This is a genomic window from Janthinobacterium sp. GW822-FHT07H11, assembly GCF_058798615.1.
In genome coordinates, this window is the sequence record NZ_CM179507.1 from 2,052,743 (window position 1) to 2,164,083 (window position 111,341).

At 63.1% G+C, this 111,341-nt stretch carries 106 protein-coding genes, 5 tRNA genes, 1 other RNA gene, 1 pseudogene and 1 riboswitch (2 of these 114 running past the window's edge); of the genes and pseudogenes, 67 read left to right on the forward strand and 46 right to left on the reverse strand.

Features of this window, described 5'->3' with window-relative positions:
- On the forward strand, positions 1-469 hold the 3' portion of the coding sequence (locus tag AC3RCJ_RS09195; protein ID WP_492963791.1) for a helix-turn-helix domain-containing protein. The gene continues 257 nt to the left of window position 1, outside the view; the window shows 469 of its 726 coding nt (coding positions 258-726); its start codon lies beyond the left edge, outside the window; it ends in the stop codon at positions 467-469.
- 281 nt (positions 470-750) lie between these two features.
- Here AC3RCJ_RS09195 and AC3RCJ_RS09200 read toward each other — a convergent pair whose 3' ends face one another.
- The 4 genes from AC3RCJ_RS09200 to AC3RCJ_RS09215 form a co-directional block, all read right to left on the reverse strand.
- Complete coding sequence (locus AC3RCJ_RS09200) at positions 751-1,161, reverse strand: hypothetical protein (protein WP_492963789.1); 411 nt, start codon at positions 1,159-1,161, stop codon at positions 751-753.
- Between the two features lie 42 nt (positions 1,162-1,203).
- Positions 1,204-1,491 carry a hypothetical protein gene (locus AC3RCJ_RS09205; RefSeq protein ID WP_492963787.1) on the reverse strand — a complete coding sequence of 96 codons (288 nt, stop codon included), beginning with the start codon at positions 1,489-1,491 and terminating at the stop codon, positions 1,204-1,206.
- A 289-nt stretch (positions 1,492-1,780) separates the two neighbouring features.
- Positions 1,781-1,856: transfer RNA gene (locus tag AC3RCJ_RS09210), tRNA-Lys, on the reverse strand.
- 79 nt (positions 1,857-1,935) lie between these two features.
- A tRNA-Lys gene (locus tag AC3RCJ_RS09215) sits at positions 1,936-2,011 on the reverse strand.
- Between the two features lie 119 nt (positions 2,012-2,130).
- Here AC3RCJ_RS09215 and AC3RCJ_RS09220 point away from each other — a divergent pair.
- Together AC3RCJ_RS09220 and AC3RCJ_RS09225 are read left to right on the forward strand one after the other, a co-directional pair.
- On the forward strand, positions 2,131-2,589 hold the full coding sequence (locus AC3RCJ_RS09220; protein ID WP_492964425.1) for a MarR family winged helix-turn-helix transcriptional regulator: 459 nt from the start codon (positions 2,131-2,133) through the stop codon (positions 2,587-2,589).
- On the forward strand, positions 2,586-4,085 hold the full coding sequence (locus AC3RCJ_RS09225) for an MDR family MFS transporter (protein ID WP_492964426.1): 1,500 nt from the start codon (positions 2,586-2,588) through the stop codon (positions 4,083-4,085). The genes AC3RCJ_RS09220 and AC3RCJ_RS09225 overlap by 4 nt, the downstream gene beginning before the upstream one ends.
- Here AC3RCJ_RS09225 and AC3RCJ_RS09230 read toward each other — a convergent pair.
- The gene (locus tag AC3RCJ_RS09230; RefSeq protein ID WP_492964427.1) at positions 4,079-5,167 is read right to left on the reverse strand and encodes an NADH:flavin oxidoreductase/NADH oxidase; all 1,089 of its coding nucleotides are present in this window, start codon (positions 5,165-5,167) and stop codon (positions 4,079-4,081) included. The two genes, AC3RCJ_RS09225 and AC3RCJ_RS09230, sit on opposite strands and share 7 nt — an antisense overlap.
- 104 nt (positions 5,168-5,271) lie before the next feature.
- On the opposite strand from AC3RCJ_RS09230, the gene AC3RCJ_RS09235 reads away from it, so the two are divergent.
- From AC3RCJ_RS09235 to AC3RCJ_RS09245, 3 genes are all read left to right on the forward strand, one after another.
- A complete protein-coding gene (locus AC3RCJ_RS09235) occupies positions 5,272-5,595 on the forward strand; it encodes an ArsR/SmtB family transcription factor (RefSeq protein ID WP_492964428.1) in 324 nt (107 codons plus the stop codon).
- Between the two features lie 90 nt (positions 5,596-5,685).
- Positions 5,686-7,044: a hypothetical protein gene (locus AC3RCJ_RS09240; RefSeq protein WP_492964429.1), complete on the forward strand. Its 1,359-nt coding sequence runs from the start codon at positions 5,686-5,688 to the stop codon at positions 7,042-7,044.
- 129 nt (positions 7,045-7,173) lie between these two features.
- Complete coding sequence (locus AC3RCJ_RS09245) at positions 7,174-8,304, forward strand: acyltransferase family protein (protein WP_492964430.1); 1,131 nt, start codon at positions 7,174-7,176, stop codon at positions 8,302-8,304.
- Between the two features lie 69 nt (positions 8,305-8,373).
- Here the strand turns inward: AC3RCJ_RS09245 and AC3RCJ_RS09250 are convergent, their stop codons facing one another.
- The 11 genes from AC3RCJ_RS09250 to ybgC form a co-directional block, all read right to left on the reverse strand.
- Complete coding sequence (locus AC3RCJ_RS09250) at positions 8,374-8,616, reverse strand: type II toxin-antitoxin system RelE/ParE family toxin (protein WP_492964431.1); 243 nt, start codon at positions 8,614-8,616, stop codon at positions 8,374-8,376.
- Positions 8,585-8,788: a type II toxin-antitoxin system RelB family antitoxin gene (gene relB, locus AC3RCJ_RS09255; protein ID WP_492964432.1), complete on the reverse strand. Its 204-nt coding sequence runs from the start codon at positions 8,786-8,788 to the stop codon at positions 8,585-8,587. Before relB ends, AC3RCJ_RS09250 begins: the two co-directional genes overlap by 32 nt.
- A 143-nt stretch (positions 8,789-8,931) precedes the next feature.
- Positions 8,932-9,007: transfer RNA gene (locus AC3RCJ_RS09260), tRNA-Lys, on the reverse strand.
- Positions 9,008-9,096: 89 nt separating this feature from the next.
- Positions 9,097-9,172, reverse strand: a tRNA-Lys gene (locus AC3RCJ_RS09265).
- Positions 9,173-9,240: 68 nt separating this feature from the next.
- Positions 9,241-9,999: a tol-pal system protein YbgF gene (gene ybgF, locus AC3RCJ_RS09270; protein ID WP_492964433.1), complete on the reverse strand. Its 759-nt coding sequence runs from the start codon at positions 9,997-9,999 to the stop codon at positions 9,241-9,243.
- A 134-nt stretch (positions 10,000-10,133) separates the two neighbouring features.
- Positions 10,134-10,658: a peptidoglycan-associated lipoprotein Pal gene (gene pal, locus AC3RCJ_RS09275; RefSeq protein ID WP_492964434.1), complete on the reverse strand. Its 525-nt coding sequence runs from the start codon at positions 10,656-10,658 to the stop codon at positions 10,134-10,136.
- Between the two features lie 34 nt (positions 10,659-10,692).
- Complete coding sequence (gene tolB, locus AC3RCJ_RS09280; RefSeq protein WP_492964459.1) at positions 10,693-11,961, reverse strand: Tol-Pal system beta propeller repeat protein TolB; 1,269 nt, start codon at positions 11,959-11,961, stop codon at positions 10,693-10,695.
- A 5-nt stretch (positions 11,962-11,966) separates the two neighbouring features.
- Positions 11,967-12,980: a cell envelope integrity protein TolA gene (tolA, locus tag AC3RCJ_RS09285; RefSeq protein WP_492964435.1), complete on the reverse strand. Its 1,014-nt coding sequence runs from the start codon at positions 12,978-12,980 to the stop codon at positions 11,967-11,969.
- 48 nt (positions 12,981-13,028) lie between these two features.
- A complete protein-coding gene (locus AC3RCJ_RS09290; protein WP_226939836.1) occupies positions 13,029-13,469 on the reverse strand; it encodes an ExbD/TolR family protein in 441 nt (146 codons plus the stop codon).
- A 15-nt stretch (positions 13,470-13,484) separates the two neighbouring features.
- Positions 13,485-14,174, reverse strand: coding sequence for a protein TolQ (gene tolQ, locus AC3RCJ_RS09295; RefSeq protein ID WP_071324706.1), 690 nt, complete (start codon positions 14,172-14,174; stop codon positions 13,485-13,487).
- A gap of 46 nt (positions 14,175-14,220) precedes the next feature.
- Positions 14,221-14,622: a tol-pal system-associated acyl-CoA thioesterase gene (gene ybgC / locus AC3RCJ_RS09300; protein ID WP_492964436.1), complete on the reverse strand. Its 402-nt coding sequence runs from the start codon at positions 14,620-14,622 to the stop codon at positions 14,221-14,223.
- A 281-nt stretch (positions 14,623-14,903) separates the two neighbouring features.
- A riboswitch (ZMP/ZTP riboswitch) is annotated at positions 14,904-15,028 on the forward strand.
- A gap of 111 nt (positions 15,029-15,139) precedes the next feature.
- Here ybgC and glyA point away from each other — a divergent pair.
- The 11 genes from glyA (at position 15,140) to AC3RCJ_RS09355 (ending at position 27,777) form a co-directional block, all read left to right on the forward strand.
- On the forward strand, positions 15,140-16,387 hold the full coding sequence (gene glyA / locus AC3RCJ_RS09305; RefSeq protein ID WP_492964437.1) for a serine hydroxymethyltransferase: 1,248 nt from the start codon (positions 15,140-15,142) through the stop codon (positions 16,385-16,387).
- Positions 16,388-16,530: 143 nt separating this feature from the next.
- A complete protein-coding gene (nrdR, locus tag AC3RCJ_RS09310) occupies positions 16,531-16,992 on the forward strand; it encodes a transcriptional regulator NrdR (protein WP_034759169.1) in 462 nt (153 codons plus the stop codon).
- A 221-nt stretch (positions 16,993-17,213) separates the two neighbouring features.
- Positions 17,214-17,804, forward strand: coding sequence for a type IV pilus modification protein PilV (gene pilV, locus AC3RCJ_RS09315; RefSeq protein ID WP_492964439.1), 591 nt, complete (start codon positions 17,214-17,216; stop codon positions 17,802-17,804).
- Positions 17,801-18,778, forward strand: coding sequence for a PilW family protein (locus tag AC3RCJ_RS09320; protein WP_492964440.1), 978 nt, complete (start codon positions 17,801-17,803; stop codon positions 18,776-18,778). The genes pilV and AC3RCJ_RS09320 overlap by 4 nt, the downstream gene beginning before the upstream one ends.
- A gap of 84 nt (positions 18,779-18,862) precedes the next feature.
- Positions 18,863-19,447 (forward strand): pilus assembly PilX family protein, encoded by a 585-nt coding sequence (locus AC3RCJ_RS09325; RefSeq protein ID WP_492964441.1) that lies wholly within the window; start codon positions 18,863-18,865, stop codon positions 19,445-19,447.
- Positions 19,444-23,334, forward strand: a complete 3,891-nt coding sequence (locus AC3RCJ_RS09330) for a pilus assembly protein (protein WP_492964442.1) — start codon at positions 19,444-19,446, stop codon at positions 23,332-23,334. The genes AC3RCJ_RS09325 and AC3RCJ_RS09330 overlap by 4 nt, the downstream gene beginning before the upstream one ends.
- A gap of 87 nt (positions 23,335-23,421) precedes the next feature.
- The gene (locus tag AC3RCJ_RS09335) at positions 23,422-23,925 is read left to right on the forward strand and encodes a type IV pilin protein (RefSeq protein WP_492964443.1); all 504 of its coding nucleotides are present in this window, start codon (positions 23,422-23,424) and stop codon (positions 23,923-23,925) included.
- Positions 23,926-23,928: 3 nt separating this feature from the next.
- Positions 23,929-24,498, forward strand: coding sequence for a GspH/FimT family pseudopilin (locus tag AC3RCJ_RS09340; RefSeq protein ID WP_492964444.1), 570 nt, complete (start codon positions 23,929-23,931; stop codon positions 24,496-24,498).
- Positions 24,499-24,582: 84 nt separating this feature from the next.
- Positions 24,583-25,656 carry a bifunctional diaminohydroxyphosphoribosylaminopyrimidine deaminase/5-amino-6-(5-phosphoribosylamino)uracil reductase RibD gene (gene ribD, locus AC3RCJ_RS09345; protein WP_492964461.1) on the forward strand — a complete coding sequence of 358 codons (1,074 nt, stop codon included), beginning with the start codon at positions 24,583-24,585 and terminating at the stop codon, positions 25,654-25,656.
- A gap of 179 nt (positions 25,657-25,835) precedes the next feature.
- Complete coding sequence (locus AC3RCJ_RS09350) at positions 25,836-26,471, forward strand: riboflavin synthase (RefSeq protein WP_492964445.1); 636 nt, start codon at positions 25,836-25,838, stop codon at positions 26,469-26,471.
- Positions 26,472-26,568: 97 nt separating this feature from the next.
- Complete coding sequence (locus AC3RCJ_RS09355; protein WP_492964446.1) at positions 26,569-27,777, forward strand: hypothetical protein; 1,209 nt, start codon at positions 26,569-26,571, stop codon at positions 27,775-27,777.
- Here AC3RCJ_RS09355 and AC3RCJ_RS09360 read toward each other — a convergent pair.
- Positions 27,774-28,199 carry an OsmC family protein gene (locus tag AC3RCJ_RS09360; RefSeq protein WP_492964447.1) on the reverse strand — a complete coding sequence of 142 codons (426 nt, stop codon included), beginning with the start codon at positions 28,197-28,199 and terminating at the stop codon, positions 27,774-27,776. The genes AC3RCJ_RS09355 and AC3RCJ_RS09360 overlap by 4 nt on opposite strands.
- Before the next feature lie 297 nt (positions 28,200-28,496).
- Between AC3RCJ_RS09360 and ribBA the strand changes: the two genes are divergently transcribed.
- The 3 genes from ribBA to nusB all read left to right on the forward strand — a co-directional run bounded on the left by ribBA (position 28,497) and on the right by nusB (position 30,934).
- On the forward strand, positions 28,497-29,618 hold the full coding sequence (gene ribBA, locus AC3RCJ_RS09365; protein ID WP_314633110.1) for a bifunctional 3,4-dihydroxy-2-butanone-4-phosphate synthase/GTP cyclohydrolase II: 1,122 nt from the start codon (positions 28,497-28,499) through the stop codon (positions 29,616-29,618).
- A gap of 174 nt (positions 29,619-29,792) precedes the next feature.
- Positions 29,793-30,275: a 6,7-dimethyl-8-ribityllumazine synthase gene (ribH, locus tag AC3RCJ_RS09370; RefSeq protein WP_492964449.1), complete on the forward strand. Its 483-nt coding sequence runs from the start codon at positions 29,793-29,795 to the stop codon at positions 30,273-30,275.
- Positions 30,276-30,463: 188 nt separating this feature from the next.
- Positions 30,464-30,934 carry a transcription antitermination factor NusB gene (gene nusB, locus AC3RCJ_RS09375; RefSeq protein ID WP_152254358.1) on the forward strand — a complete coding sequence of 157 codons (471 nt, stop codon included), beginning with the start codon at positions 30,464-30,466 and terminating at the stop codon, positions 30,932-30,934.
- A gap of 222 nt (positions 30,935-31,156) precedes the next feature.
- On the opposite strand, the gene AC3RCJ_RS09380 is transcribed toward nusB, so the two are convergent.
- The gene (locus AC3RCJ_RS09380; RefSeq protein ID WP_492964451.1) at positions 31,157-32,074 is read right to left on the reverse strand and encodes a transglycosylase SLT domain-containing protein; all 918 of its coding nucleotides are present in this window, start codon (positions 32,072-32,074) and stop codon (positions 31,157-31,159) included.
- A 478-nt stretch (positions 32,075-32,552) separates the two neighbouring features.
- On the opposite strand from AC3RCJ_RS09380, the gene ubiD reads away from it, so the two are divergent.
- A complete protein-coding gene (gene ubiD, locus AC3RCJ_RS09385; RefSeq protein WP_492964453.1) occupies positions 32,553-34,037 on the forward strand; it encodes a 4-hydroxy-3-polyprenylbenzoate decarboxylase in 1,485 nt (494 codons plus the stop codon).
- A gap of 297 nt (positions 34,038-34,334) precedes the next feature.
- Positions 34,335-34,433, forward strand: an RNA gene (ffs, locus tag AC3RCJ_RS09390) — signal recognition particle sRNA small type.
- A 22-nt stretch (positions 34,434-34,455) separates the two neighbouring features.
- Here ffs and AC3RCJ_RS09395 read toward each other — a convergent pair.
- On the reverse strand, positions 34,456-34,674 hold the full coding sequence (locus tag AC3RCJ_RS09395) for a hypothetical protein (RefSeq protein ID WP_492964455.1): 219 nt from the start codon (positions 34,672-34,674) through the stop codon (positions 34,456-34,458).
- Here AC3RCJ_RS09395 and dnaX point away from each other — a divergent pair.
- The 5 genes from dnaX (at position 34,673) to AC3RCJ_RS09420 (ending at position 40,545) form a co-directional block, all read left to right on the forward strand.
- Positions 34,673-36,994 (forward strand): DNA polymerase III subunit gamma/tau, encoded by a 2,322-nt coding sequence (gene dnaX / locus AC3RCJ_RS09400; RefSeq protein ID WP_492965416.1) that lies wholly within the window; start codon positions 34,673-34,675, stop codon positions 36,992-36,994. The genes AC3RCJ_RS09395 and dnaX overlap by 2 nt on opposite strands.
- Positions 36,995-37,034: 40 nt before the next feature.
- Entirely contained in the window at positions 37,035-37,361 is a 327-nt protein-coding gene (locus AC3RCJ_RS09405; RefSeq protein WP_034759121.1) for a YbaB/EbfC family nucleoid-associated protein, read from the forward strand.
- Positions 37,362-37,408: 47 nt separating this feature from the next.
- A complete protein-coding gene (gene recR / locus AC3RCJ_RS09410) occupies positions 37,409-37,999 on the forward strand; it encodes a recombination mediator RecR (protein WP_492960734.1) in 591 nt (196 codons plus the stop codon).
- 3 nt (positions 38,000-38,002) lie between these two features.
- A complete protein-coding gene (locus AC3RCJ_RS09415) occupies positions 38,003-39,220 on the forward strand; it encodes a CaiB/BaiF CoA transferase family protein (protein WP_492960735.1) in 1,218 nt (405 codons plus the stop codon).
- Between the two features lie 191 nt (positions 39,221-39,411).
- Complete coding sequence (locus AC3RCJ_RS09420) at positions 39,412-40,545, forward strand: esterase-like activity of phytase family protein (RefSeq protein WP_492960736.1); 1,134 nt, start codon at positions 39,412-39,414, stop codon at positions 40,543-40,545.
- Here AC3RCJ_RS09420 and AC3RCJ_RS09425 read toward each other — a convergent pair.
- From AC3RCJ_RS09425 to AC3RCJ_RS09440, 4 genes are all read right to left on the reverse strand, one after another.
- The gene (locus AC3RCJ_RS09425; protein ID WP_492960737.1) at positions 40,514-42,673 is read right to left on the reverse strand and encodes a putative bifunctional diguanylate cyclase/phosphodiesterase; all 2,160 of its coding nucleotides are present in this window, start codon (positions 42,671-42,673) and stop codon (positions 40,514-40,516) included. The genes AC3RCJ_RS09420 and AC3RCJ_RS09425 overlap by 32 nt on opposite strands.
- 1 nt (position 42,674) lies before the next feature.
- On the reverse strand, positions 42,675-45,530 hold the full coding sequence (locus AC3RCJ_RS09430) for a hybrid sensor histidine kinase/response regulator (RefSeq protein ID WP_492960739.1): 2,856 nt from the start codon (positions 45,528-45,530) through the stop codon (positions 42,675-42,677).
- A 211-nt stretch (positions 45,531-45,741) separates the two neighbouring features.
- On the reverse strand, positions 45,742-45,942 hold the full coding sequence (locus AC3RCJ_RS09435) for a YbdD/YjiX family protein (RefSeq protein WP_010396213.1): 201 nt from the start codon (positions 45,940-45,942) through the stop codon (positions 45,742-45,744).
- Positions 45,942-48,002: a carbon starvation CstA family protein gene (locus AC3RCJ_RS09440; RefSeq protein ID WP_492960741.1), complete on the reverse strand. Its 2,061-nt coding sequence runs from the start codon at positions 48,000-48,002 to the stop codon at positions 45,942-45,944. Before AC3RCJ_RS09440 ends, AC3RCJ_RS09435 begins: the two co-directional genes overlap by 1 nt.
- Positions 48,003-48,235: 233 nt before the next feature.
- Between AC3RCJ_RS09440 and AC3RCJ_RS09445 the strand changes: the two genes are divergently transcribed.
- From AC3RCJ_RS09445 to AC3RCJ_RS09495, 11 genes and pseudogenes are all read left to right on the forward strand, one after another.
- Positions 48,236-49,609 (forward strand): cache domain-containing protein, encoded by a 1,374-nt coding sequence (locus tag AC3RCJ_RS09445; protein ID WP_492960743.1) that lies wholly within the window; start codon positions 48,236-48,238, stop codon positions 49,607-49,609.
- A gap of 19 nt (positions 49,610-49,628) precedes the next feature.
- The gene (locus AC3RCJ_RS09450; protein WP_492960745.1) at positions 49,629-50,264 is read left to right on the forward strand and encodes a response regulator transcription factor; all 636 of its coding nucleotides are present in this window, start codon (positions 49,629-49,631) and stop codon (positions 50,262-50,264) included.
- Between the two features lie 311 nt (positions 50,265-50,575).
- On the forward strand, positions 50,576-51,658 hold the full coding sequence (locus AC3RCJ_RS09455) for an EAL and HDOD domain-containing protein (protein WP_492960945.1): 1,083 nt from the start codon (positions 50,576-50,578) through the stop codon (positions 51,656-51,658).
- A 1-nt stretch (position 51,659) separates the two neighbouring features.
- Complete coding sequence (locus tag AC3RCJ_RS09460; protein ID WP_492960747.1) at positions 51,660-53,708, forward strand: putative bifunctional diguanylate cyclase/phosphodiesterase; 2,049 nt, start codon at positions 51,660-51,662, stop codon at positions 53,706-53,708.
- Between the two features lie 92 nt (positions 53,709-53,800).
- Positions 53,801-53,890: transfer RNA gene (locus tag AC3RCJ_RS09465), tRNA-Ser, on the forward strand.
- 255 nt (positions 53,891-54,145) lie between these two features.
- A pseudogene (locus AC3RCJ_RS09470) lies at positions 54,146-54,613 on the forward strand (phage portal protein); the annotation flags it as partial.
- A complete protein-coding gene (locus tag AC3RCJ_RS09475) occupies positions 54,610-54,825 on the forward strand; it encodes a hypothetical protein (RefSeq protein WP_492960749.1) in 216 nt (71 codons plus the stop codon). The pseudogene AC3RCJ_RS09470 and the gene AC3RCJ_RS09475, both read left to right, overlap by 4 nt.
- 503 nt (positions 54,826-55,328) lie before the next feature.
- Positions 55,329-56,417 carry a DUF262 domain-containing protein gene (locus tag AC3RCJ_RS09480; RefSeq protein WP_492960751.1) on the forward strand — a complete coding sequence of 363 codons (1,089 nt, stop codon included), beginning with the start codon at positions 55,329-55,331 and terminating at the stop codon, positions 56,415-56,417.
- Entirely contained in the window at positions 56,418-57,032 is a 615-nt protein-coding gene (locus AC3RCJ_RS09485; RefSeq protein ID WP_492960753.1) for an MAE_28990/MAE_18760 family HEPN-like nuclease, read from the forward strand. It begins immediately after the preceding gene.
- Entirely contained in the window at positions 57,029-58,240 is a 1,212-nt protein-coding gene (locus AC3RCJ_RS09490) for a DNA cytosine methyltransferase (RefSeq protein WP_492960755.1), read from the forward strand. Before AC3RCJ_RS09485 ends, AC3RCJ_RS09490 begins: the two co-directional genes overlap by 4 nt.
- Positions 58,241-59,223: 983 nt before the next feature.
- Positions 59,224-59,922, forward strand: coding sequence for a hypothetical protein (locus AC3RCJ_RS09495; protein WP_492960757.1), 699 nt, complete (start codon positions 59,224-59,226; stop codon positions 59,920-59,922).
- Positions 59,923-60,039: 117 nt separating this feature from the next.
- Here the strand turns inward: AC3RCJ_RS09495 and AC3RCJ_RS09500 are convergent, their stop codons facing one another.
- Positions 60,040-60,651 (reverse strand): hypothetical protein, encoded by a 612-nt coding sequence (locus tag AC3RCJ_RS09500; protein ID WP_492960759.1) that lies wholly within the window; start codon positions 60,649-60,651, stop codon positions 60,040-60,042.
- A gap of 415 nt (positions 60,652-61,066) precedes the next feature.
- On the opposite strand from AC3RCJ_RS09500, the gene AC3RCJ_RS09505 reads away from it, so the two are divergent.
- The 6 genes from AC3RCJ_RS09505 (at position 61,067) to AC3RCJ_RS09530 (ending at position 63,884) form a co-directional block, all read left to right on the forward strand.
- Positions 61,067-61,528 carry a GNAT family N-acetyltransferase gene (locus AC3RCJ_RS09505; protein WP_492960761.1) on the forward strand — a complete coding sequence of 154 codons (462 nt, stop codon included), beginning with the start codon at positions 61,067-61,069 and terminating at the stop codon, positions 61,526-61,528.
- Positions 61,529-61,615: 87 nt separating this feature from the next.
- On the forward strand, positions 61,616-62,023 hold the full coding sequence (locus AC3RCJ_RS09510; protein ID WP_492960763.1) for a GNAT family N-acetyltransferase: 408 nt from the start codon (positions 61,616-61,618) through the stop codon (positions 62,021-62,023).
- A 28-nt stretch (positions 62,024-62,051) separates the two neighbouring features.
- A complete protein-coding gene (locus AC3RCJ_RS09515) occupies positions 62,052-62,495 on the forward strand; it encodes an immunity protein RhsI2 family protein (RefSeq protein WP_492960765.1) in 444 nt (147 codons plus the stop codon).
- A 170-nt stretch (positions 62,496-62,665) separates the two neighbouring features.
- Positions 62,666-62,974 (forward strand): hypothetical protein, encoded by a 309-nt coding sequence (locus AC3RCJ_RS09520; RefSeq protein ID WP_492960767.1) that lies wholly within the window; start codon positions 62,666-62,668, stop codon positions 62,972-62,974.
- Between the two features lie 158 nt (positions 62,975-63,132).
- Positions 63,133-63,330 (forward strand): DUF3079 domain-containing protein, encoded by a 198-nt coding sequence (locus tag AC3RCJ_RS09525; protein WP_332862333.1) that lies wholly within the window; start codon positions 63,133-63,135, stop codon positions 63,328-63,330.
- A gap of 59 nt (positions 63,331-63,389) precedes the next feature.
- The gene (locus AC3RCJ_RS09530) at positions 63,390-63,884 is read left to right on the forward strand and encodes a prolyl-tRNA synthetase associated domain-containing protein (RefSeq protein WP_492960769.1); all 495 of its coding nucleotides are present in this window, start codon (positions 63,390-63,392) and stop codon (positions 63,882-63,884) included.
- Between the two features lie 10 nt (positions 63,885-63,894).
- On the opposite strand, the gene AC3RCJ_RS09535 is transcribed toward AC3RCJ_RS09530, so the two are convergent.
- Positions 63,895-65,040 (reverse strand): MFS transporter, encoded by a 1,146-nt coding sequence (locus AC3RCJ_RS09535; protein ID WP_492960947.1) that lies wholly within the window; start codon positions 65,038-65,040, stop codon positions 63,895-63,897.
- Positions 65,041-65,296: 256 nt separating this feature from the next.
- Here AC3RCJ_RS09535 and AC3RCJ_RS09540 point away from each other — a divergent pair, with 256 nt between their 5' ends.
- A complete protein-coding gene (locus AC3RCJ_RS09540; RefSeq protein ID WP_492960771.1) occupies positions 65,297-65,914 on the forward strand; it encodes a TetR/AcrR family transcriptional regulator in 618 nt (205 codons plus the stop codon).
- Positions 65,915-65,917: 3 nt separating this feature from the next.
- On the opposite strand, the gene AC3RCJ_RS09545 is transcribed toward AC3RCJ_RS09540, so the two are convergent.
- Complete coding sequence (locus AC3RCJ_RS09545; protein WP_492960773.1) at positions 65,918-66,388, reverse strand: GNAT family N-acetyltransferase; 471 nt, start codon at positions 66,386-66,388, stop codon at positions 65,918-65,920.
- A gap of 43 nt (positions 66,389-66,431) precedes the next feature.
- On the reverse strand, positions 66,432-67,091 hold the full coding sequence (locus tag AC3RCJ_RS09550) for an XAC2610-related protein (RefSeq protein ID WP_492960775.1): 660 nt from the start codon (positions 67,089-67,091) through the stop codon (positions 66,432-66,434).
- Positions 67,092-67,243: 152 nt separating this feature from the next.
- On the opposite strand from AC3RCJ_RS09550, the gene AC3RCJ_RS09555 reads away from it, so the two are divergent.
- Positions 67,244-67,900 (forward strand): tetratricopeptide repeat protein, encoded by a 657-nt coding sequence (locus AC3RCJ_RS09555; RefSeq protein WP_492960777.1) that lies wholly within the window; start codon positions 67,244-67,246, stop codon positions 67,898-67,900.
- Here the strand turns inward: AC3RCJ_RS09555 and AC3RCJ_RS09560 are convergent.
- From AC3RCJ_RS09560 to AC3RCJ_RS09590, 7 genes are all read right to left on the reverse strand, one after another.
- A complete protein-coding gene (locus AC3RCJ_RS09560) occupies positions 67,887-68,861 on the reverse strand; it encodes a ribonuclease Z (RefSeq protein ID WP_492960779.1) in 975 nt (324 codons plus the stop codon). The two genes, AC3RCJ_RS09555 and AC3RCJ_RS09560, sit on opposite strands and share 14 nt — an antisense overlap.
- A gap of 47 nt (positions 68,862-68,908) precedes the next feature.
- On the reverse strand, positions 68,909-70,408 hold the full coding sequence (locus AC3RCJ_RS09565) for a metal-dependent hydrolase family protein (protein ID WP_492960781.1): 1,500 nt from the start codon (positions 70,406-70,408) through the stop codon (positions 68,909-68,911).
- A 142-nt stretch (positions 70,409-70,550) separates the two neighbouring features.
- Positions 70,551-71,402, reverse strand: a complete 852-nt coding sequence (gene fdhD, locus AC3RCJ_RS09570) for a formate dehydrogenase accessory sulfurtransferase FdhD (RefSeq protein WP_492960783.1) — start codon at positions 71,400-71,402, stop codon at positions 70,551-70,553.
- Positions 71,403-71,417: 15 nt separating this feature from the next.
- Positions 71,418-72,338, reverse strand: a complete 921-nt coding sequence (locus AC3RCJ_RS09575) for a bestrophin family protein (protein WP_492960785.1) — start codon at positions 72,336-72,338, stop codon at positions 71,418-71,420.
- A gap of 13 nt (positions 72,339-72,351) precedes the next feature.
- Positions 72,352-73,332: a cytochrome d ubiquinol oxidase subunit II gene (locus AC3RCJ_RS09580; RefSeq protein WP_492960787.1), complete on the reverse strand. Its 981-nt coding sequence runs from the start codon at positions 73,330-73,332 to the stop codon at positions 72,352-72,354.
- Positions 73,333-73,362: 30 nt separating this feature from the next.
- Positions 73,363-74,742, reverse strand: coding sequence for a cytochrome ubiquinol oxidase subunit I (locus tag AC3RCJ_RS09585; protein ID WP_492960789.1), 1,380 nt, complete (start codon positions 74,740-74,742; stop codon positions 73,363-73,365).
- Between the two features lie 13 nt (positions 74,743-74,755).
- Positions 74,756-77,068: an FdhF/YdeP family oxidoreductase gene (locus tag AC3RCJ_RS09590; protein WP_492960791.1), complete on the reverse strand. Its 2,313-nt coding sequence runs from the start codon at positions 77,066-77,068 to the stop codon at positions 74,756-74,758.
- Positions 77,069-77,233: 165 nt separating this feature from the next.
- Between AC3RCJ_RS09590 and AC3RCJ_RS09595 the strand changes: the two genes are divergently transcribed.
- Together AC3RCJ_RS09595 and moaA are read left to right on the forward strand one after the other, a co-directional pair.
- Entirely contained in the window at positions 77,234-77,509 is a 276-nt protein-coding gene (locus AC3RCJ_RS09595; RefSeq protein ID WP_492960793.1) for a helix-turn-helix domain-containing protein, read from the forward strand.
- 104 nt (positions 77,510-77,613) lie between these two features.
- The gene (gene moaA / locus AC3RCJ_RS09600) at positions 77,614-78,711 is read left to right on the forward strand and encodes a GTP 3',8-cyclase MoaA (RefSeq protein WP_492960795.1); all 1,098 of its coding nucleotides are present in this window, start codon (positions 77,614-77,616) and stop codon (positions 78,709-78,711) included.
- 5 nt (positions 78,712-78,716) lie between these two features.
- Here moaA and AC3RCJ_RS09605 read toward each other — a convergent pair whose 3' ends face one another.
- Complete coding sequence (locus tag AC3RCJ_RS09605) at positions 78,717-80,138, reverse strand: aminotransferase-like domain-containing protein (protein WP_492960797.1); 1,422 nt, start codon at positions 80,136-80,138, stop codon at positions 78,717-78,719.
- A gap of 158 nt (positions 80,139-80,296) precedes the next feature.
- Here AC3RCJ_RS09605 and AC3RCJ_RS09610 point away from each other — a divergent pair, with 158 nt between their 5' ends.
- The 6 genes from AC3RCJ_RS09610 (at position 80,297) to AC3RCJ_RS09635 (ending at position 86,588) form a co-directional block, all read left to right on the forward strand.
- On the forward strand, positions 80,297-81,259 hold the full coding sequence (locus AC3RCJ_RS09610; protein WP_492960799.1) for a Dyp-type peroxidase: 963 nt from the start codon (positions 80,297-80,299) through the stop codon (positions 81,257-81,259).
- Between the two features lie 53 nt (positions 81,260-81,312).
- Positions 81,313-81,696 carry an RT0821/Lpp0805 family surface protein gene (locus AC3RCJ_RS09615; protein ID WP_492960801.1) on the forward strand — a complete coding sequence of 128 codons (384 nt, stop codon included), beginning with the start codon at positions 81,313-81,315 and terminating at the stop codon, positions 81,694-81,696.
- Between the two features lie 146 nt (positions 81,697-81,842).
- Complete coding sequence (gene msbA / locus AC3RCJ_RS09620) at positions 81,843-83,678, forward strand: lipid A export permease/ATP-binding protein MsbA (RefSeq protein WP_492960803.1); 1,836 nt, start codon at positions 81,843-81,845, stop codon at positions 83,676-83,678.
- A 148-nt stretch (positions 83,679-83,826) separates the two neighbouring features.
- On the forward strand, positions 83,827-84,960 hold the full coding sequence (locus AC3RCJ_RS09625) for a toxin-antitoxin system YwqK family antitoxin (RefSeq protein ID WP_492960805.1): 1,134 nt from the start codon (positions 83,827-83,829) through the stop codon (positions 84,958-84,960).
- Between the two features lie 80 nt (positions 84,961-85,040).
- Positions 85,041-85,535 carry a MarR family winged helix-turn-helix transcriptional regulator gene (locus AC3RCJ_RS09630; protein ID WP_492960807.1) on the forward strand — a complete coding sequence of 165 codons (495 nt, stop codon included), beginning with the start codon at positions 85,041-85,043 and terminating at the stop codon, positions 85,533-85,535.
- A gap of 78 nt (positions 85,536-85,613) precedes the next feature.
- Positions 85,614-86,588 (forward strand): toxin-antitoxin system YwqK family antitoxin, encoded by a 975-nt coding sequence (locus AC3RCJ_RS09635; RefSeq protein ID WP_492960809.1) that lies wholly within the window; start codon positions 85,614-85,616, stop codon positions 86,586-86,588.
- On the opposite strand, the gene AC3RCJ_RS09640 is transcribed toward AC3RCJ_RS09635, so the two are convergent.
- Both AC3RCJ_RS09640 and nhaR read right to left on the reverse strand, forming a co-directional pair.
- Positions 86,585-87,907 (reverse strand): chloride channel protein, encoded by a 1,323-nt coding sequence (locus AC3RCJ_RS09640; RefSeq protein WP_492960811.1) that lies wholly within the window; start codon positions 87,905-87,907, stop codon positions 86,585-86,587. The two genes, AC3RCJ_RS09635 and AC3RCJ_RS09640, sit on opposite strands and share 4 nt — an antisense overlap.
- A 115-nt stretch (positions 87,908-88,022) precedes the next feature.
- Positions 88,023-88,922, reverse strand: a complete 900-nt coding sequence (gene nhaR, locus AC3RCJ_RS09645) for a transcriptional activator NhaR (protein WP_492960813.1) — start codon at positions 88,920-88,922, stop codon at positions 88,023-88,025.
- A 156-nt stretch (positions 88,923-89,078) separates the two neighbouring features.
- Here nhaR and AC3RCJ_RS09650 point away from each other — a divergent pair, with 156 nt between their 5' ends.
- On the forward strand, positions 89,079-90,038 hold the full coding sequence (locus AC3RCJ_RS09650; RefSeq protein WP_492960815.1) for a TerC family protein: 960 nt from the start codon (positions 89,079-89,081) through the stop codon (positions 90,036-90,038).
- A 63-nt stretch (positions 90,039-90,101) separates the two neighbouring features.
- Entirely contained in the window at positions 90,102-90,503 is a 402-nt protein-coding gene (locus AC3RCJ_RS09655; RefSeq protein WP_492960817.1) for a tellurite resistance TerB family protein, read from the forward strand.
- A gap of 6 nt (positions 90,504-90,509) precedes the next feature.
- Here AC3RCJ_RS09655 and AC3RCJ_RS09660 read toward each other — a convergent pair whose 3' ends face one another.
- Positions 90,510-90,863 carry a YnfA family protein gene (locus tag AC3RCJ_RS09660; RefSeq protein ID WP_492960819.1) on the reverse strand — a complete coding sequence of 118 codons (354 nt, stop codon included), beginning with the start codon at positions 90,861-90,863 and terminating at the stop codon, positions 90,510-90,512.
- 89 nt (positions 90,864-90,952) lie between these two features.
- Here AC3RCJ_RS09660 and AC3RCJ_RS09665 point away from each other — a divergent pair, with 89 nt between their 5' ends.
- Positions 90,953-92,221, forward strand: coding sequence for a glycerate kinase type-2 family protein (locus AC3RCJ_RS09665; protein ID WP_492960821.1), 1,269 nt, complete (start codon positions 90,953-90,955; stop codon positions 92,219-92,221).
- 2 nt (positions 92,222-92,223) lie between these two features.
- Here AC3RCJ_RS09665 and AC3RCJ_RS09670 read toward each other — a convergent pair whose 3' ends face one another.
- Positions 92,224-93,237, reverse strand: a complete 1,014-nt coding sequence (locus AC3RCJ_RS09670; protein WP_492960823.1) for a zinc-binding alcohol dehydrogenase family protein — start codon at positions 93,235-93,237, stop codon at positions 92,224-92,226.
- A gap of 171 nt (positions 93,238-93,408) precedes the next feature.
- Here AC3RCJ_RS09670 and AC3RCJ_RS09675 point away from each other — a divergent pair, with 171 nt between their 5' ends.
- Positions 93,409-94,314 carry a LysR family transcriptional regulator gene (locus AC3RCJ_RS09675; RefSeq protein WP_492960825.1) on the forward strand — a complete coding sequence of 302 codons (906 nt, stop codon included), beginning with the start codon at positions 93,409-93,411 and terminating at the stop codon, positions 94,312-94,314.
- 53 nt (positions 94,315-94,367) lie between these two features.
- Here the strand turns inward: AC3RCJ_RS09675 and AC3RCJ_RS09680 are convergent, their stop codons facing one another.
- Positions 94,368-94,745 carry a c-type cytochrome gene (locus AC3RCJ_RS09680; protein ID WP_492960827.1) on the reverse strand — a complete coding sequence of 126 codons (378 nt, stop codon included), beginning with the start codon at positions 94,743-94,745 and terminating at the stop codon, positions 94,368-94,370.
- 250 nt (positions 94,746-94,995) lie between these two features.
- On the opposite strand from AC3RCJ_RS09680, the gene AC3RCJ_RS09685 reads away from it, so the two are divergent.
- The 3 genes from AC3RCJ_RS09685 to AC3RCJ_RS09695 all read left to right on the forward strand — a co-directional run bounded on the left by AC3RCJ_RS09685 (position 94,996) and on the right by AC3RCJ_RS09695 (position 99,098).
- Positions 94,996-96,555 (forward strand): DUF1800 domain-containing protein, encoded by a 1,560-nt coding sequence (locus tag AC3RCJ_RS09685; protein ID WP_492960829.1) that lies wholly within the window; start codon positions 94,996-94,998, stop codon positions 96,553-96,555.
- Between the two features lie 141 nt (positions 96,556-96,696).
- Entirely contained in the window at positions 96,697-97,881 is a 1,185-nt protein-coding gene (locus tag AC3RCJ_RS09690; protein ID WP_492960831.1) for a DUF1501 domain-containing protein, read from the forward strand.
- Between the two features lie 92 nt (positions 97,882-97,973).
- Complete coding sequence (locus AC3RCJ_RS09695) at positions 97,974-99,098, forward strand: AI-2E family transporter (RefSeq protein WP_492960833.1); 1,125 nt, start codon at positions 97,974-97,976, stop codon at positions 99,096-99,098.
- A 107-nt stretch (positions 99,099-99,205) separates the two neighbouring features.
- On the opposite strand, the gene AC3RCJ_RS09700 is transcribed toward AC3RCJ_RS09695, so the two are convergent.
- A complete protein-coding gene (locus AC3RCJ_RS09700) occupies positions 99,206-99,430 on the reverse strand; it encodes a hypothetical protein (RefSeq protein ID WP_010396348.1) in 225 nt (74 codons plus the stop codon).
- Positions 99,431-99,578: 148 nt separating this feature from the next.
- Here AC3RCJ_RS09700 and AC3RCJ_RS09705 point away from each other — a divergent pair, with 148 nt between their 5' ends.
- The 4 genes from AC3RCJ_RS09705 (at position 99,579) to AC3RCJ_RS09720 (ending at position 102,699) form a co-directional block, all read left to right on the forward strand.
- A complete protein-coding gene (locus tag AC3RCJ_RS09705) occupies positions 99,579-100,331 on the forward strand; it encodes a phosphatase PAP2 family protein (RefSeq protein ID WP_492960835.1) in 753 nt (250 codons plus the stop codon).
- A gap of 11 nt (positions 100,332-100,342) precedes the next feature.
- Positions 100,343-101,245 (forward strand): diacylglycerol/lipid kinase family protein, encoded by a 903-nt coding sequence (locus AC3RCJ_RS09710; RefSeq protein WP_492960949.1) that lies wholly within the window; start codon positions 100,343-100,345, stop codon positions 101,243-101,245.
- 9 nt (positions 101,246-101,254) lie between these two features.
- Positions 101,255-102,073 (forward strand): metallophosphoesterase family protein, encoded by an 819-nt coding sequence (locus tag AC3RCJ_RS09715; RefSeq protein ID WP_492960837.1) that lies wholly within the window; start codon positions 101,255-101,257, stop codon positions 102,071-102,073.
- Between the two features lie 110 nt (positions 102,074-102,183).
- Positions 102,184-102,699 carry a hypothetical protein gene (locus AC3RCJ_RS09720; RefSeq protein WP_492960839.1) on the forward strand — a complete coding sequence of 172 codons (516 nt, stop codon included), beginning with the start codon at positions 102,184-102,186 and terminating at the stop codon, positions 102,697-102,699.
- A gap of 18 nt (positions 102,700-102,717) precedes the next feature.
- On the opposite strand, the gene cls is transcribed toward AC3RCJ_RS09720, so the two are convergent.
- Both cls and AC3RCJ_RS09730 read right to left on the reverse strand, forming a co-directional pair.
- Positions 102,718-104,109, reverse strand: a complete 1,392-nt coding sequence (cls, locus tag AC3RCJ_RS09725; protein ID WP_492960841.1) for a cardiolipin synthase — start codon at positions 104,107-104,109, stop codon at positions 102,718-102,720.
- Complete coding sequence (locus tag AC3RCJ_RS09730) at positions 104,106-106,214, reverse strand: site-specific recombinase (protein WP_492960843.1); 2,109 nt, start codon at positions 106,212-106,214, stop codon at positions 104,106-104,108. Before AC3RCJ_RS09730 ends, cls begins: the two co-directional genes overlap by 4 nt.
- 319 nt (positions 106,215-106,533) lie before the next feature.
- On the opposite strand from AC3RCJ_RS09730, the gene AC3RCJ_RS09735 reads away from it, so the two are divergent.
- The gene (locus tag AC3RCJ_RS09735) at positions 106,534-107,640 is read left to right on the forward strand and encodes a porin (protein WP_492960845.1); all 1,107 of its coding nucleotides are present in this window, start codon (positions 106,534-106,536) and stop codon (positions 107,638-107,640) included.
- Here AC3RCJ_RS09735 and AC3RCJ_RS09740 read toward each other — a convergent pair.
- The 3 genes from AC3RCJ_RS09740 to AC3RCJ_RS09750 form a co-directional block, all read right to left on the reverse strand.
- Positions 107,628-108,200, reverse strand: a complete 573-nt coding sequence (locus AC3RCJ_RS09740) for a DUF3617 domain-containing protein (protein WP_492960847.1) — start codon at positions 108,198-108,200, stop codon at positions 107,628-107,630. The genes AC3RCJ_RS09735 and AC3RCJ_RS09740 overlap by 13 nt on opposite strands.
- 67 nt (positions 108,201-108,267) lie before the next feature.
- Entirely contained in the window at positions 108,268-109,815 is a 1,548-nt protein-coding gene (locus AC3RCJ_RS09745; RefSeq protein ID WP_492960849.1) for a TerC family protein, read from the reverse strand.
- 85 nt (positions 109,816-109,900) lie between these two features.
- A complete protein-coding gene (locus AC3RCJ_RS09750; RefSeq protein WP_492960851.1) occupies positions 109,901-110,170 on the reverse strand; it encodes a hypothetical protein in 270 nt (89 codons plus the stop codon).
- 280 nt (positions 110,171-110,450) lie between these two features.
- On the opposite strand from AC3RCJ_RS09750, the gene AC3RCJ_RS09755 reads away from it, so the two are divergent.
- On the forward strand, positions 110,451-111,341 hold the beginning of the coding sequence (locus tag AC3RCJ_RS09755; RefSeq protein ID WP_492960853.1) for a M16 family metallopeptidase. 1,950 nt of this gene lie beyond the right edge of the window; only the first 891 of its 2,841 coding nucleotides appear in the window; the start codon lies at positions 110,451-110,453; its stop codon lies off the right edge, out of view.

Genomic DNA, 111,341 nt, shown 5'->3' on the forward strand with positions numbered 1-111,341 from the left:
CTCGGGCTTGCTGCGCGAGGCGGTGGGCCGCGCCGGCACCTGGCGCGATGGTGCGCCCGATGCGCTGGACGCGCGGCAGGCCCGGGTGGCGGGCGTGATCCTCGACGAGATCGCCGCCGCGCCGCACGAGGCCTTCGGCTTGCCCCTGCCCACGGACCCGCGCCTGCTGCGCGTGGCCCGCGCCGTGCTCGATGACTTGGCCGATGAGCGTGGCGTGGAAGCGCTGGCCGCCCGGGCCGGCGTGTCGCCGCGCACCCTGGTCCGCCGTTTCACGATCGAGACCGGCTTTACGCCCTCGGCCTGGCGCCAGCGCGCCCGCATCCTGCGTGCCCTGGAATTGCTGGCCGCCGGCCAGCCCGTGACAAATATTGCGCTGGACCTGGGCTACGACAACGTCAGCGCCTTCATCGCCATGTTCAAGCGGGTGATGGGGGTGACGCCGGGCAGGTATGGGGAGGGGCTGGCGTAGTTGGCCGGCTGGCCAGTCCTGCAACAGCCTGACGGTATTGATTGTTGTACGAACGCCCGATGCGCCGCCTCGGGCGTTCTGTCGTGCAGGCCGTATGTGGTCGTTCCTGCTTGTCGATCCGCAACGATAGCGCCACCATCTTGCTCGCCTGCTTCAGGTTTGCCGGCCGATTGAACAAGAACTGGCCTTCCGGAATGCCATTGATCCCCTTGGCCAGCAATGCGAACGAAGTGTGCGGCATCGTCATGCCGGACCGGCCGCATCCCTGTGCCTCCGACGGGCTATCTAGCTTTCCCGGTAATATTTGGCGGCGGATTTTCGAGGCTGTAGGTGGTGAGCAGCAGCACGGTATCGATAATGCAGAGCACCAGCAGGCAGCCGAGTATCGCGAAGATGACTTTGACCGTCTTGCGCAGTGTGCCGCCGCGCGCATTGGCGGTGCTGTCGGCAATCATGACGTGGTCAGCGGCAGCTCTGCCGCTACCGGCCGTATGCCTGGCTTGCTGCCGTTGCACCGGCATGCCAGTGTAGATATCGAGTCCATTGTTGCGGCGATATGTCTCTACCTTGGTAGCGGCTGAAAATGGATGTTCATGGAGGTTGACCCCTGCCATGCTTTGTTCTCCCAGGCTGGAGCCGTAGATAGTGCTATGCGGGGTGTGGGAATTACAGGTGGAATCGTTGTCGCTCATGTCGCCATGCCTTTTATCATTGATTGCAAGGGGTGTTGGTACTCACTTCCGTGCGACAGACCAACCTTTGTCCGTCTTGACGAAGCGCATGCCGCTGACTTGTCCTTCCACTCCTTGGATATCGCACACGTAGCCGCTCGTATCGGCCTTGCTGCAACCGAGTACCTTGATCTTGGCGACGACTCCCGGGATGTCGACCTGCATGAAGGAGGGGGTCTGCAAGGTCATCTCCCTGCTCAAGGCGTCGCGTACTTCGCTTTCGCTGGGCGCGCCGCCACAGGCGGACAGCAGCGTGGCGATGATGAGCGTGGGGACAAGTTTGATTTGCATGATGGGTTCTCCTCGGTTGTGCGAGTCAGCGACTCGATGATGCGGGCCTGCACGTACTGGCGGGCCGGCTCTGGTCTGGCTCATTCTGCTTTGCGCAGCCTGACAGGGCCAGGGTTTTGACATAACCAAATCATTACCGTACGCAGCTTGTTGATACGTAAGGGTTTTTTATGCTCTCGCAGGGAGGTGCCGCAGCGTGCTGACGGTGCATGCAAGGGGGAGGGGCGGGGTGGAATGGGCGCGCAAAACAAAAAAGCCAACCGCGAACGGTTGGCTTCTCTGACGTATTTGGTAGGCCGTGCGGGATTCGAACCTGCGACCAACGGATTAAAAGTCCGCTGCTCTACCAGCTGAGCTAACGACCCAAAAACTTTGACTACTTACTGCGGTAACACTGTGCGGTACGTGCTTGCCATGGCGGCATGCAAACGGACTGCAAATTCTTGGTAGGCCGTGCGGGATTCGAACCTGCGACCAACGGATTAAAAGTCCGCTGCTCTACCAGCTGAGCTAACGACCCAAGGGCGGCTATTATGACGGCCAATGGCGGTTTTGGGAAGGGCGGGGATGGAAAAAACCTTGCGTGAGGTGCGGGTACCGTCTAATATGGGTAGGTAGTCTACCTATTTATATATGCCCATGCCCATTACCGAAGACTTTCCCATCCCCGAACGCGCGCTGGCGCTGTCCGATGACTTGCGCCTGGCGTTCAAGCGCCTGTTGCGTTCGATGCAGCGCGAAGGGGGCGAGCTGGAGGGCGGCGTATCGATGATGCAGTCCATGCTGCTGGCGTTGATCCACGAGCAACCGGGCATCGGCGTGGCCGCGCTGGCGCGGCTGCAGAACGTGCGCGGGCCGACCGTCAGCGCCCAGGTCAAGTCGCTCGAAGAGGCGGGCCTCGTCGAGCGCGGCGCGCCCGATCCGCGGGACCGCCGGCGCTCGGGCCTGCACGTGTCCGCGCAAGGCCTGGTCATCCTCGAAACCTTGCGCGCGCGGCGCCGCGATGCGCTGGCGCGGCGCATCGCCCGCCTGACGCCGCAGCAGGTCGATGCGCTGGAAGCGGCCATGCAGCCGCTGCTTGAGATCGGCCAGGCATGAGCCGCCACGATCATGCCGCAGGCGCAGACAAGGACGCCGCCAAACCTGTCACCGAGCGCGAAGTGCGCGCCATCTACCTGGGCCTGATGGCCGTGCTGGGCCTCGGTGCGCTGGACCAGAGCATCGTCGCCACGGCCTTGCCGCGCATCGTCGATGACCTGGGCGGCATGGCGCACCTGTCGTGGGTGGTCACGGCCTACGTGCTGGCGTCGACGGCCACCATGCCCCTGTACGGCAAGCTGGCCGACCAGTACGGCCGCCGCCCCATGATCTTCACGGCCCTGCTGACCTTCTTGCTTGGCTCCGTGCTGTGCGGGCTGGCGCAGAACATGACGGAACTGATCATCTTCCGCGCCATCCAGGGCCTCGGCGCGGGCGGCTTCATGCCGCTGGCGCAGATCATCATCGGCGACATCGTGCCGCCCGCCGAGCGGGGCAAGCGGCAAGGTATGGTGCCCATCGTGTTTGCCGTCACCAGCGTGCTGGGCCCCGTGCTGGGCGGCGTGATCACGGATGCCCTGTCGTGGCACTGGATTTTCTATGTCAACCTGCCCGTGGGCGCGGCCGCCTTCGTCATCATCGCGCGCGCCATGCGCAAGCCCGTGCGCACGCATGCGCACAAGATCGATTACCTGGGGTCTGCGCTGCTGACGGGCGCCGTCACGGCGGCCCTGCTGGTGCTGGCGCTGGGCGGCACCGAGTGGCCGTGGGACTCTCTTGCCATCAAGGTATGCGGCGGCGTCGCTGTGCTGCTGGGTATCTGGCTGGCCTTCCACGTGGGCAGGGTGGACGAGCCCGTGCTGCCGCCCGAGCTGTTCGAAAACCGCACCTTCAATATCGCCAGCCTGGTGATGGCCATGACTTTCATGGGCCTGATGGGCGCCAGCGTCTTCTTCCCCCTGTTCTTCCAGCTGGTGATGGGCACCAGTCCGGCGCAGTCTGGCGTGATGACGGTGGCGATGATGGTGGGGCTGGTGGCGTCGTCGATGTTCAACGGCCGCGTGCTGTCGCGCTCGGGCAAGTACAAGATGGTGCAGGTGGCGGGGCTGGCCGTGGCGCTGCTGGCGTTTGCCGTGCTGGCCTGGGCCATGGCAACGTCGCGCGGCTACTGGATCATCGAGCCGGCCATCTTCCTGCTCGGCACGGGCTTAGGCTTGGTCATGCCGAACATGACGATCGCCGTGCAAAATGCCTTGCCTCTGGCGCGCCGGGGCGTGGGTACGGCCATGCTGGCCTTTTTCCGCTCGCTGGGCGGCTTGCTCGGCGTGACGGCGTCCGGCGCCATCCTCGCGCACCAGCTGCATCAACATGGCGTGGAAGCTGTGTCGGCGCTGGGCGCGCACGCGGCGGCGCAGACGGTGGAAGTCTACCGCCACGCCATCGCCAGCGTGTTTGGCGCCGGCGCCGTGCTGCTGCTGGTGGGACTGGTCTTCCTGCTGTTCCTGCCGGAATTGCCCCTGGAGGGGCATCCGGCAACGGTCAAGGACGATCAGTAGCGCTCGAGCCAGTGCGCGTACGGCGCCGGCAGGGTCCACGAGGCGCGCTCGACGCCGAGTTCCTTGGCGGCAAAGTATGCCCAGTGCGGATTGGCCAGGTGCGCCTTGCCGACCATCACCACGTCCAGCTGTTCTTCCTTGACGACGCGCTCGGCGATGGCCGGCGTGCCGAAGCCCCAGGCGGACGAGACGGGCACGCCCGCTTCGCGGCGGACTCTTTCGGCAATCGGTCCCATGAAAGCGGGGCCCCACGGAATCGATACGTCGGGAATGGTAAAGCCCATGCTGACGCTGAGCATATCCATGCCGGCATCCTTGAACTGGCGCACGAGGCCGATGGATTCGAGCAGGGTTTGCTCGTCGCGGCCGTCGAATTCCAGCACGCCGAAACGGATGGTCAGCGGCAGGTGCTCGGGCCACACTTCACGCACGGCTTTCAATGTTTCCAGCAGGAAGCGGCTACGGTTTTCCACGCTGCCGCCATAGATGTCGTCGCGCTGGTTTGAGTGGGCGGAAAAGAAGCTTTGCGCCAGGTAGCCGTGGGCGAAGTGCAGTTCCAGCCATTCGAAGCCCACTTCGCGGGCGCGAATGGCCGCGTCGACGAAGTTCTGTTTCACGCGGGCGATATCGTCGAGGTCCATGGCGCGCGGCACTTTCGGCAGGCCGCCGCCAAAGGCGATGGCGGACGGGGCGATGGTTTGCCAGCCGCGCGCGTCGCCATCAAGAATGTGGTCGTCGCCTTCCCACGGGCGGTTGGCGCTGGCCTTGCGGCCAGCGTGGGCGATCTGGATGCCGGGCACGGCGCCGGCCGCCTTGATGGCTTTCACGACGGGCACGAAGGCTTGCGCCAGATCATCGTTCCAGATGCCCGTGCAGCCGGGCGTGATGCGCCCTTCCGGTGCCACGGCCGTCGCTTCGACGATCACCAGCCCCGCGCCGCCGCGCGCCATGCCCGCGTAATGCGACAGATGCCAGTCGTTGGCCTGGCCATCGACGGCCATGTACTGGCACATGGGCGGCACGGCGATGCGGTTGCGCAGGGTGATGTCTTTAAGATTGAATGGTTGGAAGAGGGCGGACATGGTGGCCTTTGTGTGTGGATGAAAAGATTGGGAAATGCTGATTCGGTAGTTCGTAAATATTCGAAGAATGGAATTAGTATAGCGCATGCTGTATGATTCTGCTCATGCGCCCACACAAACATCCTCCCGCCAGCGAATTCGTCCTCGAGCGCGTGCTGTACGCCCTGAGCGATTCGATCCGCCTCGACATCGTGCGCCACCTGGCCAGAGTCGACGCGGCCGCCTGCGGCGACCTCGACGGCGGGCGGCCGAAATCGACCGTCTCGCACCATTTCAAGGTCTTGCGCGAAGCGGGCCTGGTCTACACGGAAAACGCGGGCACGACGCACATGAACACCCTGCGCCGCGCCGATATCGAGAGCCGTTTTCCCGGCTTGCTCGACGCCATCCTGGCGCAGCAGCCGCAGGCGCCAGCCGAGTTGCCGTAGAATATCCTCAATATTGCTGATTTTTCAGCATGTCCCGGGGACTTGAAACGAATGCCAGCTTCTGCGCGGCCTCGCTTGCGAGGTATTTCCTTGTTTTTTGCGGCTGCCGTGCTGCTGGCTGCCTGCTCGCCATACACGGCGCCGCCGGAAGGTCCTTACGCTGGCGTGCTCAAGCGTGGTGAAAGCGTCACCGCGGCCACACCGGCAGGGCCGTTTACTGCGCTGGCTATCCAGTACCGCCAGGGCGGCGGTTACCTGACGTCCACCCAGATCGACTCGATGCGGCTGTTGTACCGCGACAAGGTCCTGATCAAGAAGGCCGAAGACCTCACGCGCTGGGACGGTATCGGGCAGCCTGTCTATTTTGCCGAAGTGTTTGAAAAGTACGACAAGGTGCTCAAGCTGGCGTACGAGCGCGATGGCAGGGCCGTGGTGCAGCGGATCGCGGCGGCCGATATCGCATACCATGCCACCGAGGCCTTTCCGCATGGCTTTCCGCTGGCGCCTGGCTTGCGCTACTTTCCTGGCCAACTGCAACCGGGCTTCCTGCTGCAGGCACTGCCAGTCAGGGAAACGGTGCTGCCCGACCCGCTCGCCGGCATCTATAGCCTGCATGCCAATACCCTGGCCGCGATCTCGCCGGACGGCACTTCGTTTGCCATGGTCGACAGTGACAACGCGCCATCGGTCGTGATGGTGGTCGATGCCGATGGCGGCCGGCGCGAAGCCATCGGCCTGCCCAGGACCTATCTGGCAGACCTGCCGGATGCGCAGGTCCATCCTTACGTGCGCGTATGGGACTGGGCGCGTACCACGTTTTCCTGGTACAAGAACGGCGCCGGCAAGTGGGAGGTGCGTACGGCTGCCGCGGCCAGCACGCCGGCCAATGCGGTCGAAGAATTGTTTATCGATGAACAGTCCGGTTATCGGCAATGCTTTGCCGCCAGCAATGCCGCTTGCCTGCGCACCTGGCGTGCCGCGGACGCGGCGCAGTTGCGCAAGACATTTGGGCCGGACTACGCGCCGCCATTTGCGTGGGTGCCGCAGGCGGCCACCCAGGCGTTTGGCGCGAATGTTTCGCTGCTGTTGTTCTCCCGCCTGGGCTTCAGCGGCACCGGCACCGCTTACTCCGCCTATGTCGACGGCGCTCAGGAGGCACTTGCCGCGCAGCTGTCCATGCGCTTGCAGGGCCGCAATATCCCCTTCGTTCGCGTCGATCAGTGTCCGCCCCGCCTGGGCCATGGCGGCAAATGTGAGGCGCTGCTGGCGGAAAGGCTGGGGCGCTCCGAGTCGATCGGGCGCGAGCTGGAGCAACTGATCAATAGCATGGAAGACCAGCCTGGCGTGCTGTTCATCCTGCCATCGATGGCCGTGGTGGTGCGGGCGCGGCAGGAGGGTGGGAGCGTGATGCAAACCATGATGCGCGCCGATTTTTCGCGCAAGGACTGATAGTGCCTGACTGCCGCGCGTCACCGAAGTGCCAGGCTCGGCTATGATGTCGGCCTTTCGGTAAATCCTCAGCCTTGCGCCTGTTGCGCGAGGGGCTGGCGACACTACCTGGCACGGCAAGGATTGGGAATGACGGCAGCAGCAGTGGTATCACAGGCGGACCTGGCACATCGTCCGCAGTTTGGCTGGATCAATGGTTTGAAGGCGGGCGCGGCGCAGTTGATCGTGTTGCACCACCTGGCGTTTTACGGGCCCATGTCCGATTACGTGCAGCCGCTGTGGCCCGCGTTGCTGGACTGGCTGGGCGGCAGCGCGCGCATCGCCGTGCAAGTGTTTCTCGTCATCGGCGGCTTCCTGGCCGCCAAGTCGCTGTCGCCGGCCAGCCAGCCCGGCATTGCCACCCCGCTGCAGGCCGTCTGGCGCCGCTATGCCAAGCTGGCGCCGCCTTTCCTGGCGGCCACCCTGCTCGCCGCCGTGCTCACGCCCGTGGCCGGCATCTGGATGCTGCACGATTCCATGTCGGCCGCCGTCACCCTGGGCCAGCTGAGCGCCCATGCCTTGCTGCTGCACGGCGTGCTGGGCTATGAATCGCTGTCGGCCGGCGCCTGGTACGTGGCCATCGATTTCCAGCTGTACCTGCTGACGGTAGCGCTGCTGTGGCTGGGCGGCCGCCTGGCGGGCCGGCGGCGCGGACACTGGCTGATGCCGCTGGCCGTTACCGTGGGCATCACCTTTTCCCTGCTGTATTTCAATCTCGATCCGGACTGGGATAACTGGGCGCCGTATTTCTTCGGCAGCTATGGCCTTGGCATGCTGGCCTGGTGGGCCAGCGACCCGGCCCGCAAACCGTGCGCCATGACCGCGCTCATGGCCATGGCCGCCGTGCCCGTCCTGCTGGCCCTGGCTGTCGACTACCGCAGCCGCATCGCGCTGGCCCTGATCGTCGCCTGCGCGCTGTTCCTGTTCGGCCGCGCCCGCACCCCGTCGCAGGGCGGCGCGTGGAACATCATCAACGCCCTGGGGCGCATCTCGTACGCCGTGTTTCTCGTGCACTTTCCCGTCAGCCTGCTGGTGAATGCCTTATTTGTCACCTATGTGCCGCTCGAACCCGAGTGGCAGGCGCTGGGCATGCTGACGGCCTGGGGCGCCAGCCTGGCGGCCGGCGCGGCGTTTTACCGCTGGGTGGAGGTGCCGCTGGGGCGGGTGATGGGTGGTGTGGTGGCGCAGCTGGCGGGGAGGCCGGCGTTGGTGTCGCGTTAACGACTGGTTTTCGATATGCGGGGAGGGGGCTCAGGGATAGAGTTGCCGTGTATGCATGACGGCAAGAATTTATATTGCGCTTGCTTCAACGCGATATACGACGACATAGTTTGGGTGGGCAACCAGTTCGCGCGTTCCTGAAACTCTTCCAGGCCGGTATAACTGAGGGGGGTGGGGAAGTTGGGAGATGGCGTGGTCGATGTCGTTGTAAAGCTGCAGCGCTGCCGGCTGGCTGCGCTGCGCGATGTAAGTGAGGATCGCGGTCAAATCTTCCTGCGCTTCAGCCTTCCATGGAATCGGCAGCATGGTCATCAGGCTGGGCTGCGACGATTTTCCTCAGTTGCGCCATGACAGTGTCATGTGGGCGGGCAGGGCGGTCATCATTTAGCGACGCCAATACCTTGGCGCGAAACCAGTGGTCATAGGTTTCGGCGGCTTCCGCTGTCTCAAATGCGGACGTGGTCGAGGATAGGGGGCCGTTCATGATTTTCTGATTATACGACAGTTCAACAGGGGTGCATCGCAGGTGGCAGGGTGTTTGCTTTGCGTCAGCGATCGCATCCCGCGCAGGCGATGCTGCCCAAAACAAAAAAGCCAACCGCGAACGGTTGGCTTCTTCATAGTATTTGGTAGGCCGTGCGGGATTCGAACCTGCGACCAACGGATTAAAAGTCCGCTGCTCTACCAGCTGAGCTAACGACCCAAAAACTTTTTACAACAACTTCGGTAACACTGTGCCGTAAAAAAATGCTTGCTAGTACAACTCGCAAGCAGATCAGTACTGCGTATTCGTGGTAGGCCGTGCGGGATTCGAACCTGCGACCAACGGATTAAAAGTCCGCTGCTCTACCAGCTGAGCTAACGACCCGAAGAAGAAAGATTATAGGGGGTGCCCGGGATTCTGTCAAACCTAACGGGCAACTTTTTCCCCGTGGCTTATTTTTTGCCGGCCCGTTCCTTGGCTGTCTGCGCCGCGTTCGAGTCCGGATAGCGCGAGATCAGCGCATTGTAGGTCTTGCTGGCGTTGGCCTTGTCCTTCAGTTCCGTGTAGCAGCTGGCGATGTTGAGCATGGCGTCGGCCGCCTTCGGGCTGTCCGGGTAGTTTTTCACGACGGCTTGCTGCGCCGTGATAGCGCTCTTGCAGTCGCGCTGGGCGTAATAGGCGTTGCCCAGCCAGTATTGCGCATTGGCCGCGTAGGCCGATTCCGGATAACGCTTGACGAAGGCGTCCAGCGAGGCGGCTGCCGCCTTGTAGTCGCCCGATTTGAACAGGGCCAGGGCGGCGTCGTATGCGCCCTGTTCGGACACGCCCACGGCCGCTTCCTGGCCGTCGATGGTGACCTGGCGCGGTTCGAGCTTGCGCAGGCGCGCGTCGAGGTCGGCGTAGAAATCCTTCTGGCGCTTTTGCGCGTTCGCCAGGTCGTTGCCCAGCACTTCGATCTGGCCGCGCAGGCGGGCGATCTCCTGCATGGTCTGGTCGTGCTGGTTGAGCAGGCTCAAGGTGCTGGTCTTGTCCGCCTTGGTGTCGATGCGGCTGTTCACGTCGCGCGCCAGTGCGTCGACCTTCGAGCGCAGCTCCAGGATGGCCTTGCGCGCTTCGTCGTCGTCGAACAGGGCGGCGTTGGCATGCAGGGGCAGGTAGGCAAATGCGGCCATCAGGGCGGCGGCGACGCCGGCTTTCGAGAATGTCATCATGAGTCGGGCTTTCAAAGGTTACGCAAGCATGCAAACGGGGCGCCGGGCGGTGAATCACCGCGCTGCGCCCCATTATTATGCCTATGACTGGCCAGTTAGGTAAGCGTCAATGCTGCCGCGCTCACCCGTCAACATCAATAAACGATGTCAGCGCGGCGGTTTTCAGCCCATGCTGCTTCGTTGCTGCCTTGTGCCTTAGGCTTTTCTTTGCCCAGCGACACGGCTTCCATCTGGCCTTCCGGCACGCCCAGGGCGGCCATCGACTTGCGCACGGCTTCAGCACGTTTCTGGCCCAGGGCCAGGTTGTACTCGGCGCCGCCGCGTTCATCGGTGTTACCTTGGATCAGGATCTTGCGCGATGGGGTTTTCACCAGGTAGGCAGCGTGGTTCTGCACGACTGGGGTGTCCGCTTCGCGCACGACGTATTTGTCGAAGTCGAAGTAGATGCTGCGGTTGGCCAGCACGCCTTTTGGATCGTCCAGCGGATCGACCGATGCGGTCGTCACTGGCTGAACTTGACGGTTGTCAACTGGTGGCGGGGCGACTTTTTCAGGCGCGCGCTCGACGACTGGGGTTTCTGCCAGTTTCACTGGGGTGCTGCAAGCCGACAACAGGGCGGCGGTAGCGGCGATGAAAGCCAAACTTTTAAAGTTACTCATTTTTATTCTCCGGGTCATGGTTAAGGGTGAAACTTTACTTCATAAAAGGACCCCAGGTGGGCTCCTTGATATTGCCAGCTTGCGTAGTCAAACGCTGTTTGACGCGTCCATCCACCGATACCACTGCCAGCGACTTGCGTCGTCCGGATTCGGTCGCGTACATGATATATTTCCCGTTGGGCGAAAAGCTCGGTGATTCGTCGTTGGCGGTGTCCGACAGGCGCAATTCCTGGCCACTAGCCAGGTCGAGCGCGTAGAGCTGGAAATTGCCGTCGCGACGGGAAATATAAGCGAGTGTCTTCCCGTCGGACGAAATCCGCGGGCTGATGTTGTAGGAGCCGCCAAACGTCACGCGCTTGGCTTCGCCGCCGCTGGTCGACATGCGGTAGATTTGTGGTCCGCCGCTGCGATCGCTGGTGAAGTAAATGTTTTGGCCGTCGGCCGAGAATTGCGGTTCCGTATCGATGCCGCTGCTGTTGCTGACGCGGCGCAAGCCGCTGCCGTCCGCATTGACGGTGTAGACCTGGGTATGGCCGTCGCGCGACAGGGCCACGGCCAGGCGCGAGCCGTCCGGGCTCCAGCTGGGCGCGGAATTGCTGCCTTTTTCGTTCGACACGATGGTGCGCTGGCGCGTCACCAGGTTTTGCACGTAGACGATGGGCTTTTTCTTTTCAAACGAGACATACGCGACCTTGGTGCCGTCCGGCGACCAGGCAGGCGAAATGATGGGCTCGTTCGAGCGCAGGGCGACCTGGATGCCTTCGCCGTCGGCGTCGGCCACTTCCAGGCGGTATTCGCGGCCCGATTGCGTGACGTAGGCGATGCGCGTGGCGAATGCGCCTTTGACACCCGTCAGCTTTTCATAGATATCGTCGGCGATCTTGTGCGCCAGCAGGCGGTTGAACTGCGGCGCGGCCGCATTGTTCATGCTGGAGATCTGCGCGCCCTTGATGGTGTCGAACAGCTTGTAGCGCACGTCGAGGCGGCCATCGGCCATGCTTTGCACGCTGCCGGCCGCCAGCGCGTCGGCGCCGCGCGACTTCCACTGTTCATAGCTGACGGGCGCCGTTTCCGATACGGGCGCATCGGCGTCGACCAGCTTGAACACGCCGCTGCGCGCCAGGTCGGCCTTGATAATGCCGGACAGCGATTGCGGCGCCGCCGATTCATTGGCAAAGGTGGCGACGGCCACGGGGATCTGGTTGCTGCCGATGCCCGTAATCTCCACGCGCAGTTGCGCCTGGGCGCTTGACGCTCCCAGCAGCAGGCCCGCGCAGAGCACCACGTAGCTCATTTTTTTCATGATCATCATTTAGGCAAATCCTTCATCTCGAATATGAGTTCAATCTCGCGTTCCACGGTGCCGTCTTTTTTCTTCGGCAGTGGCGACGATTTATTAATGGCGTTTTCCACCGAGCTGTCATACGCCGGCAGGCCGCTACTTTTGATCTTTCGGACCGAAATAATTTCCCCAGTTGGCAGTTGCTCGATCTTGAACACGGCGCGCGGGTTGCCCGGCACGTCCGTGCTACCGCTGTACGCGATATTGCTCTTGATCTTGCTCGTCAGGGCAGCGACATAGCCGCTGTCCTTGCGTGGCGCCGTCGCTTTCGCGGCCGTGCCCGTCGTGCCATTGCCTGCCTGCGCCATCATGCGCTTCATGTCATCGGCACGCAATTTGTCGGCCGCCGCCTTTTCCGCCGCCGCTTTCTTGGCTTTGGCCGCCTTTTCCGCCGCGGCCTTCTTGTCGGCCAGTTCCTTCTCGGCTTTTTCTTGCGCTTTTTCTTTCTCTTTTTCGAGCTTGGCTTTCTCCAGTTTGTCGGCCTTTTCCTTCTCGAGCTTTTCAGCCTTGTCTTTTTCTTTCTGCTTCTGTTTTTCCAGTTCGCGCTTTTCTTCCTCGCGTTCCTTCTGTTCCTGCTTGCGGCGCTCTTCGGCCGCTTTCTCTTTTTCTTCTTTTAACTTCGCCTTCTTGCGCTCGAGGGCGATCTCCGCCTCGCGCAGGTCGACCTTCGGCTCCGGTGCTGCCACGGGCGGCGGCGGCGGCGGGGCGGGGCGCTCCACTTCCGGCTCGGGCGGCGGCGCCGGTGTCGGCTCCGGCTGCGTCGCCACTTCGGGCGGCGGCGCGGCCGTCTGTACTTTCAGGTCCCACACTTCCGCTTCCACGGCGACCGGTTCCGTATTTTGCCAGTGTACGCCCACCCACAGGAAAAACAGCAGGCCAAGGTGCATCGCCAGCGCCAGTCCCAGCGAGGGCCGGCGGCTGCGTTCGCGCGGCACGCTGTAGGGCACGCCGAGTACATGGTCGATTTGTTTGGTCTGCAAAGTCTAGTCTATCTAAAAACGGTCAAGTCTGGAGTCGGGACGGTGCGCTTACTTGGTGGCCAGGCCAACCCGGGTGATGCCCATCTTCTTCGCTTCGGAAATGAGCTGGATCACGTCGTCATACTTGCTTTCCTTGTCGCCCGCGATCATCACGGGATAGTCGGGATTGCTCTCGTGCAAGCCGCGCAGCTTGCGCAGCAGGGCGTCGCGGTTCGGTTCCGTCTCCGGCGCCAGCTGTTCCTTGCCGATCACGCCGATCGACAGCGAACCATTCGGTTTCAGCACGATCTGGATGTAATCGTCGGGCGGTTTGGCCGACTTTTCCGCGTTGGGCAGGTTCACCACGCTGGGATTGTTTGACGACGGCATCACCATGAAAATGATCAGCAGCACCAGCATCACGTCGATGTAGGGCACGACGTTGATCTCGGACTTGAACTTGCGGCCGCGGCCGCCCCGCATGCCGCCGCTATTGAATGAGGAACCCATGGACCTTGCTCCCTCTTAGCGCGACTGGCGCTGCAGGATGTTGGAGAATTCCTCGACGAAGCTTTCGAAGCGGATCGCCAGGCGGTCGATGTCGTGCGAAAAACGGTTGTAGGCGACGACGGCGGGAATCGCGGCGAACAGGCCGATGGCCGTGGCGATCAGCGCTTCGGCAATGCCGGGCGCGACGGCGGCCAGGGTGGCTTGCTGCACGTTGGCCAGGCCGCGGAAGGCATTCATGATGCCCCACACGGTGCCGAGCAGGCCGATGTAGGGCGAGACGGAGCCGACGGAAGCGAGGAAGGCCAGGTGCGACTCGAGCACGTCCATTTCACGCTGGAAGGCGGCGCGCATGGCGCGGCGGGCGCCGTCGAGCACGGCGCCGACGTCCAGCGCTTCGCGCGAACCGTAGGACGCCTTGCCCTTGATGAATTCGCCCATGCCGGCGTCAAAGATGCGCGCCAGCGCGCCGCTCTGGTCGCGGTTGCCGTTGGCGCTCTGGTGCAGCGCGTGCAGGTTGCCGCCGGCCCAGAAGCTGCGTTCGAATTCGATGGTCTGCTTGCGCGCCTGGCGCACGGCGAACATCTTGCGGAAGATATACGTCCAGCTGGTCAGGGAAATCAGCAGCAGCAGGGCCATGATCAGTTGCACGATCAGGTGGGCATTGGAGATGAGCGCGAGGAAAGAAAGATCTTGTGTAACGTTCATTGGCTGGCAGTCTGTTGGGTGAATTATCCGGGGGTGGCGGGGCGGCTCAGGCGGTGCGCATGCGGGCGGCAACGACATCGGGCACGGCGCGCGGGCGCATGCTTGAGTCGACGCAGCCGACCTTGACGCGGGCCGTGTTGAGCAGGCTGTCGCCGCACCAGGCTTGTTGCAGGAAAACGATGGAGGCGCGCCCCATTTTTTCTATGCTTAAGGTTAATCTTAACGTGTCATCGAGCCTGGCCGGCGCATGATAGTCGGCGCTGACGCTTTTGACAACGAACATCGCGTCGTGCTGATGCAGCAATTCCTGCTGGCCCACCTCGATGGCGCGCAGCCATTCGGTGCGCGCGCGCTCGAAGAATTTCAGGTAGTTTGCGTAGTAGACGATGCCGCCGGCGTCGGTGTCTTCATAGTAGACACGTACGTTCCAGGTAAAGACTGAAGGCATGTTTATTGCGCCAGTAGTGAGATTGAGCAACATTTTACGCGATTTTTCTTCTCGTGACTTGGGGCGCTTGCCGGAATGCCATGTAAAAGCGGCATGCAAGTTGCACCGCAGCATTGTAAAACGGGGGGCTGCAATGGCAAGCCCCGTAACATACGCTTACATGCCGCGCCAAGGTTTACGTTCAGCTTAAGCGCGCGCCAGCGCCGTACGGGCGGCGATTATAGCGGCACAGTTGCATTCCTTGCTCAATTCGGACACTTAACTTACAATTTGATTTCCATTACGTCTCACGTGACTGGCGAAAAGTCGGAGCGGCCTCCACAATGTGGTGGCCGGCTTGCCGGCGAAAGGTGGACACCCACCGGGAAACGTGAGATTTCATCAGCCGTTCGCCTGGGCAGCCCCTATGGAAATGCACGAAGAGGCTGCCTGTCCAATGTTGTTATTCAGTTAACGCCGGCTCCCCTCATTCGATCCAACCTGCCAGTACAAGAACCCTCATACTTGGAGTTTTTACATGTTTGCAAAAGATCACAACCTCGCCAACGTCGACCCTGAATTGTTCGCCGTCATTCAAAAAGAAAACGTGCGCCAGCACGATCACATCGAGCTGATCGCGTCGGAAAACTACACGTCGCCAGCCGTAATGGAAGCGCAAGGCTCGCAACTGACGAACAAGTACGCCGAGGGCTATCCGGGCAAGCGCTACTACGGCGGCTGCGAATACGTCGACGTGGCCGAGCAACTGGCCATCGACCGCGTCAAGCAGCTGTTCGGCGCCGAATGCGCGAACGTGCAGCCGAACTCGGGCTCGCAGGCGAACCAGGGCGTGTTCTTCGCCATGTTGAAACCAGGCGACCTGATCATGGGCATGTCGCTGGCCGAAGGCGGCCACCTGACCCACGGCATGCCGCTGAACATGTCCGGCAAATGGTTTGACGTCGTCTCCTACGGTTTGACGGCGGAAGAAGACATCGACTACGAGGCGATGGAACGCCTGGCCCGCGAGCGCAAGCCCAAGCTGATCATCGCCGGCGCCTCCGCGTTCTCGAAAAAGATCGACTTTGAGCGCTTCGGCAAGATCGCCAAGGAAGTGGGCGCCTACTTCATGGTCGACATGGCCCACTACGCGGGCCTGATCGCCGCCGGCCTGTACCCGAACCCGGTGCCGTTCGCCGACTTCGTCACCTCGACCACGCACAAATCGTTGCGCGGCCCGCGCGGCGGCATCATCCTGATGAAGGCCGAGCACGAAAAAGCCATCAACTCGGCCATCTTCCCCGGCATCCAGGGCGGTCCGCTGATGCACGTGATCGCCGGCAAGGCCGTCGCCTTCAAGGAAGCGCTGAGCCCTGAATTCGTCGAATACCAGAAGCAGGTGATCAAGAACGCCGACGTGCTGGCGAAGACCCTGATCAAGCGCGGCCTGCGCATCGTGTCCGGCGGCACCGAATCGCACGTCATGCTGGTCGACCTGCGCGCCAAGAACCTGACGGGCAAGGAAGCCGAAGCCATCCTCGGTTCCGCGCACATCACCTGCAACAAGAACGGCATCCCGAACGACCCGCAAAAGCCGTTCGTCACCTCGGGCATCCGCCTGGGCAGCCCGGCGATGACGACGCGCGGTTTCAAGGAAGCGCAAGCGGAAGAAGTGGGCAACCTGATCGCCGACGTGCTGGACAATCCGCATGACGCCGCCACCATCGAGCGCGTGAAAGCGGCCGTGAAAGTGCTGGCCGACGCGCACCCTGTGTACGCCTCATAATTATTTGTCCAGAATGTGTCATACGGAGTAAGATTCTGCATGACACATTCCTTCGTGCCCCAGGGCGCCCGGAGTGATTCGGGCGCCCTTTGTACAAGGGTGGCGATTTCCCGTAATTATTACTATAAAGTTGTAGCCAGCCCATGAAATGTCCATTTTGCCAGCACGGCGACACCCAGGTTCTCGATACGCGCGTATCGGAGGAAGGGGATGCCATACGGCGGCGCCGCCGCTGCGGCAAATGCGACAAGCGCTTTACCACGTATGAGCGCATTGAACTTATCATGCCGGCCGTCGTCAAAAAGAATGGCAGCCGGACGGAGTTCGCTGCGGATAAGCTGCGCGGCAGTTTGATGCTGGCCTTGCGCAAGCGTCCCGTCGCGGCCGCCTCTGTGGATACGGCCATCGCGTCCATCCAGGAAAAACTGCTGACCAGCGGCTTGCGCGAAGTCGATTCCGGCTATATCGGCGAACTCGTCATGCAGGAGCTCAAGCGCCTGGACAAGATCGCCTACATCCGCTTCGCCTCCGTGTACAAGAATTTCGAAGACCTGGCCGAGTTCCAGGATGCCATCGCCGAAGTGGGACAGGCGCGCAAGCCCTGACGTTCACCTGCTTGTTCACCTTGTTGAAAACAGGGCCGCTCCTGCGCCCCGTTTTCACCACGCCAGCGCTCGCCTGGCAAGCGGCCTGATCAATACCTAGGCCATTCTTCGCACCTTATCGCTGTGCTGTTTGCGCCAGCGCAGACCCCGTTTTTTGCGCGCGCTTATCGTGTAGTTGGGCCGCCGGTTCTTGCGACTCTGTCTGCGGAAGGGAGTAGCGCATGCGCAATGGCGGTCGCGATAAGTATCCTGCCGGTGGCAGCAGCCTCGTCGAGGTGCTGGTGTCGCTGCTGCTGTTGGCGCTGGGCCTGCTCGGTGCCAGCATTTTGCAATTGAACTCCCTGCGCGCGCGCCATGAGTCGGCGCTGTTGTCGGCGGGCGCGCAACTGGCCGCCGGCATGGCCGAGCGCATGCGCGCGAACAGCGTGCTCATGCATGGCCCCGATACGGCCAATCCCTACCTGAACGTGGCCTATGCGGCGGCGGACGACGCCGAAGCTGGCGGCGGCGCGCCCGACTGCTTCGGCGCTGCCGCCTGCGGCGCGGCCGAATTGGCGCAATTCGATATCGCCGAATGGAAGCAAGGGCTGCATGCAGCCTTGCCCGGCGCGCGCCTGCGTATCTGCCGCGATGCGCCCGCCTGGGATGCCGCCGCCCAGGGCTTGCACTGGGCGTGCAGCGGCGGCAAGGGCGCCCCCATCGTCATCAAGCTGGGCTGGCGCAGCCGACAGCCCGATGGCTCGCCCGCCGTGAATGCGGCAAACGAGTCGCTGCCCAGGCTGGCCTTCCAGCTGGGCGGAGGCGGCGCATGAACGGCATGCACGCCCGCTTGCGCCGGCATCGGGGCATGAGCCTGCTCGAATTGCTGGTGGCCCTGTCGCTCGGTGCGCTATTGATGCTGGCCGCCAGTAGCGTGCTGTTGGCGGCCAGCGGCAGCTATGGCGACCAGTCCGCCAGTGCGCGCCTGGACGACAACGGCCGCTATGCGCTCGACACCATCGCCCGCGCCGTGCGCCAGACGGCGTACGTGAACTGGGACAGCAGCGCCGCGCCCGTCGCCCATGCCGCGCACGACAGCGCGAATATCGCCGGGCTCGACGCGCACAGCCTGGGCAAGAACAGCGAGGGCATCAGTGGCGCGCTGTCCGGCGCCCTGCATGGCAGCGACGTGCTGGCCCTGCGCTATTACGGTGCCGGCAAGGAGGAGGGGGGCGACGGTTCCGTGCTCAACTGCGCGGGCTTCGGCGTGGGCGCCGCGCAAACGGAGGCGCAGCGGGGCTGGAGCATCTTCTATGTGGCCCAGGGCGCCGATGGCGAAGGCGAACTGCGCTGCAAATACCGGGGCGCCAATGGCTGGGGTGCCGATGCCATCATCCGCGGCGTCGACGCTTTCCAGGTGCTGTATGGGCTCGACACGGATACGCCGCCCGACGGCGTGGCGAACCGCTACGTCAACGCCAGCGCGCTCGACGCCTACGATGCGGCGCTGGTGCTGGTGGGTGCGGATGCGGCCGCGCGCCAGCGCGATCTGCGCCGCCGCACGCACTGGAAGCGCGTGGCCGGCGTGCGCGTGGCGCTGCTGTTGCATGGCGAAGGGGGCCAGGCGGACAAGATGGCGGAACTGGGGCCGGCGCAGTTCGACCTGTTCGGCAAGGCGTATGCCGAGGCGCATGGCGCTGGCGACACGGGCGTGCGCATCGCGCGCGCGTCCCTGCCCGCCGCGACGCGCTCCCGGCTGCGGCAACTGGTGCAGACGAGCATCATGCTGCGCAACGGGCCGGCCTAGGCGGGCGGCGCGATGGCTGGCGCGGGCGTCCGTTGTTGCGAACCTTGGTGCGCAGCTCGTGTACGTCACGGTGGCGCCACCCTCGTGTATGTGCTGTGCCTGCTGGTGATCATCTTGTTGCTGGGCATATCGGCGGCGCAGGTCGCCTTGCAGGGCGAAAAGGCGGCGCGCGGCGAGCGCGACCGGCAGATCGCGTTTCAGGCGGCGGAGGAGGCATTGGTGGATGCGCAGAACGATATCGAAGGCTTGCCCGGCGCGCCGGGGCGTAGCAGCCTCTTCGCGCCAGGCAGCGCGGCCGGGTTCGCGGATGGCTGCGGCGAAGGCGGCGCGCTGGGCCTGTGCCTGCCAGCAGCCCCGGACGTTCCGGCGCTCTGGCTAAGTACGGACCTTGATGGCGCCGAAGGGAGCAGCCGCGCCGTGCCATACGGCCAGTTTACGGGTGCCGTCATGCAGACGGGGCAGGGTTTCCTGCCCTCGCGTCGGCCCCGCTATCTGATCGAACTGCTGCCGTTCCACCCGCCCGGCGCGCAGGCGGCGGCAGTGACTGGCGGCCTGGCCACGGAAAGCTATGTGTACCGCATCACGGCCATCGGTTTTGGCGCGCAGGAAAGCACGCAAGTCGTGCTGCAAAGCTACTATCGCAAAGAGGCTGCGGGAGCGGGGCCATGAGGGCCTTGTCGTTTGCTTTGCTGTCCGCTTTGCGGTCTGCCTGGCTGCTGCTGATCGGCCTGGTTTGCCTGGCTTGCGGCACCGCTGTTGCGGCCGCACCTCCCGTGACGCTGGCGCGGGCCGACGCGGGCTTGCACGGCGCCAGAGTGCCGCCGAATCTGCTGCTCAACCTGTCCCTCACGCATGCGGCCGCTGGTGCGGCGCATGGCGGCGACTATGCGCCGCAGCGCGAGTACCTCGGTTACTTTCATGCGCGCATGTGCTACAGCTATCCGTACCGCAGCAAGGATGGCGTCATGTTGCCGGACTTGCGCGTAGCGACCGCTTACTTCTCCGTGCTGAAGCCGGCTGATGCACTGCACGGCTGCGGCGGCGATAGTTTTAGCGGCAACTTTCTGAACTGGGCCAGCGCCAGCATGCTCGATATCGTGCGCTATGCGCTCACGGGCGGCGACCGCGTCATCGACGAAGTGCGCAAGACGGTGCTGCAGCGCGCCTGGCTGCCCGATGCGGACAGCCCCATCGGCTTCTTTGCCCATCCCGTCTTTTTTCCGCGCAAGGTCTTGCAGGCAGGCGTGGCGGCGGCGACGCCGTTTGCGCTGACGCAACTGGCCATCGTTTCCTGTCGCAATCGCCTGCTGTTCGGCGACGCGAGTCTGGGCCAGCCTGCGGGCGGCAGTTGCGATGCGCCTGGCACTGCCGCCACGCATGGCGTGTTCCTCGCCCGCGTGCGCGTGTGCGACGCTGCCGAGGGGCCGCTGCGCGACGATTTGTGCCTGGCATACGGCAAGAACTACAAGCCGGTGGGCGCCGTGCAGCGCCATGGCGGCAGGGTGCGCGTGGGCGTGTTTGGCCATCTGAACGGCATGCCCGCTAGCGCCGGCCCCGTGTATGGCGGCGTGCTGCGCGCGCCGCTGGCCCACGTGGGACAGCAGCGCTGGACGGCGCCTGACTTTATGCCGCAAGACAATGCCGGCGCCGAGTGGAATCCCGCCACTGGCGTGTATGCGGCGCAAGCTGCGGTCCCTGTTGGCAGGGTGAGCGCTTACATCAATGGCCTGGGGCGCGGCAACCCCGCGTATCCGGGCGCGTACGCCAGCGCGGCGCCGCTGGCCGAATTGCTGTACGAATCGCTGCGCTACCTGCAGGGGCGGGAAGCGAGCCCAGTGGTGCCACCCGCCACGGCCCAGCCTGCCATCGACGACGGCTTGCCGGTCGTGACTCCATGGAGCGACCCGCAAACGGCCAGTTGCCAGCGCCACATCGTTGTCAGCCTCGGCGATGCGGGCATGACGGGCGACCGCTACGTGCCCGGCAATGTTCCTGTGGCTCCCGCATCAAACGGCGACCTTGCCCGCGCCGCCGATGGCTTTGCGCCGCCGCCATTTGATGCGATGGCCTGGACGCACGCGGTGGGCAGCCTGGAAAGCGGCGGCACGCAGGGCAATCCCGCACCACGGCCCGAACTGGCGGCGCTGGAGCTGCTGGCCGATGGGGCGGGCGGCGCCAGCTACCATGCGGCGGGCCTGGCCTACTGGTCGCATGTGCAGGCCCTGCGTCCTGGCGGCAAAAACGACGGCCTTGCCAAGGTCGAGCACTACGCGGGCGACTTGCGCCAGGGCGATCCGACCGGCGTGCCCGGCTCCACGCCCGCTTCTACGCCCATGTTGCTTACGGCCAAGTATGGCGGCTTTCTCGATGCGAACGGCGACGCCAACCCATTCAAGAGCGCAACGGGCAGCGCGGTCGATGAATGGAGCGTGGATGGCCGCTGGCCCGCCCATTACTTGCCCGGCAGCGACCCGGCCGCCCTGATCGCGGGACTGCGCGCGGCCTTTGCGGCCGCCGACAAGGCTAGCTTGCCGGCGACGCTCGCGGGGCCGGCCCTGATGGCGCTGGCCAGCGGCACGGATGAGGCATATTGGTTCCAGACGCAGCTGCGCCTGGCCGACGGCAGCATGAGCTTGTCGCGCGCCACGTTTGCCGTGGGGGCCGATGGCGCACTGCTTCCCGGCAAGCCATGGTGGCGCGCCGGCGGGCTGGACAAGCCCATGCCGGATGGCACGCCAGCGGCCTTGCGTCCCGTCTACACGCTCGACGCCAAGGGCGCCCTGATGCCGCTGGCCTGGACGCGGCTCGATGCAGCGCAGCGCGGCGCGTTCGATGGCGGCGACGGCCGGGGCGAGGCGATGCTGGCATATCTGCTGGGCCAGCGCGCGCACGAGGTGGGCCAGCCGGGCGGCTTCCTGCGGCGCAGGTCAGGCAGCCTGGGAGCGGCACCATACGGCAATCTGCTGTACGTGGGCGCGCCGGGGCTGGGCATGGCGGGGGCAGGCTATGGCTTGCACCGCAAGGTGCTGCTGCAGCGCCGGAAAATGTTGTACCTGGGCGCCAACGATGGCTTGCTGCACGCCTTCGATGCGCGCACGGGCAGCGAATTGTTTGCTTATCTGCCGCAGGCATTGCTGCATGCGGCGGCGGCCGCTGCGAGCACGCACTACAGCCCCGGCCCGCTGCTCGATGGCGCGGCGGCCACGGCGGAAGTGCTGGCGTCGGGACACTGGAAGACCGTGCTGGTGTCTGGCATGGGCGGCGGGGCACAAGGCGTGTTTGCGCTCGACATCACCGATCCGGCGCGCTTCGCGCAGGACGGGGCGCTGTGGGAGTTTACCGATCGCGACGACAGGCTGATGGGCAATGTGCGCGCGCCGCCGGCCTTTGCCCGCATCAACATGGGCGGCAAGCAGGGCGCGCCGGCCTACCGCGATTTTGCCATCGTCGCCAGCGGCTACAACAACCATGCCAGCGATGGCAAGGATACGACGGCGCCCGCAGCGGCCGCCGCCATCTTCCTGCTGGCGCTGGACAAGGCGCCCGGCACGGCTTGGGTTTTGGGAAATAATTACTTCCGGCTCAAGGTGCCCGTGGCCAGCGGCAGCGGTGGCAGCGATGACGGCCATGACACTGATGCAGGCGCGGATGCCATGTCCCACGCTCTGGGCCCGCCCGCCGTGGTGCCGGGCGGCGACGGTGCGCTGGCGTATATCTATGCGGGCGATTTGCAGGGCAATATCTGGCGCCTCGACCTGGCTGGCGGGCCGCCGTGGAAGGAGGGCGCGGGACGCAAGCTCGTGTTTGTCGCGCGCGATGCGCAGGGCCGGCGCCAGCCCGTGACGCAGCAGCTGAACGTGGCGTACGCGCCCTCTGGCGGCTATCTGCTGCTGTTCGGCACGGGCAAGCTGGTCGAAGCGGCCGATACCTGGCCTTCCGCCTTTTTGTCGCAGTCGTTTTATGCCGTACACGATGATGTGCGGGAAACATCGCCCACGCGCAGCCGGGCCGACCTGGAGCCGCGCAGCTTGGGCGAGGCGGTGGGCGGCGTGCGCGTCGACGGCGGCGAGCTGCGCTATACGGGCAGCGAGGCCATGCGCGGCTGGTATCTCGATTTTCTGCATGCCGCGCAGACGGGCGAACGCAGCATCCATAGTCCCGTACTGGCCGCCGGCAAGGTGCTGTTCAATACCGTCCTGCCGGGGCGTGATCCTTGCAGCAAGCCGGCCACGCGCCTGTACGTGCTCGATGTGCTGAGCGGCTTCGCCGCCGATGGCGCCGGTGTCGTGCAGGCGGGCGAGCAGACGGGGCGCTTGTTCGACGGTCTGGCGCGTGCGCCGCCGCTGGCGCTGGAATTGACCAGCACGGTGGGCGCCGCGACGGCGGCAGGGCGGGCGGAAGGGCGCAAGGAACTGGCCGTGCTGCAGCCGGGCTTGCCAGGCGCGGCCAGCGGGGCAGTGCTCAAGGTCGCCAGCGCGCCGCTGCCGGCCCGGCGTCTCAGCTGGCGCGAAGTGGCGAACTGGCGCGAATTGCATGAGGCGGCCAAGAAAAAATAGGTGTGGGCATGGCTGGCGTGTCGCAAGTGACAAGCGTGCCGGCCTGCGCATCGTATCGGCTGGCGCTTGTTGGAAAGGGGAAGTCGCATGGGGACGTTGGCAAGGCAGAACTGGTTCGCGGCAAACGGTGGCGCTCCTGCTGCCAATCCGCCGGGCTTCAGCCTGATCGAACTGCTGGCCGCGCTCGCGATCATGAGCCTGCTGCTGGCGCTGGCCGTGCCCGCTTATCACGGCCATGTCGTACGGGCCAAGCGGGTGCAGGGGCAGGCGGCCCTGCTGCGGCTGATGCAGCAGCAAGAGCGCTATTATTCGCAAAACAATCATTATCTGGCCTTTTCCTCGGCCTCGCCGGTGCCGCAGATGCAGGCGTTTCCATGGTGGTCCGGCGAAGGGGGCGCGGCCGGCAGTGCGTATGAAATCGAGGCGCTGGCCTGCCCCGGCCTGGCAATCGGGCAATGCGTGCTGTTGCGGGCCATGCCGGGCACGTCCAAGGTCGATGCGCAGTTCCAGGATGCCGATTGCGGCGTGCTGTCCTTGAGCAGCACGGGCCAGCGCGGCAGCAGCGGCCCGGCCGGCCATTGCTGGCCCTAAGCCATGAGCACGCGCAAGCACCCGCGCCGGACAGGGCATACCATGCTCGAATTGCTGGCCGTGCTGGCGATTGCCGCGCTGCTGGCGTTTGCTGCCATGCCCAGCCTGCAGCAGGTGCTGGCGCGCCAGCAGGTGCGCGCGGCGGCCACGGACCTGTTTTCGGCCATCGAATTGACGCGGGCGCAGGCAATGGCGCGGGGCCAGCGCGTGCTGCTGATGCCGGCCGGGCCCGGTGGCACGGATTGGGGCAAGGGCTGGCTGATATTTATCGACCGCAATGCCAACCTGGCGTTCGATGACGGCGACGAATTGCTGTTCCGCCAGGGACCGCCGCCGGCGGGCATTACGGCCCAATTCGCGTTTTCGTCTGCCACGATGCCGTTTTATATCGCCTACAATGGCGCAGGACGCAGTTGCAGCGCGACCAATAGCCTGGCGGCGCGCTGGGGCACCTTGTCCCTGGCTTTGGGAAAGCAGGTGCGCCATATTAAAATCAATATGCTGGGCAGGGTGCGCGTGTGCGATCCGCAGCAGCAAGCGGTCAATTGCAGCGGCGTGGCGGACAGTTCGTAACCCGACTCACCTATCACTCATTTGTCACTCATTTATCACTCACTATCAAAGAAGCCCGTGGAAATACTCAACGATATCGATGGCATGCGCCTGGCGCTGGAATGGGCGGCGCGCGGTTTGTACACGACCTCGCCCAATCCCCGCATCGGCTGCGTGATCGTCAGGGATGGCCAGGTGATCGGCGCCGGCGTGACGCAGGCGGCCGGGCAGGATCATGCCGAGGTGCAGGCGCTGGCGAATGCGGCGGCGCGCGGCAACGACGTGCGCGGCGCCACGGCCTATGTCACCCTGGAGCCGTGCAACCACCATGGCCGCACGCCACCGTGCTCCGATGCGCTCGTGCGCGCGGGGTTGGGGCGGGTCGTGGCCGCCATGACGGACCCGAATCCGCTGGTGGCGGGGCAGGGACTGGCCAAGCTGGAAGCGGCCGGCATTGCCGTCACCACGGGCGTGCTGGCCGACGAGGCATATGAAATGAATATCGGCTTCTTTTCGCGCATGCAGCGTGGCAAGCCGTGGGTACGCATGAAAACGGCGGCCAGCCTCGATGGCATGACGGCCCTGCACAATGGGCAGAGCCAGTGGATCACGGGACCGCAGGCGCGCGCCGACGGCCACGCGTGGCGCGCGCGCGCCTGCGCCATCCTGACGGGCATCGGCACGGTCAAGGCGGACGACCCGCAATTGACCGTGCGCGCCGTCGAGACGCCGCGCCAGCCGCGCCGCATCGTCGTCGACAGCCGGCTCGACATCCGCCTCGACGCGCGCATCTTGCAGGGCGGCGGCACGTGGATCGTGGCGGCCGTGGCCAACCCGGAAAAGCAAGCGCAACTGCAGGCGCTGGGTGCCGAAGTCATCTTATTGCCGAACGCGGCCGGCAAGGTCGACCTGGCCGCGCTGATGCTGGAACTGGGACGCCGGCAAATCAATGAAGTCCACGTCGAGGCCGGCTCCAAGCTGAACGGCTCGCTGATCCGCGAAGGCTGCGTCGACGAGCTGCTGGTCTACCTGGCACCCACCTTGCTGGGCGATGCGCAAGCCATGTTTGCCTTGCCCGCATTGACGGATCTCAAACAGCAGCATAGCTTGCAATTTCATCAGGTCCAGCAAGTGGGCGAAGATTTGCGTATCCTTGCAAGATTCGCCCAGCGCAATTAAAACGCCTAACAAAACCGTAGCGAGCGGAAGGAAGGCTCGGCGCCCCCGTTGGCCCGAGAAGCGCAGCTGTACGAAGTACGGGGCCGCCGAGGCAGTGAGCATCGTAGGCCGCAAATTACGACGCGCAGTAGGTTTTGACAGGCGTTTTTAATACTTTCATACTTTTATAGGGTTAGTTCATGTTTACAGGAATTGTTGCCGCCATTGGCAAGATTGAAACCGTGCAAGCACTCGAAGGCGGCCTCGACGCAGGCGTGCGCCTGACCATCCACGCGGGCGGCTTGCCGCTGGCCGACGTGGCCCTGGGCGACTCCATCGCCATCAATGGCGCCTGCATGACGGTGGTGGAAAAGTCGGACACGGGCTTTGCCGTCGATGTCTCGCGCGAAAGCCTCAATTGCACCGTGGGCCTCGATACCACGACGGAAGTGAACCTGGAAAAAGCCCTGACCCTGGCCGAGCGCCTGGGCGGCCACCTGGTCTCGGGCCATGTCGATGGCCTGGGCATCGTGCGCAAGTTCGAAGCCGTGGGCGAATCGTGGGAGCTGGTCATCGAAGCGCCGCACGAACTGGCGAAATACCTGGCCTTCAAGGGTTCCGTCGTCGTCAATGGCGTATCGCTGACCGTCAACAGGGTGGAAGACCTGGGTGCGGGGGCGATCAACGGCTGCCGCTTCTCGATCAATTTGATTCCCCACACCATCGCCATGACGACCCTGAAACACTTGACGGTCGATGCCAAGGTCAACCTGGAAATCGATTTGATCGCCCGCTATGTCGAGCGCATGTTGTCGCTGGACAAGGCTGCCGCCTGATATAAGCACACCGCAACACATGCTTCGCCTTGCCAAGCGTGTGTTGCTTTTCTTGCAGACGCGCATACTATGAAGCTTTCCGCAGTGGAGGCCAGTCATGGACCCGATTTCGCGCGCAACCGTGCCCAATACCATCCCGGCCCCATCGCGCGTGGGCGCAACGGCAACGCTGGCGCCGTTGGCGCCGGCGCTGCCCGTGCCGCCTTCCAGCGCGGCTGCAGCCCTTGCCATTCAGTCATCGACCCAGGTCGACCTCTCTCCGCTGGGCCAGTTTCTCTCCGGCGTGGCCTTGTCGCGCCGGCAACTGCTGGCCTTGCAGGGCGCCACGGACGAAGCGAGGGCGGCAAATACCCCCGTGAATGTGAATGAGGACTTGCTGGCGCTGGCGCGGCAGCTGACGGAATCGTTTGCCCAGCTGCAAACGAGCGGCATCGACGCGAGCCAGCTGGCGACGGACGGCGACGCGCCGGGCAGCCTGGCGCAGCGCTACGATTTGCTGTCGGGCGATGGCACGACGGATGCGGCGGCCGCGCTGGCGCAGGACGGCAGCCTGCTCACGCAAGCGCAACTGGCCCGCATCGGCATCGATCTGCGCAATGAAGAGGTCGATGCGACAACCTTGCAGGCCGCATATGCGGCCGACAGCCCTGCCACGCTGGATGCCTTGCAGCAGGGAACGGACGTGCTGGCACAGGTGGGCGCCGTGCTGGCCCGGCAGCAGGGCGCGCCGCTGGCCGGCGTGGTCGAAGCGGATTTGACGGGCGCAGCACTGCCAGCCAGCGCCGCGCAGGCCGCGCAGCCGCAGGCCGTCGACGAGGCGCCGCCGCAAACGGCCGCGATTGCACAACGGCAATTGGAATTGCAGCAGCAACTGGAAGCGGAAGAGCTGAACCTGGATTTGCAGGCGCAGCGGACAGACAGCCAGCGCGTGGATGCCCTGCGCATCGACAGCGAGCGCATGAATACCGAGCAACTGGCGCAGCAGGAGGACGATGCGCGGGCGGCCCAGGTACAAGTGCGCGCGGGGCAGGGGCAAGCCGATGCGGCCCTGGTGACGGCGCAAGCCCAGCTGGCGCAGCAAAATACGCAGGCGCAGCAGCTGGCCGCGCAAGCCGCGGGCATGGCCGTGCCGCCGCCGTCATCGCAAGATCCGTCCGTGGCGGCGGCCATCGCCGCGTATAACCTGAACAATGCAGCCCTGAATCCTGGCTTGATGCACCGGCCATCGCCGGCCAGCGACGCGCGCCTGCCGCTGGTGGCGCCGGTCGCTGCCGTGGAACCAATCAAGCCGGTGGATAAAATCTAGGGCAGCAGGCTGGCGTCCAGGGTAATGTTGGCTTTAAGCAGCTTCGACACGGGGCAGCCGGCCTTGGCCTTGGCCGTCAATTCCTCGAACTTCGCCTGGTCGGCGCCCGGTATCTTCGCTTTCAGGATCAAATGGACGGCCGTGATGGCAAAGCCGTCGTCCACCTTGTCGAGCGTGACTTCGGCCGTCGTCTCCATCTTTTCCGCCGTCAGGCCCGCTTCGCCGAGGATCAGCGACAGGGCCATGGTGAAGCAGCCCGCGTGGGCGGCGCCGATCAGTTCCTCGGGATTGGTGCCGGGCTTGCCTTCGAAGCGGCTGGCAAAGCCGTAGGGGTATTCCTGCAAGGCGCCGCTGCGCGTGCTGATGGCGCCCTTGCCGTCCTTGATGCCGCCTGACCAGATGGCCGATCCATGGGTTTTCATGTTGCCGCTCCTGTGTGGGGTGTCGCTGCGAGTGGAGTGTCAGCGCCGTGGCGGTGACTGGCTGATCTTATGCTCTTTGCAAGGCCGGCGGCGCGCGTCTTGCCGTCGCCGTTTGCGCTGGATCGAGGAATCGGCGCTTTGTGGGGCAGGCTGCGGCGTCCATGCCGCAAAGCTGTCTTATTTCAGGCCTGCAAGCGCCAAATCCTTTAAAATAGCAGGTTATAAGAAAATTCCCGGAAATTCGCGGAATATTCGCACGCGATGTTTCAGTTTTTAGTCTTACTAAGAGGATCAATGATGTCTATTTCCAGCACCGAAGAGATCGTCGCTGAATTGCGCGCCGGCCGCATGGTGATACTGGTCGATGAAGAAGACCGGGAAAATGAAGGCGATCTGGTGCTTGCCGCCGATTTTGTCACGCCTGAAGCCATCAATTTCATGATCACGCATGCGCGTGGCCTGGTCTGCCTGACCCTGACGGAAGAGCGTTGCGACGAGCTGAACCTGTCGATGATGACGTCGCGCAACGGCACGGCCTACGGCACCAACTTTACCGTGTCCATCGAAGCGGCCGAAGGCGTGACGACGGGCATTTCCGCCGCCGACCGCGCCAAGACCATCCAGGTGGCGGTGGCCAAGGGCACGCAGCCCAGCGATATCGTCCAGCCCGGCCATATCTTCCCGCTGAAAGCGCAAAAGGGCGGCGTGCTGATGCGCGCAGGCCATACGGAAGCCGGTTGCGACTTGACGGCCATGGCCGGCCTGACGCCCGCGTCCGTGATTTGCGAAATCATGAAGGACGACGGCACCATGGCGCGCCTGCCGGACTTATTGGTGTTTGCCGAACAGCATGGCCTGAAAATCGGCACGATTGCCGACCTGATCCATTACCGCAGCCAGACGGAGTCCCTGGTCGAGCGCGTTGCCGAGCGCACCTTGCACACGGCGCACGGCGAATTCCGTTTGATCGCCTTCCGCGACAAGCCCAGCGCGTCGGCCCACCTGGCCCTCGTGCATGGCGACCTGGCGCCGGGCCTGGAAGCGCTGGTGCGCGTGCACCAGCCCGTTTCCCTGCTGGACGTGCTGGAAAGCGAAGCGACCACGCACTCGTGGACGGTGGCCGCCTCGATGGCCGCCATCAAGCAGTCCGAGCGGGGCGTAATGGTCTTGCTGAACTGCGGCGAGACCTCGAGCGAGCTGTTTGCCCAGTTCGCCGCGCTCGATACGCCGCAAGCCAAGCCGAAAGGCCGCGCCGCCAGCATGGACTTGCGCAGCTACGGCATCGGCGCGCAAATCCTGCGCGACCTGGGCGTGAGCAAGATGCAATTGCTGGCCAGTCCGCGCAAGATGCCGTCGATGGTCGGTTTCGACCTGGAAGTCACCGGTTTTCAGTGCCATCCAGGCCAGACGCCTGACTAAATCTACTGCGCGTCGCGATTTGCGGCCTGCGATGCTCACTGTACTATTCGTACAGTTGCGCTTCTTGACCACAACTCGCTGCCGCTCGCTACGATTTTGTCAGGCGTCGATGTAAGAGTAAACGATGGCGGCATGTGCATGTCGCCCTGAACCACCAGATTAAAGAGGCATATGATGACCGTAGGAGCATACGAAACCAATTTTGCCGGCGAAGGTTTGCGCGTCGGTATCGTCCAGGCACGATTCAATGAAATCGTCGGCGGTGGCTTGCTGTCGGCATGCCTGGAAGAGTTGAGCAAGCTGGGCGTGGCCGAGGAAGATATCCTGCACGTGACCGTGCCGGGCGCCCTGGAAATCCCACTGATTCTGCAAAAAATGGCGGAAAGCGAGCAATTCGACGCCCTGATCGCACTGGGCGCCGTGATTCGCGGTGAAACCTACCACTTCGAGCTGGTATCGAACGAATCGGGCGCGGGCATCACGCGCGTCGGTCTCGATTACGGCATCCCCATCGCCAACGCAGTGTTGACGACGGAAAACGACGAGCAGGCGGAAGTGCGCATGCTGGTCAAGGGGGCCGAAGCGGCACGCGTGGCAGTGGAAATGGCTAATCTGGCGCAAGCGCTAGAAGAGTTGCAAGACACCGACGAAGACTAAGCGCGTGTGATAAGAATGCCATGGCTGCGTTGCAAGGCCTCGCCGTACTTTCGTACTGTCTTCGGCCTCGCGCCTTGCCCTGACATCCTTCTCACGCACGCTTGAATTGCGGCCGCGCTGCCTAAAAGCGCGTCGCAGTGTCTCGCCGGAATTTGTAGTGAACACGTACTTAAGAACAGGTAACAATCATGACTGAGAAAAATTTGCTCGCCAATCCCAGCAAAAACCGCACGCCGCGTCACCGCGCGCGCGAGTTTGCGCTGCAGGGCTTGTACCAGTGGCTGCTGAACAATGAAGACGCGACCACCGTCGTGAACAATATTCGCGCGGCCCACGGCTTCGACAAGGCCGATGGCGATCATTTCACGGTGCTGCTGTACGGCACCATCAAGGATTCGCTGGCGCTGCGCGACAGCATGGCACCCTTGATCGACCGCAATATCGCGGAATTGTCGCCCATCGAACACGGCATTTTGCTGATCGGCGCGTTCGAGCTGAAGAACAACATGGAAATCCCGTACCGCGTCGTCATCAACGAAGCGGTCGAGCTGGCCAAGTCGTTTGGCGGCATCGACGGCCACAAGTATGTGAACGGCGTGCTGGATAAATTGGCAGTGAAATTCCGCGAGGAAGAAGTGGGCGCCAACAAGCGCAAGTAATATAGGTACGGATCCAGCGGCGAAGGCCGCAATGGATGCAAAAAGGGCAGACTGAAAAGTCTGCCCTTTTTGCTGTCGGAGTGTTGCGCATTAACGTATCGGCGCCTCTTCCAACCGTAGCGAGCAAGCCCGATATCGGGTTGAGTAACGCAGCTGTACTGGAGTACAGCGAGTAACGCCGACCAGAGAGCGGGCTGCGCAGTAGGTTGGAAGAGCGCGCTACTACAGGCCGGCGATCTCGTTGTGCGGCAGCACTTTGATGGTGATGCCGCTTTCCGCTGCAGGCGCCTTGGCTGGCGCTGGCGTGTTCGATGCCATCACCGGCGTGCTGGTCGGCACGCGCTGGCCGGCCGACACTTGCTTCAGGCGGCGGTATTCGGCCAGCACGCGCGAGCCGTAGCCCGAGTCGGTGGCGAAGTTGGCGGCGCCCACATAGGTTTTCAAGCCCGCTTCGACGGAACCGCCACGCGTGACGTAGTCTTTCAGGATCAGCGAGCCGACGCGGATGTTGGCGACAGGATTCAAGGCAGCTTGCACGCCGCCCATTTCCTGGAAGCGCTCATGGTGCACTTTCGACATGACCTGCATCAAGCCTTGCGCGCCCACGGGGCTTTCGGCGAACGGGTTCAGGCCCGATTCGATGGCCATCACGGCCAGGATCAGCAGCGGGTCCAGCTTGATTTCACGGGCCGTCAGGTAGGCCGTCGAGACCAGCATATTGGTCGCATCGTTGGCCACGCGGTAGCGCTTGGAGAGCCAGTTGGTGACCCATTGCTGCTGCTTTTGCGTGCCCAGCAAGGCTTTTTCTTCCTTGGTCAAAGGTGTGTCGCTGGCGGCGGCCGTTTGCACGGAAGCAGGCGCTTCCATCAGTGCCGACAGGGCCGGCGCTTCAACGGCTTGCGCCTCTGCCATCGGCAGCGGGAACAGGCTGTGCGTCAGTTGCTTGCCCAGGTCGGGGCGGAACATCAGCAGGGCGATCAGTGCCAGGGCGGAAATGCCGAAGACTGTCAGTGTGTGTTGCGCCGTGGCCAACACGCCACGTGCCGAGATGGCTTGTGCGCGGGCGCGCAAGCGCGCCAACGCTGGCTGGCCAGCCACGGTTGAAGCAGGCAAGGCTGCTTCAGTGCTACGATGAGTCATAGAGTTCCCCGAAATGTCGCGTCAACAGGCAGTCCCTCCGCGGTGTCGCGGTGTTGTGGGTACTGCCAATGCCGTGCATCAGAAATATCATCGTTTCCGCCGCGTATGGATGCGTGCGAGAAACGCCGTCATTGCTTGCCTGAGCTGATCGGTCCCATGCTGGTATTGGATCAGTCGCAATACAACTTTTACCGGGGGTAAGGCAGACGCCTTTTGAAAACACTCCTTAAAATGTCATGTGGAGCCCCGACTCCGTGAATGAAAGAGAAACGCTAAAATCAAGCCTTGGGCCGGCGTGCTCTTTCAAGTTGGGCGAATTGTAGAAGCCGTTTTATATCAAGTCAATACTAACGAATCGATTCTTTATTACTTTTATGTCTTACTTTTTGTCTTGCATTGTGCCAAAAGCCAATAAAATCAATTACTTGGCATAGATCCTTCAGCAACGGCGTCCGACGTCAAAAAAAATTAAAAACACATGAAATATTCAGATTTGCGAGATTTTATTTCTCAGCTGCAACAAATGGGTGAACTTAAGTCCATTTCGACCCCTGTTTCACCGATTTTGGAGATGACGGAGGTGTGCGACCGCACCTTGCGCGCGGGTGGACCAGCCTTGCTGTTCAACCATCCGACGGGTCACACGATGCCGGTGCTGGGCAATCTGTTCGGCACGCCGCGCCGGGTGGCGCTGGGCATGGGGGCCGAGGATGTCAGCGAATTGCGCAAGATCGGCCATGTGCTGGCGCGCCTGAAGGAGCCGGAGCCGCCCAAGGATTTCAAGGATCTGCTGGGCCTGGGCTCCCTGGTGAAATCCGTGTGGGACATGTCGCCAAAGGAATTGCGCGGCGCCAAGTGCCAGGAAATCGTCTGGGAAGGCAATGACGTCGACCTGGCGCGCCTGCCGATCCAGCATTGCTGGCCCGGCGACGTCGCCCCCCTGATCACCTGGGGCCTGGTGATCACCAAGGGGCCGAACAAGAAGCGGCAAAACCTCGGCATCTACCGCCAGCAGGTATTGGGACGTAACAAGGTCATCATGCGCTGGCTGGCGCACCGGGGCGGGGCGCTGGACTTCCGCGAGCATGCCATTCAAAGCAAGGGCAAGCCGTATCCGATCGCCGTCGCGCTCGGTGCCGATCCCGCTACTATATTAGGGGCCGTCACGCCGGTGCCGGACAGCCTGTCCGAATACCAGTTCGCCGGCTTGCTGCGCGGCAGCCGCACGGAGCTGGTGAAAGCCATCGGCAGCGAGCTGCGCGTGCCCGCGTCGGCCGAGATCGTGCTCGAAGGCCATATCTACCCGGACGAAAACCATCCGAGCGGCTACGAGCACGCGCTCGAAGGGCCGTATGGCGACCACACGGGCTACTATAATGAGCAGGACAGTTTCCCCGTGTTTACCATCGACCGCATCACCATGCGCCGCGATCCGATCTACCACTCCACGTATACGGGCAAACCGCCGGACGAGCCGGCCGTGCTGGGCCTGGCCCTGAACGAAGTGTTCGTGCCGCTGCTGCAAAAGCAGTTCAGCGAAATCACGGACTTCTATCTGCCGCCCGAAGGCTGCAGCTACCGCATGGCCGTGGTGCAGATCAAGAAACAGTACGCGGGCCACGCCAAGCGCGTGATGTTCGGTGTGTGGAGCTTTTTGCGCCAGTTCATGTATACCAAGTTCATCGTCGTCGTCGACGAAGACGTCGATATCCGCGACTGGAAAGAGGTGATCTGGGCCATCACCACGCGGGTCGACCCGATCCGCGACACGACCCTGGTCGACAATACGCCCATCGACTACCTGGACTTCGCCTCGCCCGTCAGCGGCCTGGGCAGCAAGATGGGCATCGACGCGACGAATAAATGGCCGGGCGAAACGACGCGCGAGTGGGGCACGACGATTGCCATGACGCCGGAAGTGAAGGCCAGGGTCGATGGGATCTGGCAGGAGCTGGGTTTGTAGGTATTGGGTAGGTTGGGGTAGGTCGGGTTCGCGCTTGCGCGTAACCCGACGTTGCTTGCATGTTCACGATCTGCGTACTCGGAAGTGTCGGCTTACGGCCTGCGGCCTAAGCCGACCTACGCCTACGTACTCGGAAGTGTCGGCTTACGGCCTGCGGCCTAAGCCGACCTACGCCGACCTACGCCGACCTGCGCCGACCCACGCCGACCTACGCCGACCTACGCCGACCTGCGCCGACGCACACAGCATTGACACGGCAATTTCCCAATCTTGCGCAGACCGGTTATAATTGTCCCCGGCGGGCCCCTGCGCATCGTGGCATGGCTAACCTGGTCAGGTCGGGAACGAAGCAGCCACGGCTATTAACCATGAGTGCCGCAGATCAGGCTCGCCTCCTTCGGGAATGTTTTAATCAGGATCAACAATCAAGCTGCCATGGGCAGCTTTTTTGCTTTTGCGGCCCATTTTCCTGCGACGCCGCAGCATTGCCGGGCTTGCCGTGTTTTCCATATTTCCAGCTGGCCATGTTATACAATTGCTGCTTTGCCGCGTTTGCCAGGTTTGCCTGGCCCGGCCATGAGGCTTGCGCCCGCCGCGCAGGATCACCCGCAAAAATCGCATGGTAAAATCTCAGCATGTCCTATCAAGTCCTCGCCCGTAAATACCGCCCCAAGAATTTCGAGACGCTCGTCGGCCAGGAGCACGTCGTGCGCGCGCTCACGCATGCCTTGCACAGCGGCCGCTTGCATCACGCCTATCTGTTCACGGGCACGCGCGGCGTCGGCAAGACGACCCTGTCGCGCATCCTGGCCAAATCGCTCAATTGCATCGGCCCCGACGGCACGGGCGGCATCACGGCCCAGCCTTGCGGCGTGTGCGAAGCGTGCACGGCGATCGATGCGGGACGCTTTGTCGACTATATAGAGATGGATGCGGCGTCGAACCGCGGCGTCGATGAAATGGCGCAGCTGCTGGAGCAAGCCGTGTATGCGCCAAGCAATGCGCGCTTCAAGGTCTATATGATCGACGAGGTGCACATGCTGACCAACCACGCCTTCAATTCCATGCTGAAAACGCTGGAAGAGCCGCCCGAGCACGTCAAGTTCATCCTGGCCACGACGGACCCGCAAAAGATACCCGTGACCGTGCTGTCGCGCTGCCTGCAGTTCAACCTCAAGCAGATGCCGCCCGGCCATATCATCAGTCATTTGGACAATATCCTGGGGCAGGAAGGCATCGCCTTCGAACAGCCGGCCTTGCGCCTGCTGGCCCAGGGCGCCCACGGTTCCATGCGCGACGCGCTGTCCTTGACGGACCAGGCCATCGCGTATGCGGCCGGCGAAGTCACGCTCGACGCCGTGCAAGGCATGCTGGGCGCGCTCGACCAGTCGTACCTCGTGCGCCTGCTCGACGCGCTGGCGCAGCAGGACGGCGCCGATCTGCTGGCCGTGGCCGACGAGATGGCGTCGCGCAGCCTGTCGTATAACGGCGCCCTGCAGGACCTGGGCACCTTGCTGCATCGTATTGCGCTGGCGCAAACCGTACCGGCCGCCTTGCCGCAGGATTTGCCTGAATATGCCGATATCGTGCGCCTGGCCGCCGCGTTTGACGCGGAAGAAGTGCAGCTGTTTTACCAGATCGCCGTGCATGGCCGCAATGAACTGGGCCTGGCGCCCGATGAATATGCGGGCTTTAGCATGACCTTGCTGCGCATGCTGGCCTTTCGGCCCGGCCTGGGCGGCGCCGAAGGCGTGCCGGCTGCGGCACCGGCGGCTGCCCCTGGCAATCGTCCCGCCGCCGTGGCCGCCGCGCGCGCGGCAGCCGGCGCGTCCGCACCGGCCGCCCGCGCCGCCACGAACAGCGTGGCCAGCCATGCGGCCGTGACGCCGCCTGCCGTGGTGGCCGCCGCAGCGGCCAGCATGGCCCGCAGCGAAGCGCCGCCGCCACGCGCGGCTGCCCCGGCGCCAGCACCGGCACCCGCACCTGTCCCAGCCCCGGCACCAGCGGCGCCGCCCGCCGCTCCTTTTCCTGCGGCTGTCCCGGCAGCCTCGGGCGCTCCGATCAGTTCGGCCCGCGCCGCCATCAATGCGGCGCTGGAAGCGGCCCGCGCCGCCTCGAAAGGCCGTCCTGGCAGCGCGCCGTCGGCGCCATCGTCGGCGCCCAAGCCGGCTAGCCCGGCACCGGCCGCTGCCGTCGCCGCGCCAGCCCCGGCAGCATCCGTCCAGCTTGCGCCGCCGCCACCGGCCGCCGCCGCGAAAGCGCCGGCACCGTGGGACGATGCGCCCTCAGTTGCTGTGATGGAAGCGCCCGTTGCCGTTGCGGCGCCCGCTCAGCAGGCACGTCCCGCCGCCCCGCCGCCGCAGCAGCAAGCCGATGACGACTTGCCGCCCTGGGTCACCGAGTTTTCCGACGACAGCGCCTCCGTTGCCGTGTCCGCGCCCAGCAGTGGGCCAGCCGAGCAGCCGGCCGTCGTCATGCCGCAGCGTGCCGCCAAGCAAGCCGCGCCCAGCGGGCCGTATGTGATCACGCCCGTGCCGGGCCTGGACTGGGACGGCAACTGGCCCGCCGTCGCCGCCGTGCTGCCCCTGCGCGGCGTGGCCCAGCAACTGGCCGTGCAGGCCGAACTGATCGAATGCCTGCACGACGGCCACAGCACCACGTTCCGCCTGCGCGTGCCGATCGACACGTGGCGCAGCCCGGCCAACGTGGAAAAACTGGCGGCCGCGCTGAGCGAGCGCTTCGGCCGCAAGGTTAATGTCGACACGGAACTGGGCGCCGTCTGGTACACGGCCAGCGCGGAAGCGCAGGCCCACCGCGAGGCGTGCCAGCTTGCCGCGGAAGCAACCATCGCCAGCGATCCCTTTGTGCTCGAGATGAAGCGGGCATTCGACGCTTTTGTCGTGCCGGGAACGATTACCCCTGCACCGGCCGGCTCCGCCGCGCCGACCCTGCATTGATGATTAACACACTCACAAACTGAATTAACGGAGCATTCTCATGATGAAAAATCAACTGGCTGGCCTGATGAAGCAGGCGCAAGCAATGCAAGACAATATGAAAAAGGCCCAGGAACAACTGGCGCTGGTGGAAGTGGAAGGCCAGTCCGGCGCCGGCCTCGTGAAAATCGTCATGACGTGCAAGAACGACGTCAAGCGCGTGTCCATCGACCCGTCGCTGCTGGCCGACGACAAGGACATGCTGGAAGACCTGGTGGCCGCCGCCTTCAACGACGCCGTGCGCAAGGCGGAAGCGACGTCCGCGGAAAAAATGGCAGGCTTGACCGGTGGCATGAACTTGCCAGCCGGCTTCAAAATGCCATTCTGATGCAACACCGCATGCGCTCGATCTGTGGCACGGGGCAGGGTTGATCCATGTCCAAGTCGCTTGAATTCCTGACCGAGGCGCTGCGGCGCCTGCCCGGCGTCGGCCCCAAGTCGGCGCAGCGGATGGCGTTTCATTTGTTGCAGCACGATAGGGAAGGCGCGGCCATGCTGTCGCGCGCCCTGTTCCAGGCCGTCGATGCCGTGCATCACTGCGGCCTGTGCAATACCTTTACCGAACATGAAGTGTGCGAGACCTGTCTCGACGACGAGCGCGACAAGCGCTTGCTGTGCGTGGTGGAAACGCCGGCCGACCAGCTGATGATCGAGCAGACGCTCACCTACAAGGGCCTGTATTTCGTCCTCATGGGGCGACTCTCTCCGCTCGACGGCATCGGTCCGAAAGATATCCACCTCGAAAAATTATTGAGCCGCGCCAACGATGGCGTGGTGAATGAGGTGGTGCTGGCCACCAATTTCACGAATGAAGGCGAAGCGACGGCCCATTACATCAGCGAAATGCTGAAGGCGCGGGGCTTGCGCGTGAGCCGCCTGGCCCGCGGCGTGCCCGTGGGCGGCGAACTGGAATACGTCGACGCGGGCACGATTGCCCGCGCGATGCTCGACCGCAGGGCAACCTAAATCATGCAAGAAAAAACCTCGGCAGGGCCTTTGGCGGGCATTAAAGTGCTGGAACTGGGCACCCTGATCGCGGGGCCGTTCTGCGCCCGCATGCTGGCCGAATTCGGTGCCGACGTGATCAAGATCGAGTCGCCCGATGGCGGCGACCCCATCCGTACCTGGCGCGTGCTGAAGGATGGCACCTCGCTGTGGTGGTCGGTGCAGGCGCGCAACAAGAAAAGTATCACCCTGAACCTGAAAGCGCCGGAAGGCCGGGCGATTGCCCGCCAGCTGGCCCTGGAAGCGGACATCATCGTCGAGAATTACCGCCCCGGCGTGCTGGAAAAGTGGGACCTCGGCTACGAACAGCTCAAGCAGATCAAGCCTTCCCTGATCATGGTGCGCCTGTCCGGCTTTGGCCAGACGGGCCCGATGAAGGATTTGCCAGGCTTCGGCGCCATCGGCGAATCGATGGGCGGCTTGCGCTATGTGTCCGGCTTTGCCGACCGCCCGCCCGTGCGCGTCGGCGTGTCGATCGGCGACTCGGTGGCGGCCCTGCACGGCGTGATCGGCGCCATGATGGCGCTGCGCCACCGCGACGTGACGGGCGGCGCGGCCGGCGGGGAAGGGCAGATGGTCGACGTGGCCCTGTACGAATCCGTGTTCAACCTGATGGAGTCGCTGGTGCCCGAATACGACCAGGCGGGCGTGGTGCGCGAGCGCACGGGCGGCTCGCTGCCCGGCATCGTGCCCTCGAATACCTATACGACGGGGGACGGCGAAAACATCGTGATTGCCGGCAATGGCGACGCCATCTTCAAGCGCTTGATGCTGGCCATGGGCCGCATCGACATGGCGGGCGACCCGCAGCTGGCGCGCAACGACGGCCGGGTGGCGCGCACGCAGGAGATCGACGACGCCATCGGCGCCTGGTGCGCCACGCACACGATAGACAGCGCGCTGGCCGTCTTGAAGGCGGCAGACGTGCCGGCCGGCAAAATCTACTCCGTGCGCGACATGCTGAGCGATCCGCAATTTCTCGCCCGCGACATGTTCGAACAACATCATTTCGCCGACGGCACGCCCGTCAAATTGCCCGCCATCAGCCCGAAACTGTCCGCCACGCCGGGCAAGACGCAGTGGCTGGGGCCGACCTTGGGCCAGCACAACGACGAGGTGCTGGCGGCGCTCGGCTATGACGCGGCCGCCATCGCGCAACTGAAGGCCGATGGCGTGGTGTAGGTCGGGTAGGTCGGGTAGGTCGGATTAGCGGCGTAGCCGCGTAATCCGACACCACCACGCCACGTTACCGACACCACCACGCCACGTTACCGACACCACCACGTCATACCGACACCACCAGCCAAGCCAACAATGTTGTCGGCTTACGCGCTTCGCGCTAAGCCGACCTACGCAACTCACTGATACCTGTCATGCATCGATTTTTCCGCACCGCGCTTGCCCTGGCGTCCGCCGCCATCCTCCTCTCCGCCTGCGCCAGTTTCCCCCACGACGCGCCGATTGCCGGCCTGCGCCTGATCGGCGAGCAGCGCATCGCGCTCAAATACGCGTTCGAGGGCACCACGGTGGGCGGCTTGTCCGGCATCGACTACGATGCGGCCAGCCATAGCTGGGTGATGGAAAGCGATGACCGCTCGGAAATCAATCCGGCCCGCTTCTACCGCGCCACGCTCAGCTACGACAGCAAGGCGTTTACGGGCGTGACCTTGACCGGCGTGCATTTCTTCACGCAGCCCGACGGCAGCCGCTATCCGAACCTGGCCCACGCAAAGCTCGACGCTGGCGAGCAGGTGCCCGACATCGAAACCATCCGCGTCGATCCGCACGATGGCAGCCTGTGGTACGGCAGCGAAGGCAACCGCAAGGTGGGCTTGCATCCGTTCGTGCGCCATGCGGACCGCGACGGGCGTTATCTGGCTACCTTGCCCACGCCATCCATGTTCCGGGTGTCCGGGGACAGGACGGGCTCGCGCAACAACATGAGCTTCGAGGCACTGTCGTTCTCGGCGGATGGCAAGAGTCTGTGGCTGGGCATGGAAGCGGCGCTGTACCAGGATGGCCCGCTGGCCACGCCCGACAACGGCTCCGTGGTGCGCATCACGCGCCTGGACCGCGCCGGCACCGTGCTGGGCCAGTATGCGTATGCCATCGAGCCGGTGGCGTCGCGGCCCGCGCCGGGGCGCGAGGCGGACAATGGCGTGTCGGAAATCCTTGCCGTGAACGACCATCAGCTGCTGGTGGTGGAGCGGGCCGGCGTGGCCAATGCGGATGGTCTCTACACGAATCACGTGCGCATCTACGCGATGGAAACGGATGGCGCCACCGACATCCAGGCCATCCCGGCCCTGGCGGGCGCGACTTACGTGCCGGCGCGCAAGCGATTGCTGCTGGACCTGGAAAAGACCGGCCTGGCCCGGGTCGACAATATCGAGGGCATCAGCTGGGGGCCGCGCCTGGAAAACGGCCGCCGTAGCCTGGTGCTCATTTCCGACGACAATTTCAACCCGCAGCAAGTCACGCAAATCCTTGCCTTCGAAGTGCTCTAGCTTCGTCGCTGGCCGCCTGGCCGACCTGCCTGGCCAGCATGGCCGTGATGGTGTCGTGCGGCGACGGGTGGCCGAGGAAGTATCCTTGCGCCATGTCGCAGCCGTACTCTTCCAGCATCAGCAACTGCTCGTCCGTTTCCACGCCCTCGGCCACCACCACCATTTTCAAGCCGTGCGCCATGGCGATGATGGCGCGCGTGATGGCCGCGTTTTCCGTGTCCTGCGGCAAGCCGGCGATAAAGCTCTTGTCGATCTTCAGCGCGCGCACGTCGAAGCGCTTTAAATAATTCATCGACGAATATCCCGTGCCGAAGTCGTCGATGGACAGGTAGACGCCGATGCCGCGCAATTGCTCCAGGGTCACCATGGTGGCGCGCGCATCGTCCATCAAGGTGCCTTCCGTCAATTCCAGTTCCAGCAGCCGTGCATCGAGGCCCGTGTCGGCCAGGGCCGAGAGCACGATCTGCATCAGGTTTTCATCCTTGAATTGCTTGGCCGACAGGTTCACGGCCATGCGGATGGCGCGTCCGCCATCGCTTTGCCAGGCCTTGGCCTGGTTGCAGGCCGTGCGCAGCACCCATTCGCCGATGGGTACGATCAGCCCCGTTTCCTCGGCCAGCGGGATGAATTCCGTGGGCGAAATGATGCCGCGCTCCGGGTGGCGCCAGCGCACCAGCGCTTCCACGCCGACGATCTGCGTGCTGGGCACGTCGATCTGCGGCTGGTACAGCAGGTACAGCTCGTTGTTCTGCAGGGCTTTGCGCAGGCCCACTTCCATCTTGACGTGGCTCATGATTTCCATCGTCAGCGATGAGCTGTACAGCTTGGCGTTGTTCTTGCCGCAGTTCTTCGCGTGGTACATGGCCGTGTCCGCGTATTTGAGCAGCGAGTTGCAGTCCTCGCCATCTTCCGGATACAGCGAGATGCCGATGCTGGCCGTGACGAAGATCTCGTGCGACTCGATCATGAAGGGGCGGCGCATGGCTTCCTTGACCCGGTGCGCCACGTTGAGCGCGTCTTCCACCCGCTCCAGGTCGGGAATCAATATGGTGAATTCGTCGCCGCCCAGGCGCGCCAGGTTGCTGCCGCCGGACACGCCGTCGAGCTCGTACTCGGCGCGCAGCACCAGGTCGCTGGGGCGGATGGTTTCGCGGAGGCGTTCGGACACCACCTTGAGCAGGTGGTCGCCCACGTCGTGGCCCAGCGTGTCGTTGATGCGCTTGAAGGCGTCGAGGTCCATGAACAGCACGGCGAACTTCTTGTCGTGTTCTTTCGAGCGCAGCAGCTCGCGTTCCAGCGTTTCCAGGAAGGCCTGGCGGTTGGGGATGCCCGTCAGGCTGTCGCAATAGGCGAGGCGGCGTATCTGCTCTTCCGTGCGCTTGCGCTCGCTGATGTCGCGCACCAGGCCCAGCACTTCGTCGGCGCCCGTCGCCACCAGGCGCGCCTCGAAGTGGCGCGTGCTGTCTTCATAGGTGAGCGTGTAGTCGACCGAGCGGATATGCTGCGTGGCCAGCACCGTGTGCGCCTGGTCCAGCAGGCGCGCGGCGATTTCGGGCGGCAGCACGTCGCGGATATGGCTGCCCACGCAGTTTTCTATGGAAAAGCCGGCGCTGGCATCGTGGCCCTGTTCGTAGTCGAGATAAAAGCCCTCGCGGTTGAGGCGGAAAAAGGTGTCGGGGATGGCGGCCAGCACGGCGCGGTTGTGCGCGTCGGCGATGCGCAGGCGGGCGATGGCATCGCTGGCGCGCAGCACGTACAGCACGCGGTGGCCGAGGATGGGCCAATTGATGGGCTTGGAAATGAAATCCGTGGCGCCCACTTCATAGGCGCGCGTCACCGCTTCGAGCTCGTCGCCGCCGGTGACCATGATGATGGGCACCGTGCCGTCCACTTCCTGGCGGCGGATTTCGCGGCACACGGCAAAGCCGTCCAGCGCCGGCATGTCGACGTCGAGCATGACCAGGTCTGGGCCGCTGTGCTTGTAGCTGGCCAGCGCCTGCACGCCGTCCTCGGCCTCGATCACGTCCAGGCCCACCTGCGTGAGCATTTGCCGCATCAGCAGGCGCATCACGGGATCGTCGTCGGCCACCAGCACCAGGCCGCGTTGGGGGGAGAGGGGCGCTGTCATGTCAGTGTTCCTTCACAAGGATGGCGCTCAGCGATTCGCGCACCGCCAGGAATTCCCGTTCCATGTCCTGCAGCATGCCGGCCGCGCCTTCGGTGCTGTTGGCGCGGCCCAGTTTTTCCATGTCCTTGCACAGTTGCGCCAGCGCGTCGGCACCCACGTTGGCGCTGCCCGATTTCAGGCTGTGCGCGACCTTGCGCAGCGCTTCGGCATCCGCGCCGGCGATCGCCTCGCGCATGGCGGCCAGCTGGCGCGGCGTCTCGCTGGTAAAAGCGAGGATGACCCTTTCCAGCAGCGCATCGCCATCGGCGCGCGACAGGGCGCGGATGTTTTCCAGCGCCTGCCGGTTCAGCGGCGGGCCCGCTGGCGGGGCGGCCGATGGCGGCGTTGCCTCGGGCGGCGTCTCCCGCGGTGTTTGCGCCTGCGGCGCCTCGCTGTGGTGCACGGTGGCCGCGCGCGGCAGCGTGATCCAGCGCGCGATGGTGTGGCCCAGGTCCTGCTGCGTAAAAGGCTTGCTCAGGTAGTCGTCCATGCCGGCCGCCAGGCACGCTTCGCGGTCGCCCTGCAGCGCATTGGCCGTGATGGCGACGATGGGCAGCACGCGCGCATGGCCCCGGTGCTGTTCGTGGCGGCGGATTTCCGCCGTGGCGGCAAAGCCATCCATCACCGGCATCTGGCAATCCATGAGGATCAGGTCGAAATCCTCGGCCTGCGCCGCCCGCAGCGCTTCTTCGCCATTGCCGGCGCACACCACGTCCAGGCCCAGGCTGTCGAGCATGGCCAGCGCCACTTCCACGTTGACGGGATTGTCTTCAGCCAGCAGGACCTTGCGGCGCTGGCGCCGCGCCACCTGGCGCACCGCGTGCGGCGGATGGAGGCGCATGCCTTCGCTGGCGCGCGGCGGCGTGACGATGCAGTCGAACAGGTCGCATTCGCGGGCCGGCTTGATCAGCTGGAAGGCCACGCCCGCCTCGCGCCGCTGGACCGGGTCGGCGGCGCCCTGTTCCGTGCTCAGCAGCAACAGCTTGAGGTCGGCCAGCAGGGGATCGCTCTTGATGGTGGCGGCCAGGGCCAGGCCGCTGGTGCGCGGCAGCTCCATGTCGAGCAGGGCCACCGAATATGGCTTGCCTTCCTGCACGGCGGCGCGCAGGCGGGCCAGGCAGTCGCCGGCCGTTCCGGCGCTGTCGCTGGCGATGTGCCAGCCGGCCAGCTGGCGTTCCAGCACGGCGCGCGTGGCGGGTGTGTGGTCGACGATCAAGGCGCGTAACCCTCGCGTGGTTTTCAGGTTGAAGGACGGGTCGTCGCTGTCGACTCGCCGCTTATCGAAATTTACTTCGAACCAGAAGATGGAGCCTTGCGTTAGAGCATTGTCGACGCCGATTTTCCCGCCCATCAGTTCAACCAGCTGCTTGGAAATGGTCAGGCCCAGTCCCGTGCCGCCATGCTTGCGCGTGGTCGAGCCGTCCGCCTGCGAGAACGATTCGAAGATGCGCGTCTGCGCCTCGCTCGATACGCCGATGCCCGTATCGTGCACTTCGAAGCGCAAGCCCACGCTGGGGGCATCCTCGAAGCACACTTCCACCTTCACGGTCACCTTGCCCGTCTCCGTGAACTTGATGGCGTTGCCGAGCAGGTTGACGATGATCTGGCGCAGCCGGTTCGGATCGCCGCAAATGGCGATGGGAATATCGTTGGCGATATCGAATTCCAGGAGGATATTCTTTGCCTCGGCCTGCGGCGAAAACACGTGGTCGATGTCGTCGAGCAGTTCGCGGAAGTTGAAGCGGATGTATTCGACGCTGAGCTTGCCCGCTTCGATCTTGGAAAAGTCCAGGATGTCATTGATGATTACCAATAAATTCTGGCCCGAGCGCTGCACCATGCTCGTGTAGTGGCGCTGCTGCGGGCTCAAAGCGCTGGCCAGCAGCAGTTCCGTCATGCCCAGCACGCCATTCATCGGCGTACGGATCTCATGGCTCATGGTGGCGAGGAAGGCGCTCTTTGCCTGGCTGGCGGCCTCGGCCGCATCCTTGGCCTTCTCCAGCTGCTCCGTGCGCACGCTGACCTGGCGCTCCAGCTGGTCGCGGTAATTGGCCAGGGTGCTGTCGCGGCTGTCGATCTGCGCCAGCATGTCGTTGAAGCTGTCGATCAGCACGCCCAGTTCGTCGCTGCGCTGGTGGGCGATGCGGTGGCTGTAGGTCTGGCTGCTGGAAACGGTCTTGGCCGTATTGATCAGCTTGGTAATCGGTTCCGCGATGACGCTCTTGAAGCGCCCGGCCAGGAACACGGCCACCAGGAAGGACAGCACGGTGGCGCTGCCGATGGCGCCCAGATGGCGGCCGATGTCGCGCCACATGTGGTTCAGGTCCGCCTCGATCATGATGGCGCCGATGATGTCCTGCTGGCTGTCCGCCTGCCGGTAGACGGGGCGGTACAGGCGCATGGCCGGCGCCAGCGTGCTGCCCGTGGCCTGCGTCACGGGCTGCAGCGCCATGTCGGCCAGCAGGGCCGGGTCCATGTCTTCCGGCGCCGCCAGCCGCTCGTCATGCTGCGGCGCGCGGTACAGGGCGAACAGGCGCCCGCCGCGGTCGAACAGGGCCGCCTGGGCGATCTCGTCGCGCGCCTGCAAGGCGGCCAGCATCTGCTCCGCCTGCGCCTGTTTGCCTGCCAGCAACGGCGTCGCCCCGGCCGCGCCGAGCACGCCCGCCAGCGACAATAATTGCTTGCCCTCGTCATTCTTGTGGCTCAGCACGGACGTCATGGCAAACGCCACGAACACCAGCAGCAGCGCGCAGCCCGACGACAGCACCGAAATCATGGTCAGCTTCTGGCTGATGCTGGAGCGTTGGAAATTGAACATGAATTCGCTGCTTCCCCGGTCGCCCGTTGACTGTTATTTAATTCCTATTGGAAAAATATAGACGTGAAGACGCACCCTGATATTGATGTGGGTCTAAGGGAGGAGAGGGGAGGGGAACTTACTGAACGCAATAATGGGATCAGACCCGGCGGGGACATGTGCCCGAATAGGGCACATGTCGATCCTGCCGGGACTGACCCCAGCACTTACACTAACAACAACCACCACGTTTACCGGCCCCGCCATAGCGGGCTTCCTGGCGTTCGCGGAAGAACTCTTCGTACGTCATCATCGGCTCGCCGGGATGGGTGACTTCCCGGTGCGCCACATAGGTGTCGTACTCGGGCAAGCCGCACATGAGCCGCATGCTTTGCCCCAGATAGCGACCCGCCTTGATGATTTCGTCGATCATCATTGCACCGTGGGCATGGCCTGGAACGGCGTTTCCTTGGTGCTCGGCTGGCTGTCGGCGCGCGCCTTCAGGATGGTGCGGATGCCGAAAAACAGCACGCTGATCACGACGATGACGAAGAAGGCGGCCAGGCCGGCATCGAGGTAATCGTTGAAGATGATCTGCTGCATCTGCGCCACCGACTTGGCCGGCGCCAGCAGGGTGCCTTCATCCAATGCCGCCGAGTATTTCTTCGCATGCGCGAGGAAGCCGACGCGCGGATTGGCGTCAAAAATCTTTTGCCAGCCCGCCGTCAAGGTGCACAGCAGCAGCCAGATGGTCGGCGTGATGGTGACCCATGCATACTGGCCACGCTTCATCTTGAACAGCACGCAAGTGCCGAGGATCAGGGCAATCGCCGCCAGCATCTGGTTGGCGATGCCGAACAGCGGCCACAGGGTATTGATGCCGCCCAGCGGATCGACCACGCCCTGGTACAGGAAGTAGCCCCAAGCCGCCACGCACAGGCCCGTGGCCAGCAGGTTGGCGATGACGTTTTCCGTCTGTTTCAGCGCTGGCACGAAGCTGCCCAGCAAATCCTGCAGCATGAAGCGGCCCGCGCGCGTGCCCGCATCGACGGCCGTCAGGATGAACAGCGCCTCGAACAGGATGGCGAAGTGGTACCAGAAGGCCATCATGGCCTTGCCGCCGATGGCGCCGGACAGAATTTGCGCCATGCCGACGGCCAGGGTCGGTGCGCCGCCCGCGCGCGAGATGATGCTGTGCTCGCCCACATCCTTGGCCGTCTGCGTCAGCATCTCCGGCGTGACATAGAAGCCCCATTGCGAGATCGCCTGGGCGGCCGATTCCGCCGTGGTGCCGATCAGGGCGGCCGGGCTGTTCATGGCGAAATAGATGCCCGGTTCGATGGTCGAGGCGGCGACCAGGGCCATGATGGCCACGAACGATTCCATCAGCATGGCGCCATAGCCGATGAAGCGGGCGTGGCTTTCGTTTTCTATCATCTTCGGCGTGGTGCCCGAGGAAATCAGCGCGTGGAAGCCGGACACGGCGCCGCAGGCAATCGTAATGAACAGGAAGGGGAACAGATTGCCCGACCAGACGGGGCCGGAGCCGTCGATGAACTTGGTCATGGCCGGCATTTTCAGGTACGGTGCGACGACGATGATGCCGATGGCCAGGCCCAGGATGGTGCCGATCTTCAGGAACGTCGACAGGTAGTCGCGCGGCGCCAGCAGCAGCCACACGGGCAGGACGGAAGCGATGAAGCCGTAGCCGATCAGCATCCACGTCAGTTCCGTGCCCGTGAACGTGAACATCGGGCCGAGAACGGCATGTTCCTGCACGTACTGGCCGCCGATGATGGCCAGCATCAGCAGCACAAAGCCGATGATGGAGATTTCGCCGATGCGCCCGACGCGGATGAAGCGCGAATACACGCCCATGAACAGGGCGATGGGAATGGTCGCCATCACGGTGAAGCTGCCCCAGGGCGAACCGGTCAGCGCCTTGACGACGATCAAGGCCAGCACGGCCAGAATGATGACCATGATCATGAAGCAGCCGAGCAGAGCGATCATGCCGGGAATCTCGCCCAGTTCAGCCTTGATCAGGTCGCCCAGCGAGCGGCCGTCGCGGCGCATGGAAATGAACAGCACGATGAAATCCTGCACGGCGCCGGCGAACACCACGCCGGCGAGTATCCACAGCATGCCGGGCAAATAGCCCATCTGCGCGGCCAGCACGGGGCCGACCAGGGGGCCGGCGCCGGCAATGGCGGCGAAATGGTGGCCGAACAGCACATATTTGTTGGTCGGCACATGATCGAGGCCGTCGTTGTGCTTGAAGGCGGGCGTCATGCGGCGGGCGTCCAGGCCCAGCACTTTGTCGGCGATGAACAGGCTGTAGAAACGGTAGGCGATCAGGTAGACGCAGACGGCGGCGATGACGATCCAGATGGCGCTGATCGGCTCGCCGCGTTGCAGGGCGACGACGCCCAGGGACCCGGCGCCGGCCAGCGCAAGCGCTGCCCAGCCGAGCTGTTTGAAAATGCGGTTCATGCTTTCTCCAGAGATTGACGGATGCTGCGCCGTGCGTTTATCGTGTGCTGTTTGTCCTGATCGTCGCCAGGTTGGGGTGTGTGCGCAGCTTATGGCAAGTATTCAGGAATCGTATAATTGCCGCAAGCGCACGACTACGCAGTAACGCTCAGTATTACTACGCAGGCCGATACACCCGCCGCCACGTAAAATCACCGATTTCCACGTCCCGTCACCGCAGAGCGCGCAAGGTCATGAAACTCCGACAAAAAGTCCTCTTCCTGGCCATCACGCCGCTGATCCTGGCGATGTGCGTCATTGCCTTTGCCGTGCGGCACCAGGCCATCACCCTGGCCGAGCAGCAGCGCGCCACCATCCAGCAGGCGTATCTGGCCAGCAAGGAAGCCGAACTCAAGCATTACGTGACCCTGGCCAGCCATTCCATCGCCTCCTTATATGGATCGGGCCGCAAGGATGCCGCGACGCAAGAGGAGGCCAAGCGCATCCTTGCCTCGCTCAGCTATGGCGATGACGGCTATTTCTTCATCTACGATTTGCAGGGCAGGTCGCTGATGCACCCGCGCCAGCCCGAACTGGTGGGGCGGAACCTGTGGGAGTTGCGCGACGCGGAAGGCAGCCTCACCATCCAGCGCCTGATGCAGCGGGCCAGGAGCGGCGGCGGCTTCGAGCGTTACAACTGGATCAAGCCGTCGACCAACAAGTCCGCGCCCAAGCTCGGCTATGTGATCCTGATGCCGGAATGGGGCTGGATGATGGGCACCGGCATCTATATGGATGACGTGGACCAGGCGCTGGCCAAGGTCGATGCCCAGCAGTCGCGCAATATCCGTTCGACCATGGGCTTGATCGCCGGCATCGCCATCCTCGGTTCGCTGCTGGTGGGCGCTTCCGGCCTGGTGCTGAACCTGCGCGAACTGCGCGTGGCCGATGCCAAGCTGAAGGTGCTGGCGCAGCGCGTGGTGGAGTCGCAGGAAGAGGAGCGGGCGCGGCTGTCGCGCGACTTGCATGACGGCATCAGCCAGTGGCTGGTGTCGATCAAGCTGCAGATCGAGGCGGGCATCGCGCGCCTGGGGGGCACTGCCGAGCAGAAGGACAAGGCGCCCGCCACCTTCGAGCGTGCCGCCGAGCAATTGAACAAGGTACTGGGCGAAGTGCGGCGCATTTCGCACAACCTGCGCCCGGCCATTCTCGACGACCTGGGCCTGGCCGCCGCGCTCGACCACCTGGTGCAGGAATTTAACGACAGCAGCAGCGCGCAGGCCAGTTTCACGGCCAGCCCGCCCACGGCGGGCGAGGGCTTGCCCGACATGGTCAATACCGTGTTGTTCCGCATCGCCCAGGAAGCGCTGACGAACAGCGAGCGCCACGCCCATGCCAGCCGGGTGGAAGTGAGCTTGCACGGCCTCGATGGCCGGGCCGTGGAATTGCGCATCCTGGACAATGGCGGCGGCTTCGACATGGATGGCATCGCGCTGCACCCGCAGCGCGGCATCGGCTTGCGCAACATGACGGAACGCATGGAAGCCATCGGCGGCAGCCTGCAGATCCGCTCGTCGCCGGCCGGCACCGTGGTGCTGGCGCGCCTGGAACTTCAACCATCCCCTTGAGGATAGATAGATAGATACGATGACTGAAACGATACGGATCTTGCTGGTGGACGACCACCCCCTCGTGCGCGATGGCCTGCGCGCGCGCCTGGAAGCGGTGCCGCATTTCGACGTGGTGGCCGAGGCGGGCGGCGCCGACGAGGCGCTGGCCCAGGCGCGCGCGCATGCCGTGGACCTGGTGTTGATGGATATTAATATGCGCGGCACGAACGGTATTGAAGCGACCGCGCTGTTCAAGCAGGCGTTTCCGCAGATCGCCGTGCTGATCCTGTCCATGCACGACAAGCTTGAATACGTGTCGCAGGCGATCGCCGCGGGCGCGCGCGGCTATGTGCTGAAAGACGCACCAGGGAAAGATATCGTGTTTGCCATCGAAACCGTGATGTCGGGCGGCATTTACTATAGCGCGGCCCTGGCGCGCCAGCTGTCGCGTCCGCAAGTGCACGATTCCTTCCTCACCACGCGCGAGCAGCAGGTGCTGCAGCATATCGCGGCAGGCCAGTCGAACAAGCAGATTGCCCGCGAGCTGGACCTGAGCGTGCGCACGGTGGAAACGCACCGGCTCAACATCAAGCGCAAGCTGGGCATCGAAGGGCAGGCGGAACTGATCAAGTATGCGGTCGAGCACGCACAATTCGATGGCGGCGCGGCGTGAACGGCGGCAAATGCGTATCGGTGTATTTTTTTAAGCCCGCATGCCAGGCTGCTTTCCCGGGGAAATGTTTTTTTTGAACATTTATTGCCAATATTAAACTGTTGCGGCGGTGAGATTCGGATAGAATGATTCTTGCTGTCGAAATGGCATCCCTGTCGGGCCAGGGTTGCCAATGCTGGTCAGTTTATTTACTATGGCGCCCTACCCACACTGAGATACCGATGTCAGCGTCTGAATCAAACCTGTTTCCTTTGGTGGGATTACAAGCAGTTGCCAATGCTCATAATGAGTGGGTTGCTGTCACCTTGCACGTGCCGCAGCCATCGACAGCCACGCTGTTGGCGGTGCTGGCCGCTGCCGACGTGTATGCCTTGCTGGCGCCACTGGACTGCATCCTGCCCCTGGCCGATCCGCATGGCGTGGACGAGGCCACCCTGGCACAGCTGGCGCCGCAACGCACCATCTTCCGCCTGCCGGCCATCTTTGCCGGCGACAAGCACATCCAGAAGAAATGCCAGCAATGGCGCGACGCCGGCTACCGCATCGTGCTCGACGGACCGGACGCCAGTCCCGTCACGGCCGCGCTGGTCGAGGCGCGCGCGCTGAGCATCGACGCGGCCGGCGAGCTGCCCGGACTGCACCAGCTGTTGCCGCTGCCCGGACCCCACCTGGCCTACAACGTCGGCGACGCGCAGCAACTGGCCGCCGTGCAGGCGCTGGGCGTGAGCTGGTTTGCCGGCGACTATGCCTTGCACCAGGCGCGCCGGCTAAGCGAGCCGGAAGACGCCACCTCGCGCCGCCGCCTGCTGGCATTGCTGGGTTTGCTGGCGCGCGATGCCGATGCGCACGAGCTGGAGGTGCCGCTCAAGCAAGATCCGTCCCTCAGCTATCATTTATTAAAACTGGTCAATTCCGCCTCCTTCGGCTACACGGCGCCGATTACCAGCTTTAGCCAGGCCATCACCCTGCTGGGCCGGCGCCAGCTGCAGCGCTGGCTGCAACTGCTGCTGTATGCGCGCCAGCAGGACGACGGCAAGATCCATGCGCTGCTGCCGCTGGCGGCCGTGCGCGCGGCGCAGATGGAAGCGCTGTGCCAGCGGCGCGGCGGCGACCGCGATGCGCAGGACCTGGCCTTCATGACGGGCGTGTTTTCCCTGCTCGACATCCTGCTGGGCATGCCCATGCAGGACATCATCGCCACCCTGAACCTGGCACCCGAGGTCAATGCCGCCCTGCTGCAGCGCAGCGGCGAGCTCGGGACCCTGCTGGCGCTGGTCGAATGCGCGGCGCCCACGCCGGACATACTGGACGGCGCTGGTCTCGATGGGGAAACCTACTGGCGCAGCCTGCTGCAGGCTTACCAGTGGGCCATCCAGGTCAGCCGGAACCTCTAGCATGGCCGTGCTCCCGGTGTCGGATTACCTCAGCGATAGCGCCTCCCTGTGCGACGCCGTCGTGCGCTTGCGTGGCCCGGCGCTCGTGGCCGAGCTGGGCCGCATTGCCAGCGTCGTCATGGCCAGCCCATACTGCCAGTTCCTGCCCTTGGCCGGCGCCGACGGCGCCAGCGCGCCACCGCCGCCGTTCGCGCGCGATACGCCCGCCTTGCTGCAGGAAATCAGTTTCGACGGCCATTGTTTCGGTCATTACACGGTGGCCGGCCGCAGCCGCTACAACGACGCCGACCGCCGCCACCTGGCCAGCCTGGCTTCGCTGACGGCCGGCGTGCTGCAGGTACACTCGCTGGCGCAGCGCTCCACGCATGCCTACGCGCAAGTCGAAGCCTTGCTGGCGCAGCAGACGCAAATCCTCGACCAGTTGCACGAATCGGTGCTGACGATGGACTTGACGGGCTATATCACCAGCTGGAACAAGGGCGCGGAACGGCTGTTCGGCTATTCCTCGGTGGAAGCCGTGGGGCGCAACATCCTGTTCCTGTACGACGACGAAGACACGGGTTTCCACGACGCCTTCCTGGAGCAGGGAGGACGCCTGATGGAGGTGCGCCGCCGAAAGAAGTCAGGCGAGGTCTTCTGGGCCAGTCTGTCCCTGTCGCCGCTGCACGACATGGACGACAAGCCCATCGGACTCATCGCCTACCTGACGGACATCACGGAACGCAAGCTGGCCGAAGAGCGCCTGCACCACCTGGCGTATTACGACCCGCTGACCAGCTTGCCTAACCGCACCCTGCTGGCCAAGCTTGTCGACCAGGCCTTGAGCGTGGCGCAGCGCAGCAAGATGCTCGGTTGCGTGCTGTTCATCGACCTGAACCGCTTTAAACTGATCAACGACACCCTGGGCCGGCGCATCGGCGACGAGCTGCTGCGGCAAGTGTCGCTGCGCTTCCGCCAGGCCCTGCGCGACCAGGACCTGGTGGCGCGCCTGGGCGGCGACGAGTTCGCCGTCGGCCTGTTCGACATCGGCCAGCACTTCGAGGCCAGCATGGTGGCGCAAAAGCTGCTGGCCTCGCTGGTGGAACCGTTCCTGATCGAAGGCCACGACCTGCGCGTGGGCGCCAGCATCGGCATCAGCGTCTACCCGCAGGATGGGCAGGACGCGGAAACCCTGCTGCGCCTGGCCGACATCGCCATGTACCGCGCCAAGCAGGACAGCGGCGGCGAAGCGGAAAGCGTGGCCTTCTACAGCCAGGACATGAACCTGGGCATGCAGGCGCGCATGCGGCTGGAAACCGGCTTGCGCCAGGCGTTGTCAGAACAGCAATTGCTGCTGCACTACCAGCCAAAGTACGCGCTGGCGAGCGGGCGCATCATCGGTGCCGAGGCGCTGGTGCGCTGGCACCACCCCCGGCACGGCATGATCCCGCCCGCCGAATTCATTCCTTTGGCCGAATCGACGGGCCTGGTGGTGCAAGTGGGCGAATGGGTGCTGGAAGCGGCCTGTGCCCAGGCGCAGGCATGGAAACTGGCCGGCCTGCCGCCGATCCGCCTGGCCGTCAACGTCTCCGCGCGCGAATTCACCTCGGCCCTGCCGACCCGGGTGGCCGCCACCTTGGCCCGCTACGGCCTGGAAGCGGCCTGGCTGGAGCTGGAAATCACGGAAAGCACCCTGATGCACAACATCGAGCGCGTGATCGGCATCATGGACCGCATCACGGCGCTCGGCGTGGCCCTGTCGCTGGACGACTTCGGCACAGGTTACTCAAGCTTGTCCTACCTCAAGCGCTTCCCCATCGATACCCTGAAAATCGACAGGTCTTTTACCACCGGCATCCCGACCGACGCCAGCGACTGCGCCATCGCCAGCACCATCATCAGCATCGCCCAGCAGCTGCACCACAAAGTCATCGCGGAAGGCGTGGAAACGGCGGAGCAGCTGGCTTTCCTGAAGAGTTCGGGCTGCGACGAGGTCCAAGGCTACCTGTTCTCGCGGCCGCTGCCGGCGGCGGAGTTCGAGAAGGTATTGCGGGAGAACTGGGGCGCCTAGCTCCCGCGTGCCGGCTCTTTGCTGCCAGGGCCAAGAGCCGCGACGGTTAGCCATTGGTAAGCCACCGACCTTTATGTATAATGCTGCCATCTGGAAGCGTGGCCGAGTGGTTGAAGGCACTAGTCTTGAAAACTAGCGACGGGTTACACTGTTCGTGAGTTCGAATCTCACCGCTTCCGCCAGGAAATAAAGAAACCGCCTTCGGGCGGTTTTTTATTGCCTGGCGGAAGCGTGCAGGGCGCCTGCGCGCCCTGCGTGTGAGATTCGAAGGGCTGGGCCTGCCGGCCCAGCCCGCCCCGAATCCTCCAACCGCTGCGCGGCAGCCCCGCGCGCCGTGGGCGCGCGTTCGTGGTTCCAATTAGGTTTTCGACTGAGCAAGCTGTCACAGGACCCCACGCATCAGTCCGTGCTTGAATGTCAGACCTACCCCTCGCGTCCTGTTCCTCCGCAAGTACCACAAGAACGGCTCGCACGCCGGTTTCGTCTTCTACATGGCGGAAGCCGCCGCTAACACCCAGGACATGGACAACCTGCGCCAAGCCACGCGCGACAGCAAGGGGCCGGGAAACTTCCGCAACTTGTTCATGTACGCGCCGAACGGCAAGAAGGACGGCATCCAGATTCTGCCCGTGTCGGACGTGGCCGCCAAGGACGAGTTTTTCAACATCAAGAGCGTCACGCGCGACGACCAGCTGGCCGCGCACCGCGTGCCACCCCAGCTCATGGGCATCCTGCCGAACAATGCCGGCGGCTTCGGCGCCGTCGAGCCTGCCGCGCGCGTCTTCGCGCGTAACGAGCTGGTGCCGCTGCAGGCGCAGTTCATGGCCATCAACGAATGGGCCGGCGTGGAGGTGGTGCGCTTCGCCCCGTATGACCTGGCCACAGGCGGGGAGGGCGCGGCATGAGCGACCACATCGACAACACCGACAAGATCATCTTCGCCGAGGTGGCGCGCGGCCTGGCCGCCGTGCGCGGCCGGCCCGCCCTGGTGGCCCATGGCTGTTGTCACTACTGCGACGAGGCGCTGGCGCCTGCGCTGCTGTTCTGCGGCGTGGACTGCCGCGACGACTACGACAATGAACAGGCGGCAATGATCCGCGCCGGCCGCCCAGGATGAGCGCCACGCCGCGATAGCCGGCAGGGCAGGGCCGCGACAGCCCAGCTGCGCCAGAGCGCCCCAGCCACCGCACAAGCCGCCCACGAGGCGGCTTTTTCACGTCCCGACGAATGACGTTGCTCTGGAAGTAAGAAAAAAGCCCATTTCGGCTCGGCGCGCGCAGTTGTCCCCCCTCCACACCTGCCCGCTATATAGGGGTCTTTTGACTCAAATTTGCGCCAAGGCCGAAGACGCATGAGGACTGGCGCGGCGGGGCGAAAAGGGGGCGTGCGATTTGACGCATTTTGACGCACTTTATTCACCTATGGAACCTAAATATCATCCTGCGGCAGAAGCGCCATTGATACATCACACCTGAATGATATCAATTCGGTTTTGAGGTTCGTATACCGTTGTTGACCAGTGAGCTACAATCGCAGCCAAGTCGTTAATCATGTCGCACTACCAAGGAGCTTGGCTCGCTCATTTTTGTTGTGAAAGTGCATCATTGTCGGAGGATCACCTTGAGTAAAAAATTACAAAAAAACAAATCTGGGACAGAGGAAGGAGTTCTTGGGGAGGCGCAAATTCGTGAGCTGAAACAGCACGTTGACTATCAAACAAAAGAATTTACCACTGAAATCATAGTGCAGAAGTATCTTGAGGGCGAAGCCGATGATGAAAATGAAATTTTCATCCCAACATATCAACGCGATTTTGTTTGGAGTGAGGCCCGGCAGAGTAAATTCATAGAGTCGGTTATATTGGAGCTTCCAATTCCGTATATTTTTATTGCGACGTTACCAAAAGAAATATCTGATGATGATGGGCGGGCAGAAATTGTGGATGGATCGCAGCGTATTCGAACTTTAGCAGTCTTTTTGAGTGATAAATTAAAGCTGAGTGGCTTGGAAAAGCTGAATAAATTGAACGGATTTTATTTTTCTGACTTGGAAATTTCTCGGCAACGGAAGATAAAAAGGCAAAGTATCAGAGTTATTGAGTTGTCTGATAAAGCGGATGAACAAATTCGGCGAGATATTTTTGAACGTATCAATACCGGTAGTGATGAGCTCAAGGATATGGAGAAGAGAAAGGGCATATATACCGGCCCCTTCTACGATTTCATATGTGAATGCGCAGAGATGCCGGAATTTCAAAAAGTTTGCCCAATTTCGAGAGCTAAACAGAGGCGTGAAGAGGCTCAGGAATTAGTGTTGCGATACTTTGCTTACTGTGATACGTATAAAAAATTCAAACATGATGTTAGAAAATTTCTTGACGCATATTTGAAAGAATATCAGCACGATTTTCCGAAAGAACGGATGTCGCGAGAATTCAAGAATATGATTAAATTTGCTGAAAATAATCTTCCATACGGGTTTAGAAAGAATGCAACTTCAACGACTGTTGCTCGGGTTCGCTTCGAGGCGCTCGCTTGTGGAATTACACTAGCTCTGAGAGATAAGCCGCGTCTCAAGCCAACACCTGGGAGTATGGAGTGGATTGATTCACCAGAATTTAGTTCACATGTGGCGTCCGATGCCAGCAATTCCCTGCCACGTTTGCGGGGAAGACTCGAATTCGTACGCGATAGGTTATTGGGACGTTAAATGTTAAATGCACAGGCTGAATTCGAACGTCGAGAAATTGAAATAGAGGAATACATTTCGCATCTTGAAACTTTGGAAGTTCAAACTGGATTTTCAGTTTCGCTTATCAATACGATGAAGTCATCAGCGCTACTGATGATGTATAACATTGTCGAATCAACGATGACTAATTTAATGCAGGATATATTCGATCATCTTCGCGATGAAAATATACCATTTGAATCATTGAATGATAAAATGAAGATACTTGTATTGAGTTATAGTAAGCAAGCTGCTCCTGGAAAGCTTGTGGAAAAAATGACTCAGAACGCATGGAGTATTGTTGTTGCTTGCTTTAATCGTACAGAACTTTTCTCTGGTAATATTGATTGCAAAAAAATAAGAGAAACTATGAAGGAAATCGGTGTCGCAGCGAAATCGACATATAGAGAAGATGTTTTGTTAAAAATAAAGGGGGAGCGTAATGATCTTGCTCATGGTCATAAATCATTTTCTGATTGTGGTCGCGAATACGCTGCCACGCAGTTGCGAGAGTTCCACAAGAAAGTGATGGCAGTGCTTCGCAATGTGATAACAGATTTTGAAAAATTCTTGAGTTTGAAGGCATATGCGTGACTAGTAAGAAGAAAGAAATAGTGAATTTTTTTGATAATTCATGCTCGGCTAAAGGCTTGCCGATGCAAGATGGGCTATTAGCTGCGAACTATTGGATTAAAGAAACAAAAAAGAAGAGGTGGCCTTCGAATGTGGTAGGACGCCAAGAGCTGCGTTTAGTTGATTTTTTTTCGGGTTGCGGAGGATTAAGTCTTGGTGCGCATATTGCATGTGGACAATTAAAACGTAATTTAAAGATCGTTTTGGCTGCGGATATGTGGGACGACGCTTTGGAAGTGTACAGATCAAATTTCAATAGCATCCTTGAGGCATCAACAAACGTAGACTTGTCTTTGATGGTTGATGGTCAAGGATCGTCTAAATTGTCGAAGAGAGGCAAGGTATTATCTAGATCAATGGGAGAGGTGGATGTTATCGTCGCCGGGCCACCATGCCAAGGTCATTCTGATTTAAATAATTTTAGCCGTAGAGATGATCCGAGAAATTCTCTTTATACGATTCCGGTTGCATTTGCCATAGCTAACAAAGCAAAAATCCTTTTGCTTGAGAATGTTCCTGCCGTTGTTCATTCGGCAGGGGGCGTTGTAGATGACGCCTTGAAGGATTTGCAGAAAAATGGTTATTCCGTCATGCAATTCATTGCGGACGCACAGGATTTTGGTTTGCCGCAAACACGAAAGCGACATGTTTTAATTGCTTCGCGCTTACATCCGGTCGAGGAGTTAACTGCTTTGGTTCGTTGCGTGGAAAAACGGATTCGTGATGTGAAGTTGTGGGATTTTATTAATGATATAGAAAATGAAGTAGAGGATAGTGAACGGCTAATTACAAAACGCTCTAAAATATCAAAAGAGAATGTAGATAGAATTTCATTCCTATTCCAGTCTGACACCTTTGATTTACCAAATAACCTGCGCCCTCCGTGTCATCGGGATAAGGCTCATTCTTATATATCTATGTATGGCCGCCTTCATGCTGATCGTCCGGCTCAAACCATTACCAGTGGTTTTGGCTCCATGGGGCAAGGGCGATTTGTACACCCTACGCAGCCTCGGATGATAACAGCGCATGAAGCTGCTCGTATTCAGGGGTTTCCTGATTATTTTAAGTTTAGGCCAGTACAGAAGATTACAGCTCTTCGCGAGATGATCGGCAATGCTGTTCCTCCCCCGTTTGCCGCCGTGTTGCTTAAGTTGTTGCTTCAGTAGCATGTTGCCTCTGTTCGCTGTTGCGATTCATTTAGACTGAAACTTGGGTACGTTCTGTTTTTGCTTTAGGTGTAAACTAGGTCGGTATTTTTAGCGATAGCGGAATATGAGTGCACCGCTATCTTAGGGAGGAGTCAATAGTACCCTCTATTAGTTCAATAACGGTGCACGTCTGTTGATAGTTACCGTTTTCCTAAATAGCACGCTACACAAACGCAAAATGCACCGCATGGATGGCTGTTTGTGCGGCTGCTATTATGTCACCTTTGAGGAGCGGAAACGGGCCGCAATCCCGTATGGTTTTTGAGTTCCTTGTCTAGCTTCCCAAGCTTGCGCTCGCGTCCCGTGCTCGAAGGACGCAGGCAACAGCGTATCGCCGGAAAAGTCAAAGATCGAAAAATTCTGTTTCTTTTCAATCGACGGTACAATCGTAGGTAGGCTGCTACGAGGTGGTCATGTAAGGCGCATGAATAGTAGGTATGTGCATCTCACCGCTTCCGCCAGGAAATAAAAAAACCGCCTTCGGGCGGTTTTTTATTGCCTGGCGGAAGCGTGCAGGGCGCCTGCGCGCCCTGCGTGTGAGATTCGAAGGGCTGGGCCTGCCGGCCCAGCCCGCCCCGAATCCTCCAGTGAGGCTGCAACGGAGCCGCCTGTCACAGCACCCGGCATCTCAGCCCATGTCTGAATGGCAGGCCTTGGCCCTTGCCTTGGTTTGGTGCAACAGCAATAAGCGGGCAATTTTCGATCGGCGCCAACCTATCGGCGCCAACCCATGGAGGAGGCGGCTCCGGACGAGTCGATCAATTTTTTGTGATGTTGAGGCCGAACTGAGCTGGGCATCGGGCATCACCTAGCCAGCAAGTCAAAATATTGTCATAATGTTTCTTTTCGTCAACTACTATCCTGCCATGACAAGCGATCAGATATTGAAGCATTCAGCATTTGCGTATTTGAACCAGTGGCACCGAAGTGACGGAGAACTCTTGGCGAAAATTATCGGCGCAGATGTCGACTCCCGTGGTGTCGCCTTCGCATCGCTCGCGGTGAAATATAGCGTCATCCGCACCTTCCCGATCAAGGCGATTCGGGAAAAATTTGGAGAGGCGGAAGTTGCCGAACGCTGGAAGCACGTCGCTACTGCTGTGCGCCGGGTCAAGATCGACAGCGCAACCTCGCCGGCCGATAAAGTGAATAGACTCGCGAAGAAGCTCTGGTCAATATTTTCAGATATTCAAAACCCGCGGCCACCGCAAAACCTCATTTCGGCCGCATCCAAGTTTCTGTGGTTTGACGGGAATCCCTCGATCAGAATTTACGACACGCGTGCGGTCATTGCCCTGAATCGGCTTCAGGAAGAACGGAAAAAGGCGAGTGGGATAAGTTTTAATAAAATCAATGGTAATTATGGAAATTACGTTGAAGCCTGGGAAGAGGAGTCGACTGCGCACGATGCCTTGGTCAAGGCCGCCATTCGTGGAGTTGGACAGTGCCTGGATTACTCGGCCATACCCGACGGTGAGGCACGCAGGCTGGCACTGAGGGCGAGCAAGACAGAGTGGTTCCGTGATCGGGTTTTTGACCGATTCCTGTGGACGATAGGGGAAGATTCCGCGAAGGCGGCTTCATCCGCCGAAAAGCTGGAGATCTTGAAAAAAGTATTATCCGATCTGGAACAACGCTAATCCTTTCGCGCAAGGCGGTTGCGCTCATCTCGCAACGCCAGGCAGATCAGGATATTCGGGAAAAGTGCCGCTACTGTCCGCCCGAATCTTCCTGGCGCTGGTGTATTCGCGCCTGGCTTAGCGGTAAATAGTCAGGTATTTTGCGGGAATGTCGAGCGGCCCGAGCATGCCCGCCAGGGCCAGGTTAATCAGTAGGGCGAGCACCAGGCCAACTCCCGCCGGAACGCCCATGGCGAGCCTGCGCAGCAGGGGCGAGCGCGTCCGGACTTGCCAGTAGGCGGCACAGCCCAGGTGCGCGAACAGGGCGAATACTGCGAGGAAGTAATATGGCGCAAAGAACAGTTCATATGGCATCCGCACAAAACCGGCCGCGGCATAGTAAAAATTGGTGTCGAGCTTGAGCACTGCGCGACCGAACAGGACCGCAGCCACATGAAACAGCAGGAACAGGGCCAGGTAGATTCCTGAGCTGGCTTGCAGCCACGCTACGAACCCGGAACGTTTTTTCCAGCCCCGCAGCACCATCCATATTCCGCTGCCACATTGAAACAGCACGCACGCCAACAGCACCGGCTCGACCACGGCATGTCGATACAGGGGCCGGATCGCCTGCATGAAGGCAATGTGCGCGTGGGCGCCGGCAAGGGCCGCCAGGTGATTGCCAAGATGCAGCAATATAAAGGCGGCCAGGACACAGGCCGACAGGCGGTGAAATCTACGAATTGACATAGGCATTCATGGGTGAGTTCGATTTTCCCTGGGTTGCGCTGGCGCCATGCTGAAAGCCATCGCTTGTTCAGGTGCGGCACCAGTCGCTGGCCGAAGCTGTGCCAGGAATATCGGGCCATCGTGCCCGCTCCAATTTTCCATGGCCTGGCGGATAGTGCGCGGCTTGAGCTGCGGCGCATTGCCGGGAAACGGCAGGGCGGGCTTGGCAAGTCGGCGTTCCCGCGCGCGACGGGTGGCAGCGGTGTTCATGAAACTCCCTCGGTGGGCAGGTGATGAAGGCAGTATCGCTTGCTACCTGATGCAGGTCTTGAACGTTTACGACACGCTACAATGCTTTCATGATGCCAACTGATTCCATCTGCCCCGTGCGTGGCGCAAGCCTTTCTCTGCCCACGATTGCCCCCACAAGACGCCCATGACCTTCACCCTCCACCCGTTTTCCGCTATCCTGCCCGCGGATTGGCTTCTTTTGCTGACCCACCCGGACGTCATTCGCCACATGCCGCTCGCCACCGAAAGCTGGACCGAGCACGCTGTGATGGCGTGGGCGAAAGACAAGGACGCGCAGTGGCAGGCCCATGGCTATGGGCCGTGGGCGATCCGGATCGATGGCGTTTTTGCCGGCTGGGGCGGTTTCCAGAAGGAGGGAGGCGAAGCGGATCTCGCACTGGTATTGCTCCCTGCATTCTGGGGATGTGGACCTGCGCTGGTGCGCGCTTGCATGCGCCGCCGGCTGGCGCTGGGCATAGGTGCTGTCAGCATCCTGCTGCCGCCCAGCCGTACACGCGTCCGGGGGCTTGCAAGGCTCGGCTTCGCCTTTGACTGCGAGGTGGAGCATGAAGGGCGACGTTTCCTGAAGTTCCTGTCAGTTGAGTGAACTTCATCTATGGAATGAAGTGTGGATGAGATGGAAACATCTCCTCGTTCCCAGCCACGGTCCCATTGACCACGTACCTTTGAACCCATGAAAAACATCACCGTAGAATATCGTCACAATTTCCCCCTCGATCCGCTTGAGGTCGTCCGTGTCTTCGATCAGTCCGGAATCAAGCGGCCGACCGACAATCTGCCGAGAATCGCGCGCATGTTTGCCGCGCCTTGCCTCTTGCTGTCGGCATGGGTAGACAACGAGCTGGTGGGATTGGCGAGATCGCTGACCGACCATGCGTATTGCTGCTATCTGTCGGATCTGGCCGTCGACAGGCAATACCAGGGCCTGGGTATCGGCAAGCAGCTGGTCCAGCGCACGCAAGCCATCATCGGCGACGAAGTGTCCTTGATCCTATTGTCCGCCCCGGACGCCATGTCCTACTATCCGACGCTCGGTTTTGAGCCGGCAGGCAATGCCTACGTGATCCGGCGCACACATTGAGCGCGCGCTTCCAGGAACTCCTGCCCTGATGAAAACCGTCTACACTCTCGCCGACGCCCTGGCAAAAGACCCTGGCCGCGTCGCCAAGACCCAGGCCCTCACCCTCGACAGTTCCAGGCCCCGCATGGGATTGAAAGGCAGCCATGGCCTGTTCGCCTCCGTAGCGTGGTGGCAAAACATCGCGGCCAGGCGCCTCCAGACGCAAACCTTGACGGGTTGCATCGAGCGCACGTATTTCGCGGGCCAGGACAGCCGGCGTGGCGATCAAGTCAACAGCTTTACTTTGCGCCTGGCCGATGGCTCGACAGTCGATGAAAGCATCTACACGCACCACAAGCACGATATCAAGCTGTTCGTGCCTGGCGCCACGGTGACGATGACTTATGCGCTGGACGAACTCAAGGCGCGGGCGGCGGACGGAGGTGTCGACTACGCGCGGATCGTGCTGGAAGTGTCCGTTTCTGCGTCATAAGGCACTGATATCCACTTGATGCCGCTGCCACAAGCCTCCTGTTCCCTGTCAACACCATCCTTCCAGGTTTGCATGAATTTACGGTCGCTGCAACATATGGGGTAAAGAAATACAACGGACCTGGAAACGACCGGCCACACTGGTCCAATAACGGTTATGAAAGGAAAATCATGCGAAATTTTTTTCTGATAGTAGCTATTTACTTTGTTCCTCCTTTTGCCTTTTCAGCCCAGCCACTGCCTCAGGATGTCAGCAGGTTTATCCATAATGCAGAAGCATGTGAGCACTTGGCGGGAGAATTTGATGGGGCGCTACCTAAGCGGCAGCAGGATGCTCTCCTCAAGGACATACATCGATACTGCACGGTGGCGCAAAATCAGCTGAGAATTCTTGAGGTGAAATATCAAGACAATGCCACAATCATGAAGGTCATCCAGAGTCATGCCAACGATGCGGTGACCAGTTATGAGAGGGACTGACGTACGCTGGTCTTGCTGGTGAACGTAGAGCGCAAGCTGCCGCCACAGCAATCTTCGCAAGCTTGACCTAGGCAAATTCCCCACAGAAATTCGTTTGACCGCCTCGCGCGCCAGGTCTACAGTCGTCGAAGAGACCTCAACCGACCCCATCGCCCCCCATGGCCAAGCCCTTTCCCTTGAATCCCAAGAATCCTGAACGCATCTGCTGGGGCTGCGACAAATACTGTCCGCCGGACGCCATGCGCTGCGGCAATGGTTCCGAACGCACGCAGCATCCCATCGAGCTGTTTGGCGAAGGCTGGAATGACTGGGGGCTGGCGGCGGCCGATCAAGCCGAGGCGGAGAAAAAACCGTAGCGGTGACAGCGCCGCGATCCGCTACAATTTCCCATCGCACTCGCGCTAAGGAAATGCCCATGCAAGAAATCCTGTCCCGCTGGCTGGCAAGCAGCGCCGGCGATTATCAGCTCACTGAACACCCGGCCGTCCACACCATCGCCGAAGCACTGATCCACGTGCCGCCCATGCCCGGCCTGATGGTGAAGAATCTGTTCGTGCGCGACGAGAAGGGCCGGCGGCATGTGCTCGTTATCGTGCCTTGCGACAAGCGCGTCGACCTGACGGCGCTGGGACGGTTGTTGCCGGCCAGTAAGCTGAGCATGGCCTCGCCCGAGCGCCTGCTGCGGCACCTGGGCATTACGCCCGGCGCCGTCAGCCTGTTCGCGCTGATCCACGACGGCGCGCAGGCGGTGGAGCTGGTGCTGGACCAGGCCGTGTGGGATGCTGAGCAAGTACAAGCCCATCCGCTGCGCAACACGGCCACGGTGGCGCTGTCGCATGCGACGCTGGTCCGTTTCCTCGCGCACACGGGGCATGTGCCCCGCATCGTGACGGTGCCGGCGGCGAGCTAGCAGCGTCGTTTCAATGCCCGGCCACGGGCGCGCCGCCGCTGCGCCGTCCCGGCTGGAAGCCATGTTTGCGGGCCGACCAGGCGAGCACGAACGCCAGCAGGAGCAACGCCACCATGGCCCAGGGGAAAGCGCCCGCGCCCCAGGTTTCCAGCAGGGTGCCGCCCACCACGCCCGCGGCCGCAATCGCGCCATTCCACGCCACCACGTTCATCGACAAGGCCACGTCGGCGCCGCTGCCGGCCGTGTCGGCCAGCGCCGTTTGCAACAGCGTTGCCGCGCCGCCAAAGCTCAGGCCCCAGACCGCCATGCCGACATAGATGACAGTCGGAAACTGCGACGCCATGCCCAGCACCAGGGCCGTGGCGGCGAAGGTTGCCAGGCTGGCCAGCACGGTGGCGCGCAAGTGGCGCTCGACCAATTTCCCCGTGATCCAGATGCCGGCCATGGCCGCCGCGCCGAAGACGAGCAGCACCAGGTCGATGCGTCCCATCAATCCGGCCGGCGCCACGAACGGGGCGATATAGGTATAGAGGATGTTGTGCGCCAGCATCCAGGCGATGACGACGGCCAGCACGGGGCGCACGCCCGGCGTGGTGAAGACGCGGCGCAGGGGCAGGCGCTCATGCGCACGCTGGCCCGGGTAGTCCGGCACCTTGGCCAATACCCACCCGATCAGGACCAATGTCAGCGCGGAAATGATCCAGAAGGCGGCGCGCCAGCCGACCAGCGAACCGAGCAGGGTGCCCAGCGGCACGCCCAGCGACAGGGCGACGGGCGCGCCCACCATGGCCAGCGCCAGGGCGCGGCCTTGCTGCTGGGGCGCCACCATGCGCCGCGCATAGCCGGCCAGCAAGCTCCACGCCAGCCCGGCCGCCATGCCGGCAAAGAAGCGGGCCGCCAGGGTCAGCCAGTAGTGCGAGGACAGCGCCGTGACGGTATTGAACACGAGAAAGCCGATGATGGTCAGCAGCAGCACGTTGCGGCGGCGCCAGCCGCGCGTGGCGATGGTCAGCGGAATGGCTGCCAGCAGGGAGCCCAGCGCGTAGGCCGTGACCATTTGCCCGGCCAGCGCGGCGCTGATGCCGAGTCCCGCGCTGATCTGCGGCAGCAGGCCGGCGGGCAAGGTTTCCGTGACGATGCAGATAAAACCCGTCATGGCCAGGGCCAGCAGGCCGGCGACGGGGAGGCGGTCGGCCAGCGCGGGGCTGGCTCCGGTGGTGAGCGTGGCGTGATGCAAAGTGGCTATCCTTGGAAATGTGACGGGGCGGCCAGGCGCGGGAGTGCCCCCGGCCGTCGTGGCGGAACATATGTATCGATCGGTATAAATATAGGCGATGGCATGCCGCGTTGTCAACGACTTCTGTATCGAGTAGTATGTAAGTGGCGTAGGAGCTGATGAGAAGGAGCGATGGATGGCGCAAATGGGACGGCCGCGCACGTTCGACCGGCAGGCAGCCGTCGAGCAGGCCATGTTTTTATTCTGGCAACAGGGATATGAATCGACGTCCTTGAGCCAGCTCAAGGCGAGCCTGGGCGGCGGCATTTCCGCGCCCAGCTTTTATGCGGCGTTCGGCTCGAAGGAGGCGCTGTTCCGCGAGGCGGCGCAATGCTATCTGGACACCTTTGCGCGCGTGACGGAGTGCCTGTGGGACGATGGCCTGGCGCCGCGCGCGGCCATCGAACTGGCCTTGCGCCAGTCGGCCCGCATGCAGTCCGAACCTGGCCACCCGCCCGGCTGCATGGTGGCGCTCGGCTGCATGAGCGCGCCGACGGCCGAACATGCGGCCGTGGCGGCCCCGCTGACGGCTTCGCGTGCGCGCACGCGTGCCGGTTTCGTGCAGTGCGTGGAGCGGGGCAGGGCCGGCGGTGAGTTGCCGGCGGGTACGGATGCGGCGGCGCTGGCGGCCGTCTTCGACAGTTTTTTATCGGGCGTGGCGATCCAGGCCCGCGACGGCGTGGGCTACGCCGTGTTTGACGCCGCCATTACGCAGATCCTGCGCGTGTGGGATGCCAATCGCGTGCCGGGCTAGGCGCTAGGCCGTCCAGCGAAACTCGAGCACGTCGTCGCCATACTTGTCCGTCTCGCCCGTCGCCGTCCAGCCCAGGTAGCGGTAGAAGCCGTAGGAGCGCGAGGCGGGGTCGCTGGAGCAGCCGAGGAACAGCCGCTGGTGGCCCCGGGCGCGCAGGTCGGCCATCACCCGTTGCAGCAAGGTCTTGCCGATGCCCAGGCCTTCAAATTCCGGCAGCAGCGCCAGGACGATGATTTCGCCCGTGTCGCGCTCGCCAAAGCAGTAGCCGGCCAGCTGGCCGTCGTGATGGCAGACCTGGCCGGGCAGGCTGCCCGAGCGCATCATGTCGGCCCAGGTGTCGGCCGTGATGCCCACTTCCGCCAGGCGTTCCTGGGAAACGGCGTTTTGCCGCGTCTTGCCGCGCAAGGCGATGAAGGCCGGGGTGTCGTCCGCCTTGGCGGCATGGAAAGTAATCGATGCGGGATGTGTCGTCATGTGTGCGTGAATTGTTGTGAATTGTTCGATGGTAGTGAAGGATTTACTCCCACGGTTTGCGCATGATGTGCGCGTGGCGCTGCCAGTCAACTACTTTTGTATTTTTAATGGCTTGCTGGCCGGGATTGGCGCTATCGATCTTTTCATCCTTGACGATGACCAGGTCGTTTTTATCATTGAGGCGGTATTCCCTGTAGCGCTCGCAATCCTGTGCGCGCCGCGCGGTGGTGATTAATGTGTCAGCCCGCCACGCATAGCTGTCTTCATAAAAACATTGCGCCGCGCAGCCGCAATTGGCGATGCCGCCTTCGATTTTTTGATCGCTTATGCTGATATCCAGATTCGGAATGGCAGACATGGGTTTGTTGAAACTGTATTGTTTTGCTTGCGCATCCCACAGCCACACATCGGAACAGCGGATGCGCCCCTGGCTATCCGTATAGCCGGTGACCCACAGGTCGGCATGGCCGTCGAAATTCATATCGGCCAGCAGCGCGTGCAAATTGCCCGTACCACTGCTGCTGCAACTGCCAGCCATCCACCGCTTGCCGGTTTTTATCTGGTACGTCTGTTTTTCATCGTGATTGACATAGCGGATATCGGCCGCTTGCCGCACTTTTCCTGTCGCGGCTTTGTCCAGGTGCAAGGTGCCGCCATAAGCCGACGTGGCAATCAGGGATAAAAGCAGAACAATCAATTTCATGGCGTTATTCTTCGGGCACAATGCCCCGATTGCATCAGGTGGAGAATGATCATAACGCAGGATTTGGGCAATGCGCCACACCGTTCCTATCGTGCATTCTGTGTGGAACAGTGCTGTGTACAATGCCCAAAAATCCCCGATAAGGAATTCTGATGACATCCTCTCCCGAATCTTTGAATGAAGCGGGCATTCTCGCTTATAACGACGGCAATCATGCCGAGGCCTTTAAACAATTCGACGCCGCGGCGCGCACCGGCGATCCGGCCGGCCAGCATTTATTGGCCAGCCTGTATTACCAGGGCCATGGCGTGACGCAAGACTTGCCGAAAGCGGTGGAACTGTTCACGGCGGCAGCGCAAGCGGGCTTTCCGCCGTCGCTGGCCAACCTGGCCCTGATGTATGCGAGCGGCGATGGCGTGGCGCAAGACATGCGGCAGTCGCTGGCCTACGGGCGCCAGGCGGCCGAGGCGGGCGATGGCCAGTCGCAATTCAATCTGGCGCAGGCTTACCGCAAGGGTATTGATGTACCGCAAGACTATGCCGAGGCGGCGTTCTGGTACAAGCAGGCGGCCGAGGCCGGTTCCCTGTCCGCGCAGAATGAATACGGCTTGCTGTACGCGCAAGGGCAGGGCGTGGAGCTCGATTACGTGCAGGCGTATGCGTGGATCGCCATGCCGGCCGAGGCGGGCAGCGCGCAATCGGTCAAGAACCGCGACCAGCTGCTGGAAATCCTCACGCCGTCACAGCAGCAGGCGGCGCGCGCGCTGGCCGCCGAGTATGCGGAGCAATACGGCGTCAATCCCCACTAGACTTCCCCGGCAGCTTGGTCAGCACGCCGGCCGCATCGAGTTCATAGCTGTCGAAATCGCGCGCCAGGAACAGTTCACCTGAGTAATGCAGCCGCGCTTCCGCTTCCAGCTCGGCCATGCCGTCCGCATTGTGGTAGCGGGCGCTGAAGTGGGTGAGGATCAGGTTCGGCAAGCGCACGGCTTGCGCGAACTGCGCCACGCGCTGCACGGAACTGTGCGTGGGGCCGGGGCCCACCTTTTGCAGCATCGCTTCCGTGTAGGTGGCTTCATGCACGAGCAGTTGCGCGCCGGCACAGGCGTCCGTCAGCAGCCCCGGCGTGTCGTTGTCGCCGCCGATGACCACGGTGGCGCGCTGCGTTTCCGTCTGGCGGAAAGCGGCGGCGCGCAAGACCGTGCCATCGTCGAGCAGCGCATCCTGGCCCGCCTGCAACAGTCCCCAGGTGGGGCCGGGCGGCACGCCCGCTGCCTGCAGGGCCGCCTTGTCCAGCTTCCACCTGCTCGTTTCCAGCGCAAAACGATAGGCGACGCTTGGGGCGCGGTGCGACAGCGCGTGGCGCGAAATGGTCAAGCCCGCTTCTTCATGAACGACTGGCGCGCTGTCCACGTCGATGTGGATCAACGGGTACGTCAAAAACAGTTCCGTGTGCAGCAGGGTCGCGTCGATCCATGCCTTGATGGGGGCCGGGGCGATCAGCAGCAAGGGCTTCTTGCGCCCCGTCATGGAGGCGCTGGCCAGCAGGCCCGGCAGCCCGTAGCTGTGGTCGCCATGCACGTGGGTGATGCAGATGCCCACCAGGTCGTGCACGGACAAGGGCAGGCGCTGCAGCCGGTGCTGCGTGGCTTCGCCGCAATCGATCATCCACCAGTCGCGGTTGTGCGTGGTGTGCAGGGCCAGCGACGTGACGTTGCGGTGGCGCGTGGGCACGCCGGAAGACGTGCCGAGAAAAGTCAGTTTGAACATGCCCGCATTATGCGGCAAGCCTTGCCCGCTTGCCAACGCCGCTGGCCTCAGCTTGCCAGTGAAGCGCTCAATTTGTCCTTGTAGATGCGCCCGTTCTTCATGATCAGCAGCAATTTTTCTTCAGGCTGGGCGAGGAAATCGAGGTTCTTCGTGGGATCGCCATCGGCCACCAACAAGTCGGCCAGCGCGCCCACGGCCAGCTTGCCCAGGGCGCCCGGGTAGGGCGCGCGCTGGCCGGACAGGGCCAGCAATTGTCCATTCTGTCCCGTCGCCTGCGCCAGCAGGGTCAATGGATCGTAAAAGCGCGTCAGCTTGGCCAGCTGGCGGCCCTGGGTCGGCGTGTTTTTCGCGTTGAACAGGATGTCCGTGCCCCAGCCCGTCTTGATGCCGTACTTTTGCGCCAGCGCATACGCTTGTATCGTACCTTCCGAGACGATGGCCTGGCTGGCCTTGCGCGCCGCGTCGGGATACACATTCGCGTCCGCGTCTTGCAGGAACGGTTGCAGGCTCCACCACGTGCCCGTGTCGCGCATCATGCGCGCGGATTCGTCGTCGGCCAGCTGGCCGTGCTCGATGCTGCGCACGCCCGCGCGGATGGCCCGCTGTATGCCTTTCGGCGTGTAGACGTGGGTCATCACATAGGTGCCCCAGTCGGTGGCCGCTTCCACGCCGGCGCGCAGTTCGCGTTCCGAATACTGCGTGCTGTCGAGCGGGTCGTACATCGACGCGACGCCGCCGCCGGCCATCATCTTGATCTGCGTCGCGCCCAGCATCAGCTGCTCGCGCACGCGGCGCAGCACTTCCGCCTCGCCGTCGGCGATCATGGCCATGCCCGCCGTTTCCGCCATGCCCAGCGGCGCGTTGGCCGCGCGCGGGATATCGGAACGCATGCGGAAGTCGCCGTGGCCCGAGGTTTGCGAAATCATGGCACCGGACGGGAAGATGCGGGGGCCGTCGACGATGCCTTCATCGATGGCGCGTTGTAAGGCAAACGCGGGGCCGCCAGGATCGCGCACGGACGTGAACCCCCGCAGCAGAGTGCGCCGCGCTTCCTGCGCCGCCACCAGGTATAAATAGCCGACGTCGGACGTCATGGCCGTCACCTGGCTGATGGCGGCCAGCATGGTATGCCAGTGGGCGTCGATCAGGCCAGGCATGACCAGCTTGCCCTGGCAATCGATCACGTGCGCGCCCTCGATTTTCTCGCCGGCCGGCGGCAGGGCGGTAATGCTTGTCCCCGTCACCAGCACATTGACGCCGGCACGCGGTGCCTTGCCCGTGCCATCGAACAGGCGCAGATTGGTCAGCAGCAGGGGACGCTGCGGCGCTCGCGGCTGCTGGGCAACAGCGTTGCCGCTGGACAGGCCGAGGCCGATGAAGGGCGCCAGCATGGCGGCCGTGCCGCCGAGAAATTGCCGGCGCCGCATGTCCGCTATCACCCGCTGGTGCAGGATGGTGAAGACGGTGCCGCCGCAGTCGCAGGCGCGCGGCTTCAAGCCGCCCGTCTGCCACGTGTCCGCCAGATGCTGCTCGTGTGCCAGGGCCATCGCGCCATCCTTTCATCGCTGCCGCGCCAGGAGCGTGGCAGCAGGTAAAGTTGATAATTAGTAACCATTGCCATTGAATGCCCGCAGCGGCGGCAAGTCAAGCGTGCACTTGCTTTACGGAAAAAAAAGGTGCATCGGCTGTTCACGGTGCATGCTGGCCGTTATTTTCCCCTTCGCCGGCCGTATAGTCGACAAAGCCGTCGCGGCGGCAAAAGCTGGCCAGCTGCATGCCGGCCTGGCGCGCGATGCGGATGGCCAGCGAGGTGGGTGCGGAGATGGTGGCGACGAGCCCGATGTGCATGCGCGCCGACTTGCGCACCAGTTCATAGCTGGCGCGGCTGGACAGGAAGACGAAGCCGTCGTGCATGGCGATGCGGTGCAGCGCCAGGTAGCCGATCAGTTTATCGAGGCCGTTATGCCGGCCCACGTCCTCGAACACTTTGACCACCGCGCCCTCGGCCGTGCACCAGGCGGCCGCATGCACGCCGCCCGTCTTCTGCATCAGCTCCTGGTAGGGCAGCAGTTCGCGCGCGGCGCGCCCGAGGATGGCGCTGCTGGCGACCAGCGGCGGCAGGGGCCGTGTGATTTTTTCCGGCACCAGGTCCAGCAGGGCCAGGCTTTCGATGCCGCACACGCCGCAGCCCGTGCGCCCCGTCAGCGCGCGGCGGCGGGCCTTGAGCTTGATCAAATCGGGCTGGGCGATGGTCAGCCGCACTTCCGCGCTATCCGCGCCGCAGCACACATCGAGGTCGTAGATGTCGCGCACGCTGCCGACGATGCCCTCCGTCAAGGTAAAGCCGACGGCGAATTCCTCGAGGTCGCGCGGCGTGGCCATCATCACGGCGTGCGCGATGCCGTTGTAGACGAGGGCCACCGGATACTCCTCGGCCACCATGTCGCGGCCCGCCGTGGCCACGCCGGCCTGGTGGCGCACCATGGGCACTTCCAGGTAACCGTCGCGTTCGATGGTGGTGATGTCGATGTCGCATTCCATGATTTTTTCCTCCGGTTAATCGATCTGATAGCGGGGGCAGGGCCGTATCGAGGGCGGCAGCGGGTCGCCGTTCAATTCCAGCAGCGAGCGTTCCGTTTCCCGCGTCATGGCGTTCAGGGCCAGGCAGTTGGGCGCCAGGCCGAACGGTTCGGCGATCTGCTGCGCGATGGCTTCCAGCGCGAACAGGGTGTAGGCGACGAAGACGGAAATGAGCGGCGTGGCCACGCCGATGGCGTCCACCAGGCCCAGCGGCAGTAAAAAACAATACATGTAGACGGTGCGGTGTACGAGCACGCCATACGGATACGGTATCGGCGTGTTCTTGATGCGCTCGCAGCCGGCCACCGTGGCGGCCAGGTCGTTGAGCTGGGTGTCGAGCATCCACAGCAGCTGCGTCTGGCCCGGCTGGCGCTGCACGGCCTCGTGCAGCATGGCGCGCACCGTGTGCAGCACGGCGACGGGCTTGAAGTTGACGCCCTGCAAGCGCTGCACGTCGTCGGCCGGCAGGTAGCGCGCCAGGTCTTCTTGCGGGGCCGTCTGGCGCAGCTGGTGCTTGAGCGCATACACGAAGGCGATCAGGCGGCGCAGCAGCAACTGGTGGTCCAGGCCGCTCGTCTGCTGCGGCAGATACGTGAGCGCCTGCGAAGCGAGGGCCCGCGCGGCGATTAGCAATTGCCCCCAGATATGCCGCGCCTCGACGAAGCGCGCATAGCTGGCGTTGTTGCGAAAGCCGAGGAAGATCGCCAGGCTGATGCCGACCATGGGAAACGGCGCCGTATCGAGCGGAATCTTGACGCCGAAGATGCGGCCGTCCGTCAGCAAGGCCAGCGAACTGACGACCAGCATCAGCAGCAGTTGCGGGATGATGGCTTGCAGCACCGAGCCGTTCCAGACGAACAGCATGCGGAACCAGTTGGTGGTAGGCCGAATGATCATGATCTGATGCCGATCAATGCTTGCGGGGCACGACTTTGCCCTCGAAAACGTAGTATTGGAACAGGTTGTAGCCGATCATGATCGGTAGCATGGAACCCATGCCGATCAGCATGAAGATCAGGGTCGGCTCGTCCGATGCGGCCGCCGCGATGCTCAGCTTGCCCGGGACGAGATCGGGGAAGAAGCTGATGGCCAGACCCGCGAACGACGCCAGGAACAGCACGATGGCGCCGCGGAAGGGGCCACGCACGCCGTTCACGTGCACGGCCCACAGGATGTAAATAAACGCGCTGGCGGCGACGGCGGCCAGGGCCAGCAGCACGCCGAACACGCCCGGCTGCGCCCAGCGGTCGTGGCCGATGGCGCTGAAGACCATGGTGCCGGCAGACAGCACGATGGCGGCCGCGACCGTTGCCAGCACGCTGGTGGTCGCGTAGCGGCGCGCGGCCGCTTCCAGCTGGCCGCCCGTCTTCTTGATCAGGTAGGTGCTGCCCAGCAGGCAGTACCCGGCCACCACGCCCAGCGCCGTGCAGGCCGTGAAGATGCCGCTCAGCCAACCCGGCTGCAAGCCCGTGATGACCTCGCCCAGCACCACGCCCTGCGCCACGGCGGCCAGCAGGCTGCCCACGCCGAAGACCACGTCCCACAGGCGCTTGTTGCCGGCCGCATGGCGGAACTCGATCGAGGCGCCGCGCATGATCAGGCTGGCGATCAGCAGCATGATGGGGATGTACAGCCCTTCCAGCAGGGTGGCGTAGGCGCTGGGAAAGGCGCCGAACAGGGCGCCGCCCACCACCACCAGCCAGGTTTCATTGGCGTCCCACACGTGGGCGATAGATTGAAAGATCAGATTGCGTTCCTGCTCGCGGCCGGTGAACAGGCTGAGGATGCCCACGCCCAGGTCGAAGCCGTCCGTGACCACGTAAAACACCAGCATCAGGCCGATCAAGCCGAACCAGGCATTGCCCAGCATGGCATGCGAATTGATATCCATTACAAACTCCTAGTCAGATAGCGGCGCATTTCAGTACCCCGCGGCATGGGCGGCGTCCGGCAGCGGCAGCGCCACATCGGGGCCTTGCTGCAGCCATTTCTTGGCAAATACAAAGAAGGTGACGAACAGCACGATGTAAAACACGAAGAACATCAGCATGCTGCCGGCCACGGCATGGGCCGCCACGTCGGAAACGGTGTCGCGCGTGCGCAGCAAGCCGTACACGACCCACGGCTGGCGTCCCACTTCGCGCACGATCCAGCCGCACTCGACGGCGATGTAGGGCAGCGGTATCGTCAGCACCCAGGCCAGCAGCAGCTTGCGCTGGCGCAAAAACGCATCCACCCGTGCGCCCGCCTTGCGCCAGGCCACGAAGGTCCAGAACGCCAGCAGCACGAACCACATGCCGATGCCGGCCATGGCGCGAAACGCGTAGTACAGCAGCGGCAGCATGGGCGGCTGGTCTGCGCGGGCGATGTCGGCCAGGCCCGTGATCTTGCCCGTGGCGCTATGCGTGGCGATCACGCTGAGCATGCCGGGCACTTCGACGGACCAGTCATTCTTTTGCTCTGCCTGGTTGGGCCAGGCCAGCAGGGACCAGGCCGCCCCCTCGCCATCGCGATTCGTGTGCCAATGGCCTTCGATGGCCGCGCCCTTGGCGGGCTGGGTCTTGAAGACGTCGACGCCGCTCGAATCGCCGAGCCACACTTGCAACGGAGCAATCACCAGCAGCAGCATCAGCGCCAGCTTGAACGAGCGGGCGAAGAAGGCCGGTTCGCGGCGCTTGAACATATACCAGGCGGAAATGCCGGCGATGACGATCAAGCCCGTTTCCACGGCGGCCACCCACATATGGCCCACGGCCCAGGCCATGTCGGGATTGAAGATGGCGGCCACGTAATCGGTGACGATGATCTTGCCGTCAAGCACGCGCACGCCGGCCGGCGTCTGCATCCAGGAATTGGCGACCATGATCCAGAACGAGGAAATGCTCGACCCCAGCGCCACCATGCCGGTGGCAAACAGGTGCACGCCCTTCGGTACGCGGCCCCAGCCGAACATCATGACGCCGATGAAGCCCGCTTCCAGCATGAAGGCCATGGCGCCCTCGAAACCGAGGATGTTGCCGATGAACTGGCCCGAATGGTGCGAGAACGGTGCCCAGTTGGTGCCGAACTGGAATTCCAGGGGAATCCCGCTGACGACACCGACGGCGAAGTTGAGCACCAGCAACTTGCTCCAGAAGCGCGCGTGGCGGTAGTAGACGGGGTCGCTGGTGCGCAGCCACAGCGCCTCGACGACGAACAAAAACAGCGACAGGCTGATCGTCAATATGGGCCACAGGATGTGGAAGATGGCCGTCATCGCAAATTGCGCGCGCGACAGGTCCAGGGTATCGAAACCGAACATGGCGTTCTCCTGATCAACTGAGGGCGGCCGAAGGCGCCAGCAGCACGGGGATGGATTTGAAGGTCGGCGTGCGCGAACCGTGGCCCACGCTGCCCAGCGGCACCAGCGGATTGGTTTCCGGGTAATAGGCGCCGATGCAGCCGCGCGGGATGTCGTACTCGACCAGCAGGAAGCGGTCGGCGCGGCGTGCTATGCCGTCATGCCACACGCCGATCAGGTCAACCCAGTCGCCGGCCGCAAAGCCCAGCATGGCCAGGTCGTCCTTGTTGATGAAAACGACGCGGCGCTGGCCGAAGACGCCACGGTAGCGGTCGTCCATGGCGTAGATCGTCGTGTTGTACTGGTCGTGCGAACGCGTGGTCATCAGCACCATCAGGCGCTCGCCATATTGCTGGCGCGCGCGGTGGATCGGCGTGTCGAGCTCGACGGCGTTGACGAGGAATTGCGCCTTGCCGCTCGGCGTCTTCCACACTCTTTCGCGCGAGGCAATTTCCAGGTGGAAACCGCCCGGTTTGGCCACGCGCAAGTTGTAGTCGAAAAAGTCGTCAAAAACTTGCTCGATGGAATCGCGCAGCAGCGCATAGTTGCCGGCATAGCGCAGCCAGTCGATCTTTTCGCTGCCCACGGTCGCTTGCGCCATGCCGGCCACGATGGCGATTTCCGAGCGCAGATTGGGCGAGGCGGGCTGGTTCATGCCGAACGAGATGTGCACCATGCTCATCGAGTCTTCCACCGTCACGCCTTGCGCCACGCCTTGCTGCACGTCGATTTCCGTGCGGCCCAAGGTGGGCAAAATCAGCGCATCCTTGCCGTGCACGAGATGGCTGCGGTTGAGCTTGGTGGCGATGTGGACCGTCAGGTCGCACGACCGCAGCGCGTCCCAAGTGCGCGGCGTGTCCGGCGTGGCCATCGAGAAATTGCCACCGAGGGCGACAAACACTTTGACCTTCTTTTCCAGCATGGCCTCGATCGTGCCCACGGCGTCGTAGCCGTGGTGGCGCGGCGGTTCAAAACCGAACACCAGGCCCAGGCGGTCGAGGAATTCCTTGCTCGGCTGTTCCTCGATGCCCATGGTGCGATCGCCCTGCACGTTCGAGTGGCCGCGCACGGGGCACAGGCCCGCGCCGCGCTTGCCGATGTTGCCGCGCATCATCATCAAGTTCGACAGGATTTGCACGGTGGCCAGCGAATTCTTGTGCTGCGTCACGCCCATGCCCCAGGTGGCGATGACGGCCTTGCCCTTCACATAGATCTGCGTCAACTCTTCGATCTTGTCGCGCGCCACGCCCGATTCGGCCAGCAGCAAGTCCCAGCTTTCGGCGCGCAGGTCGGCCGCGAAGGTGTCGAAGCCGCTCGTGTGCTCGGCGATGAAGGTGCAGTCGAGCACGCGCTCCTGGCCGTGGGCGATGGCCTCGTCATCGAGCTCGACGACGCGCTTGGCCATGGCCTTGATCAGCGCAAAGTCGCCGCCCAGTGTCGGGCAGATGAACAGCGAGCAAATGTTCGTGCTGCCGCCCGTCAGCATTTCCAGCGGATGCTGGGGGCTGGTGAAGCGCTCCAGGCCCCGTTCGTGCAGCGGGTTGATGGAGACGATGGTGGCGCCGCGGCGCGACGCTTCGCGCAATTCGCCGAGCATGCGCGGGTGGTTGGTGGCCGGGTTCTGGCCGAACAGCAGCAGGGTATCCGCATGCTCGAAGTCGTCGAGCAGCACCGTGCCCTTGCCGATGCCGACCGTTTCCGGCAAGCCGCGGCTCGTCGCTTCGTGGCACAGGTTGGAGCAGTCGGGGAAGTTATTCGTGCCGTAGGCGCGCACGAACAGCTGATACAAAAAGGCCGCTTCGTTGCTGGCGCGGCCCGACGTGTAGAAGGCGGCCTGGTTCGGGTCGTCCAGCGCGTGCAAATGGTGCGCCACCAGGGCGTACGCATCGTCCCAGGCTATCGCCTGGTATTTGTCGCTGGCCGCGTCGTACACCATGGGGTCCGTCAAGCGGCCATGTTGTTCCAGATCATAGTCCGACTGTTCCATCAATTCCGTGACCGTGTGTTCCTGGAAAAACTCAGGGCGCACGCGCTTGCTCGTCGATTCGGCGGCCACGGCCTTGACGCCGTTTTCGCAGAATTCAAACGTCGACGCGTGTTCGCGGTCGGGCCAGGCGCAGCCGGGGCAGTCGAAGCCGTCGGGCTGGTTTTGCTCGAACAGCGAGCGGTAATTGCCCGCGCTGACTTTTTCCTTGAACAGGTTGATGGCCACGTATTTGAGGGCACCCCAGCCGGCCGCGGCATGGGTGTAGGGCGCGATGCGCGCGTCGGACTTTGGCTTGCTCATGATGACTCTCCTGAAGATATGCGATGGGACAGTCACATGGTAGGGGCGGCGGACCGCCCCGTAGGCGCACAGTTCCGGACAAAAAAACAGAGTACAGATGGCAAGACGACGATGCCGGTCGCGCCGGCGCCGGCCGTGATTTATGATGTGAACAAGGAGAAAAACATGCACGAGGAAGAAGGAATCGACGCGGCACTGATAGCGCTGCTGGCGCTGCTGTGGCAGGCGCGGCAGGAGGCGCCCGAGAAGCCGTGGTCGCTGGCCAAGCTGGCCAAGCGGGCAGGGGTACAGATGAGTACTTTGCTGCGCCAGCTCAATGCGCTGTCCAGCGCGGGCCTGGTGGTGGTCGCCACGGCGGAGAGCGGCGGCGGCAGCGCATTCTTGAGCGCGGCGGGCGCGCAACTGTGCGCCAGCGTGTTCGCGCCGCCGCCAGCAGAGTAAAGCCGCATCTGTACTCTATCGCCCGGCGCCGGACTGTACCTCCTTGTACCCCTTCATTCGTCCTATGCTACGTCCTGACGAATGCACATCAAGGGGGAAGCACAATGAACACCATCCTGTATCGGCAGCCAGCACTCCGGCAGCCAGACCATATTGAACCGTGCGTGGACATGCTGGGCCGCCCCCTGACGGACTTGCGCATTTCCGTCATCGACCAGTGCAACTTCCGCTGCACCTATTGCATGCCGGCCGAGCTGTACCCCGGCGATTACCCGTTCCTGCCATCGAGCGAGCGCCTGTCCTTCGAGCAGATCGAAACGATGGCGCGCGCCTTCGTGCGCCTGGGCGTCGATAAAATCCGCATCACGGGCGGCGAGCCGCTGCTGCGCAAGAACCTGGAACGGCTGATCGAGCGCCTGGCGCGGCTCACCACGCCGGACGGGCGCGCCGTGCGCATCGCGCTGACGACGAATGGCAGCTTGCTGGCGGCCAAGGCGCGTTCGCTGAAGGAGGCGGGCCTGGAGCGGGTCACCGTCAGCCTCGACAGTCTGGACAAGGGCATCTTCCAGCGCATGAATGGCGTCGATTTTCCCGTCGAGAAAGTGCTGCACGGGATTGAGGTGGCGCAAGCCGTCGGCTTGCATCCCGTGAAGGTCAACATGGTCGTGCAGAAAGGCGTCAACGACAGCCAGATCGTGCCGCTGGCGCGCCATTTCCGCCACACGGGCGTGGTGCTGCGCCTGATCGAATTCATGGATGTGGGCGGCATCGGCGCCTGGTCGCGCACGCACGTCGTCACGTCGGACGCGGCGCGGGCGCTGATCGCGGCAGAATTTCCCCTCGTATCGCTGGGCGAAGGCAAGCCGATCTCGCACGAGACGGCCAGCCGCTACCGTTATCTCGATGGCGGCGGTGAAGTGGGTTTCATTTCCAGCGTGTCGCAGCCGTTCTGCGGCGACTGCAGCAGGGTGCGCGTGTCGTCCGATGGCAAGCTGTTTACCTGTTTGTTCGCCCACGACGGCCTCGACCTGCGGCCCCAGCTTGATCCTGCGCAAGGCCCGCAAGGGCTGGAAACCGTGCTGCGCCGGCACTGGCAGCGCCGTGGCGACCGCTACTCGGAAGTGCGCGGCGCCCTGGCCCAGGCCGGCGGCCCCCAGCGCAAGCAATATCCCACCGTGCGCATGTCGCTGGTCGGCGGGTGAGTGGTCTACAGGAATTCGGTGATCAGTTTGCCCAGCAGGATGATCGCCTGTTCCACGTCCGCGCTCCACGGATAGCTGTAGTTGAGGCGGATGCAATGCTTGTAGGCCTGGCTGACGGAAAACATGCGCCCCGGCCCCACCGTGATCTTGCATTCCAGCGCGCGCCGGTACAGCTGCATCGAGTCCACGTTGCCGGGCAGTTCCACCCACAGCACGTAGCCGCCTTGTGGTTGCGAGACTTTGGTGCCGGCAGGAAAGAAACGCTGGACGGTGGCGGCCATGATGCGCGCCTGCTGGGCATAGGCCTTGCGGATGCGGCGCAGATGCTGTTCGTAGCCGTCGTTCTGCAGGTATTCGGCGATGGCCAGCTGCGGGAACGACGAGGTGGTCAGCGTGTTGAGGAATTTGAGTTCCTCCACCTTGCCCCGGTAGCGTCCGGCCAGGGCCCAGCCCACGCGCTGGGCGGCGCTGAGGCTCTTGGAAAACGAGGAACAGTGCAGCACCAGGCCCTTGCGGTCGTAGGACTTGAGCGAGGACGGGTGGGCGTCGCCGTAATACAGCTCGTTGTAGACGCCGTTTTCGATGGCGGGCACGTCGTGCTGCTCCAGCAGCTGGACCAGGGCCCGCTTGCGCTGGTCCGACATCTGGAAGCCCAGCGGATTCTGGAAGTTCGGCATCACCATGACGGCGGCGATCGCTTGCCGGGCCATGATGTCGGCCAGCGCCTCGATGCTGATGCCGTCATACGGATCGGTGGACACTTCCACCACCTTCATGCCCAGCCGTTCGACGGCCAGCAGCATGGCATAGAAGGTGGGCGATTCGACGGCGATGGTGTCGCCCGGCCTGGCCACGGCTTGCAGGCACAGGTTGATGGCTTCCGTGGCGCCCACGGTGACGATGATTTCACCGGCATCGACGGCCAGGCCGTTTTCCAGGTAGCGGCGGGCGATTTCGCGTATCAGTTGCGGATTGCCCGGCGGCAGGTCGTCCGTCATGCTCCAGTCGCGGTTGCGGCGCGCCACGGCACTCGCATACTGGTTGATGCGTTCCCAGGGAAACAGCGCGGGATCGGGGTAGGGCGAGCCCAGCGGGATGGCGTCGTGCAGGCCGATCGAGCGCAGGGTCGACAGTACCAGCCGGCTGACGTGCACTTCGGCCGGCACGGTGCTCGGCTGGGATGCCTGCATGCACAGGTCGGCCGGCTGCGCATCGCCGGCGCGGGGCCGCACGAAGTAGCCGGACTGGGGCCGGCTTTCGATCACCCCCATGCCTTCCAGCTTGACGTAGGCGCGCAGCACCGTGGTGATGCTCAGCTTGTGCTGCTGGCTGGTCTGGCGTACGGAGGGAATGCGTTCGCCGGGCAAGAGCACGCCCTGGGCGACCAGTTGCTCGATGTCGCCGACGAGCTTTTCATACAATTTCATGCCTTGGTATCCATTCTTGATTCTTGCTCTACGTCATTGCATTATCGTCCAATTCATGACGACCTATAGTTACAAATATCGAATATTGCCTAAATGAAACTGCCATCCGGCACTTCTGGTTTAAGATTCACCTGGAAAACGAAAAAGGAACATCTGCCATGGCAATTCCACAAAGCATGCTGTCTGTCGTCGCGCGCGACGAAGTGCATTTGCAGTTCAAGGTGAAGGCCGGCGTTGAACCGGAGCAGCTGTTCAGGGTGCTGGGCAAACTGTGGGAATCCGGGGTCACGGGCATCCTGGACCCCACCTTGAACCGCCACCATCAGTTGACGGGCGGCACGGCCAATGTGGTGCTGGGATTCAAGCCCGAGCTGTGGCGCGCCGCCTGCCCGGGCGGCGTGCCGGACAACATGGCATCGTTCGCGCAGGATCTCGTGGGCGCCAACGGCAAGACGGCGCCGGCCACCCAGCACGATTTATGGGTCTGGATCACGCAGTCGAACGCGGCCACCCTGTACGACAGCATGCGCACGACGCTCACCTTGCTGAGCCCGTTTGCCGAGCTGGCCAGCGAGCAGGTGTGTTTTCCGTATCACAACAATGTGACCTTCGACGGCTTTGCCGATGGCGTCGCCAATCCGCATCCGTTCCGCGCCAACGGCGTGGCCATCATCCCGGACGGCGAGGCGGGCGCGGGCGGCTCCACCGTGCTGCTGCAGAAATGGCGCATGGACGTGGAGCGCCTGCGCGCCTTGCCCGTGCACGCGGCCGAGCAGGTGTGGGGCCGCACTAAGGCCGGCAGCCATGAATTGTCGCCGCTGCCCGTCGATTCCCACGTGGGCCGCAACCAGTTTATCCGCGACGGCGAGGAAGTCGATATCGTGCGCCGCAATGCCAATTACGCCAATGCGGCGGAGGCGGGCATCATGTTTGTCGGTTTTTGCCGCGACATCACGGTGACCATGGGCATGCTGCGGCAAATGTATGGCGTGGGCGACGACGGCGTCGCCAGGACGGACAGGCTGCTGGATTTTTCCACGGCGCTGTCGTCGGCGATCTATTTCGTGCCCAGCATCGATGCCTTGCTGAAAATAGGTATTTCGCCTGCGGACCCTGGCTAGGCCCGCTTGCCCGTACAATTGTCGCTTATTTACTTTCTTTCCAGGAGTTCCCCATGCGTATCCCTACCAAACCACTGTTTTCCGCCCTGATCCTCGGCAGCGCCGTGCTGTGCGCCTCCGCGTCGGCCGTCGGCCTGGGTTTTCTGGCCGACACGCCGATGGCCTACCTGAACAAGAACGACAAGCCCGTCTTCGTGAAAGCCGTCACCGACGTGCTCAATGACAAGAAGGATGGCGAAACCGTGCAATGGAGCAATGAAGGCTTGCGCAATTCCGTGCGCATCGCCGCCGAGATCACGGCCAGCGACACGCAAAAGAGCGATGCCCAGGTCTGCCGCAAGGTGCAGGTGGCGCTGGCCGCCAAGGGCCAGGAGCAGACGCTCAAGCTGAAGGTGTGCAAGGCGGGCGCCGAGGCGTGGAAAGTGGCGAAGTCCTGATTCTCGGCCGGCTTGCCATGCCGGCAAGGCCGTTGCCATGCGCGCACGGCCTTGCCGCTGATTTCCTCCGCGCAAGCGACGACTTTCCCGTCGGGATGGCACACAAGAGTTAGAATCACGCTTTCCTCTCTCTTTTTCCCATCTACATGCAGCAAAGTCGCCTCCTGTTCTTCCGCCTGGCCGGCCAGTTCCGCCGCTATGGCGCCATCGTTGCCGGCACCTTGCTGGCCGTGGGCGTCGCGTCCGCTACCGATGTGTTGTTAATCCGCCAGTTGCAAAACGTGGTGGATGCCATGCGTACCACGGCCAGCGAGCAGGTCGTGTCCGCATCGGGCGTGATGGGCATGCTGCAGGGCTGGGTCGACCGCTTCCTGCCCGCGCATGCGGGGCAGGTGGACTTGTGGGTGATTCCCGCCACCATCCTGGGCCTGGCCGTGCTGCGCATGGTGTCGAGCTTTGCCGGCGACTACGGTTCCGTGTGGCTGTCGAGCCGCGTGCAGGCCGACTTGCGCGAGCAGATGTTCGCCACCATCATGCGCCTGCCCAGCCGCTTCTTCGACACCACCACCACCAGCCTGACGCAGTCGCGGGTGGCGTTCGACGCCAGCCAGGTGTCGCAGGCGGGCTTGAACGTGCTCAACGTGATGGTGCGCGATTCCGTCGCCACCATCGGCTACCTAGTGCTGCTGTTCAGCATAGACGTCAAACTGGCCCTGTTCTGCATGGCCTCGATGCCCATCGTGGCCATCGTCGTGACCCTGGCGGGACGGCGCATGCGCCACCTGAGCAAGAGCGCGCAGCAAGCCGTGGGCGAACTGACCTCGGTACTCGACGAAAGCATCGCCGGGCAGCGCGTGGTGAAGATTTTCGGCGGCCAGGACTATGAACAGGCGCGCTTCGTCAACGTGGTCAAGCGCAACCGCCAGCTGGCCGTCAAGCATGCGGCCACCTCGGCCATGAATTCCGCCTTCATCATGATGCTCGTCGGCATTACCCTGTCGTCCGTGATTTACTTCGCGCTGCTGCGCGCGCAAAGCGGCGCCATCACGCCGGGCGCCTTCGTTGCCTTCATGGGCGCCTTGATGGCCATGCAGTCGCCGATCAAGAATTTGACCAAGATCAACGAGCCGCTGCAGCGCGGCCTGGCGGCGGCCGAATCCGTCTTCGGCCTGATCGACACGCCGCTGGAAACGGATGCGGGAACGGCCGCGCCAGCCACGGTGCAGGGCAATCTGTCGCTGCAACAGGTGCATTTCCGCTACAACAGCGACGATCCCGATGCGCCCACGGCCTTGAGCGATATCACGCTCGACATCCGCGCCGGCGAGACGGTGGCGCTGGTGGGCGGCTCCGGCGGCGGCAAGACGACCTTGCTGGGCCTGCTGCCGCGCTTCTATGACGTCAGCGGCGGCCGGATTTTGCTCGACGGCGTCGATGTGCGCGATTACGCCTTGCTGGCCCTGCGGCGCCAGTTCGCCCTCGTCAGCCAGGATGTGATTTTGTTCAACGACACGATGGCGGCGAATATCGCGTATGGCGACCCGGCCCCGGACCAGGACAGAATCGAAGCGTCGGCGCGCGCCGCCTACGCCCACGATTTCATCATGCAGCTGCCGCAAGGCTACGCGACCCAGGCGGGGCAGAACGGTTCGCGCCTGTCGGGCGGGCAACGCCAGCGCCTGGCCATCGCCCGCGCCCTGTACAAGGATGCGCCGATTCTGCTGCTCGACGAAGCGACCAGCGCGCTGGATACGGAATCGGAGCGCTCCGTGCAGGCGGCGCTGGAAGTGCTGATGCGTAACCGCACCACCATCGTCATCGCCCACAGATTGTCCACCATCGAAAGCGCCGACCGCATCGTCGTCATGCAGGGCGGCCGCCTGGTCGAGTCGGGCAGCCATGCCGCCTTGCTGCGGCAGGGCGGCGCGTATGCCCGGCTGCATGCGAGCCAGTTGTCGCCAGTCAAGGACGGCATGGGCTGATGGGGGGCGCCAGCGCATGTCCCCGGACCGGGGCCGGACCAGCAGGTCCGGTCCCGGTTTTTTATTGTGGGGGCGGCAATCGTGCCCATGGCGAACGGCGCTTGCCTTTATGATAGTGGCCGCAAAGAAATATGAACAATGGAGCAACATGAGGATGCAACAGACGATGCGCTGGCCGCTGGCCGCCCTGCTGGGCATGGCCCTGGCCTTGCCGCTGGCGGCGCAGGAACAGCCGGCGGCGCCAACGCCAACGCCAACGCCAACCTTGCAGGAGGAAGAGCACACCATGTATCTGGATGAAAATTTCATGCCCAGCAATCAGCGCCGCGCCGCCTATGCGCTGCGCACGCCGCCCGTGCGCGACGAGGCGCTGGGCGCCTGGCATGTGCGGCTCGAATTTCCCGACACGCCGGGCGTGCTGGCCTTTGAAACCTATGCCACGGACCTGGACCTGAGCCAGATCAAGTTTGTGCGTTTTCGCAAGTATTACTACGAAAATGGCCAGCTGCTGCGCGAAACCTATTTCAATGCCCAGGGCGAGGAGCTGCTGGGCGGCAGCGTGTACTTCGAGAATGGCCAGGTCAAGCAAAGAGTGACGGCGCTGCCGAACGGACGCGACAGCATCTCGGAAACCTATCACGAGAACGGCCAGCTGATGAGCCGCACCGTGTACCACGGCGACGAGATGGCCGATGGCGAGCAAGTGTCGTATGGCGCGAATGGCGCCGTCAGCAACCGCTCGTATCGGCGCAATGGCCAGATGGATGGCCTGGAGGAATCGTTTTATCCGGACGGCAAGCTGTTCCGAAGGGGACGGCACGTCGCTGGCCAGCGCGAGGGCGAGTTCGTCATGTATGCCGAGGACGGCAAGGTGCTGGCCAGGACCGTCTGGGTGCATGGCCAGCCCGACGGCTGGTCGTTTGAAAGCCATGGCAATGGCGTCGTGTCGAACAAGACGCTGTACCAGAAAGGTGCCGTGCTCAGCTTGCAAACGTGGGGTCCGAATGGCCGGCCCAATTTTGCGTGGCAGAAAGACGCGCAGGGACGCGACCATGGCGACACGAGCGACTGGCATGCCAACGGCGTGCGCGCCAGCGTGACGCCGTTTGTCGAAGGCCAGCGCCACGGCTTGCTGCAGACCTGGTACGGCGACGGCAGCCTGCGGCAGATCGTGCCGTATGAACACGGCAAGAAGCACGGCATCGAGCGCCAGTGGGACCAGGCCGGCAAGCTGGTGCTGGAACAGGCGTGGCAGGCTGGAGAGCCAGTGCCCATGCGCTAGGAGCCGCCCGCCTTTGCAGGTATCATGCAGGGATTCCGGTCCGCCAGCAGGCGCGATGCCGGATCTGATAACTGGAGGCAATGGTGGTGGAACGGGAGGCATCGGCGGTGGCCAAGGCGCAAAGTCAGGCCCTGCAAAGCATGCGCGTGGTGATGCGCGCGGCGCAGCGGCACTCGGCGCAGATCGAGAAACAGTGCGGCGTGTCGGGCGCCCAATTATGGGTGATGCAGGAATTGCTCGAACGGCCCGGTTTGCGCATGGGCGAACTGGCCGCCAGGATGTCCATCCACCAGACGACGGCCAGCAACCTGGTCGATGCGCTGGTGAAAAAAACCTATGTGCGCAAGGCGCGCGACCAGCCCGATCAGCGCGTCGTCACGCTTACCCTGACGGCAGAGGGCCAGGCCGTGATCGGGGCCGCGCCGCAACCGGCGCGGGGCTTGCTGCCCAGCGCGCTGGCCCAGCTGGACGCGGACAGCCTGGCGCAGCTGAACCAGGGCTTGAGCGCCTTGCTGGCCGTCGTCACCCTCGACGACAGGCAGGCGGGCATGCAGCCGTTTCCGTTCACCATGTAATCATGGGGCAAGCGTGTGGCTTGAGCGCCGCGCTTGCCCTTATCATCGGCGCTGTCCCGCCGTTGATGAAAGCATGCATTGAAGACAGTCATTTCCATTTTGCTGGCTACCGTCCTGGCCGGTTCATCCCTTTCCATGGCCGCCCCGGCCCGGCCGTCCGAAGCGCCGCAAGCCGCCGCTGGCGAGTCGCCCGCCTCGCGCTATTTCGACGCGGACTACCAGCCGGCGGAGCGCGCGGCGGCCATGTACGAGCAGCGCGCGCCGCTGCGCCACGATGCGGCCCGCCAGGCCTGGCATTGGCAGCTGCACTTTGCGCAGCCGCCAGGCAAGCTGCACATGGATGCCTGGCTGCGCGGCCCGGACCCGGAGTCGCCCAGCTACGCCTACCAGCGCAGCGTGTATTTCGCCGATGGCCAGCCGGCCCTGCTGGAAGAGCGCAACGGCGAGGGCGATTTCGACGGCGTGAGCGTCGCCTGGTATGCGGACGGCACGGTAAAAAGCCGCAAGGCTTACCGCGACGGCGAATTCGAGGGTTTGCACAGCCACTACCATGCGAATGGCCAGCTGAGTCATGAACTGTCGTACCACGCGGGCCAGCCCGCCGATGGCGAATACCTGAGCTTTGACGAGCATGGCCAGATCAGCAACCACGCGCATTTTGCCGATGGCGTGCTGGCGGGCCAGGCGGAAGCGTTTCATCCGAATGGCCGGCTGGCCGAGCGCGGACCGTATCTGGACGGCCAGCGCAACGGCCTGCACCAGGCCTGGTGGCCGGACGGCCGTGAAAAGTCGCGCCTCAATTACCTGCATGGCAAGCCGCAGGGCTGGTCGCTGCTGTATTTCGCGAATGGCCAGCTGGACCAGAAAACCCTGTTCGAGGAGGGCGTCATGCTGAGCACGCAAAGCTGGCGCGACGATGGCACGCCGCTGCATGCCGCGGAGTATGTCGACGGGCGCAAGCACGGCCTGGAGCGCCGCTGGGCCGAGGACGGCACGCGCACCGTCTGCGCATGGCAGGACGGCCGCCTGCTGCGCCCCTGCAGCCATTTCTAGTTCGGCGGCGCCGGCAGCCGCTGCAGCTGCAGCTGGGCCAGCGCCCCGTACAGCGGTTCGCTGAGCACGCGCGACACGGTGCTGGCCACCACGGCGCAGGCCATCAGGCTGAGCACCATGCCGTGGCCGTCGACCATTTCCATGACAATAATGAACGCCGTCAGCGGCGCCTGCGTGGCGGCGGCCAGGAAGCCGACCATGCCCAGCGCGATCAGGGCGGGCGCGTGCGGGTAGTGCAGCAGTTGCGCAATGTCATGTCCGATGCCGGCGCCGATGGCCAAGGATGGGGCGAAGATGCCGGCCGGCACGCCCGACCACACGGTCAGCCACGTCGCCACATATTTGAAGGCCACAAAGGCCGGTGCCGCGTCGCTGGAGCCTTCGAGCATGGCGCGCGTGGCCACGGTGCCGCTGCCGAACGTGGCGCCGTGGCTGGCGATGCCGATGGCCGCCACCAGCAAACCGCAGACGGCGGCAAACAGCACGGGCCGGCCGGTTCTCCACGCGGACAGTCTGCCCAGCGGATTGCCCCGGGCGCAGGCCAATAGCAGGCGGGCAAACAGGCCGCCGGCCACGCCCGCCACCAACGTGACCAGTAAACCTGGCAGGGCCAGCGCCAGGCCGATGGGACCGGGGTGGATGATGCCGAAGTGGGTGGCGTTGCCGTGGATCGAGACGGCCATCATGCCGGCCAGCACGATGCCGGCGACGATGAGGCCGCTGTTGCGCTGCTCGGGCGAGCGCGACAGTTCTTCGATGGCAAACATGACGCCGGCCAGCGGCGTGTTGAAGGCGGCCGCGATGCCGGCCGCGCCGCCGGCCACCAGCAGCGAATGGGCGCTCACCTGCGCATGGCGCGGCAGCCAGCGTCGCGCGGCCAGCATCACGCCGGCGGCGATCTGCACGGACGGCCCTTCGCGCCCCAGCGACAATCCCCCCAGCAAGCCGCCCGCCGTCAGGACTATCTTCGCGGCGCTGAGTTTTAATGAAACAAACAGCGAGCGCTGCTCGGGCGCCACGGCCGGGTCCAGCGCGGCCATCACCTGGGGAATGCCGGAACCGGCCGCGCCCATGGCATAGCGGCGCGTCAGCCAGACGAGCAGGGCGGCGCAAGCGGGCGTCCACAGCAGGGCGAACCACCAGGCCTTGCCGTTAAAAAAGAGAAAACAGTCGAGCGCTGTTTCCGCCAGCCACGTAAAGCCGACGACGACGAGGCCCGCGACGGCAGCCATGCCGACGACGACGGCGCGCGACCACCACAGGCGCGGGTTGGCAAATTCATGCTTGAAGGCAGAGGGGATGTCGTGCAAGTGCTTCATTGCGGCAAGTCCAGGAAGGGGCGCGCAAGGCGTCGGGGAGGAGTGCCATTATATAGATGTATTTGTTCAAATGTATTTGCGGGGTTTTAATGGTGGGACGTCAGTTGTGTAACTGCTACACGAACAGCTCGTGGCGCGCGCTCTGGCTGATGGCGACGGTGGCCGGGTGGCTCAAACGGCGCTCCGTGGTGATCGCATACACTTGCTCGACGAGGCTGTCGACTCGGCCCAGCGCCACCACGCCATGCTGTTCGCACACCTGGGGCGCGATCACGGTGGGGGCGAAGAACAGGCCGGCGCCGGACTGGCCAAACGCCTGCATCATGGCGCTGTCGTCGAATTCGCCCACGATGCGCGGGTGCAGATTGTGCTCGCCCAGCCACTGCAGCAGGCGGCCGTAGATGGCGAAGTCCTCGCCCGGCAGCAGCAGCGGGGCGCCATCGAGGCAGCGGGGAAAGCCGCCTTCCAGCGTGGCGGCCAGCGCCGGCGTGCCGAACAGGGTCATGCCGCTTTCGCCCAGCAAATGGTTGTAGCCGCGCACGCTCAAGTGGGACGGCATGGGGCGGTCGGCGATGATCAGGTCCAGCCGGTGCACGGCCAGGTCCGCCAGCAGGCTGGCCAGCCGGCCTTCGCGGCAGATCATGCGCAGCGGTTCGGCCAGGCCCAGCGCCGGTTCGACCAGGCGGCAGGCGATCAGTTTCGATACGGAATCGGCGCAGCCCACGCGAAACGTCGTCGTCGCCGTGCGCGACTGGTCGCGCACGATTTCCAGCAATTCGTCGCCGGTGCTGAAGATCTCTTCCGCATGGCTGAGGATGCGCCTGCCCGTCTCCGTCAATTCCAGCTTGCGCCCGCTGCGACGGAACAGTTCCACGCCCAGGGTCTCGGCAAAGTCGCTGAGCTGGCCGGAAATCGATTGCGGCGTCAGGTGCAGCTGCTCGGCCGCGCGGGCGATGCTGCCCGTCTTGGCCACCATCCAGAAATAGCGCAAGTGCTTGAAGTTGAGCGTGGACATCGTCGATCCTTGGTTAATATATCGAGTTTTTCGATGTATTTATTCATTATATTCGATTTGTTCGATGTTTCAATTGCGCCTATGATGACTGCTCATTCATGCAAGGAGAGACACCATGTGCTGGCGTAGAGATAGAAGCAGTAGCGGAGGCCGCCGATGAACGGCCTGGAGAGCATTGCAACGGCGCCCATGTGGGCCGGCTTCATCGCCTTTGTCCTGCTGATGCTGGCGCTCGATTTGTTCGTCTTTGGCGGCAACAAGGCGCACAAGGTCAGCGTCAAGGAAGCGGCGACGTGGTCGCTCGTGTGGGTCAGCCTGGCCCTGCTGTTCAACGGCGGCCTGTGGTGGTACCTGAACGGCACGGCCGGCCCCGAGATCGCCAACCAGAAGGCGCTGGAGTTTTTCTCCGGCTACCTGATCGAGAAAGCGCTGTCGGTCGATAACGTGTTCGTGTTCCTGCTGATCTTTGGCGCCTTCCAGGTGCCGCCGCAGTACCAGCGCCGGGTCCTGGTCTACGGCGTGCTGGGCGCGATCGTCATGCGCGCCGTGATGATCATGGCCGGCGCCTGGGTGGTGAGCGAGTTCAGCTGGGTGCTGTACCTGTTCGGCGCCTTCCTGCTGGTCACGGGTTTCCGCATGCTGGTGGCGGCCGACGCCGAGCCGGACGTGGCGAACAACCCGGTGCTGCGCTTTGCCCGCCGCCACCTGCGGGTGGCCGACGGCGACCACGGCGAACGCTTTACGGTCGTCAAGGGCGGTTTGCGCTATGTCACGCCGCTGTTCCTCGTGCTGATCCTGATCGAGGTGACGGACCTGGTCTTCGCGGTCGACTCGATCCCGGCGATTTTCGCCATCACGACGGACCCGTTCATCGTCTTCACCTCGAACCTGTTCGCCATCATGGGCTTGCGGGCACTGTATTTCCTGCTGGTGGACGTGGCTGACCGCTTCCATCTGCTCAAGTATGGCCTGGCGATGGTGCTGGTGTTCATCGGCGCCAAGATGCTGGTCATGCCGTGGTTCCACGTGCCGGTCGAAGCGTCGCTGCTGGTGGTGTTCGTGCTGATCGCGGCAAGCTGCCTGGCCAGCGTGTTTGCCACCCGCGGCAAAAAGTAAGCTGTACCGCGCGCCCCGCCACGGCGGGGGCGCATTTCTCAATCAATAATGGAAAGAACAATCATGCGTACCTATGAAATGAACAGCCCCCAGGCAGCGGGCCGCATCCTGGCCCTGATGATGATCGTCGATGGCAACCTGGACAGCGCCGAACTGCAGGCCTTGCACGGCAGTAAGATCCTCGAACATATCGATTTGGCGCCCGCCGCCTTTCAACAGTTGCTGCAAGACTTGTGCGACGACATGCTGACCTCGACCGTGCATGGCGCCGTGCAGCTGGCCCATGGCGTGATCGACAGCCTGCTCGATGAAATCGATGAGCCGGACCTGCGCCGCAAGCTGCTGCAAGCCATGTGGAAGATCGCCGACGCCGACGACTGGCTGGCCGATGGCGAAGCCGTCTTGCTGGCCCGCGCCAGCGCGGCATGGTCGGCGGAAACCAACTTCCGCGCGCATGCCGCTTGAGGCGAATCAAGCTGTTTTATGCCCCATGGCGATGACGGCGGCGCCGGCCAGGGCCAGGCCCACGCCGGCGATGTCGCTCCAGGCGGGCGTGACGCCGTCCACCAGCCACAGCCAGCCCAGCGCCGTGGCGATATAGATGGCGCCATACGTGGCGTAGACGCGGCCGCTGGCGGCTGGATGCAGGGTCAGCAGCCAGACGAAGATCAAGAGGCTGAGGACGGCCGGCAACAGCAGCCAGGCGCTGCCCTTGTTGCTCAGCCACAGCATGGGCAGGTAGCAGCCCAGCAGTTCGGCCACGGCCGTGACGGCAAACAGCCCGAAGCTGCGGGCCAGGCTGGTCCATTCGATGGCGTCGTTCATGGCATTCCTGTTCGTGATCAAGCCGCCATTGTAGCCGCCGGGCGGCGCCGTCCCTGCTATGATCGGGTTCGGATACCGGAGGAGACACCATGACGACGCCCCCAGCGCCGCGCGCCTTGCTGCAAGCCATGTTCGACGCCGCCATCGCAGCGGCCCAGCCATCGCACTGCATACCGCCCCATCTGCCGCCCGCGCCCCAGGGACGCTTGATCGTCATCGGCGCCGGCAAGGCCTCGGCCGCCATGGCGCAAGCCGTGGAGCGGCACTGGCCGGGACCGCTGTCCGGGCTCGTCGTCACGCGCTACGGCTATGCCGTGCCCTGCGAGCGCATCGAAATCGTCGAAGCGTCGCACCCGGTGCCGGATGCGGCCGGCATGGCGGCGGCGCGCCGCATGCTCGACCTGGTCGCCAACTTGCAGGCGGACGACACGGTGCTGTGCCTGATCTCGGGCGGCGGCTCCTCGCTGCTGGCCCTGCCGCTGGACGGCATCAGCCTGGAAGACAAGCAAGCCTTGAACCGGGCGCTGCTGGCGTCGGGCGCCACCATCGGCGAAATGAATTGCGTGCGCCGCCATTTGTCCGCCATCAAGGGCGGGCGGCTGGCGGCCGCCTGCCATCCGGCCCAGGTGCTGACCCTGGCGATTTCCGACGTGCCTGGCGACAAGCTCGGCGATATCGCCTCCGGCCCCACGGTGGCCGACGCGACGACGTGCGAGGACGCGCTGGCCATCGTGCGCCGCCATGGCATGGACTTGCCGGACAGCATAAGAGCAATGCTGGAAAGCGGGCGCGGCGAATCCGTCAAGCCCGGCGACCCGCGCCTGGCGCGCACGCGCACGACCCTGGTCGCCACGCCGCAGATGGCGCTCGAAGCGGCGGCCGCCGTGGCGCGCGCGGCCGGCGTCACGCCGTATATCCTGGGCGACAGCCTGGAAGGCGAGGCGCGCGACGTGGGCAAGGTCATGGCCGGCATCGCGCTGCAAGCGGCGGTGCGGGGACAGCCGTTTCCCGCCCCCTGCGTGCTGCTGTCGGGCGGCGAAACGACGGTCACCGTGCGCGGCACCGGCCGCGGCGGGCGCAATGTGGAATTTTTGCTGGCGCTGGGCATCGCGCTGGAAGGACAAGCGGGCATCCACGCGCTGGCCGGCGACACGGATGGCGTCGACGGCCAGGAAGAGATCGCCGGCGCGTATCTGGCGCCCGACACCCTGCAGCGTGCCTGGGCGCTGGGCATGAAGCCCCGCGACAGCCTCGATAACAACGATGGCCACGGCTTCTTCCAGGCGCTGGGAGATTCCGTGGTGACTGGCCCGACCTTGACGAATGTCAATGATTTCCGGGCCATCCTGATTACCTGAGTTTAGAACCCTTCAAGGACGATCTTGCCTTTGGCCATGTTGCTCTCCAGCAGGGCATGCGCGCGCTTCAAATTCGCCGCATTGATCGTGCCGAAGCGCTCGGCCACGGTGGTCCTGATGACGGCCGCGTCCACCAGCCGCGCCAGTTCCTCGAGCAAAACATGCTGCTGGACCATGTCGTCCGTCTGGAACAGCGAACGGGTAAACATCAGTTCCCAGTGCAAGGACACGCTCTTGCCCTTGAACTTGCGCACGTCGATGTGCTCGGGATCGTCGATCAGGGCAAATTTTCCCTGCGGCGCGATCAGTTCGACGATTTGCTCGAAATGCTGGTCGGTCTGGTTCAGGCTGATCACATAATCGACGGGCGGCAAGCCCAGGCGCGTGATTTCCCCCGCCAGCGGCAGGCTGTGGTCGATCACGTGGTGCGCGCCCAGTTGCTTGACCCAGTCGGCCGTTTCCGCGCGCGACGCCGTGCCGATGATGGTGACGCCTGTCAACTGCCGCGCCAGCTGCACCAGTACGGAACCGACGCCGCCGGCCGCGCCGATCACGAGCAGCGACTTGCCCGTCAGGCTCTTGTCGCGGCTGAGCTGCAGGCGGTCGAACAGCAATTCCCAGGCTGTAATGGCCGTGAGCGGCAGGGCGGCGGCCGGAGCAAAGTCCAGGCTGGCCGGCATGTGGCCGACGATGCGCTCGTCGACCAGTTGAAATTCGCTGTTGCTGCCGGGGCGGTTGATGGCGCCCGCGTACCAAACCTTGTCTCCCACCTGGAACAGGGTGACGTCGGGGCCGACGGCGGTGACGACGCCGGCCGCATCCCAGCCCAGCACTTCGGGCTGGCCGTCTTTCGGCGCGCGGTTCTTGCGCACCTTGGCGTCGACGGGATTGACGGAGATGGCCTTGACGGCGACGAGCAGGTCGCGCCCCGTGGCGACGGGCACGGGCAGCTCGATGTCGAGCAGGGCGTCGGCATCGGTGATGGGCAGGCTGTGGCGGTAGGCGATGGCTTTCATGTTCTTCCTTTGCTAAAACAGTGATGGAGTCGGGTGGGGCGGATGAGGTCCGAAGGACCGTCATCCGACAACATTGTGGGCGTGGCCATATGGGTTTGACGTATCATGGCCATTTTCTCGCCAGCGAAAAAGAGGGCGCGTACCGAAACACTTTCAAGGGAATGCTGAAAATTGCTGCGACTCGATGACTTGCAGGTATTTGTGCGCACGGCCGACCGGGGCAGCTTGTCGGCGGCCGCGCGCGAGCTCGGCATTTCGCCCGCGCTGGCCAGCGCCGCCGTCAAGCGCCTGGAAGGGGAACTGGGCCTGCGCCTGCTGGCCCGCACGACCCGTTCGCTGAGCCTGACGCCGGAAGGCACGCAATACCTGGAGCACGCGCGCGAAGCCTTGCGCCTGTTGCGCGCGGGCCATGATGCTCTGCTGGCGGGCAAGGACAGTTTCGGCGGAACCTTGAAAATTGCCATGCCATCCGACCTGGGCCGCAACCTGCTGCTGGGCTGGCTGGACGAGTTCCAGTCGCGCCACCCGAAGCTGCACTACCAGCTCAGCGCCAGCGACCGGGTGGCCGACATGGTGCGCCAGCAAGTCGACGTGGCCATCCGCTATGGCCAGCAAGACGATTCGAGCATGGTCGCCATGCCGATCGCGCCCGCCAACGACAGAGTGCTGGTGGCGTCGCCCGCCTACCTGCGCGAGCATGGACCGTTGCTGGCGTTGCAAGACTTGTCGCAGCACAATTGCCTGCGCTTTGCGCTGGAAGACGGCTTGCACGACCGCTGGACTTTTTACCGCCTGCCGCAGCGCGAGCAAGTCGCGGTGCAAGTGAGCGGCAACCGCAGTGCGGACGACGCCGACCTGGTGCGCCGCTGGGCCGTGGCCGGGCTGGGCATCGCCTATAAATCGCGGCTCGACGTGGCGGGCGACGTGGCGGCCGGCCGCCTGCACGTGCTGCTGCCCGAGGTGGCGGGCGAGGCCACGCCCTTGCACCTGGTGTGCATGCACCGCACACAGCTGACCCCGTTGGTGCTGCAGTTACGCGATTTCCTGCGCGACAAGTGTGCGGATTTATTGAAATAGCATGATTGAGTGCGGATTATGCCTGCGCGAGGTGTACGCCATTGATCTCGATATCAGCGGTTTTTGAAAATCACATCGCTCATGTATTGATTCAAATCGCGAAAATCCTTTACCCGCCAGGCGTAGGGCGCGATCTTGACGCCATTCTCTTTCAAGGTCTTTGGAATCAAATCGCCATTCGGCCGCAATATGACCGAGGATACGATCACGCCCGGATAATCCTTCAGGCGTTTTTTGAAAGCGGCCGTGGTGAGATCAGGCGTGGGAGGCGTGCTTTTATTCGCCAACGGCCCTGTGCCCCTGATCTCTGCGCCATGGCATACGGCACATCGCTGTACATACAGGTTTTTTCCATTCAGATTCTCCGCGAAGGCTGACGGCGTTTGAATGAGCGATAACATTCCTGCTGCAGCGATCAATAATATTTTCATTTCTTTTTAATGTGGACGTGTTGTATGGATAATGTCTGGTTCAAGAGAAAATACGCAGCTGCCATTGCAATACGCATTTCTCTCGATAACATTTTATCTGAGATTATGCATTGCTCATGTGCCCGTACCCGCGAGAACCTGGCTAATGAGCAAGCCCGCCTGATTACAACTCGTTGCAAATGGCAATCACGCGCAGGTCCACCTGGGCGTACCCTCAGGCATTCTGCATGAAATCGCCTGAAGGAGCGCCATGACCCCGAACCGCCTGTTGCCGACGACTTTGCTGTCCCTGCTGTTGCTGGCCGGCTGCGCCGCGACGCAACCTGCCGTCCAGGCCGGGCATCGCGCGCCGGCCAGTCCCGCGCAGACCAGTCCGGCACAAGATGTCGCCATGCTTGCGCGCGTCAGCTGGGGCGTGAACGCAGGCAGCATGCGCCAGGTGCAGGCGCAAGGCTGGAACGCTTACCTGCAGGCACAGTTACATCCAGGCAAAGCCAGCCTGCCGCCCGCCGTGCAGGCGCAGATCGACGCCATGACCATCAGCCAGGTGCCGCTCGATCAGCTCGTCATGTCCGTGGAGCAAAAGCGCAAGGCATCGGCCGGCGTCATGGACGAGATGGCGAAGCAGCAGGCGCAAAAGGAGTACCAGCAGGAACTGAACCGCCTGGCGCGCGAGGCGGCCACGCGCTCCTTGCTGCTGGACGTGTATTCGACTAACCAGCTGCAGCAGCAGCTGAGCTGGTTTTGGCTCAACCATTTCAGCGTGCACCAGGGCAAGCACAACTTGCGCGCCATGGTCGGCGATTACGAGGCGAACGCCATCGCGCCGCATGCTTTGGGGAAATTTCGCGACTTGCTGGGCGCCACCGTCCACCATCCGGCCATGCTGCGCTACCTCGACAATGAAGCCAATGCCGTCAAGCGCATCAATGAAAACTATGCGCGCGAGTTGATGGAACTGCACACCCTGGGCGTCAACGGCGGCTACAGCCAGATGGACGTGCAGGAACTGGCGCGCATCCTGACCGGGGTGGGGGTGAACCTGGGGCCGGAGACGCCGAAGGTGAAACCGGCCTTGCAATCGCAATACGTGCGCCGCGGCTTGTTCGAATTCAATCCGAACCGCCACGATTACGGCGATAAACAATTCCTCGGGCAAACGGTGAAGGGCAGGGGCCTGGCCGAGCTCGATGAAGCGCTGGACCGTTTGAGCCGCAGTCCCGCCACCGCGCACTTTATCAGTGGCAAGCTGGCCCAGTATTTCGTGGGAGATAACCCTCCCGAAGCGCTGGTGGCGCGCATGGCCGCCACCTTCCGGCACAGCGACGGCATGATCGCCGACGTGCTGCAGACCATGTTTGCCAGTCCCGAGTTCAGGCAATCGCTAGGCAAGAAATTCAAGGACCCCATGCATTACGTGGTGTCGGCCGTGCGCCTCAGCTACGACGACAAACCCATCCTCAACGCCGGTCCCATGCTGAGCTGGCTCGCGCGCATGGGCCAGCCCCTGTACGGGCGCCAGACGCCGGACGGCTATCCGCTGACGGACGCTGCCTGGGCCAGCCCCGGCCAGATGACGACGCGTTTCGACATCGCCCGCACCATCGGCTCGGGCAGCGCCGGCCTGTTCAGGACGGAGGGCCCGCAGCCGCAGGAAAAAGCGGCGTTTCCCCAGCTGGCCAGCGCCCTGTATTACCAGTCGCTGCAAGCGACCTTGAGCCCCGCCACGCGCCAGGCGCTGGAGCAGGCCGCCTCGCCGCAGGAATGGAACACTTTTCTCCTGTCTTCGCCAGAAATGATGCACCGCTAAAACGCCTGCCAAAACCTGCTGCGCGTCGCGACTTGCGGCCTGCGATGCTCACTGTGCATTCGCACAGTTCCGCGTCTCGGCCACAGTTCACTGCCGCTCGCTACGGTTTTGTTCACGCGTTAAATACTGAAAGGAGTTGCCATGCACCGTCGTGACTTGTTGAAAGCCCTGGCCGCCGCGCCCCTGTTGTCGTACGCGGGCAGCTTGCTGGCCGCGCCCGCCACGGAGGCGAAGCTGCTGTTCGTCTTCCTGCGCGGCGGCTATGACGCCAGCAACCTGCTGGTGCCGCTCGGCAGCGATTTTTATTACGCATCGCGGCCGAATATCGCCATCGCGCAGCCCGGGGCGGACAATGGCGCGCTGGCCCTGAATAGCGATTGGGCCCTGCATCCGGCCTTGCGCGAGAGCATCTATCCCATGTTTAACGGCGGCGAGGCGGCCTTCATCCCGTTTGCGGGCACGACCGATTTGACGCGCAGCCATTTCGAGACGCAGGACAGCATCGAACTGGGGCAGGAAATCGGCGGCCGGCGCGATTTCCGCTCGGGTTTCCTGAACCGGCTGGCGCAAAGCCTCAATAGCAGCAAGCACGCCATTTCCTTCACGGACCAGCTGCCGCTGATCTTCCAGGGCGGCGTGCAGGTGCCGAACGTGGGGCTGCGCTCCGTGGGCAAGTCCGGCATCGATGCGCGTCAAAGCCAGCTCATCGCTGCCATGTACAAGGGCACGCCCTTGCAGCAACCGGTCAGCGCGGGCTTTGTCGTGCGCGCGGACGTGAGCCGGGAATTGACGGGCGAGATGCTGGCGGCCAACCGCAACGCCATCAGTACCAAGGGTTTTGCACTGGAAGCGCAGCGCATCGCCCGCTTGATGCAGGACAAATACAACCTCGGCTTCGTCGACGTGGGCGGCTGGGATACGCACGTGGGGCAGGGCGGCGCCAGCGGCTATCTGGCGGGGCGCTTCGATGAGCTGGGGCGGGGCCTGGCCGCGTTTTCGCAGGAAATGGGCAGCGAATGGCGCCATACCGTGGTCGTGGTGGTCAGCGAATTTGGCCGCACCTTCCGCGAAAACGGCAACCGCGGCACGGACCACGGCCACGGCAGCGTGTTCTGGGTGCTCGGTGGCGGGATCAAGGGCAAGCAGGTGGCCGGCGAGCAGGTGGCGATTTCGCAGGCGAACCTGTTCCAGAACCGCGACATGCCCGTGCTCAACGAGTACCGCGCCGTGCTGGGCGGCTTGCTGCGCCGCACCTTCGGCTTGACCCCGGCGCAACTCGAGCACGTGTTTGCCGGCGTCAAGCCGGTGGAGCTGGGCCTCGTATAAATCGGCATGCCGCCGTGTTACGCTACGCCTGCGCAACTGGCGCCTAGCTAAGCCCCATCACCGCTTCCAGCGGGGGGCATGAATGGAGTGGCATGAGCGATACCCAGCGCGACATCGTCAGCGCAGGCTTTTCCCTGGCCCTGATCGCCGTGACGGCCTTCGTCATGCAGCGTTTCTTTTTGCCGCTCGTGTGGGCCGGCATCCTGTGCGTGGCCACCTGGCCCCTGTACCTGCGCGTGCGCGCGGTGCTGGGCCAACGCACCCTCATCGCGGCGGCCGTGCTGACGCTGGCGTTCGCCTGCCTCTTCATCATCCCCGTGCTGTTCGGCGTGGCGCAGGCGGCGCGCGAAGTGCCCGTGCTGGCCAATTTCGTCGTCCATGCGAATACGGACGGCTTGCCCGCGCCGGACTGGGTGGCGCACATTCCGCTGGCCGGCAGCGCCATCGGCGACTGGTGGCAAGCCACCTTGAGCCAGCCCCATGGCCTGAGCCACTTTTTTGCGGGCAGCGCCGTGGGCGGCTTTCACTCCGCGCGCGACATGCTGAAAGTCCTCGGCGCGGACGTGTTCCACCGCCTGGTCGACTTCGGCCTGGCCTTCTTGTGCCTGTTTTTCTTCTACAAGGATGGCGAAGCGCTGACGCGCCAGATCACGGCCGTCGGCAGCCATTTCCTGCGTCCTGAACGCTGGGGCCGCTATGCGCAAAAGATTCCCACGGCCATACGCGCTACCGTCAACGGCCTGGTGCTCGTGGGCCTGGCCGAAGGCGTGCTGATCGGCATCGCCTATGCGATTGCCGGCTTGCCGTCGCCGGCCCTGTGGGCGTTCGCCACCGGTGTGTTGGCCATCATCCCGTTCGGCGCGCCGCTCGCTTACCTGTGCGCGGCCGCCGTATTGGTGTTCCAGGGCAATGTGGGCGCCGGCATCGGCGTGGCCGCCTGGGGTACCGTGGTGCTGTTCGTGGCCGACCACTTCGTGCGGCCTGGCATGATCGGCAACGCCACCCGCTTGCCCTTCCTGGCCGTGCTGTTCGGTATTCTGGGCGGCGTGGAAACCCTGGGCCTCGTGGGCCTGTTCATCGGCCCCGTCGTGATGGTGTTGTTCGTGACCTTGTGGTACGAGGCGCATGTGTTTGACAAGCTGCCGCCTGCCAACGCGCTTGCCGGCGCCGCCGCCGAAACACCTGCCAGCCCGGCCGCACCGGAGCGCATGCAGTAATGAGGGGTCGGCCAGCGTTGCCGCTGGCCGGTACTGACGCGCTCCCGGCGTGGCCGGGCGGAGCTGACTTTACAACACGGTGCGAGCACCTTGTTTTAAAGTCATTCTTAATGCGCCTTGGATAAAATGAGGAGCCAACGGCGCATCAGCAGCACTTCAACATAACCCGGCTCGATGCCCGTACCGCACTCGATCAGGGGATTGACGGTGTAGTAGCGCTTGCGGAAGTCGCGGCAGACGAGGATTTCGCGCTTGCCCATGCGGACGAGGAAAGAGCTTGGGGCGTATTCCAGGCCGAACCGTGAGCCAAAACCGCTATTCAATGTTGCCATGACAATTCCTTTGAGGGAGATGTGTTGAACGAGTCATCAGAATAGCATAACTACTGTATGAAAACACAGCTACTGTATGAATAAACAGTATTTTTTTTACTGGTGTGGTTTTTTTGATCAGCACCAGGAATATGAAAGAGAGATCAGTTTGCAAGAGAATAATGACATGGGCATGACCACGGGCTGGACCCTGAAACTGCGCCGCTTCGTCGAGGCGCGCCTGTCGCCCGAAGGCGAGCTGGGCCTGCATATGACGGTGGGCGTGGCCCTGATGCTGGTGGCCATCGTGGTCTTCCACGAGATCGCCGAAGCCGTGATGGGCATGGCCCGGATCACCGTCATCGACCTGCAGGTGGCGCAATGGTTCAACCAGCACGCCGTGCCATGGGTCACCAGCTGCCTGCTGGTCGTCACGCATCTGCATGGCGTGATCGGCGCCATCACCCTGGCCAGTCTGCTGGGCTGGTACTGGTACCGCAAGGGCGCCACCTACTGGCTGTTCACGCTGGCCATTACCATGCCGGGCGTCATGATTCTGAATCTGCTGCTAAAGTATATCTTTGTGCGCGCACGGCCCAGCTTTGACGAACCCATCCTGCAGACGGCCTTGAGCACGTACAGTTTTCCCAGTGGCCATACGGCCACCTCGACGGCCCTGTACGGCTTGCTGGCCGCCTACCTGATTTGCCAGGCGCCGGCGGGTGCGTGGGGCAGGCGCATCGCCATCGCGCTGGTCGCATTCCTGATGGCGGCGCTCGTGGGCTTCAGCCGCATCTACCTGGGCGCGCATTACCTGAGCGACGTGCTGGCGGCCATGGCGGAAAGCTATGGCTGGCTGGCCATCTGCATCGCCGGCGTGTCGACCCTGCGCCGCCGCCGGCATATCCGGCAAACCAAGTAAGGGGAACGATCCTGAGTAAAATCGCCGTCATCATCAACGCGGGCGCCGGCTGCGGCTACGCGCCCGACTGGGCGCAGCAGCTCGAAGCGCAATTCCTGGCCGTCGGCCTCGATGCCGCCATCACCCTGGCGCAAAGCGGGGCCGAGATGATCGCCACGGCCGAGCAAGCCTTGCGCGATGGGGCGCCCATCGTCGTGGCCGGGGGCGGCGACGGCACCATCAACGCCGTCGCCTCCGTCGTCGTCGGCAGCGGCACGGCGTTTGGCGTCTTGCCGCTGGGTACCTTGAACCATTTCGCCAAGGATCTGAATATTCCTTTGACGCTCGAGGCGGCGATCGCCAACGTGGCGCGGGGCGTGCGCGTGAAGGTCGACGTGGGCGAAGTCAACGGCCGCATCTTCCTGAACAATTCCAGCCTGGGCCTGTATCCCGACATCGTGCGCGACCGCGAAAAGCAGCAGCGCCGCCTGGGACGGGGCAAGTGGCTGGCCTTCAGCTGGGCCCTGGTGGCGGCCTTGCGCCGCTACCCCTTTCTCAGCGTGCAATTGAAACTCAAGGACGCCGTGCATGCGCGGCGCACGCCGTTTGTCTTCATCGGCAATAATGAGTACCAGATGGAAGGCTTGAATATCGGCGAGCGCGAACGGCTCGATTGCGGCCAGCTGAGCCTGTACGTGGCGCAGCGTCCGGGCCGCCTGGGGCTCGTGCGCCTGGCCCTGCATGCGCTGTTCGGCAAGTTGTCGCAGGCCAAGGATTTCGATGTGCTGACGGCCACCGACCTGGAGATCGCCACGCGACACCGCCGCCTGCGCGTGGCCACCGATGGCGAAGTGACCATCATGAATACGCCGCTGCGCTACCGCATCCGTCCCGCCGCGCTGGACGTGATCGTGCCCGTTCCCGCGGCCAGCTAGGAGAACGCCATGCGCACCCTCGTGCATTTGTCCGATTTGCATTTCGGCAAGGTCGATGCGGCCCTGCTGGCGCCCCTGCGCGCGCTGGTCGAACGCCTGGAACCGGACGTGGTGGTGGTCTCCGGCGACCTCACGCAGCGGGCCCGCAGCGTGCAATTCCAGCAGGCGCGGCAATTCCTCGACAGCTTGCCGGGGCCGCAGATCGTGGTGCCGGGCAACCATGACGTGCCCCTGTACAACGTCTTTTCCCGTTTTTTGACGCCGCTGGTGAAGTACCGGCGCCACGTGACGGACGATTTGTCGCCCGAATACGTGGACGAGGAAATCGCCGTGCTGGGCATCAATACGGCCCGCTCGCTGACGTTCAAGGATGGCCGCATCAGCCATGAGCAGATCGATTTCCTGCGTGAACGCCTGGGCCGCTTGCCGCCCGGTTTGACGCGCATCATCGTCACCCATCATCCATTTGACTTGCCCGAGCACTTCGACAAGGATGACCTGGTGGACCGTGCGCCGCTGGCGCTGCAAATGTTTTCCGAATGCGGCGTGGACTTATTGCTGGCGGGCCATCTGCATGCCAGCGTGGCGGGCAACACGGCCGAGCGCTACAAGATCGACGGCTACGCCGCCCTGATGGTGCAGGCGGGCACGGCCACGTCCACGCGGGGCCGGGGCGAGTCGAATTCCTTCAATGTGCTGCGCGTGGAAAACAGCTGCATCCGGGTCGAGCGCTACAGTTGGAGTGACGAGAGTGCCGAGTTTGAAAAGGTCAGCACGGAAGCGTTCGAACGCCAGGGCGGCGTGTGGGCCAGTTTGCGGCCTTTATGATGCCGGTCCAGGTGGAAAAGCGAATTGCGAGGTATTTTTGGCCTTGCTCGGCGATTGCAGAACAGGGCGGAAGGTTATAATCGTCATAACATATTGAATTGGAGAAATATATGTTGAACGAAGTAAAAACCATCGCCATTGCCCCCGCCTATGCGCGGGCGGGCGATGCCGCCCCCCGTCCTGACAACAGCAGGAAGTCCTTTGCCGAGGTCTACGCCTCGGTGACGGAGTCGGCGACAACGGCTGCGGCCAGCAAACACGGCGTGCCTGCCCAAGCGGACATTGCTGGCAATTACCGCAACAAGCTGCTCGATAGCGCGAGGGCAGATCCGGCGGAAGCGGAGAAACTGCTCGCTTTCAATACCGCCCCGAACAGCGGCACCTTTCCCTTGATCGATATTTCGGCTTGGCCCACGGTGCGCTATTCCGTTTCTGGCGAACTGCAGACACCGGAGTCCGAAGCCTATTTCGCTGGCGTTGCCGCATCAGCATCGAAGGCGCGCGTGGACCTGCTACAGCAGGAACGTGCAAAAGGGACACCACCGGCAGAGATACTGGACAAGGTGCTGGCCTTGAATAGTGCATTGCCTCCGCGATACAAAGCCATGGCGAATATTACGTATTGAGCGTAGGGTTGGCGGCCGTTACAGCCAGTAGTTCATGAAGCGTGCCGCCCACTCCTTCATGCGGTCCGAGATGGGCCGCGTTTCCCATTTCGCCTTGGTGATTTCTTCCGAATCGCGCAAGTCTTCCTGGAAGGCGTTTTCCATTTCGCGGCCGAAGCTGTCGCCCAGCACGATCACGTTCAGTTCACTGTTGTGCAGGAAGCTGCGCATGTCGATATTCGTCGAACCTACCGTTGACCAGGCGCCGTCGATGACGGCCGTCTTGGCATGCAGCACGGCCAGTTTCAAGTGAAAGATGCGGATGCCGCCGGCCAGCAATTGGTCGTACAGCGCGTGCCCCGCATGGAACACCAGGCCGCTGTCGGACACGCCGGGCAGCACCACGGTGACGTCCACGCCCCGTTTCGCGGCCGCCACCAGCGCGTCGACCGTCTGCTGGTCGGGCACGAAATAGGCGGAGGTGATGTGGATGGATTTTTTTGCTTCCTGGATGGCGAGGATATACGCCTTGTAGATTTCAAAGCCGCCGTCCGGTTCGCTGGCCACCACGCGCACCAGCTTGTCGCCCACTTCGGAAAGCACGGGGAAATAATTGGCGTCGGGTAAGTCGGCCTGGTCTTGCTGGGCCCAGGTGCGGATGAACAGCCACTGGAAGGCGGCCACGGCCGGGCCTTCCACTTTCACGTGGGTATCGCGCCAGCCCACGTCCTTCTTGTCGGTGGGCTTGTTCTTCGAGCGGAACAGCGAGCTCTTGGCATAGGTGTCGCTGATGTTGATGCCGCCCGTAAACGCCGTCTTGCCATCGACGATCAGCACCTTGCGGTGGTCGCGGTTGTTGATCTTCCACTCGTCGCCCTTCAGCTTGGCCGGGTTGACGGGGTTGAAGGCCACCAGGTGCACGCCGGCCGCGCGCATGCGCTCGAAAAACGCCTGCGGCACGCCGAGGGTACCCACGCTGTCGTAGATGACGTTGACCGTCACGCCCGATTGCTGCTTTTCGATCAGCATGTCGGCAAACTTCAGGCCCAGCGGGTCCTGGTCGAAGATATAGGTTTCCAGGTTGATGCTGGTCTTCGCCTCGCTGATGGCCTGGAACATGGCGGCCATGGTTTGCGGGCCGTCAAACAGCAGGGTCACCTTGTTGCCCTTGATCAAAGGCACGCCCGTGGCCGCCTCTTCCAGCGCGGCCTGGGTCTTCAAGTCCATGCCGGACCTGGCCCAGCGCTTGTTGAGCAGGGCGGCGCGGCTGTTGACGTTCAGCACGGCGCCCTTGCCGGTGATGACTTTGGGCGTGGCCACCGGTTCCAGGGAGGTGTTGAGATTCTTAACGTTTGGCAACGCGGCGCATGCAGCCAGGGTCCAGCACAGCAGGAGGGCGGAGAGGTACGGTTGCATGCGCCTGGCGGTCATTTGTGGCCTTTGGTGGGTGACAGGTTTGCCGTGTCGTCGGCCAGTGCCAGCGGCGGCGGGTTTTTCGAACCGAAGAAGAACACGATGGGCGAGCGCAGGAAACGCTTGCCGAGTATCTTCAGCAACTGCATGCCGTGCTTGAAGCGCACCTGGCGCGAACGCAGGGCCACCCACAGGGCCAGGCCGAAGCTGACCAGCAGGTTGGCCGTGCCGATGGCGAAGATGCCCGACAGCGACTTGACGGCCAGCTGCCAGCTCATATTGTGATCGAGTCCCACCAGGGCTGTCGCAAAGTTGGCGGCCGAGAAGGTGATGTGGCGTATATCGATGGGCAAGCCGATCAAAAAGCCCAGGGTGCCGATGGAGCCGAGCAGGATGCCGAAATAGAAATTACCCATCAGCCCGCCCAGGTTGTTTTCCAGGTACAGGCCCAGCCGCTGCAGCCGCTCCTGGCCGATGACGCGGCCCAGGCCGCGCAATTGCGCGATGCGCTGCGCCCAGCGCGTGTATAGCGCCTGGTTGTCGTAGTAGCCGGAAATCAGGCCGGCCACGAACAGGCACACGCCGGCGATCATGGCATAGAAGATGGCGGGGCTGCCGATGGGGTCTATGTCGTGCAGCAGATGCATGGCTTTTTCCGGCGTCACCAGGTTGTGTCCCGTGATCGCCTTGTAGCCGAGCGCGATCAGCCAGGCCGTGGGGATGGCCGTGGCCAGGTTGCCCAATACGGCCATGTTTTGCGTGCGGAAGACCTTGTTGATCAATTCCGCCATGCTGTCGAGGTCGATATTCCGGCCATCCTTGCTGTGCAGGCCGGCGGCGATGCGCGAGGCCGTCATGGCCGGCTGCTTGGTGGCCACCGTGAAGTGCAGCAAGTGGATGAACATGAAGCCGATCGAGTAATTCATGCTGAACATGAAGGCTTCGACCAGCGGCGCCGAACGCAGATACGACATCAATATCTTGAACAGGGCCATGAAGCCGATGATCACGCCGGCGCCTGCCGATGACAGGAACATGGCGCCCATCTCGCGCCGGTTTTCCGCGATGTAATGCTCGCCCGTGCGGCTGGCGTTTTCCGTCACATTGCGCGCCAGCAAGTTGATATTGTCGGAAAACAGGTCGCTGACCTTGTACTTGTGGTTGTGCGCGCGTATCAGTTCCAGCGCCAGCGCGACGGCGCCCGCGCGGCGGCGGCTGACGGGCTGCGGGTGCAGCACGTCCTGCGTGGCGTCCACCGTGATGGCGGCGATGTCCACGTTGCTCGATGCGGGCAACTCGCCGCTCGTGTCGACGAGGAACAGCAGCTTGCGCAGGCGGTCGATGCTTTGCGCCAGCGCCACCAGCAGATAGGTGAGGGGAATGCTGGTGCCCTGGTACAGGGCCTTCTTGCGGATCTTGGCGATGACGGCATCGCACTGGTCCAGCATCACCAGCAAGTGGCGCGCATCCTCGATGTGCTCGATGTCGCCTTGCAACAGCTTCGTGTAGGCATCCAGGTAGGCATTGACTTCCGTGTTCTGCACCATGAACGGCGACTGGAACACTTCGATTTCGCTGTGGAAGCGCGTCAGTTCCGGCTCCAGGCCCATGGCGCAGACGCGGTAGGACAGGGTGCGGATGGCGTCGAGCAGGCCCGGCAGCATGATATTGCCGTCGCCGACGGCCAGTTCGATGTCGTCGCCGGTGAGCACGTCGAACAGTTCCAGCCAGTCCGTGGCCGGCACGTTGCTGATCCACAGGTAGTCGGTCTTCAGGTACAGCACCTGGTCGAGCGCGTCGTTCAGGTATTCGTCGCCGAGGGCGGGCGGCAGCATGCGGTAGGCGATGCGGCGTTTCAATTCCGTGAAAAAGCCGCTGTTCGACAGTACGCCGATGTCGGTGTACAGGCTGGCGTGGCGGCGCGCGGCCAGCACGCGCAGCACGTATTCGTGCAGGGCGCGCGCTTGCGCGGGGTTACCTTTGAGTAGCTGGCGCAGGGTGCGCACGTTGGCGATCGCGGTAGCGCTGTCGTGGGGGCGCTTGGGACGCAGTGAGTTAAATAATTCCACCAGTAAGTCGATATTGCTGGTGTAGGGATCAATGCGTTCGAGGATAGCTAGCATGCAGAAAAACGGGCGAGCCGCTGTCGGTAAAACCAATAGTGTACCGCCTGCATCAAATCGCGCAACGTTCGCCACCGAACATTGCCTTTCAGCAGGGCCTGCTTCCGCTCCCATTTTGCGGCAAAAAGCTTGAATCTGCTCATTATTTGCGTGTTGTCAGCTTGCGACGCCGCTGCCGGGGCTAAGCTGAAGTTTCTGTTGTACACCGCACAGATTGCTTGCCAAAAAGCGAGGATAAGGTAACACTAAGGTCAGACACACAGCGCATGTCCTGATCAATAACCCGGCAGTTTCTTTTCACGTTACCGAGATATTTATCATGAAGACCTCGTATTTTGCGCTTGCTGTGATAGGGATGGGGCCGTTTGTGCTTTGCGCGCAAGCCCAGGCTGCCGACAGCGCCGGCGCCGCGCCATCCGCCGTTTCCGTGTACGGCGTGCTCGACGCGGGCATCGTTGCCGAGCGCGGCTGTGCCGCCAGTTGCGCGGGCAGCAAGCTGTCGGGCGGCGTCGCCTCGGGTTCGCGCCTGGGCGTGCAGGGCCGCGAAGCGCTGGGTGACGACGTGTCCGCCGTGTTCAGCCTGGAAGCGGGCATCCAGAACGACACGGGCCAGTCCGAAGAAGGCCGCCTGTTCGGCCGCCAGGCCTATGTGGGCCTCGACAGCCGCCTGGGCGCGCTGACCCTGGGCCGCCAGTACAACCTGCAATACCTGACGCTCACCGACGTGGCTGACCCGTTCAAGGGCGGCATGGCTGGCAGCGCCAGCAACCTGGCCGGCTACGGCGTGAAGCGCTATGACAATACCGTCAAGTACGCGACGCCCGCCTTGCGCGGCATGACCGCCAGCGCCATCTACAGTTTTGGCGAGTCGCCGTACAGCAGCGCCAACAACCGCGCCTATGGCGCCACGCTCGGCTATTCGGCCGGCGCCGTGAATGTCAGCGTGTCGCACCAGCGCAAGAATAATGTCATCCTGGCCAGCGGCACCTTGCCCGCCATCGACATGTCGGCGCGCAATACGCTGGTGGCCGCGAATGTCGACCTGAAAGTGGCCACGGCCTTTGCCGCCGTGGGCGTCAACAAGGGCTACGGCAGTTCGCCGTGGGACCCGGGCAACGCCTACAGCTCGCTGGCCCTGTCGATGTCTTCGTCGGACAGCCGCGACGTCTTGCTGGGCGTGTCCGTGCCGGTGCGCGGCTTCAAGCTGCTCGCTTCCTGGGTGCACAAGGATGACCGCGACCTGGCCAACCGCGACGCCACCCAGGTGGCCGTGGGCGTCACGTATTCGCTGTCAAGGCGCAGCGACTTCTATGCCTCGTACGCGAAGATCCACAACAAAAACGGCGCCCGCTATACGGTGGGCAATGCCAGCGACAGCGGACGCGGCGACGCCGCCTTGAATCTGGGTTTCCGTCACGGCTTTTGAGGCGCCGCCGGGGCGGGGCAGCTGGCGTCCAGCCACTTGCCGCTGCTCGTCACCTTCACCTGTTCCGGCGCGCCGCGCGCGTTGGTGGTCACCGCCAGTTGCATGCTGAATGCCTGGTCGCCCGTGAACATGACCTTGCCTTCGCCGTGCGATTTCGGGTTCGCGCAGGTGAACGATACCTGCATGCCGCCCGCGATATCGCTGTTGTTCGACCTGCAATCGCCGGGCTGGCCCGTGGGAATCTGCTTGCGCGCCGCCATGTCCGGCGTCACGCAGGCCGTCATGCGCACGGCGCCGTCGGCGCCCACGCTGGGCATGGCCATGCCACGGCTGGCCGCCATGCTTTCCAGTTGCTTGCGCTGATCGGGGGGAAGGTTGCCCAGCTGCTGCAACACCATGGACATGGCGTTGTCGGTGGCGGCATCGGGCGAGCTCATCTTGCTGTCGACTTGCCACAGGCCCGGCTTGATGGTGGCGGCCTGCGAGGCGGCCAGGACATTGGCGTGGCTGCCTAAGGCGGCGCAAGCCAGCAGGGTCAGGCGTAGCAGCGAGTGTTTCATGTTGGCGTCTCCAGAAAAGGCAGGCCCCAGCATACGGCATGGCAAGCGGCGCACGCCTGCCATTGTGTTACAAACTGTGATCGGGCTCGATGCGGCGCACGTCCACGCAGGCGATGCGGCGCTCGTCGGCCTCGACGATTTCATAGCGCAGATCATCGAGTTCCAGCACTTCGCCCACGGCCGGCATGTTTTCGAAGTGCGCCAGCAGGAAGCCGGCCAGCGAGTTGTATTCGCCATCGTCGCTGACCAGCGATTCCGTTTCCAGCACCTGCTCCAGGTAGTGCAGGTCCGTGGCGCCGTCGATGCGCCAGTGGCCGGGGCCCAGCACTTCCACGTCCGGCTGCTCGTCTTCGTCGGGGAATTCGCCGGCAATGGCTTCGAGGATGTCGATCGGCGTGAGCACGCCCTGCACGGTGCCGAATTCGTCCACCACCAGCACCAGCTGGCCGCGCGAGCGCTTCAGGGTCTCCATGGCTTTGAGCACGCCGGCCGCCTCCGGCACGACGATGGCTTCGCGCATGTTGGACGGGGCGATCTTGCCGTGCGAGACCAGGTCCTCGATCAGGTCCTTGCTGCGCGCGATGCCGACCACGTTGTCGAGGTCATCGTTGCAGACGGGAATCATGCTGTGCGGCGTATCGCGCAGCAGCTTGAGCATCTTCTCGCTGCTGTCGTTCAGGTTGACCCACGAGACGTCGCCGCGCGGCGTCATCACGGAGCGGATCGAGCGCTCGGCCAGGGTCAGCACGCCGCTGACCATGTTGCGCTCTTCCACGCCAAAGGCGGAGGCGTCGAGCGCCTGCTTGACTTCGTGCTCCTCGATGGCTTCGCGGCCCTTGCGCCCGCCCAGCAGGCTCAGTACGGCTTGCGCCGTGCGGTCGCGCAGCGGGGTGGTCGATTGCAGCTTGAGGAAGTTGCGGCGCGCCAGCTGGTTGAAGAACTCGATGATCACGGAGAAGCCGATGGCCGCGTACAGATAGCCTTTCGGGATGTGGAAGCCCAGGCCTTCGGCGATCAAGGACAGGCCTATCATCAGCAGGAAGCTCAGGCACAGCACGACGACGGTGGGGTGGGCGTTGACGAAGCGCGTCAACGCTTTCGAGGCCAGCATCATGACGCCGATGGAAATGATGACGGCAGCCATCATCACGTACAGGTTTTCCACCATGCCGACGGCCGTGATGACGGCGTCGAGCGAAAAGACGGCGTCGAGCACGACGATCTGCGCCACCACGAGGCCGAAGCCGGCATACACTTTGGAGCCCGTCTCGGCGTGCGTGACGCCTTCGAGGCGCTCGTGCAGCTCGGTGGTGGCCTTGAACAGCAGGAACAGGCCGCCCACCAGCAGGATCAGGTCGCGTCCCGAAAAGGTGAGTTGCCAAACGGAAAATAGCGGCGTGGTCAGGGTGACCAGCCAGGAAATCAGCGTCAGCAAGCCCAGGCGCATGACCAGCGCCAGGGTCAGGCCCAGCACCCTGGCCTTGTCGCGCTGGTGCGGCGGCAATTTCTCGGCCAGGATGGCGATGAAGATCAGGTTGTCGATACCCAGTACGATTTCCAGTACGACCAGCGTCAGCAGGCCGACCCAGATTGTCGGGTCAAATAACCATTCCATGTGTGTAACCTTGTAAAGTCAATCAATGTAAAGCGTGCCTGGCGTGCGTCCCAGGCGTGGATTCGATGCGTGCTGCGGCGCGGCTTCAGTGGCGGACGCGCGGCGGGCGGGTAGCCGGCCGCACGTCCGCTTCGGCAAGTGCGCCCGGTCCCGCTTGCCAAATGATGGCGTGGAACGGCACGGCCTGGCGCGTTGTCGGATAGAGCGAAATGGGGTCGTTGTCGCATTCTTCCGCGTCGCAGCTGTCGCCGGCGACGCCGGCGTGCGCGCCGGTGTCATCGCAGGATGCGGCGGGCATGGCGGTAGTGCCGGCCGCGACTGCATGCTGGAATGGGAAAGGGCTGGCGTAAGCCATGCTGGCGAACGCCTGGGGCAGGGCGATGAAAACGAAAAGGCAGAGCAGGACGAGAGCTCGTCTCATATACAGGCGGATAGTTCTGGAACGGTCAAGTATAGCACGCCAGTATCGCGGCCCGATGGCAGGGGCTTGCGTAAGTGATAAGTATGCCGTAAATTGTTAAATAGTAATAATTTCATGGGGCGGCGAAGACGCAGCGCTGGCTCCCTGAGCATTCTTACGCTCGTACCAAATGCGCTCGCGCTTTTTCATAACGTAGTGTTACCAGGAATTTGCCTTGAAACCAATTACCGCCCTCCTGCTTGCCGCCGGCATCCTGTCGCCGTCGCTGGCGTTTGCCGCCACCCCTGTCGATGCCGCGAAGACACAGAAAGCCGGCGCCATGTCCGCCAGCCGCGCCGCCGTCAAGGTCACCTCCGTCGAAGGCATCACCGAATACCGGCTGGCCAACGGCTTGCGCGTGCTGCTGTTCCCCGATGCCAGCAAGCCCACGCTGACGACGAATATCGTCTACCTGGTCGGCTCGCGCCATGAAAACTATGGCGAAACGGGCATGGCCCACTTGCTCGAGCACCTGCTGTTCAAGCCCAGCGCCAACTTCGGCATCAAGAAGGGCAGCAAGACCCCGGTCGAGATCCTGAATTCGACGGGCGCCGATTTCAACGGCACCACCTGGTACGACCGCACCAATTACTACGCCACCTTCCCGGCCAACGACGACAACCTGCGCCAGATGCTGGCCATGGAAGCGGACCGCATGGTCAACGCGGCCATCGACCAGAACGACCTGTGGAACCCGAAGACGCAGAAGGGTGAAATGACGGTCGTGCGCAACGAGTTCGAGATGGGCGAGAGCGATCCGATCGGCGTGACCAGCGAACGCATCCAGGCCGTCGCCTATGACTGGCACAACTATGGCAAGTCGACCATCGGCGCCCGTTCCGACATCGAACAAGTCAACATTCCGCGCCTGCGCGCGTTTTATCATAAATATTATCAGCCCGATAATGCCGTGCTGATGGTGGCGGGCCGCTTCGATGAAGCGAAGGTCTTGAAGCAGATCAATGAGTTGTTTGGCAAGATCCCGAAACCGACGCGCGTGATCGAACCGACGTATACGGCCGAACCCGTGCAGGACGGCGAACGGGCCGTGACGGTGCGCCGCAGC

What these genes read in the sequence shown, in the direction of transcription:
- dnaX (WP_492965416.1), top strand. Translation starts at nt 34,673, where the DNA reads ATGTCCTATCAAGTCCTCGCCCGTAAATACCGCCCCAAGAATTTCGAG.
- AC3RCJ_RS09615 (WP_492960801.1), top strand. Translation starts at nt 81,313, where the DNA reads ATGCGTATCCCTACCAAACCACTGTTTTCCGCCCTGATCCTCGGCAGC.
- relB (WP_492964432.1), bottom strand. Translation starts at nt 8,788, where the DNA reads ATGAACGGCCCCCTATCCTCGACCACGTCCGCATTTGAGACAGCGGAA.
- ybgC (WP_492964436.1), bottom strand. Translation starts at nt 14,622, where the DNA reads ATGCCTTCAGTCTTTACCTGGAACGTACGTGTCTACTATGAAGACACC.
- AC3RCJ_RS09590 (WP_492960791.1), bottom strand. Translation starts at nt 77,068, where the DNA reads ATGAGCAAGCCAAAGTCCGACGCGCGCATCGCGCCCTACACCCATGCC.
- AC3RCJ_RS09655 (WP_492960817.1), top strand. Translation starts at nt 90,102, where the DNA reads ATGCGTACCTATGAAATGAACAGCCCCCAGGCAGCGGGCCGCATCCTG.
- AC3RCJ_RS09640 (WP_492960811.1), bottom strand. Translation starts at nt 87,907, where the DNA reads ATGAAGCACTTGCACGACATCCCCTCTGCCTTCAAGCATGAATTTGCC.
- cls (WP_492960841.1), bottom strand. Translation starts at nt 104,109, where the DNA reads ATGACCGCCAGGCGCATGCAACCGTACCTCTCCGCCCTCCTGCTGTGC.
- AC3RCJ_RS09445 (WP_492960743.1), top strand. Translation starts at nt 48,236, where the DNA reads ATGAAACTCCGACAAAAAGTCCTCTTCCTGGCCATCACGCCGCTGATC.
- AC3RCJ_RS09520 (WP_492960767.1), top strand. Translation starts at nt 62,666, where the DNA reads ATGCGAAATTTTTTTCTGATAGTAGCTATTTACTTTGTTCCTCCTTTT.
- AC3RCJ_RS09685 (WP_492960829.1), top strand. Translation starts at nt 94,996, where the DNA reads ATGACCCCGAACCGCCTGTTGCCGACGACTTTGCTGTCCCTGCTGTTG.
- AC3RCJ_RS09585 (WP_492960789.1), bottom strand. Translation starts at nt 74,742, where the DNA reads ATGTTCGGTTTCGATACCCTGGACCTGTCGCGCGCGCAATTTGCGATG.
- nusB (WP_152254358.1), top strand. Translation starts at nt 30,464, where the DNA reads ATGACTGAGAAAAATTTGCTCGCCAATCCCAGCAAAAACCGCACGCCG.
- ubiD (WP_492964453.1), top strand. Translation starts at nt 32,553, where the DNA reads ATGAAATATTCAGATTTGCGAGATTTTATTTCTCAGCTGCAACAAATG.
- AC3RCJ_RS09225 (WP_492964426.1), top strand. Translation starts at nt 2,586, where the DNA reads ATGAGCCGCCACGATCATGCCGCAGGCGCAGACAAGGACGCCGCCAAA.
- AC3RCJ_RS09535 (WP_492960947.1), bottom strand. Translation starts at nt 65,040, where the DNA reads ATGACGGGTTTTATCTGCATCGTCACGGAAACCTTGCCCGCCGGCCTG.
- AC3RCJ_RS09550 (WP_492960775.1), bottom strand. Translation starts at nt 67,091, where the DNA reads ATGAAATTGATTGTTCTGCTTTTATCCCTGATTGCCACGTCGGCTTAT.
- AC3RCJ_RS09545 (WP_492960773.1), bottom strand. Translation starts at nt 66,388, where the DNA reads ATGACGACACATCCCGCATCGATTACTTTCCATGCCGCCAAGGCGGAC.
- AC3RCJ_RS09435 (WP_010396213.1), bottom strand. Translation starts at nt 45,942, where the DNA reads ATGATCGACGAAATCATCAAGGCGGGTCGCTATCTGGGGCAAAGCATG.
- AC3RCJ_RS09510 (WP_492960763.1), top strand. Translation starts at nt 61,616, where the DNA reads ATGAAAAACATCACCGTAGAATATCGTCACAATTTCCCCCTCGATCCG.
- AC3RCJ_RS09690 (WP_492960831.1), top strand. Translation starts at nt 96,697, where the DNA reads ATGCACCGTCGTGACTTGTTGAAAGCCCTGGCCGCCGCGCCCCTGTTG.
- AC3RCJ_RS09505 (WP_492960761.1), top strand. Translation starts at nt 61,067, where the DNA reads ATGACCTTCACCCTCCACCCGTTTTCCGCTATCCTGCCCGCGGATTGG.
- ribH (WP_492964449.1), top strand. Translation starts at nt 29,793, where the DNA reads ATGACCGTAGGAGCATACGAAACCAATTTTGCCGGCGAAGGTTTGCGC.
- AC3RCJ_RS09740 (WP_492960847.1), bottom strand. Translation starts at nt 108,200, where the DNA reads ATGAAACACTCGCTGCTACGCCTGACCCTGCTGGCTTGCGCCGCCTTA.
- AC3RCJ_RS09500 (WP_492960759.1), bottom strand. Translation starts at nt 60,651, where the DNA reads ATGTCAATTCGTAGATTTCACCGCCTGTCGGCCTGTGTCCTGGCCGCC.
- AC3RCJ_RS09205 (WP_492963787.1), bottom strand. Translation starts at nt 1,491, where the DNA reads ATGCAAATCAAACTTGTCCCCACGCTCATCATCGCCACGCTGCTGTCC.
- AC3RCJ_RS09355 (WP_492964446.1), top strand. Translation starts at nt 26,569, where the DNA reads ATGGACCCGATTTCGCGCGCAACCGTGCCCAATACCATCCCGGCCCCA.
- AC3RCJ_RS09200 (WP_492963789.1), bottom strand. Translation starts at nt 1,161, where the DNA reads ATGAGCGACAACGATTCCACCTGTAATTCCCACACCCCGCATAGCACT.
- AC3RCJ_RS09475 (WP_492960749.1), top strand. Translation starts at nt 54,610, where the DNA reads ATGAGCGACCACATCGACAACACCGACAAGATCATCTTCGCCGAGGTG.
- moaA (WP_492960795.1), top strand. Translation starts at nt 77,614, where the DNA reads ATGAACACCATCCTGTATCGGCAGCCAGCACTCCGGCAGCCAGACCAT.
- AC3RCJ_RS09485 (WP_492960753.1), top strand. Translation starts at nt 56,418, where the DNA reads ATGTTAAATGCACAGGCTGAATTCGAACGTCGAGAAATTGAAATAGAG.
- AC3RCJ_RS09750 (WP_492960851.1), bottom strand. Translation starts at nt 110,170, where the DNA reads ATGGCTTACGCCAGCCCTTTCCCATTCCAGCATGCAGTCGCGGCCGGC.
- AC3RCJ_RS09735 (WP_492960845.1), top strand. Translation starts at nt 106,534, where the DNA reads ATGAAGACCTCGTATTTTGCGCTTGCTGTGATAGGGATGGGGCCGTTT.
- AC3RCJ_RS09665 (WP_492960821.1), top strand. Translation starts at nt 90,953, where the DNA reads ATGACGACGCCCCCAGCGCCGCGCGCCTTGCTGCAAGCCATGTTCGAC.
- AC3RCJ_RS09715 (WP_492960837.1), top strand. Translation starts at nt 101,255, where the DNA reads ATGCGCACCCTCGTGCATTTGTCCGATTTGCATTTCGGCAAGGTCGAT.
- AC3RCJ_RS09430 (WP_492960739.1), bottom strand. Translation starts at nt 45,530, where the DNA reads ATGTTCAATTTCCAACGCTCCAGCATCAGCCAGAAGCTGACCATGATT.
- AC3RCJ_RS09680 (WP_492960827.1), bottom strand. Translation starts at nt 94,745, where the DNA reads ATGAAAATATTATTGATCGCTGCAGCAGGAATGTTATCGCTCATTCAA.
- AC3RCJ_RS09230 (WP_492964427.1), bottom strand. Translation starts at nt 5,167, where the DNA reads ATGTCCGCCCTCTTCCAACCATTCAATCTTAAAGACATCACCCTGCGC.
- recR (WP_492960734.1), top strand. Translation starts at nt 37,409, where the DNA reads ATGTCCAAGTCGCTTGAATTCCTGACCGAGGCGCTGCGGCGCCTGCCC.
- glyA (WP_492964437.1), top strand. Translation starts at nt 15,140, where the DNA reads ATGTTTGCAAAAGATCACAACCTCGCCAACGTCGACCCTGAATTGTTC.
- AC3RCJ_RS09605 (WP_492960797.1), bottom strand. Translation starts at nt 80,138, where the DNA reads ATGAAATTGTATGAAAAGCTCGTCGGCGACATCGAGCAACTGGTCGCC.
- AC3RCJ_RS09745 (WP_492960849.1), bottom strand. Translation starts at nt 109,815, where the DNA reads ATGGAATGGTTATTTGACCCGACAATCTGGGTCGGCCTGCTGACGCTG.
- AC3RCJ_RS09560 (WP_492960779.1), bottom strand. Translation starts at nt 68,861, where the DNA reads ATGTTCAAACTGACTTTTCTCGGCACGTCTTCCGGCGTGCCCACGCGC.
- AC3RCJ_RS09625 (WP_492960805.1), top strand. Translation starts at nt 83,827, where the DNA reads ATGAGGATGCAACAGACGATGCGCTGGCCGCTGGCCGCCCTGCTGGGC.
- AC3RCJ_RS09515 (WP_492960765.1), top strand. Translation starts at nt 62,052, where the DNA reads ATGAAAACCGTCTACACTCTCGCCGACGCCCTGGCAAAAGACCCTGGC.
- nrdR (WP_034759169.1), top strand. Translation starts at nt 16,531, where the DNA reads ATGAAATGTCCATTTTGCCAGCACGGCGACACCCAGGTTCTCGATACG.
- AC3RCJ_RS09235 (WP_492964428.1), top strand. Translation starts at nt 5,272, where the DNA reads ATGCGCCCACACAAACATCCTCCCGCCAGCGAATTCGTCCTCGAGCGC.
- AC3RCJ_RS09415 (WP_492960735.1), top strand. Translation starts at nt 38,003, where the DNA reads ATGCAAGAAAAAACCTCGGCAGGGCCTTTGGCGGGCATTAAAGTGCTG.
- AC3RCJ_RS09450 (WP_492960745.1), top strand. Translation starts at nt 49,629, where the DNA reads ATGACTGAAACGATACGGATCTTGCTGGTGGACGACCACCCCCTCGTG.
- AC3RCJ_RS09660 (WP_492960819.1), bottom strand. Translation starts at nt 90,863, where the DNA reads ATGAACGACGCCATCGAATGGACCAGCCTGGCCCGCAGCTTCGGGCTG.
- AC3RCJ_RS09220 (WP_492964425.1), top strand. Translation starts at nt 2,131, where the DNA reads ATGCCCATTACCGAAGACTTTCCCATCCCCGAACGCGCGCTGGCGCTG.
- AC3RCJ_RS09350 (WP_492964445.1), top strand. Translation starts at nt 25,836, where the DNA reads ATGTTTACAGGAATTGTTGCCGCCATTGGCAAGATTGAAACCGTGCAA.
- tolQ (WP_071324706.1), bottom strand. Translation starts at nt 14,174, where the DNA reads ATGAACGTTACACAAGATCTTTCTTTCCTCGCGCTCATCTCCAATGCC.
- AC3RCJ_RS09290 (WP_226939836.1), bottom strand. Translation starts at nt 13,469, where the DNA reads ATGGGTTCCTCATTCAATAGCGGCGGCATGCGGGGCGGCCGCGGCCGC.
- AC3RCJ_RS09335 (WP_492964443.1), top strand. Translation starts at nt 23,422, where the DNA reads ATGGGGACGTTGGCAAGGCAGAACTGGTTCGCGGCAAACGGTGGCGCT.
- AC3RCJ_RS09340 (WP_492964444.1), top strand. Translation starts at nt 23,929, where the DNA reads ATGAGCACGCGCAAGCACCCGCGCCGGACAGGGCATACCATGCTCGAA.
- AC3RCJ_RS09320 (WP_492964440.1), top strand. Translation starts at nt 17,801, where the DNA reads ATGAACGGCATGCACGCCCGCTTGCGCCGGCATCGGGGCATGAGCCTG.
- AC3RCJ_RS09420 (WP_492960736.1), top strand. Translation starts at nt 39,412, where the DNA reads ATGCATCGATTTTTCCGCACCGCGCTTGCCCTGGCGTCCGCCGCCATC.
- AC3RCJ_RS09525 (WP_332862333.1), top strand. Translation starts at nt 63,133, where the DNA reads ATGGCCAAGCCCTTTCCCTTGAATCCCAAGAATCCTGAACGCATCTGC.
- AC3RCJ_RS09440 (WP_492960741.1), bottom strand. Translation starts at nt 48,002, where the DNA reads ATGAACCGCATTTTCAAACAGCTCGGCTGGGCAGCGCTTGCGCTGGCC.
- AC3RCJ_RS09425 (WP_492960737.1), bottom strand. Translation starts at nt 42,673, where the DNA reads ATGACAGCGCCCCTCTCCCCCCAACGCGGCCTGGTGCTGGTGGCCGAC.
- AC3RCJ_RS09580 (WP_492960787.1), bottom strand. Translation starts at nt 73,332, where the DNA reads ATGGATATCAATTCGCATGCCATGCTGGGCAATGCCTGGTTCGGCTTG.
- nhaR (WP_492960813.1), bottom strand. Translation starts at nt 88,922, where the DNA reads ATGTCCACGCTCAACTTCAAGCACTTGCGCTATTTCTGGATGGTGGCC.
- ribD (WP_492964461.1), top strand. Translation starts at nt 24,583, where the DNA reads ATGCGCCTGGCGCTGGAATGGGCGGCGCGCGGTTTGTACACGACCTCG.
- AC3RCJ_RS09575 (WP_492960785.1), bottom strand. Translation starts at nt 72,338, where the DNA reads ATGATCATTCGGCCTACCACCAACTGGTTCCGCATGCTGTTCGTCTGG.
- AC3RCJ_RS09700 (WP_010396348.1), bottom strand. Translation starts at nt 99,430, where the DNA reads ATGGCAACATTGAATAGCGGTTTTGGCTCACGGTTCGGCCTGGAATAC.
- AC3RCJ_RS09360 (WP_492964447.1), bottom strand. Translation starts at nt 28,199, where the DNA reads ATGAAAACCCATGGATCGGCCATCTGGTCAGGCGGCATCAAGGACGGC.
- AC3RCJ_RS09405 (WP_034759121.1), top strand. Translation starts at nt 37,035, where the DNA reads ATGATGAAAAATCAACTGGCTGGCCTGATGAAGCAGGCGCAAGCAATG.
- AC3RCJ_RS09530 (WP_492960769.1), top strand. Translation starts at nt 63,390, where the DNA reads ATGCAAGAAATCCTGTCCCGCTGGCTGGCAAGCAGCGCCGGCGATTAT.
- AC3RCJ_RS09670 (WP_492960823.1), bottom strand. Translation starts at nt 93,237, where the DNA reads ATGAAAGCCATCGCCTACCGCCACAGCCTGCCCATCACCGATGCCGAC.
- AC3RCJ_RS09330 (WP_492964442.1), top strand. Translation starts at nt 19,444, where the DNA reads ATGAGGGCCTTGTCGTTTGCTTTGCTGTCCGCTTTGCGGTCTGCCTGG.
- ribBA (WP_314633110.1), top strand. Translation starts at nt 28,497, where the DNA reads ATGTCTATTTCCAGCACCGAAGAGATCGTCGCTGAATTGCGCGCCGGC.
- AC3RCJ_RS09460 (WP_492960747.1), top strand. Translation starts at nt 51,660, where the DNA reads ATGGCCGTGCTCCCGGTGTCGGATTACCTCAGCGATAGCGCCTCCCTG.
- ybgF (WP_492964433.1), bottom strand. Translation starts at nt 9,999, where the DNA reads ATGATGACATTCTCGAAAGCCGGCGTCGCCGCCGCCCTGATGGCCGCA.
- AC3RCJ_RS09245 (WP_492964430.1), top strand. Translation starts at nt 7,174, where the DNA reads ATGACGGCAGCAGCAGTGGTATCACAGGCGGACCTGGCACATCGTCCG.
- AC3RCJ_RS09540 (WP_492960771.1), top strand. Translation starts at nt 65,297, where the DNA reads ATGGCGCAAATGGGACGGCCGCGCACGTTCGACCGGCAGGCAGCCGTC.
- msbA (WP_492960803.1), top strand. Translation starts at nt 81,843, where the DNA reads ATGCAGCAAAGTCGCCTCCTGTTCTTCCGCCTGGCCGGCCAGTTCCGC.
- AC3RCJ_RS09555 (WP_492960777.1), top strand. Translation starts at nt 67,244, where the DNA reads ATGACATCCTCTCCCGAATCTTTGAATGAAGCGGGCATTCTCGCTTAT.
- AC3RCJ_RS09720 (WP_492960839.1), top strand. Translation starts at nt 102,184, where the DNA reads ATGTTGAACGAAGTAAAAACCATCGCCATTGCCCCCGCCTATGCGCGG.
- AC3RCJ_RS09565 (WP_492960781.1), bottom strand. Translation starts at nt 70,408, where the DNA reads ATGGCCCTGGCACACGAGCAGCATCTGGCGGACACGTGGCAGACGGGC.
- AC3RCJ_RS09610 (WP_492960799.1), top strand. Translation starts at nt 80,297, where the DNA reads ATGGCAATTCCACAAAGCATGCTGTCTGTCGTCGCGCGCGACGAAGTG.
- pal (WP_492964434.1), bottom strand. Translation starts at nt 10,658, where the DNA reads ATGAGTAACTTTAAAAGTTTGGCTTTCATCGCCGCTACCGCCGCCCTG.
- AC3RCJ_RS09395 (WP_492964455.1), bottom strand. Translation starts at nt 34,674, where the DNA reads ATGCTGAGATTTTACCATGCGATTTTTGCGGGTGATCCTGCGCGGCGG.
- AC3RCJ_RS09250 (WP_492964431.1), bottom strand. Translation starts at nt 8,616, where the DNA reads ATGACCATGCTGCCGATTCCATGGAAGGCTGAAGCGCAGGAAGATTTG.
- AC3RCJ_RS09650 (WP_492960815.1), top strand. Translation starts at nt 89,079, where the DNA reads ATGAACGGCCTGGAGAGCATTGCAACGGCGCCCATGTGGGCCGGCTTC.
- AC3RCJ_RS09380 (WP_492964451.1), bottom strand. Translation starts at nt 32,074, where the DNA reads ATGACTCATCGTAGCACTGAAGCAGCCTTGCCTGCTTCAACCGTGGCT.
- AC3RCJ_RS09695 (WP_492960833.1), top strand. Translation starts at nt 97,974, where the DNA reads ATGAGCGATACCCAGCGCGACATCGTCAGCGCAGGCTTTTCCCTGGCC.
- tolB (WP_492964459.1), bottom strand. Translation starts at nt 11,961, where the DNA reads ATGAAAAAAATGAGCTACGTGGTGCTCTGCGCGGGCCTGCTGCTGGGA.
- AC3RCJ_RS09630 (WP_492960807.1), top strand. Translation starts at nt 85,041, where the DNA reads ATGGTGGTGGAACGGGAGGCATCGGCGGTGGCCAAGGCGCAAAGTCAG.
- AC3RCJ_RS09595 (WP_492960793.1), top strand. Translation starts at nt 77,234, where the DNA reads ATGCACGAGGAAGAAGGAATCGACGCGGCACTGATAGCGCTGCTGGCG.
- pilV (WP_492964439.1), top strand. Translation starts at nt 17,214, where the DNA reads ATGCGCAATGGCGGTCGCGATAAGTATCCTGCCGGTGGCAGCAGCCTC.
- fdhD (WP_492960783.1), bottom strand. Translation starts at nt 71,402, where the DNA reads ATGGAATGCGACATCGACATCACCACCATCGAACGCGACGGTTACCTG.
- AC3RCJ_RS09730 (WP_492960843.1), bottom strand. Translation starts at nt 106,214, where the DNA reads ATGCTAGCTATCCTCGAACGCATTGATCCCTACACCAGCAATATCGAC.